The 93,862-nt window shown below is 64.0% G+C and carries 82 protein-coding genes and 2 pseudogenes (1 of these 84 running past the window's edge); 36 read left to right on the top strand and 48 right to left on the bottom strand.

From position 1 onward, the window contains the following. Positions 1-496 precede the first annotated feature (496 nt). Positions 497-1,384, top strand: coding sequence for a leucine-rich repeat protein (locus tag THIMADRAFT_RS28410; RefSeq protein WP_007194124.1), 888 nt, complete (start codon positions 497-499; stop codon positions 1,382-1,384). 336 nt (positions 1,385-1,720) lie between these two features. Continuing rightward, on the top strand, positions 1,721-2,281 hold the full coding sequence (locus THIMADRAFT_RS16030; RefSeq protein ID WP_007194123.1) for an ATP-binding protein: 561 nt from the start codon (positions 1,721-1,723) through the stop codon (positions 2,279-2,281). Here the strand turns inward: THIMADRAFT_RS16030 and THIMADRAFT_RS16025 are convergent. From THIMADRAFT_RS16025 to THIMADRAFT_RS15985, 9 genes are all read right to left on the bottom strand, one after another. Further along, complete coding sequence (locus THIMADRAFT_RS16025; RefSeq protein ID WP_007194122.1) at positions 2,278-3,762, bottom strand: nucleotidyltransferase family protein; 1,485 nt, start codon at positions 3,760-3,762, stop codon at positions 2,278-2,280. The two genes, THIMADRAFT_RS16030 and THIMADRAFT_RS16025, sit on opposite strands and share 4 nt — an antisense overlap. 308 nt (positions 3,763-4,070) lie before the next feature. After that, positions 4,071-4,814: a sugar transferase gene (locus THIMADRAFT_RS16020; protein ID WP_007194121.1), complete on the bottom strand. Its 744-nt coding sequence runs from the start codon at positions 4,812-4,814 to the stop codon at positions 4,071-4,073. Then, positions 4,811-6,139, bottom strand: coding sequence for a WecB/TagA/CpsF family glycosyltransferase (locus THIMADRAFT_RS16015; protein WP_007194120.1), 1,329 nt, complete (start codon positions 6,137-6,139; stop codon positions 4,811-4,813). The genes THIMADRAFT_RS16020 and THIMADRAFT_RS16015 overlap by 4 nt, the downstream gene beginning before the upstream one ends. Then, positions 6,136-6,720 (bottom strand): serine O-acetyltransferase, encoded by a 585-nt coding sequence (locus THIMADRAFT_RS16010; RefSeq protein ID WP_007194119.1) that lies wholly within the window; start codon positions 6,718-6,720, stop codon positions 6,136-6,138. The genes THIMADRAFT_RS16015 and THIMADRAFT_RS16010 overlap by 4 nt, the downstream gene beginning before the upstream one ends. Before the next feature lie 21 nt (positions 6,721-6,741). Next, entirely contained in the window at positions 6,742-7,740 is a 999-nt protein-coding gene (locus THIMADRAFT_RS16005; RefSeq protein ID WP_007194118.1) for a glycosyltransferase family 2 protein, read from the bottom strand. 15 nt (positions 7,741-7,755) lie between these two features. Further along, positions 7,756-8,958: a glycosyltransferase family 2 protein gene (locus tag THIMADRAFT_RS16000; protein WP_007194117.1), complete on the bottom strand. Its 1,203-nt coding sequence runs from the start codon at positions 8,956-8,958 to the stop codon at positions 7,756-7,758. Next, the gene (locus THIMADRAFT_RS15995; protein ID WP_007194116.1) at positions 8,955-11,228 is read right to left on the bottom strand and encodes a hypothetical protein; all 2,274 of its coding nucleotides are present in this window, start codon (positions 11,226-11,228) and stop codon (positions 8,955-8,957) included. Before THIMADRAFT_RS15995 ends, THIMADRAFT_RS16000 begins: the two co-directional genes overlap by 4 nt. Continuing rightward, positions 11,225-12,469 (bottom strand): glycosyltransferase family 4 protein, encoded by a 1,245-nt coding sequence (locus tag THIMADRAFT_RS15990; RefSeq protein WP_007194115.1) that lies wholly within the window; start codon positions 12,467-12,469, stop codon positions 11,225-11,227. Before THIMADRAFT_RS15990 ends, THIMADRAFT_RS15995 begins: the two co-directional genes overlap by 4 nt. 47 nt (positions 12,470-12,516) lie before the next feature. Further along, the gene (locus THIMADRAFT_RS15985; RefSeq protein WP_007194114.1) at positions 12,517-13,827 is read right to left on the bottom strand and encodes a glycosyltransferase family 4 protein; all 1,311 of its coding nucleotides are present in this window, start codon (positions 13,825-13,827) and stop codon (positions 12,517-12,519) included. Positions 13,828-14,338: 511 nt separating this feature from the next. Here THIMADRAFT_RS15985 and THIMADRAFT_RS25815 point away from each other — a divergent pair. Continuing rightward, positions 14,339-15,232, top strand: coding sequence for a pilin (locus tag THIMADRAFT_RS25815; protein WP_139052859.1), 894 nt, complete (start codon positions 14,339-14,341; stop codon positions 15,230-15,232). A 50-nt stretch (positions 15,233-15,282) separates the two neighbouring features. Here THIMADRAFT_RS25815 and THIMADRAFT_RS15970 read toward each other — a convergent pair whose 3' ends face one another. The 8 genes from THIMADRAFT_RS15970 to THIMADRAFT_RS15935 all read right to left on the bottom strand — a co-directional run bounded on the left by THIMADRAFT_RS15970 (position 15,283) and on the right by THIMADRAFT_RS15935 (position 23,996). Continuing rightward, complete coding sequence (locus THIMADRAFT_RS15970) at positions 15,283-16,812, bottom strand: phosphotransferase family protein (RefSeq protein ID WP_007194112.1); 1,530 nt, start codon at positions 16,810-16,812, stop codon at positions 15,283-15,285. Next, the gene (locus THIMADRAFT_RS15965) at positions 16,802-18,457 is read right to left on the bottom strand and encodes a lipopolysaccharide biosynthesis protein (protein WP_007194111.1); all 1,656 of its coding nucleotides are present in this window, start codon (positions 18,455-18,457) and stop codon (positions 16,802-16,804) included. Before THIMADRAFT_RS15965 ends, THIMADRAFT_RS15970 begins: the two co-directional genes overlap by 11 nt. Before the next feature lie 163 nt (positions 18,458-18,620). Continuing rightward, the gene (locus tag THIMADRAFT_RS15960) at positions 18,621-19,997 is read right to left on the bottom strand and encodes an O-antigen ligase family protein (protein ID WP_007194110.1); all 1,377 of its coding nucleotides are present in this window, start codon (positions 19,995-19,997) and stop codon (positions 18,621-18,623) included. 38 nt (positions 19,998-20,035) lie between these two features. Continuing rightward, entirely contained in the window at positions 20,036-20,641 is a 606-nt protein-coding gene (locus THIMADRAFT_RS28405) for an acyltransferase (protein WP_007194109.1), read from the bottom strand. A 40-nt stretch (positions 20,642-20,681) separates the two neighbouring features. Next, a complete protein-coding gene (locus THIMADRAFT_RS15950; RefSeq protein WP_007194108.1) occupies positions 20,682-21,692 on the bottom strand; it encodes a glycosyltransferase in 1,011 nt (336 codons plus the stop codon). Then, the gene (locus THIMADRAFT_RS15945) at positions 21,689-22,747 is read right to left on the bottom strand and encodes a glycosyltransferase family 4 protein (RefSeq protein WP_007194107.1); all 1,059 of its coding nucleotides are present in this window, start codon (positions 22,745-22,747) and stop codon (positions 21,689-21,691) included. The genes THIMADRAFT_RS15950 and THIMADRAFT_RS15945 overlap by 4 nt, the downstream gene beginning before the upstream one ends. A gap of 371 nt (positions 22,748-23,118) precedes the next feature. Further along, positions 23,119-23,571: a hypothetical protein gene (locus tag THIMADRAFT_RS15940; RefSeq protein WP_007194106.1), complete on the bottom strand. Its 453-nt coding sequence runs from the start codon at positions 23,569-23,571 to the stop codon at positions 23,119-23,121. Between the two features lie 32 nt (positions 23,572-23,603). Next, positions 23,604-23,996 (bottom strand): hypothetical protein, encoded by a 393-nt coding sequence (locus THIMADRAFT_RS15935; RefSeq protein WP_007194105.1) that lies wholly within the window; start codon positions 23,994-23,996, stop codon positions 23,604-23,606. A 494-nt stretch (positions 23,997-24,490) separates the two neighbouring features. Here THIMADRAFT_RS15935 and THIMADRAFT_RS15930 point away from each other — a divergent pair, with 494 nt between their 5' ends. Beyond that, positions 24,491-25,849, top strand: coding sequence for a sigma-54-dependent transcriptional regulator (locus tag THIMADRAFT_RS15930; protein WP_007194104.1), 1,359 nt, complete (start codon positions 24,491-24,493; stop codon positions 25,847-25,849). Between the two features lie 133 nt (positions 25,850-25,982). Here THIMADRAFT_RS15930 and THIMADRAFT_RS15925 read toward each other — a convergent pair whose 3' ends face one another. The 10 genes from THIMADRAFT_RS15925 to ubiK form a co-directional block, all read right to left on the bottom strand. After that, entirely contained in the window at positions 25,983-27,611 is a 1,629-nt protein-coding gene (locus THIMADRAFT_RS15925; RefSeq protein ID WP_007194103.1) for an LruC domain-containing protein, read from the bottom strand. Between the two features lie 464 nt (positions 27,612-28,075). Further along, positions 28,076-30,169: a GumC family protein gene (locus THIMADRAFT_RS15920; RefSeq protein ID WP_007194102.1), complete on the bottom strand. Its 2,094-nt coding sequence runs from the start codon at positions 30,167-30,169 to the stop codon at positions 28,076-28,078. A 61-nt stretch (positions 30,170-30,230) separates the two neighbouring features. Continuing rightward, positions 30,231-31,115 carry an SLBB domain-containing protein gene (locus THIMADRAFT_RS15915; RefSeq protein WP_199484246.1) on the bottom strand — a complete coding sequence of 295 codons (885 nt, stop codon included), beginning with the start codon at positions 31,113-31,115 and terminating at the stop codon, positions 30,231-30,233. Between the two features lie 210 nt (positions 31,116-31,325). Next, positions 31,326-31,667: an STAS domain-containing protein gene (locus THIMADRAFT_RS15910; protein ID WP_007194100.1), complete on the bottom strand. Its 342-nt coding sequence runs from the start codon at positions 31,665-31,667 to the stop codon at positions 31,326-31,328. A 119-nt stretch (positions 31,668-31,786) separates the two neighbouring features. Then, complete coding sequence (locus THIMADRAFT_RS24885; protein ID WP_007194098.1) at positions 31,787-32,146, bottom strand: Hpt domain-containing protein; 360 nt, start codon at positions 32,144-32,146, stop codon at positions 31,787-31,789. A 234-nt stretch (positions 32,147-32,380) separates the two neighbouring features. Beyond that, the gene (locus THIMADRAFT_RS15900; RefSeq protein ID WP_007194097.1) at positions 32,381-33,577 is read right to left on the bottom strand and encodes a PP2C family protein-serine/threonine phosphatase; all 1,197 of its coding nucleotides are present in this window, start codon (positions 33,575-33,577) and stop codon (positions 32,381-32,383) included. A 150-nt stretch (positions 33,578-33,727) separates the two neighbouring features. Continuing rightward, the gene (locus THIMADRAFT_RS15895) at positions 33,728-36,241 is read right to left on the bottom strand and encodes a glycogen/starch/alpha-glucan phosphorylase (protein ID WP_007194096.1); all 2,514 of its coding nucleotides are present in this window, start codon (positions 36,239-36,241) and stop codon (positions 33,728-33,730) included. A 149-nt stretch (positions 36,242-36,390) separates the two neighbouring features. Next, positions 36,391-38,298: an ATP-binding cassette domain-containing protein gene (locus THIMADRAFT_RS15890; RefSeq protein ID WP_007194095.1), complete on the bottom strand. Its 1,908-nt coding sequence runs from the start codon at positions 38,296-38,298 to the stop codon at positions 36,391-36,393. Between the two features lie 207 nt (positions 38,299-38,505). Further along, complete coding sequence (locus THIMADRAFT_RS15885) at positions 38,506-40,029, bottom strand: YifB family Mg chelatase-like AAA ATPase (protein WP_007194094.1); 1,524 nt, start codon at positions 40,027-40,029, stop codon at positions 38,506-38,508. A gap of 22 nt (positions 40,030-40,051) precedes the next feature. Continuing rightward, positions 40,052-40,318: a ubiquinone biosynthesis accessory factor UbiK gene (gene ubiK / locus THIMADRAFT_RS15880; protein ID WP_007194093.1), complete on the bottom strand. Its 267-nt coding sequence runs from the start codon at positions 40,316-40,318 to the stop codon at positions 40,052-40,054. Between the two features lie 492 nt (positions 40,319-40,810). Between ubiK and THIMADRAFT_RS15875 the strand changes: the two genes are divergently transcribed. The 4 genes from THIMADRAFT_RS15875 (at position 40,811) to THIMADRAFT_RS15860 (ending at position 44,699) form a co-directional block, all read left to right on the top strand. Continuing rightward, positions 40,811-41,593, top strand: coding sequence for a TorF family putative porin (locus THIMADRAFT_RS15875; protein WP_007194092.1), 783 nt, complete (start codon positions 40,811-40,813; stop codon positions 41,591-41,593). 77 nt (positions 41,594-41,670) lie between these two features. Then, positions 41,671-42,009: a P-II family nitrogen regulator gene (locus tag THIMADRAFT_RS15870; protein WP_007194091.1), complete on the top strand. Its 339-nt coding sequence runs from the start codon at positions 41,671-41,673 to the stop codon at positions 42,007-42,009. Positions 42,010-42,032: 23 nt separating this feature from the next. Next, complete coding sequence (locus THIMADRAFT_RS15865; protein WP_007194090.1) at positions 42,033-43,370, top strand: ammonium transporter; 1,338 nt, start codon at positions 42,033-42,035, stop codon at positions 43,368-43,370. Positions 43,371-43,439: 69 nt separating this feature from the next. Then, positions 43,440-44,699 (top strand): ammonium transporter, encoded by a 1,260-nt coding sequence (locus tag THIMADRAFT_RS15860; RefSeq protein WP_007194089.1) that lies wholly within the window; start codon positions 43,440-43,442, stop codon positions 44,697-44,699. A gap of 91 nt (positions 44,700-44,790) precedes the next feature. On the opposite strand, the gene speE is transcribed toward THIMADRAFT_RS15860, so the two are convergent. The 7 genes from speE to THIMADRAFT_RS15825 form a co-directional block, all read right to left on the bottom strand. Next, the gene (gene speE, locus THIMADRAFT_RS15855) at positions 44,791-45,654 is read right to left on the bottom strand and encodes a polyamine aminopropyltransferase (protein ID WP_007194088.1); all 864 of its coding nucleotides are present in this window, start codon (positions 45,652-45,654) and stop codon (positions 44,791-44,793) included. A gap of 333 nt (positions 45,655-45,987) precedes the next feature. Continuing rightward, positions 45,988-46,326, bottom strand: coding sequence for an ArsR/SmtB family transcription factor (locus THIMADRAFT_RS15850; RefSeq protein ID WP_007194087.1), 339 nt, complete (start codon positions 46,324-46,326; stop codon positions 45,988-45,990). Positions 46,327-46,353: 27 nt separating this feature from the next. Further along, positions 46,354-47,241 carry an ATP-binding response regulator gene (locus tag THIMADRAFT_RS15845; RefSeq protein ID WP_007194086.1) on the bottom strand — a complete coding sequence of 296 codons (888 nt, stop codon included), beginning with the start codon at positions 47,239-47,241 and terminating at the stop codon, positions 46,354-46,356. Positions 47,242-47,291: 50 nt separating this feature from the next. Next, a complete protein-coding gene (locus THIMADRAFT_RS15840) occupies positions 47,292-49,682 on the bottom strand; it encodes an ATP-binding response regulator (protein WP_050799598.1) in 2,391 nt (796 codons plus the stop codon). 142 nt (positions 49,683-49,824) lie between these two features. Next, positions 49,825-50,289 (bottom strand): peroxiredoxin, encoded by a 465-nt coding sequence (locus THIMADRAFT_RS15835; protein WP_007194084.1) that lies wholly within the window; start codon positions 50,287-50,289, stop codon positions 49,825-49,827. Positions 50,290-50,339: 50 nt separating this feature from the next. Continuing rightward, positions 50,340-51,710, bottom strand: coding sequence for an ATP-binding protein (locus tag THIMADRAFT_RS15830; protein WP_007194083.1), 1,371 nt, complete (start codon positions 51,708-51,710; stop codon positions 50,340-50,342). Then, positions 51,707-52,423 carry a response regulator gene (locus THIMADRAFT_RS15825; protein ID WP_007194082.1) on the bottom strand — a complete coding sequence of 239 codons (717 nt, stop codon included), beginning with the start codon at positions 52,421-52,423 and terminating at the stop codon, positions 51,707-51,709. Before THIMADRAFT_RS15825 ends, THIMADRAFT_RS15830 begins: the two co-directional genes overlap by 4 nt. 194 nt (positions 52,424-52,617) lie before the next feature. On the opposite strand from THIMADRAFT_RS15825, the gene THIMADRAFT_RS27485 reads away from it, so the two are divergent. Continuing rightward, positions 52,618-52,773 carry a hypothetical protein gene (locus THIMADRAFT_RS27485; RefSeq protein WP_007194081.1) on the top strand — a complete coding sequence of 52 codons (156 nt, stop codon included), beginning with the start codon at positions 52,618-52,620 and terminating at the stop codon, positions 52,771-52,773. 494 nt (positions 52,774-53,267) lie between these two features. Then, positions 53,268-53,498, top strand: coding sequence for a hypothetical protein (locus tag THIMADRAFT_RS27985; RefSeq protein ID WP_233490269.1), 231 nt, complete (start codon positions 53,268-53,270; stop codon positions 53,496-53,498). Between the two features lie 35 nt (positions 53,499-53,533). Here the strand turns inward: THIMADRAFT_RS27985 and THIMADRAFT_RS26720 are convergent. Further along, a pseudogene (locus THIMADRAFT_RS26720) lies at positions 53,534-54,013 on the bottom strand (transposase); the annotation flags it as partial. A gap of 224 nt (positions 54,014-54,237) precedes the next feature. After that, positions 54,238-54,696 (bottom strand): annotated as a pseudogene (locus THIMADRAFT_RS28605) (hypothetical protein); the annotation flags it as partial. On the opposite strand from THIMADRAFT_RS28605, the gene THIMADRAFT_RS15810 reads away from it, so the two are divergent. From THIMADRAFT_RS15810 to THIMADRAFT_RS15795, 4 genes are all read left to right on the top strand, one after another. Continuing rightward, entirely contained in the window at positions 54,695-55,657 is a 963-nt protein-coding gene (locus THIMADRAFT_RS15810) for an NAD(P)-dependent oxidoreductase (protein ID WP_040731763.1), read from the top strand. The pseudogene THIMADRAFT_RS28605 and the gene THIMADRAFT_RS15810 overlap by 2 nt on opposite strands. A 22-nt stretch (positions 55,658-55,679) precedes the next feature. Next, a complete protein-coding gene (locus THIMADRAFT_RS25805; RefSeq protein ID WP_007194077.1) occupies positions 55,680-56,408 on the top strand; it encodes an RraA family protein in 729 nt (242 codons plus the stop codon). 304 nt (positions 56,409-56,712) lie between these two features. Then, positions 56,713-57,987 carry an ATP-grasp domain-containing protein gene (locus THIMADRAFT_RS15800; RefSeq protein ID WP_007194076.1) on the top strand — a complete coding sequence of 425 codons (1,275 nt, stop codon included), beginning with the start codon at positions 56,713-56,715 and terminating at the stop codon, positions 57,985-57,987. A gap of 359 nt (positions 57,988-58,346) precedes the next feature. Beyond that, complete coding sequence (locus tag THIMADRAFT_RS15795) at positions 58,347-58,907, top strand: tetratricopeptide repeat protein (protein WP_007194075.1); 561 nt, start codon at positions 58,347-58,349, stop codon at positions 58,905-58,907. A 305-nt stretch (positions 58,908-59,212) separates the two neighbouring features. On the opposite strand, the gene THIMADRAFT_RS15790 is transcribed toward THIMADRAFT_RS15795, so the two are convergent. After that, positions 59,213-59,833 (bottom strand): class I SAM-dependent methyltransferase, encoded by a 621-nt coding sequence (locus tag THIMADRAFT_RS15790; RefSeq protein WP_007194074.1) that lies wholly within the window; start codon positions 59,831-59,833, stop codon positions 59,213-59,215. A 156-nt stretch (positions 59,834-59,989) separates the two neighbouring features. On the opposite strand from THIMADRAFT_RS15790, the gene THIMADRAFT_RS15785 reads away from it, so the two are divergent. The 5 genes from THIMADRAFT_RS15785 (at position 59,990) to THIMADRAFT_RS15765 (ending at position 64,542) form a co-directional block, all read left to right on the top strand. Beyond that, positions 59,990-61,159, top strand: a complete 1,170-nt coding sequence (locus THIMADRAFT_RS15785) for a nickel-dependent hydrogenase large subunit (protein WP_007194073.1) — start codon at positions 59,990-59,992, stop codon at positions 61,157-61,159. A 206-nt stretch (positions 61,160-61,365) separates the two neighbouring features. After that, positions 61,366-61,650 carry a HypC/HybG/HupF family hydrogenase formation chaperone gene (locus THIMADRAFT_RS15780; protein ID WP_007194072.1) on the top strand — a complete coding sequence of 95 codons (285 nt, stop codon included), beginning with the start codon at positions 61,366-61,368 and terminating at the stop codon, positions 61,648-61,650. Beyond that, on the top strand, positions 61,647-62,792 hold the full coding sequence (hypD, locus tag THIMADRAFT_RS15775; RefSeq protein WP_007194071.1) for a hydrogenase formation protein HypD: 1,146 nt from the start codon (positions 61,647-61,649) through the stop codon (positions 62,790-62,792). Before THIMADRAFT_RS15780 ends, hypD begins: the two co-directional genes overlap by 4 nt. A 207-nt stretch (positions 62,793-62,999) precedes the next feature. Continuing rightward, positions 63,000-64,046 (top strand): hydrogenase expression/formation protein HypE, encoded by a 1,047-nt coding sequence (gene hypE, locus THIMADRAFT_RS15770; protein ID WP_007194070.1) that lies wholly within the window; start codon positions 63,000-63,002, stop codon positions 64,044-64,046. Positions 64,047-64,119: 73 nt separating this feature from the next. After that, positions 64,120-64,542 carry a PGPGW domain-containing protein gene (locus tag THIMADRAFT_RS15765; RefSeq protein WP_007194069.1) on the top strand — a complete coding sequence of 141 codons (423 nt, stop codon included), beginning with the start codon at positions 64,120-64,122 and terminating at the stop codon, positions 64,540-64,542. A gap of 90 nt (positions 64,543-64,632) precedes the next feature. On the opposite strand, the gene THIMADRAFT_RS15760 is transcribed toward THIMADRAFT_RS15765, so the two are convergent. Beyond that, the gene (locus tag THIMADRAFT_RS15760) at positions 64,633-65,352 is read right to left on the bottom strand and encodes an ISAs1 family transposase (RefSeq protein ID WP_407635152.1); all 720 of its coding nucleotides are present in this window, start codon (positions 65,350-65,352) and stop codon (positions 64,633-64,635) included. A gap of 341 nt (positions 65,353-65,693) precedes the next feature. After that, positions 65,694-66,092: a transposase gene (locus THIMADRAFT_RS27975; protein WP_007194067.1), complete on the bottom strand. Its 399-nt coding sequence runs from the start codon at positions 66,090-66,092 to the stop codon at positions 65,694-65,696. 837 nt (positions 66,093-66,929) lie between these two features. Between THIMADRAFT_RS27975 and THIMADRAFT_RS15750 the strand changes: the two genes are divergently transcribed. The 3 genes from THIMADRAFT_RS15750 to THIMADRAFT_RS15735 all read left to right on the top strand — a co-directional run bounded on the left by THIMADRAFT_RS15750 (position 66,930) and on the right by THIMADRAFT_RS15735 (position 71,623). Further along, positions 66,930-67,868 carry a sulfotransferase family protein gene (locus THIMADRAFT_RS15750; protein ID WP_007194066.1) on the top strand — a complete coding sequence of 313 codons (939 nt, stop codon included), beginning with the start codon at positions 66,930-66,932 and terminating at the stop codon, positions 67,866-67,868. Between the two features lie 1,219 nt (positions 67,869-69,087). After that, positions 69,088-69,726 (top strand): PGPGW domain-containing protein, encoded by a 639-nt coding sequence (locus THIMADRAFT_RS25795; RefSeq protein ID WP_233490267.1) that lies wholly within the window; start codon positions 69,088-69,090, stop codon positions 69,724-69,726. 187 nt (positions 69,727-69,913) lie between these two features. Continuing rightward, positions 69,914-71,623: a winged helix-turn-helix domain-containing protein gene (locus THIMADRAFT_RS15735; RefSeq protein ID WP_007194063.1), complete on the top strand. Its 1,710-nt coding sequence runs from the start codon at positions 69,914-69,916 to the stop codon at positions 71,621-71,623. Positions 71,624-71,741: 118 nt separating this feature from the next. Here THIMADRAFT_RS15735 and THIMADRAFT_RS15730 read toward each other — a convergent pair whose 3' ends face one another. Beyond that, positions 71,742-72,599: a DUF6920 family protein gene (locus tag THIMADRAFT_RS15730; protein ID WP_007194062.1), complete on the bottom strand. Its 858-nt coding sequence runs from the start codon at positions 72,597-72,599 to the stop codon at positions 71,742-71,744. Between the two features lie 348 nt (positions 72,600-72,947). On the opposite strand from THIMADRAFT_RS15730, the gene THIMADRAFT_RS15725 reads away from it, so the two are divergent. The 6 genes from THIMADRAFT_RS15725 to THIMADRAFT_RS15695 all read left to right on the top strand — a co-directional run bounded on the left by THIMADRAFT_RS15725 (position 72,948) and on the right by THIMADRAFT_RS15695 (position 79,652). Then, the gene (locus THIMADRAFT_RS15725) at positions 72,948-73,883 is read left to right on the top strand and encodes an ABC transporter ATP-binding protein (protein WP_007194061.1); all 936 of its coding nucleotides are present in this window, start codon (positions 72,948-72,950) and stop codon (positions 73,881-73,883) included. Continuing rightward, positions 73,880-74,617 carry an ABC transporter permease gene (locus tag THIMADRAFT_RS15720; protein WP_007194060.1) on the top strand — a complete coding sequence of 246 codons (738 nt, stop codon included), beginning with the start codon at positions 73,880-73,882 and terminating at the stop codon, positions 74,615-74,617. Before THIMADRAFT_RS15725 ends, THIMADRAFT_RS15720 begins: the two co-directional genes overlap by 4 nt. After that, positions 74,614-75,987: a GldG family protein gene (locus THIMADRAFT_RS15715; RefSeq protein WP_007194059.1), complete on the top strand. Its 1,374-nt coding sequence runs from the start codon at positions 74,614-74,616 to the stop codon at positions 75,985-75,987. The genes THIMADRAFT_RS15720 and THIMADRAFT_RS15715 overlap by 4 nt, the downstream gene beginning before the upstream one ends. Then, positions 75,984-77,192: a hypothetical protein gene (locus THIMADRAFT_RS24870; protein WP_007194058.1), complete on the top strand. Its 1,209-nt coding sequence runs from the start codon at positions 75,984-75,986 to the stop codon at positions 77,190-77,192. Before THIMADRAFT_RS15715 ends, THIMADRAFT_RS24870 begins: the two co-directional genes overlap by 4 nt. After that, a complete protein-coding gene (gene mutM / locus THIMADRAFT_RS15700; protein WP_007194057.1) occupies positions 77,192-78,019 on the top strand; it encodes a bifunctional DNA-formamidopyrimidine glycosylase/DNA-(apurinic or apyrimidinic site) lyase in 828 nt (275 codons plus the stop codon). The genes THIMADRAFT_RS24870 and mutM overlap by 1 nt, the downstream gene beginning before the upstream one ends. An 88-nt stretch (positions 78,020-78,107) precedes the next feature. Next, positions 78,108-79,652 (top strand): mechanosensitive ion channel family protein, encoded by a 1,545-nt coding sequence (locus THIMADRAFT_RS15695; RefSeq protein ID WP_007194056.1) that lies wholly within the window; start codon positions 78,108-78,110, stop codon positions 79,650-79,652. Between the two features lie 117 nt (positions 79,653-79,769). On the opposite strand, the gene THIMADRAFT_RS15690 is transcribed toward THIMADRAFT_RS15695, so the two are convergent. Continuing rightward, positions 79,770-80,423 carry a response regulator gene (locus tag THIMADRAFT_RS15690; RefSeq protein WP_139052858.1) on the bottom strand — a complete coding sequence of 218 codons (654 nt, stop codon included), beginning with the start codon at positions 80,421-80,423 and terminating at the stop codon, positions 79,770-79,772. Positions 80,424-80,428: 5 nt separating this feature from the next. Then, positions 80,429-80,677: a hypothetical protein gene (locus THIMADRAFT_RS15685; RefSeq protein WP_007194054.1), complete on the bottom strand. Its 249-nt coding sequence runs from the start codon at positions 80,675-80,677 to the stop codon at positions 80,429-80,431. An 89-nt stretch (positions 80,678-80,766) separates the two neighbouring features. On the opposite strand from THIMADRAFT_RS15685, the gene THIMADRAFT_RS15680 reads away from it, so the two are divergent. Beyond that, positions 80,767-81,036 (top strand): GlsB/YeaQ/YmgE family stress response membrane protein, encoded by a 270-nt coding sequence (locus tag THIMADRAFT_RS15680; RefSeq protein ID WP_007194053.1) that lies wholly within the window; start codon positions 80,767-80,769, stop codon positions 81,034-81,036. A 31-nt stretch (positions 81,037-81,067) separates the two neighbouring features. On the opposite strand, the gene THIMADRAFT_RS15675 is transcribed toward THIMADRAFT_RS15680, so the two are convergent. From THIMADRAFT_RS15675 to THIMADRAFT_RS15660, 4 genes are all read right to left on the bottom strand, one after another. After that, positions 81,068-81,739 (bottom strand): hypothetical protein, encoded by a 672-nt coding sequence (locus tag THIMADRAFT_RS15675; protein WP_007194052.1) that lies wholly within the window; start codon positions 81,737-81,739, stop codon positions 81,068-81,070. Between the two features lie 139 nt (positions 81,740-81,878). Continuing rightward, positions 81,879-82,253 carry a hypothetical protein gene (locus THIMADRAFT_RS15670; protein WP_007194051.1) on the bottom strand — a complete coding sequence of 125 codons (375 nt, stop codon included), beginning with the start codon at positions 82,251-82,253 and terminating at the stop codon, positions 81,879-81,881. Positions 82,254-82,360: 107 nt separating this feature from the next. Next, a complete protein-coding gene (locus THIMADRAFT_RS15665) occupies positions 82,361-82,843 on the bottom strand; it encodes a hypothetical protein (protein ID WP_007194050.1) in 483 nt (160 codons plus the stop codon). Positions 82,844-83,298: 455 nt separating this feature from the next. Further along, entirely contained in the window at positions 83,299-84,111 is an 813-nt protein-coding gene (locus THIMADRAFT_RS15660; protein WP_007194049.1) for a response regulator transcription factor, read from the bottom strand. 289 nt (positions 84,112-84,400) lie between these two features. Here THIMADRAFT_RS15660 and THIMADRAFT_RS24865 point away from each other — a divergent pair, with 289 nt between their 5' ends. The 6 genes from THIMADRAFT_RS24865 to THIMADRAFT_RS15630 all read left to right on the top strand — a co-directional run bounded on the left by THIMADRAFT_RS24865 (position 84,401) and on the right by THIMADRAFT_RS15630 (position 91,675). After that, positions 84,401-89,311: a transporter substrate-binding domain-containing protein gene (locus THIMADRAFT_RS24865; RefSeq protein WP_050799591.1), complete on the top strand. Its 4,911-nt coding sequence runs from the start codon at positions 84,401-84,403 to the stop codon at positions 89,309-89,311. 241 nt (positions 89,312-89,552) lie between these two features. Next, entirely contained in the window at positions 89,553-89,852 is a 300-nt protein-coding gene (locus THIMADRAFT_RS15650; protein WP_007194047.1) for a sll1863 family stress response protein, read from the top strand. A gap of 37 nt (positions 89,853-89,889) precedes the next feature. Next, entirely contained in the window at positions 89,890-90,123 is a 234-nt protein-coding gene (locus THIMADRAFT_RS15645; RefSeq protein WP_007194046.1) for a hypothetical protein, read from the top strand. A 3-nt stretch (positions 90,124-90,126) separates the two neighbouring features. Next, on the top strand, positions 90,127-90,525 hold the full coding sequence (locus THIMADRAFT_RS15640; protein WP_007194045.1) for a hypothetical protein: 399 nt from the start codon (positions 90,127-90,129) through the stop codon (positions 90,523-90,525). Between the two features lie 139 nt (positions 90,526-90,664). Beyond that, positions 90,665-91,066 (top strand): hypothetical protein, encoded by a 402-nt coding sequence (locus THIMADRAFT_RS15635; RefSeq protein WP_007194044.1) that lies wholly within the window; start codon positions 90,665-90,667, stop codon positions 91,064-91,066. Positions 91,067-91,258: 192 nt separating this feature from the next. After that, positions 91,259-91,675 (top strand): hypothetical protein, encoded by a 417-nt coding sequence (locus THIMADRAFT_RS15630; protein ID WP_007194043.1) that lies wholly within the window; start codon positions 91,259-91,261, stop codon positions 91,673-91,675. Between the two features lie 312 nt (positions 91,676-91,987). On the opposite strand, the gene THIMADRAFT_RS15625 is transcribed toward THIMADRAFT_RS15630, so the two are convergent. Together THIMADRAFT_RS15625 and THIMADRAFT_RS15620 are read right to left on the bottom strand one after the other, a co-directional pair. Continuing rightward, positions 91,988-92,446, bottom strand: a complete 459-nt coding sequence (locus tag THIMADRAFT_RS15625) for a hypothetical protein (RefSeq protein ID WP_007194042.1) — start codon at positions 92,444-92,446, stop codon at positions 91,988-91,990. Further along, positions 92,443-93,126 (bottom strand): hypothetical protein, encoded by a 684-nt coding sequence (locus THIMADRAFT_RS15620; protein ID WP_050799590.1) that lies wholly within the window; start codon positions 93,124-93,126, stop codon positions 92,443-92,445. The genes THIMADRAFT_RS15625 and THIMADRAFT_RS15620 overlap by 4 nt, the downstream gene beginning before the upstream one ends. Before the next feature lie 544 nt (positions 93,127-93,670). Between THIMADRAFT_RS15620 and lysM the strand changes: the two genes are divergently transcribed. Then, positions 93,671-93,862: the beginning of a peptidoglycan-binding protein LysM gene (lysM, locus tag THIMADRAFT_RS15615; RefSeq protein WP_007194040.1), read on the top strand. Its footprint extends 246 nt past the window's final position; 192 of the gene's 438 nt are visible here — the first part of the coding sequence; its start codon is at positions 93,671-93,673; its stop codon lies off the right edge, out of view.

Raw genomic sequence — 93,862 nt, 5'->3', positions numbered from 1 at the left:
TGATGCGAGTCATTCGCATTAATCCGGTTTAATTCCACGAATCCGCATCGAATGCGGCTCGATTGAATACGCTGGCCCCGGCCCGCCATTCAGGGCGAGGTGCCGGGGCGGGAAAAAACGGGGTTTTCGGTCGAGCACTAAATATTAAATTCTAAACCGCGTCACTCCAAAGGTCGTAAAGATCCTCGAGCCCGATACTACATAGAAATGACGCACATCGCTCTGGACGCGGTTTAGATGCCTTCGAGTGCAGCGGCCGGCACCGTGAAAACAAAGGTGCTTGCATCGGCGAATGGGTCAACGCCCCGGGATCTCAACGCGGCCCAAATTTTGCCTTTCTTTGTGTCTGTAAAGATGGAGCATAACCGGGGATCAGGCGTCCCTAGATCTCGGTTTGAGTGGATGTCCAAGATCGGCCGCCGTTCTGAGCCTGTCTCAGTCTACGGCCACAAGGTCGCCGGAATCCGCCTGCTATTAGAACAGGAGCAGTTCACAGATGCACCACGATACTTTTCATCCGCAGCAAGGATTTAGCCTAATCGAGTTGATGGTCACCGTTGCTGCGATCGGTATCCTCGCGACGATCGCCGTTCCAGCCTATCAAGACTATACGATTCGCTCGAAAGTCGGCGAAGCACTGGGTATGGGGTCGGCTGCGAAGGTGGCTGTCGCCACCAACGCCGCAGTCGGCCAGATTGAAGACATCAGCCAGGCTACAAGTGGGTATGACGCTCTGTCCGACCCCGGTCAGTACGTGGCTGCGATCGAGATCGAGGACGGAGGTGTCATCGTGATGAGGACGCGCAATACAGGGGCGGCGGTCGATCCGGTGCTGGCATTAGTGCCGACCATGGCGGGCAGCGCAATCGCTTGGGACTGTGAAATCCGCCAAGGGCTTCCACGGCACGTGCCCAGTAATTGCCGTAATGGCACTTATATAATTTCATCTAACGATGGCCTTGGCTTTCGCGCCGGTTATGAGAATAGTGTATTAAGCGGATCTTATTCTGGAGCCAGCAAGAATGTGATGATTCCGGTCTCATTGGACGGAAAAAAGATCACTGAAATTTATCAAGATGTCTTTAATGGAAAAGGCTTAACGTCGTTTTCGTTCCAAAACGGAAGCGCAGTCGAGCGGATCCATGCTCGGGCTTTTCAAAACAATCAATTAACGGAAATAGTGTTGCCTGAGACGCTGAAAAGGATCGACTGGGGTGCCTTCAGTGGAAATAAGATCACGTCCGTGACTATTCCGGGCGATGTGACGATGGAAGGAAGCGCGATTAATGGAAGTAATGCATTTAGAGACGCTTACACAGCAGAAAACGGAGGCGCAGGTACGTATCTGTTGATTGATGGACGCTGGGTCAAACAAGGGGGATAGTTGTTGAGTTTTGTTAAGCGCATGCCGAGCCCGGACGGACTCGCTCGTAGGATCGGCCACCCAAAACATTCGTTGCTCGTGACATCCGCTCCGCGGTGTCACGGGCGAGACACGACGAAGGAGGTGACGCCCGGAGAGCCGGCACTGGTCGACACGAGCCTGACGAGATTCTGAAACTTCGAGCAGGGCATATCTGGATGTCGCGTCATCGACAGTGACCGCCACCTGATTTGTTGCCGACACGAAGGGCGATCCCGAGTGCGCAATGACCGAGACGCATCATGCTGAAACCGTTACACTCGCCGTCTATGTTGGCTCGTTGAACAGGACATTTGCATGAAGAGCGGGCATCGCGACGAGAAGGGTAAGGTGGGTGCATCGACGGCTGCGAGCCTGCCCGAGTCGATCGAGTTGCCGTCGATCGAGGCGCGGCGCGATGATCCCGGGTCGAAAGGTGCCGAGACCTGGCTCTTCGACAGCGATCTCGAAGCGGTTCATGAGGCGGCGGCACGGGTTCGGGAATATTGCACCGACGTGGGTTTCGGCGATATCGAGATCGCGCGTATCGAGCTCTGTGTCTACGAGGCGTTCGTCAATGCCGTCGAGCATGCCTACGGCAATCGCACCGGGCATGAGGTTCGCCTGCTGGTGGACGTGGATGCGGCACGCCTGCGTGTGCGGGTCTGTCAACGCGGCGTGCCGCTCGATGCCGCGCTGATCGCGCGGACGCCGACCGGGTTCGACGATCTGCCGAACGGACTGGACGCGCTCGATTGCGAGTCGCGCGGCCGCGGCATCCGGATCATCAAGGCCATCATGTCGAGCTGCAGCGTCGAGGCGGACGGCGACTACGCCTGTCTGTCGATGACCACACCGCGGCCCGAGATACCGTCTTAGTCGAAAGGCGTGGTCCGCGGCGCCGGGAGCCAGCTGCTCGGTCGCAGGATGGCGAGCAGTCCTTGGAGCAGGTAGACGACATCACGCCCGGCGCGTCTCTGACGGGCATAGAAGACGTCGCTCATGAGTTTTTCCTCCAACGGGGCATCGGCCGGCACCTCGAGCTGGGTCGGGCCGATCAACCCCGCCGGGGCCTGCTCGCGGGTTTGCTCCCAATCCTCCTGGAGTCGGTCCGAGACCTCGGGGGAGAGCGGCGTCACCCCTACAAGTCTGAGGTCGCCCGAGATCACGGAGAGCAGGCGCGGGAGCCCGCGCAGAATCGGTACGCGCGTGTTCCACTCCCGAGCAACGAAGTCGCGACGCCTGATCTGACCCAGTGCATCGACCTCGCGTTTGTTCCCGCGCAGCAAGACCGTCTCGAGCCATCCGCGCTCGCGATTCGGCAGTGCGGCCAACGCAGCGATCGGCCACAGCGGGAGCGACAGGATCAAGCCCAGGGTTCCGAGCACGCGGTGGACGGGGTCGGCGATCCCGCCGCTCAGCGTGGCCTGCTCGAGATCGGCTAAGAGACAGGCATCCGTCACCTGAAGGACGGCACCCGAGTCCACCCGAATCATGGTGTTGGCACTGACGATCGCATTGGTGATCTCCACCAGCTCGCCGACATAGGTGTGCGGCAGGATGACGCTGGAGTTGATGGTCGCGCGCCGGTCAACGATGACATCGTCGCTGATCACGACCTCGCCCGTCAGCTCGGCATCGGGTGCGATCCGACAGCGGGCACCGACCAGGCAGACGCCTTGTTTCAGCGAGCGCGGCGAGACGCGCGATCCGCGCCCCAGGGTCAAGCCCAACGCGGCTTGTCGTCCGGGCAGGATGAGACCGGGCAAGCGTTTCGCGACCGCATCCAGGTTGACCCGGTGATACTCGGCGAGACTCTGCACGGTGCGCACCTGCTCCGCCGCGACGGGGATCCAGGCGGTTTGCGGGGCGGCCCCCTCCCGACCGGTCGGTGGCCAGGCCAAGGGGGTCAGGTCGAGCGAACCGGCGCGATGGATCCCGCAGGCCGCGGATACGCCGTCGGCATCGGCCCAGACGCAATCGCCGGGAGTCGTTTCGGCTGCGGAGATCCAGGCGGCGACATCGAAGCCGTGGATCAGGTCCCCGCGCAGCGCGACGAGAGGTCCATCGATGCGCGTGCCGAGTCGCTCGACCACTGCGGTCGGATCCTCTTCGCCGCGAGTCAGGGTGTAGGTCAGGCGCAGGCCCCAGCGTGTTCCGTCGCCGATGCCCCGCTGAATCTCGTCGGCAAAGGGCGAGACCACGACCAGAATCCGGCGGATACCCGCCTTGGCAAGCGACTCCAAGGCGTGCTCGATCATCGGCTTGCCGGCGACCGGCAAGAGCGCGATGCTGGTGCGGTCGGTCAACGGTGCGAGCTCGGCGCCGAGACGGTCGGCAAAGAGGATGGCCTGGTCCATATCGATCACCCAAGAGAAAGAATTCGAGAGGCTCTGAAAGGCGTCCGCTGCGACGATCGTCGACCTTGTCGACGTCGTGCCGGCGCGAGACGGGTACGTGTCATGTCCGAGACTGTATTAAACCGCGCCCGACGCGATATGCGTCGTATGTTGGATTGGATTGGTCGCGCCGGCTCCGACAATTTTCGGAGCCGGCGCGATTTAAAATATTAAAAAATCTATCATTTTAAAGCGCGTCTCCGCTAAGGGCCGTGCATGCACCAAACGTCGAACTCACTCGAAAGTCAGCATCTCGCTCTGGACGCGGTTTAGTAGGCACCCCGCCCGAACAACACGGCAGGCACCGTCTGCCAGAGAAGTTTCAGGTCGGTCAGCAGCGACTGGGACTCGATATAGCGGACATCCAGCTCGACCTGCTCGGGGAAGGGGATATCGGATCGCCCCGAGACCTGCCAAATGCAGGTGATGCCGGGCGTGACCTCCAGGCGCCGCCGATCGGAGAGCGAATATTCGTCGACCTCCGCCGGGACCGGCGGTCGCGGGCCGACCAGCGACATGTCCCCCTTGATCACGTTCCACAACTGCGGCAGCTCGTCGATCGATGCCTTGCGGATGAACCGGCCGATGCGGGTAATGCGCGGGTCGCGCTGCATCTTGAAGGTGACCCCGCCGGACATCTCGTTCTCGGCCAGCAGCTCGACCTTGCGCGCCTCCGCGTCCATGTACATGGAGCGGAACTTGTACATGGTGAAGATCTGACCCCAGCGCCCGACGCGTGTCTGCTTAAAAAGCGCAGGCCCTGGTGATTCGAGCCGGATTGCCAGCACCAGCAGTCCGAAGATCGGCAACAGCAGGATGAACAAGGGGCCTGCGAGCATGATATCCAGTGCGCGCTTGAGCAGATAGGCCGAGCGTACGACCGCCACCCACGCGAACCGCTTCGCGCCGATGCGCAGTCGAATCAGCCAGGCCGACTGACCCGCGCGGCTGTAGCGGCGCAGCAGCAGCTCTTCCATCGAGGTTTGGCTCGGTCGTTCGTCGCTGCTCGTCATGATGTCTCCCCGCCTCGCGCCTGTCGCCAGACGCGGTAAAGGAACAAGGGGTTGCCGATTACATAGCGTCGCCACATTCGGCCCGGCTCCTGAATCAGCCGCCAGGTCCATTCGAGCCCGATCTCGCGCATCCACACCGGCGCCCGGGAGATGCGGCCCGAGTAGAAGTCGAAGAGACCGCCGACACCCATGCGCACCGGCGGCCTCAAGCGCGCATGGTTGCGCGCGAGCCACGTCTCCTGACGCGGCACCCCGAAGGCGACCAGCAGGATCGCGGCGCCCGAGGCGTTGATCCTGTCGATGACGGCGTCCTCCTCGGCCGGGTCGAAATAGCCGTCTTGAACACCGTCGATGCGCAGACCCGGAAACTGTGCCTGCATGTTGGCCGCGACCGCTTCGGCGATCCCCGGGCGCGCGCCGAGCAGGAACAGCCCGAGCCCGGTTCGAGCGGCCCGCTCGCACAGCTGCGGGAAGAGGTCGGTGCCGTTGACGTTGGCTTGCAGGGCGACCCCGAGCATCCGACAGCCGATATGGATTCCGATCCCGTCGGGCAGCACGCGCGCGGCACCCAGAAGGATCCGGCGGTACTCGGCATCGATATAGGCGATGTTGAGGCAATCCGGGTTGACGAAGGCCAGCAACGCGGGATCCCCGCCGACGGCATGAGCCGCGATCCAGTCCACCGCCTCGGGCATGGTGGTGTTGACGATCGGGACACCGAAGAACTCGAGGATGGGCGGCGTAGGTGCCTCGCCTCCGCCGAGAACCTCTCCGATCAAGGAGCGCACCACTAGGCCGGCATCGCCTCGCGCGCTCTGCCCGTAGGCATAATCACGGTCGATCTGTGCCTCCGGCGCATAGGCCACGCCGGTGCGACTTTTGAGTCGATAGGGCGAGAAGACACCGGGTCTGACCGTGAAGCGCACGGCCGCATCGACATCGACCTGCGCCGTCTCGCGCGCGCTTAAGGGACGTGGTCCGGCGACGGCCAAGTCCCCGCGCAAGATATTGAGCAGCACCGCGAGACCGCGCCCCGGCGCCGGGCCGGCGAAGTAAAGCCGCTCGAAGGGTGCGCGGAAGCGACCGACCAAAGGCTCGCGATCGAAGATCCGCCCCGTGCTTGCCTGGGCCACCGCGCCGCGCAACAACAGCAACGGAGCGAGAATCGCCATGAGCACCAGCGCGAGCATCAGGTCGAGTACCCGCGAGAGGACAACCCCGAGGACGGTGAGCGGCGGCAAGAGACTCCGCAGCCAGAGTGCGCGCCACGGTCGCTGCCGGCGGCCGAGCGGACCGGGGATTTCCAGGTCGGACTTGCGTTTCATGATGCAGACGCCCCGACATCGGCGTGTGAGTCGTTTCCGGACGAGATCGCCGCACCGGCCGCGGCGTGGGTCGATGTCGCCTTGCCTCTGGAAATGATCCGGGCCGGAACCCCGACCGCGAGACAGCCGTCGGGGACGTCATGAATCACCACGGCGTTGGCCCCGATGGCGACATCGTTGCCGATGCGGATCGGGCCGAGCACCTTGGCGCCGGCCCCGATGTCGACCCGGTCGCCGATCACCGGTGCCCCGCGCACCCCGCGATGACGCAGGCCGACCGTCACCCCGTTGCGCACCACGCAATCGTCACCGAAGACGGCATCCCCGCTGATGATGAGGCCGCCGAAATGCTCGATCAGGAAGCGCCGGCCGAGCCGCACCTCGCAGGGCAGGTCGATCCCGGTCATGATCTGCGAGAGCACCTTGAGGAGCTTGTAGAGGAACGAGAACGGCCAGCGCAGAACGCGGTTCTCGATCCCGTAGCGCCAACGCCCGAAGCGATAGACGAGCATCACCCAGAGCCCTTGGCGCGCCCAGTCGCGTTCGTACGTGTGCCAGTCTTCACGGATGTTGTCGAACATGGCGTGCTCCAGACTCGATGCTTACCAGGGTCTCGGCGGCGAGTGACGACCACCCGCAGTCTCGCGCCAGGCCCGATCGAGCAGGGCGACGATCGCCAGCGACTCGGCGCGCTTGGCTTCGCGCTGCGGGTCGCCGCCGCGGTTGCGCCAGGCGCGCACCCGGTGCCAGCCGGCCTCCAGTTGACGCACCGCCCAAGCCCCGAGCCAGCCATGGTGCTTGCGATAGTAGAGCAGGCCGCTGCGCATCCGCCAGAGCGTGAGCTGCGCGCCCTTGCCGGCCGCGCTCATGTCCAGGTCGCCATGGGTGCGCGAGGACTCGCCGCCGATATGGACCACCACCACATCCGGCCAAAAGCGAATCCGCAGGCCCGCCGCACGGATCCGGCGGCACAGATCGACCTCCTCGTAGTAGAGAAAGAACGCCTCGTCGAAATCGCCGATGCGGGCCAGCAGGTCGCGGCGGACGATCGAGAAGGCACCGGGGACCCAGTCGACGTCTGCCGGTTCCATCGGGTCTGCCCAGGTGCGGTCGAATCGCCCGAAGAAGCGGCTGCGCGGGAAGCGTGCCGCCAGCCCGGAGAGGGTCAGGAGCTCGATGAGCAAGGACGGAAACATCCGGGCCGAGGGCTGCCATTCGCCGTCTCGCCCGATCAGTCGCGCCCCGCCCAGACCGATCCCGGGGTCCGCATCCATGTAGCGCACCGCGCGCTCCAGCGCGCCCGGTTCGAGGAAGGCGTCCGAGTTGAGCAGGACCAGATAACGCCCGCGGGCCGATTTGAACCCGAGGTTGTTGGCCGCCGCGAAGCCGAGATTGGTCGCGCTGCGGATCAGGGTCGCCTGCGGGAAACGCTCGGCGATCCGGTCGGCCGAGCCGTCGCGCGAGGCGTTGTCGACCACGATGATCTCATAGCTGACTGCGCCGGCCTCGGCGATCAGGGTCTCGATGCATTCCACGAGCAGGTCGCGCGTATTGAAAGAGACGATGACGACCGAGACATCGGGTACGCTTGAATCGGACATCGGCATGGCTCCCCCTTAATCCTTCTGCTCGGTTTCGTTGCGCTCGGTTCGTACCCAAGCGGCATCGGTTCGGGAGGCCCGTCCGATGGCGCGCAGGATGGTGAGCTTCCAAAGGATGTAGAAGGGTGCGCTCGCCAAGGCGAGCAGATCGCGCCAACCGCCGCCCCCGATGCGAATCGCCGCCAAGACATGCACGGCGACCAAGGCGAGGCCCAAAAGCGCATAGGTCCTGGTGGGGCCAAAGGGCGGCAGCAAGGCCGCAAGCAGCAACAACACATGAAAGGCCAACGGCAGCAACAGCAGCTCGAGCAACGGCTCGATCAGACGACGCTCGCCGGAGAGGACGCGGCGCAGCAGGATCGGGGTCCAGTCGAGAATCATCCTGAAGCGACCGCCCTCCCAGCGCGCGCGCTGGCCGGCACCGGCCTCTCGAGTGTAGGGCGCATCCGACCAAACCCCCGTGTTCGCGGCAAAGACCACGCGCCGACCGGCGGCGACCAAGCGCAAATGGTACTCCATGTCCTCAACGACGCTGGTCGCCTCGTAAGGCTCTTTCAGCAGGGTCTCGCGGGTCAGCCCGAAGCCGTTCCCGAGTAAGCCGACAGAGAGTCTCCAGCGCTCGCGCCCGCGCAGGCGAAGCACGTTGAACGCCATCCATGCAATGCCGCGGAGGCGCGCGCGCAGGCTATGCTCCGGATTGTCGAGCCGATAGCAGCATTGGATCGCTGCGGCACCGCGGCGCATCAGTCGTCGCAGCTCGGTGACCAGATTCAGCTCGACCCGCGTATCGGCATCGACCACGATAAAGCCATCGAAGGGTTCCTTCAGCAAGCTGCGGAAGGCGAAGTCGAGCGCATAGCCTTTGCCTCTGCGCTGCGGGTCCCGGCGCTCCAACACACGCGCCCCGGCCGAGCGCGCGAGCTCGGCGGTCGCGTCGGTGCAGTTGTCGGCGATGACGACGACCTCGAAACCCGCATCGCCCGGGTCGCAGGCACGCAACGAGGCGACGGTCTGCGCTATCCCCTCGGCCTCGTCATGGGCCGGGACCAGGACGGCGATCCGTTCGATCGGCACTGTGCGGTCCGCTTCGTCTTCGCGCCGCGGCGGGAGGATTCCGCCGAGCGTCAGCAGCAGCAGCTCGATGGTGCCGGGCAGGCTCGGCAGGGCAAGCAGGATGCCGAGCAGCATCCAGGGCCAGACAAGCGCGTCGTGCGTCATGGCAGCACCTCCGCCGGTCCCAGGACGACCAGGCTGTAAGCCGGAACGGTGACCCGAATCCGCGTTTTGCCGAGCGACCGAACGGCGAGGGGTTGCGGTCGAACCTCGTCCACGGTCTCGTTGCCTTTGAACGGCTCGGAGGCATCGAGGACGTACCCGCCCGTCGGTCTCGGGCTTTGCGTGTCCGGGAAGCGCAGCGTCAGGCGTCGGGGCTCGGGGGCATCCGAGACGATGGCGACCGACCAGCCCTGCGCGCCTCGGAAGGTGGCGACGTGCAATCCGGTATCCTCCTCGGTCATGGATGCACGGTGGAGATCGCCGCCGATGACCTGATTGAGCAAGGCGATCGCCCATCCGGTCGGGCGCAGTCGATCGCTGCGGGTCAGGTCGCGCGTGACGCCGAACAGCGGGACCAGACCCGCGTTGCCCTCGAGCCGCGTGTCGAAGCCGGCGAGCGTATAGACGCACTGGCGCCGCGCGCCAAGGGCCATCGCCTCGAGCAACCGCTTGGCCAAGGCGGGTCCGGAGGCGGCGCCCGTGACGATCGCGGCGCGGTCGTCTGCGGCGATGTCGCCCCGGGTCGTATGCAGATTGACCTCGTAGACGGCCAACTCCTGCTCGGCGGGTTGCCGTCCGGTGATCTCCTCCAGGCGTCCGCCGTCGTCCTCGAACAGCAGCTCGAGCGCCCGATCCCCATCGACCGCATCCAGGCGCGAGAGCATATAGGGGGCGACGGCGAGGATGTCGGCCTTCGTGCTGGCCGCGGCGACCTTGCCCGCCGCGTAGGGGTTGGCGTGTTGGGCGTTGACGACGCGGCGCAGTGCAGGATGGTTGCCGGCGCCGTCTTCGAGTGCCGTGAAGAGTCGGTCGGCTGCGGCGCCATGGTGAGCCGGGTCTTGGATGCCGGCCGGGCGGAAGATGGAATTCCAGTTCTCGTTGCCGAATTCGACCAGGACCTCCGAGAACCCGTCGGTCTCGATGCGTTCGGCAAGCCACGCGCCGAGACGCCGTGCCTCGTCGGTCGTGAAGGTCGTGGGCATGACCAGCCAGGGGTTGGCCCCGACGCTGCGGCTGAGATCGAAGAACTCGGGCAGACTATAGCTGAACTCTGCACCGTTGCCGGGTCGATACCGGCTTGCACGCCGGGCATGTGGCACGGCCAGGCGGTTGTCGAGCGTGTCGCCGAGCTGGTTCTGCCAGTCGCGCAGATAGCCGGGGCGCAGCTGCTGCAGGGCGGCGATGACCTCGGGCCGGAAGGCGTTCACGCCCGGGATTGCGGGGCCGCCGGATTCCGTGGCCGTTTCGTCTTCTGTCGCGATCGGGCCAAGCCAGACGTCGTCGAGATGCACCTGTCCCGGGCCGGTGACCTCGATGGCGAGCTCAAGCGCGCCGATCGGTCCTGCGTCGACGGCGTCGAAGGTGTGCTCGATGCGCTGCCAGCCCGGCTCCGGGCGCAGTGTTACGTCGAGAAAAGCTCCCGAGCCGTGACGCCGAAAGAAGATGCGCACGCGCGGCGGATCGCCGGTCTCGGCGTGGATCCAGAGCGAGAACAACCAGGGCCCCTCGACCGGCAAGAGCTTACCGGCACGCGTGCCGATGGTGTCGAGATGGCTGGCGAGGCGCAAGGTCGCGCCGGACAAGGGCGTGAGCGCCAAAGAGCGCCGGCCGGGGCTATCCGGGGCGATCCGTGCGGGATCAACTTGCACCTGTCCGTTGGTGCTGTCGGGCAGCCACCAGTGGGACGGCGGAAGATCGTCGCGAATGCGGGTCAAGGCAACGATATCTCCGGGGGCGAGGCGATCGTCGAGCCCGTCGGTAATCAGCTCGGGCAGCGCGCGGCTGCCCACGGCGCGTGAGTCGACGAGGGTTCCGCTTGCACCCGCCGCGGCACCGGTCAGGATCTCGTAAGTGGCGCCGGACCAGAAGCCGTCTTCGCGTGCGAGCCAGGTCTGATCGTCGCTGAACCTGTCTTGATCGGCATACGCGACCCGGACCAAAGCGCGGTCGATGATGCCCTCGAAGCCTGGATTCCGGAGGATGTTGCGCGGGAGCTGCTCCGCGCCCCAGTAGGTCGAATGACCGAGATTCATCCCGATGCGCTCGACATCCGGGACCAGCGGTACGGCCTCGACGATGGCCTCGACCGAGACAGGTGCGGCGAGGATCCGCAGATCGGTCGGTCTCTCGAGCACGGAGTCGCTCCGTGCGGCACCGGTTCCTGCGATCAGTGCGGCAAGTGCGGCGGCGCCGAGCAATCGGAGATCTGTCATGGCCTCGCTCCCAGGCGGCGCTGCAAGATGTCCGCCAAGCGTCGGGTGTTGGTCTCGAGGTCATATTTTTCGATGACCCGCCGCCGTCCGGCCTCGCCGAGCTGGCGGCGACGCTGCGGATCCGCGATCAGATCCGCGATCGCCTCGCCTAGCGCGGCCTCGTCCGAGGGTGCGACCAGCACGCCGTCGACCCCGTCGCGGATCAGCTCGGGATGCCCCGTAATGAAGGTGGTCACGCAGGGGATCTCCATCGCCATTGCCTCCATCAGGACGACCGGGATGCCTTCGGCGAAGCTCGCGAGCGCAAAACAGTCCGCCTCGGCATAAATGGCACGGATGCGGTCCTGGTTGACGACGCCTTCGAAGACGACGCGCTCTGCGAGCCCGAGCCGGCGCACCTGCTCCTCGAGGGACGCACGGTCGGGACCGCCGCCGACCAGGCGCAGGCACACGTCATGACCCTTGCGCACCAACGCCGCGACCGCATCGACGAGGATGTGCTGCCCTTTGGCCGGCACAAGACGCCCGACGCACAGGATCTGAAAGGGCGACGGGTGCTCGCGAAAGGGCCGCGGGCTGAAGGCGCTTGGATCGACCCCGAGCGGGGCGATCTCGAGCTTGGACCAGTGCGCGGGCGTCGAGAGCTTCATGAGCTGGCTCCGACAGTAATAGCCGATGCAGCAGATGAAGGCGGCACCCTCGATCTTTTCGGTCAAGCGATAGCCGGGGGCGTCATAGAACTCGTCCGGACCGTGGACCGACATCGAGAATCCGATCGGGAAGATGCGTGCGGCGATCAGCCCCACGGTGGCGGCCGGGGTCGCGAAATGGACATGGAGATGGCCCAGGGCGCGTCCGGTCAGCCAGTGGCCGATCATGACGGCCTCCACGAAGTAGAAGAGGCTGTAGACCCATCGCTTGATGTCCGTGCCCCCGAGCCGGAGGGCAAAGAGCAGGCCCTTGGCATAGTCGCCGGGACGCGCGCGCAGGGTGGCCCAATGCGCGCGCAGCGCCCCGCGCAGGCCGTCCGCCTTGACGAAATAGGTCGTCGCCGCCTCCTCGCGCTCTTCCTCGGCCAAGGACTCGGCGGGTCGATCCGGACTGTTGATCGAGGCGACGTCGATGCGGATGCCGAGCTCGCGCAGACGGCGCACCTCGCGCAGGATAAAGGTGTGCGAGGCCGCCGGGTATTGGCTGACCAGATAGGCAAGCGCCAAAGGTGTGCGAGCATTGTCGTTCATGCGTGTTGCGTCCTTGGCGATTGGAGATTGCAGAGGTCAGCCGCGGCTCACGAGCCGATGTTTGTTCGGCGCCGGTTGCGGGCCGTGACCGGGTCGGCGAGCAGATCCCGATACAGCTCGATGGTCGAGTCCACCTTCGCGTCCCAGGCGTAGCGTTCTTCGGCCCGGCGGCGTCCTGCCTCCCCACGCTCTCGCCAGATCTCGGGGTTGCGGACCAGGTCGCGCAGCGCGGCAACGAGCCCCTCGACGACGGCCTCGGGTCCTGTCGGCGGCAGGGCCAAACCGACCGTCGGGTCGATGATCTCCGCCGGTCCACCGAAGTCCACGGCGATCACCGGACGGGCGCAGGCCATGGCCTCCAAGAGCACGGCACCGCCTGATTCGCGTACCGAGGGCAGACAGAAGACGTGTGCCGCGCGGATCTCCGCCGCCACCTCGGGAGGCGGGAGGTTGCCGGTGAAACGGACCTGCTCGTCAAGCCCGAGCCGGGCGGCTTGCTCGTGCAACTCACCCGACAAGGGCCCGTCCCCGACGATGCAGAGTCGGATCGGCATTTCCGGGACGAGTCGGGCAACCGCGTCGAGCAACATCCCGACTCCTTTGAAGGGCACGAGGCGTCCAACAAAGACCAACCGCAGCGGCTCGCCCGCCACACCCGGCGCGGTCGGCCAGGGTGCGGCCGGAAAGGTGTCGAGCTCTACCCCGTTCTCCAGCACGGGTAAGCAGAGGCGATGATAGCGCCGCGGGATGCCGGCGACTGTGGCGCGTGTCGCAGTCAAGATGGCCGTCGCATGGCGCGTCCCGCCCGCCAACGCATCCACGACACGCCCGAGATGGCGCACCGGGTAGAGCCAGGCCGAGTCCGCACGGAGGATGTCGCGAAACCCCGGCGGCAGACCCAGGTTGCCGTTCCAGGGTCCAAGCACGACCGGAAGGCCCAAGCGGTGCAGGCGGGTGGCCGCGAGCGGCGAGACCGGGGTCGGGGCATGCGCGATGTCCCACGGCATTCCGCCCCGAGACTCTGCCCGGGCGATGCGCAATGCCTCGCGGTCGTAGACATAGAAATCCAGCGAGGAGACCAGGAAAACGGCATGCTCGCTTTTGGGGAAGATCCGCGAGGCGACCCGATACAGCGGGCCGGCAAACCACTCGGTATCGACATAGAGGATGCGGCTTTCGCCGACCGGCCCGCCGGCCTCGTCGATTGCGGGACGGTTGCGGACATGGGTGAGCAAGGTCGTCGGCAGCCTGCGGGCGAGACGGCTGTACCAGTGCCAGCCGATCTGGGAGACCGAGCCCATTCCCGGGCCACATTGATAGGCGGACAGGAGCAAACGAGGCCCTCGTGCTTTGGTCATGCCTGTCCGCCCTCCAGCCGTTGTCGTCGTTTCCGAGCTTCCGTCGAATGAGTGTAGATCCATGCGATGCGGGGCTCCAGTCCTATCGACGGGATCGGACCCGGGGTCGACTTCGGCGATCTCGGCGAGATCGTCCGGATTCGTGTGCTCGACGGAGGGACCGGAGCGGCCGATCTTGCGGGTGCGCTCGTCGGCCGTTCCCCGAGAGCATGGACGATAGTCCCCTGCGAGCCTGCGACATGGGTCACCTTTTGACAGGCAGCGACCCGGCGTGTCTCCGGCTGGCGGTGACCTCGGTCCCGACACGAACGGTCGGTTCGGCGCCCGGTTCCGACAAGGAGTCAGGCGGTTTGTAGCTCCGGCGGACGCTCGACCGGGTCGATTGGCCGGATCATCACAGGTTGCATGGTCCGGTCTTTGCCTGCAAGGTCCGGTGACATGGATGCATAGGGGCTCGCCGTCTCGATGCCTCGGCTGACCTGTGTCGTTTCCGAAGTGGGCCGCGGCTCGGGTGCTCGAGGCGGGATCAAAACAGATTTTCAAGGGAGCAGGTGTTCAGATGAATCGCCGAATGAATTACGCCCAGAAGGGCTTCAACCTCATCGAGGTTATGATCGTCGTGGCCGTGATCGGGCTCCTTGCAGCCGTTGCCGTTCCTGCGTTTCAGGACTACAGCATTCGCTCCAAGGTGAGCGAGGCGCTGGGGATGGCGTCATCACTCAAGAGCACCGTGGTCGAACAGGCGGCAAACGGCGGTCTCGCGAACGTGAAGACAGGTATCGTCGGCGATTCGGCTTCGTTCAGTCGCTATGTCAGGGCGCTCGCGATCGAGGATGCCGGGGTGATCTCGGTGACGACTCAGAACACCGGTGCGAGGGTTGATCCGGAGCTGCGATTGGTTCCGAGCGAGAACGGCGGCGGGATCGTCTGGAGCTGTCTGAAGACGTCGGCAACGCTCGCGAGTCAGGTTCCGCCGATTTGTCGCGACGACGTCGCCGGGGGCTACAGGACGTCCACCGATCCGAAGGACATCGAAGACACTGTCGCCGAGCTGATGAGGGCGTTTAAGGAATTTACGAAAAAATGGTTGGCGGATGGGGGGGTGTTCAAGCCGGATAATGTGGGTAACGCCTCTTTCTCCTGGAGCAATAATACCCCGTTCATGGACGCGTTTTTTGAGTTCGCAGGCATCACGGACTTCAATCGCAGCGGATACGCTCCGATCTCGGACTTCAAGGTCTTCTACAAACGCGACGCAAACGGAAAAATCACATCCGAGGTGTCCGGCGTTTATCTGCAGATCGGCGGTACACGACATGTTCTCTTCTCGAATGGTGATACGGCCTCCGGTAAGCATTACGGCGATTTCCTCGCCGGCGACCCGAAACAGCTCACGCCGCCTTGACGCTTAGAGCGAATGCGCTTGCCGGGACTTCGAAGCATACGGACACGCGGTCAGGTCAGCCCGTCGAGGTAAGGCGCGACACGGGCGTGAATCGGCAGCAGGAGCCCGCCGCCGGAGGTCGGGTCATCGTGTACCGGCGGTCGAATGCCGTCGAGCTCTTCCCAGCGTCGAGCGAGATAGCTGAACCACAACGCAGGGGCCTCGCCGGTCGGAATATGCATGCGTACCAGATAGTTGCCGAGACAGCGGCGTGCCAGCGCCTTCGGGGCGCGAGCCGAGCAGAGCAGGTAGGCGAGGTCGCCGAGCGGGATGCCCTCGAAGGTCGAGGAACCCCAATCGAGCACTCGGAAATCCGAGCCGTCCGCGTTCGTCAGACGGGTGTTGTAGATGCCGAGATCCCCGTGCTCCAGGATCATCGGTAGAGAGGGTGCGAGGCGTTCGAGGTCTTCCAGGGCGGCCGCGGCCTGATGCTGGGTCTTACGGGGCAAGATCCGGCGTGCGACGAGCCGCTGCAACGGTGCGACGTGACGGGCCGCGATGTCCGTCCGGTCGGGTTGTCGACGGGTCGCGAGCCCCAGCGCCGCCAGCCAGTCGGCCATCGCCAGACAGAATCGCTTGCGGCTCTGCAGGCGCCAGCGGATCCCGAAGAAGGGATGAGTGGGCTCGAAGTCATAGGCCAGCGCCCATCGTCCCGCCACCACGGCGGAGTCGGTCGGTCGGATGATCCGGGCCGCCGCGGTCGGGCCCAATGCCTGCTCGATCCGATCCAATTGCTCGGCCTCGGCGCGCAGGTGTTGCCCGCCGGGAAAGCGCGCTGCCTTGATCAGGCGCTGCGGCTGTCCGTGCGCGTCGAGACTGAAGGCCAGAACGGGATTGCCCGGTCCAAGTCGACCGGATGCCAGCAGCCAATGATCTGCAGGTGTCTCGCGGATGGCGTCGGTGCCCATCGAGGCGAGTGCGCCGCGCAGTGTGCCCAGCAGCGTGGGATGAGGCTCGGCACCTTCGCGTCGATAGAGCGCGATCCCTTGCTCGGGCAGACGCCGCGCGGCCGCGCCGGCTGAGAATCGTGCGAGCAGACCCGTGAGCGACCGCGACGGATAGAGCCGAAGATCGCGTGCGGCGGCCCGAAAGCCGGCTGGGTGGTCGGGGATCAGTACCCGGAAGGCGGGCCAATCCGGATAGGCCCGCCAGCGGCCGATCGGGGTGAGTCCGGAAGACGTCGAATCGACCTCCCGGCCAAGGAACCGACATAGAACGCCGCCCGCTCTGAGATGGCGCCCGGCCGAGACGTCTTCGGAGAAGACCAGGTCGTATTCGCCCTCGGGGGCGCCGATTCGGCGAACCCGCTCGGGCGCCGCGAGAGCGGCCATCGCCGCCAATGTCGTCTCGTGCAATCGGTCCTGCGGCGGCTCGACGACCAGATCGATCGTGCCGAGCTCGCCCGCGAGATGCGGGAGAAAGGCGGGCTGATGCGTGCCGATCACCAGCGTGCGGACATCGGGTCCGATCGGAAGCAGGAGTTTGAAGTCCGCGAGACGATAGTCATCGGCGTGCGCCGACGCCCCGAAATCAGTGCCCATTCGGATGCTCTCTCTTGCGTAGGAACCGTGCGCCGCCTAGGCGTCCGGTCAAGCCTCGAACCTTGACGGCAACAAAGTCTTTTTCGCCTGCATCGAACTGGAAGAACCACAGGATCGCGGCCTGCAAAGCGCAGTAGACGATTCCCGCGACCAGCACCAGGACGATGCTGCCCCAACGATCGTCGCCGACCGACTCGACCCAGGGGCGAGCCAGCAGATAGAGCCCGAATCCGGTCAGGTAGGGCCAGAGACCGGGCAGCAGGGCGCCGCGAACAAAGCGCCCCTGCCCCAGTTCGAGGAAGCGATTGGTGTAGACCATATAGATCAGCGCGCTCAGGATCATGGCCAGGGCGACCGCCAGCGTGATCACCACCACATCGATACCAAAGATCAGGAATCCTGCGCCGACCAGGATGACCACCAGGGCAAGTTGGGACAGCGGGTAGATGAGCTCGCGTGCGGGGATCCCCATGCCGCGGTAGATGTTCGAAGCCGGTCCGGTCAGGATGTTGAGCTGGAAGGGCAATGTGAAACAGGCCAGGATCAGCGGCGCCAAGGCAAATTCCGGATTCGGCCCCAGCCAGGCGACCATCAGGGGCGCTGCGAAGGCGGCCATGAAGCCCATCATGAAGCCGGTCACCAGATTGATGTACCGCGCGCCTTTGAAATAGAGCTCGAGGAGCTCGCCGCGGCGCTCCTGCGAGTGCATATAGGAGGTTGCCGGCAGGAAGACGGCGTTCATGGAGCCCGGGATCGAGGTCGCCATCACCGGGAATTTCTGTGCGACGTCGAAGAGGCCGGTCGCCTGTACATTGATGAAGAGTCCGGCGATCAGCTTCTCGATCGAGCGCAGGAACATCCCGAGAAAGCCGGAGAGTTGGACAATGCCGCCATAGCGGTAGAAGAGCGCGAGATCGGCCCGATTGAAACGCCGCAGCGAGATCGTCAGCCCCGGGATATTGCGGAAGCAGAGCCAGACATTGACGCTGATCGACACCAGATAGCGGATCGCGAAGGCATAGAGCAGGCTATAGACCCCGAGTCCGGCGACCAGGAAGACCACGACCAGCAGGGTCTCGAGCAGGAAGGTCCCGACCCAGACCTGGTTTTGCTGCACGATGCGTTGCAGGCCCGTCAGGACATACGCGAAGGCGCCCCAGCTCAGCTCGAGTGCGAAGATTGCCGCGCTGCCGAAGATGAGCACGAATGCCGTGGTTCGTAGATCGGGCGAGACCGAGAGCGCGTCGATCAGGGTCGGCAGCCCGATCCAAAGAAGCGCGAGCGCAACCAGGCTGATCAAGCTCACCACCGTCAAGCCGGTCGACAAGAGATCGCCGATCCGATGCTCTTCGCCTTTGGCGTGATACTGGGCGACGTAGCGGATGTAGACGTTGGAGACCCCGAAGGCGCTCATCCCCAAGTAGCCGATGAGGATGAAGGAAATCGCCCAAATGCCGTATTCCTCCAGACTGATATAGGCCAGGACGATCGGCGGGATGAAGAAGCGGGTGACCAGATAGAGGAGCTTGGCGCCGACCGAGCTGAAGATGTTGCGGCTGACCAGGCGGTTCATGCCGCCGGCGTCGAGTCGAGCGCCTTGCCCCTGGACAGAGGACTTGGCCTCGGGTGTAACCTTGTCCGTCATGGCTGTCGGTCCTCTGTCCTGCTGCTTCGTTGATCCGGCTCGGTCGCGCCGAGTCCATGTCCCGGTGTCCGTCGCCCGAGATCCGTCATCTGCGTGAGTCGATTCGGACGCGACTCTGCCTGCGAACCTAAGAATACATGATGCCGTCGGGGTTGATCGGTGTTCACGTCATGACGCGACGGAACCGGTGGGTCGGTGCCGGCTCCGAGGGTGCGACGGCCTCCGTGCCGATCCCCTCGACACCGGAGTCCATATAGGCAATACCCCAGCCGGTGATCATGAAGAGCAGCGGAACGGCTTGCAGGCCGAGATAGACGGTGGCGATCGAGAAGCCGACCGCGAGATAGAGACTCGCCAGCGTAAAGGCCAGCGAGCTGCCGCGCGGCTCGGCGAGGGGTTGGCGCATCCCGTGCGCGGTCAGGCGGACCAACATGACGAGGATGATCGCGAGCAAGCAGACCAGGGCGATGAGCCCGTGCATCAAGAGCAGCAGCAGATAATAGTTGTCGATCGAGGGCATGCCCGGGACCTTGGGCCACGCCGTCAGCCCCCAGCCCAACCAGATCCGTTCGGCGGCGATCTCGGAATATTCGGTCAAGAGCTCCCACCGGTAGGCGGCCGATTCCTGGGCCACGGTTTCCGCTCCCTCGCGCCCGACCGAGACGTAGTCGAGGAACCAGATCACGCCGGGGATGCCGACGAAGAGGATGAGCGCAACGACGGCACCGATCGCGGCGACCCGTTGGCGCGAGCGCCCGATCATCACCAACATCGCCGCCAAGATGGCCCCCATCCAGGGGCCGCGTACCATCGTCATGATGACCCCCGCAAGCAGTCCGAGGGTGATGAGGCGCCCCTGACTGATCGGCAGCCAGGGGGCGAAGCGCGGTTTGGGCTCCCATGCGCCGCTCCATTCGAGCCAGCGCTGGATGCGGTAGCCGATCACCATGACGATACCGGCCAGAATGGCATGCCCGTAAGGTCCTGCGACACGCGCGAAACCCCAGCGGAAGGTCGTGACCCAGCGCGCCTGACCGGGAAAGAACGGGTCCAGGATCATGCGCCAGGGCGTGGTGCCGAAACGGAACTCGTAGACGGAGACCGCCGAGATGATGAAGAGACAGATCACGATGGTCTTGGCGAAGCGGACCCGATGTCCGGCGGGCTCGATCAGGCTCTTGGCAAAGATGTAGGGCAGCACCACCCAGGTCAGCATGTTGAACATGAGGTTCTGGGCATCGCTGTAACCCGAGGCACGGTATTCCGAGATGCTCGCGGCGAGCGCGAAACCATAGACCAGCAGATCCATTGAATGAAAGCGGAACCCCGGCGTCCCGCGTGCGAAGAAAGCAACGGCGGTGCCGACGGCAGCGGCTTGACCGAAGGTCGGATCCGGCAGGCCGGGTGCGTTCCAGCGATAGTATTCGGGGAGCAGCATCATCGACGGCAGATAGACCGTCAGGAATGCCGCATGCGGTCCTCGGGTCAGTCCGATCCAGCCCGCCAGAAGGCCCGGGATGAGGGCGATGATCGCAAGCACGGGGCGGCGCGCTCAGAAAGAGGCGGCGGTCGTCTGGATCACGCCATCGCAGGCGCATCCGCTGCCGACCGAACGACACGGGCGGGAACGCCGACTGCGACCGCTCCGGCCGGGATGTCTCGGGTCACGACGGCGTTGGCCCCGATCACGGCTCCGTCGCCGATGGTCACGCCGGGCAGCAGGGTAACACCGCGCCCGATCCAGACCTGACGCCCGATCTCGATCGGACGGCTCTCGTGGCCGGACCAACGTAGCGCCGTATCCGTGCCGGTGCGATGGTTCGCGTCGCGAATGCTGGTGTATTCGCCGACCATGCTGCCGTCGCCGATGCGGATGCGTTCGAAGGCGACCAGATGGACCCCGCGCGAGAGGACCACCTCGTCGCCGATCTCGATCTCGCCCGCCCCTTGGGTTTCGAGATAGAGACCGGGGTAGAGATAGAGTTGGCGGCCCAAACGGATCTTGCCGGTTCCGTGGATCTCGGGGACTCCGAGTACGACGACCGAGGGATCGAGCGGCGCGGCGATCCGCTCCGCCAAGCGGGCATGGCTCCACAGGCGCACGAACGGATTAAACAGTCGTCGCCGCAGGCGTGCGATCGGGATCAGTGCGGCTACCGCGAAGCCTTTGATATCTTTGCTCATCGCTCGTCCTCAATCGCGCCGGGGTCGGTCGATTCTCGGCCTATTTGTACTCGATCAGGCGCCGTCGACGCCCGGCGCGTCGATCACGATAAAAACCCAGCTGCCCGAAGAGGATCGGAATCTGTTGCAGGTGCGAATGCACCCCGTACAGCAGGCGCGTCACCGGGCTCGGATCCTTCCACTCCACCCGGCGCGCGGTGCGCACGATCAGGGCTAGATAAAAAGCGATCGGCAGCAACAGCGGCCAGAGGCTTTCCAAGACGACGGCGGCGGCGATACCGCCCGGAATCGCCAAGATCAGAATGGCCGCGTGGATCCAGTTGCGCCGAGCCTCCGCGGACCACAGTGGATAGTCACTGTTGCGGAATCGCGCCGCGACCTCCGCGTAGGCATGGCCGGCCCGCTCGGCACGTCGCCAATACTGCTCCCAGCGGGTGATCGCCAGATCGTGCAGGGTCATGGGCTGGTCGATGTGCTCGATGCGGTAATTCAGCGTGCGCAGCCGTTGACAGAGCTCCGGCTCTTCGCCGGCGATCAGGCTTTCGTCGAAGCCGTTGACCTCCTCCAATGCGGCCCGGCGCATCAGTGCATCCCCGCCGCAAAACGCGCTCGGACCCGGCGGATAGATCCAGTCCAGATCCAGCACCCGGTTGTAGATCGACGCCTCCGGGTGCAGCTCGCGGCGGTGTCCCCAGACGACGGCGACGTTCGGATCCTTCAACAGGGGCAGTGCGCTCGCGACGAAATCGGGATCCAGGATGGTGTCGCCGTCCAGAAAGAGCACCACGGGTGCTTTTGCCGCGCGCCATCCGGCATTGCGACCGAGCGCGGCGGAGGGGCGTTGCGGATGCACCACGATGACCTGTGCCCCGAGCCCACGAGCCCGCTCGGCGCTGCCGTCCTTGGAGTCCGAGTCGACATAGATGATCTCGATCGTGCCGCGGACCCCGCGAATGGCCTGCACGGAACGCAGGCAGCGCACGAGCCGTGATCCCTCGTTGCGGCCGATGATGACGACCGATAGCGCAACGCTCGATCCATTCGGGTTCATGGCTCGACTCCATTGAAAAGCCGCCGATAGTCGGCGATGCGTGCTGCAGCGGAAAAGCGCGTCGCCAGTTGATGGTCGGCGCCTGCGACCAGGCGATTGAGCGTGTCGGCATCGGCCGTTTGAAACGTTGCGAGTCGACGAGCAAGGTCATCGGCGTCATCGGCGCGAAAGCGGTGGCCGCTCACCCCGTCCTCCACCAAGGATCCGGCCCCGCCGCTGTCCGGCACCAGCACAGGTATCCCTGCGGCCATCGCCTCCAGGATCGCAAGGCCGAAGGGTTCGACGGGGCAGAGGTGCAGCAAGAGATCGCTCCGGGCCAATTCGTCCGGCACCGCGTCGGAGAAGCCCGCGAAGGTCACCTGCGGATGGTTGGTCCGTGCTCGCTCGCGCAAGACATCCAGATCCCAACCCGTTCCGAGGATACGATAGTCGAGAGTCCTTGGCCCGGCATGGCGGTCGAGAGCGTCCAGCAAGAGATCGACCCGTTTGATGGGATCGACGCGGGAGACGATCAGTACATGCCGAATACCGGGGCTCTCGAACGGCAGGCGCCGGGGGCGCGAGGCGACATCGTCGGAGCCGAGAAAATTCTCGATGACGGTGATCCTGTCGGCGCGCACACCGTTGGCGACGAGCCGCTCGCGCACATAAGCGGAGACCGCAACGAAGCGAACCCCCGCGTGGTTGAGCATCTTCTTGCGCCCGTAGCTGTCGCGCTCGTCGGTGCCGCCGTGAACCATATGGATGTGCACGCCGCGACGCCGATAGATGGCGTTCAGGGCGGCAAAGAGGACCGAGTGGGTGACCGCTGTCGCGGCAAAGGAGACCTCGCGGTGAGTCGAGAGCTCCCGGCGCAACAGAAGGGCGAGGTCCCGCGGGTTCGCGAAGGCGATGCTTTGCACGCCGCGTCGCTGCGCTTCGGCAAGGACCGGACCCGGCGGTGCGCACAGCAGCGGATCGACACTTGCTCCAAGACCCTCCAGGGTTGCGAGGGCCATGCGCTCCGTGCCGTAGAGGTTGCCACTGTGCAAGACGTACAAGAGCCGCGGCGTCATCGCGTTCCCCTGGTCGGGATTTCGTTCGGGGTTGTTTGCGGCATTGCGTGCGATTCGAGCCCTGCATCGCTCGACTCCCGGTCATCCGTGACTCGGGCCGTTTCTCGATGCCGGTCGATCCGGATTCGACGTACACGGCAGTTCGGCGGCGCGATGCAATGGAATGGCGGCAATCCGCGCTCTGAATAGTAACAGAACGCGAACCCCGCGCCCTCGTCCGACGTTGCGTCGATACGAGCCGACAGCATCGGCAGGTGCCCCGCTTGAGTCCCGGTGACGATGGGGACCGCAGCGGTTAGGGCGGCTGTTTCCGAGTTGGATTTCAGTCCGACCCCGGCATCGGGTTCGATGCGTTCAGGCGGACCAGCACCCTACTCCCCCCACCCGAACAGCACAGTGACCTCGTCGCTTCCCGGGGCAATGCCCACGTTCGGATTGTCCGTGCGCAGGCGAATCGTCACGCCGCGATCACTCTGAATCCAAAGATCGTCGCTGCTGACATCCGTTTCCGAGGGGTCGGCAAGCGACGTGACGAAGATGTCTTCGAGATCCATCAGTTTCTTGAGCCCGCTGACCTCTCCGGTCACGCTCACGGTGACTCCGGCCGCTCCGCCGATGCCCAAGCCGTTGACCCTGACCTCGTAGGCATCGTCCATGTAGGTCAAGATGGCCCGCTCCAGTTTCGCGCCCGCCGCATCGGCGAGGCGGATCGGCTCGAATTCAAGCTGACCGACGGAGACCGGCGGTGCACCCAAGGCGCTTCCGGTGATCAGCAGGGCGAGTGCCGCCCCGGTCCATTGTTTTTTCGATGTGAACGTCATCATGGGTCGAATCTCCCGAGCGTCGGTGAGCAGCGTTATTCGGCGTAGGCGATCAAGTTCTCGCCGACGATGAGGTCAAGGGTATCCTGCCGGTCAGCGGTGCGCACGACGACCACCACGCTGTCGAGGTGAGCGGGCAGCTGCAATTCGCCGAAGAAGCGGCCTTGCGTGTCGGTGAAGGCATTCTGCAGCAGCCGCAGACCGTTGGCCCCCTTGCTGTAGATGCTGAGCAGCGCCGGGTTGCCGTCGTTGGTTGCCAGGGCGATGTCCACCTCGGTCCAGCGGCTGGTCTCGTACCGGAATTCGGTGCTGGGTTGAACCTCGTCGATGTCCGCGCGGACCGAGGTGCTGTAGGCGGCTCCGGCCAAGACCAGAATCGTGAGGCCGATGTGCACCAGCGAGATCGACAGGGGGCGGCGGATGGTCATGGTGGCAGTCCTGAGGGCAAGATGAAGAATCTGTGACTAGATATACATCTTCCGTGCCAAACGCCTAAAAAATTGTAACGACTTGTTTTGTTTGCTTCTTTTTCCTGCCGCGGTCATCTGTTGGCAGCGGTTGCAGGGGGGGAGCTGCCAGATTCGCAGCTCGGTGGGTTTTGACCCTGCCGGTATGGCAGTCCCTGCCGATGCGGTCCCGTTCGATCGGTGGAAAGGTGATGATCAGCTCGATGTGCGAAAGGCGGCTCTGCCAGTCCGGCAGGGATGCCGCAGTCTCCACCGTCGCGCATCCCTGGCTTGCCGATTCTGATGTGCCGCCCGGGAAGCCTTATGATGTTTCGGATCGGCGAAGCTCCGTCGTCCGCCGAAGAAAATCGCGCGGAAACCGCGGTTCGAGCCTTCGCGCCGGAGTCATCGCCGATGGCGGTGATCGGGTTTGCGCACGCCGCTCCACTCTTGCGATTCGGATGAAAAGATCAGCCATGACCGACCATATCCTGCTGGTGAGCGTGGACAAAGAGGCCCGTCGCGATCTGTCGGAGACACTGAGTCGTTTCGGTTATCAGGTCAGCGCCGTCGCGGACGGGGACGGTGCTCAAGGGCTCTTGTCCTCCGATGCGCCTGATTTGATCCTGTTGGACGATCCATGGCCCGGCGACCTGGACGCGGATAGGATGGAGGCTTGGGCACAGGATCTCCCGATCCTCGTGCTCTGCGGCGAGGACGGGATGGAGGTTGCCCTGCAGGCCCTGCGTCTGGGGGCAAGCGAGTTCTTGGCCAAGCCCGTGGACCCGCAGGAGCTGGCCGGTGCGGTCCGACGGATCATCGACAACGTTCTCCTCTACAGGCGCGGCGAGTTCTACACCAGCGTGCTGCGGCACGAAGCCCCCAGCCTCTTGGTGGGCGAGAGCGCGCCTCTGCTGCGGCTTCTGGCCGATCTGAAGGCCGTCGCGGCGACGGAGGCGACGGTCTTGATCCTCGGCGAAAGCGGCGTCGGCAAGGAAAAGGTGGCCCAGGAAATCCACCGCTTGAGCCCGCGGGCCGAGGGGCCGCTGGTCGCTGTGGACTGTTGTTCGCTACCCGAGACACTGTTCGAGTCCGAGCTGTTCGGGCATGAGCGCGGGGCCTTTACGGGCGCGGCCCAACGCAAGCCGGGATTGATCGAGCAGGCGAAAGACGGGACCCTGTTTCTGGACGAGATCGGCGAGATTCCGGCCCCGATTCAGGCCAAGCTGTTGCGGGTGCTCGAGACCAAACGGTTCCGCCGTCTCGGTTCTGCGACGGACCTGAAGGCCGAGGTGCGGATCGTGGCCGCGACCAATCGGGATCTCGACGGGATGGCCCAGCGCGGTGAGTTTCGCCAGGACCTGTTGTATCGCCTCAATTCCTTCGTGGTCGATGTGCCGCCGTTGCGCGAACGCCGCGAGGATATTCCACCGCTCGTGCGGTATTTTCTGGCGCATCACGGGCAGTCCAAACGCATCGTCAAGCGCGCGAGTGCGTCGGCCATGCAGCAGTTGGTGGCGTATGACTGGCCGGGCAATGTCCGGGAGCTGCGCAATATCGTCGAGCGGGCGATCATCCTGTCCGGCAACAAGCTGAAGGTCGATCCGGAGCACCTCACGCTCTCTCGAACGCCCGCGAGTGCGCCGGACGACGGGGTGACGCTGAGGTTCGATCACGAGCCGACCCTTGCCGAGATCGAGCGGAGCTATCTGAAGCTGCTGCTCGAGCGCCACGAAGGGCACCGCTCTGCGGTGGCGCGGGCGTTGGGGATCGGAGAGCGCACGCTCTATCGGCTGCTGGCCGATCTGAAGGCGTCTTCCGAGGCTACCGAGTGAATGGGCCGGGACCCGCAGCCGAGTGCTGTGTGCTTCGGGGTGTCTGAAGGCGCCGCCGGTGGTGCGGCGCATCGCCGGCGGCGGGCCCCGGGCACGACCGAATGCCCATCCGCCGACACTGTCGATCGATCGTCTAAGGCTGAAACAGCAGCCCTTTGTTGATGTTGCCGATGTACCAGTTCGCCGTCGACCGACCGCCGCTTGCGCTCCAGGTGGCGAAGTCCGGGTAGGCGTCAGCGACGTCGTTCCATTCTGCCGGATGCGTCCAGTTCTCGGGCACGTCCAGCGCCCAGGGGAGGTTGTCGGCGGTCCGGTAGAAGCGGCCTTCGGCCGGGTTGGAGGCGTCGTCGCCCGTGCCGAAGAGGGTCGGGTCGGCCTTGTCCGTCGGCGGCCGATCCACCAGATGGATCTCGCGGCCCCGCTGATTCCTGTAGATGAATGGGTTGTACGGAGGGACGCCCAGGCGAGAGGCGCTCACGGGTTCTTTGAACTGGATCTGCGCCGTCAGCTGTACGGGCGAATGTGCGGCGCAGCTACTGATCGTGTTGAAGAAGCTGCAGGGCCAGCGTTCGCCGGTCTTGGCCAGGTCGGGCAGTTTCGGCGCCAGAATGAAGACCGCCTCGCGCTGGCCTGACTCGGCGGGTAACCCGACAGGTGTCTTATCGCCGATCGAGAGCGTGGTCGCGGCGGTGTCGATCAGACCACGCTCGATCCCGGGCAAATGGATGCCGAACGCGGTCTGCGCCGTGCCGCCGCGCGCGGTGATTTCGTAGATTAGCTTCAGATCGGTGACCTCGTTGTGGGCATTCAGGGTTTCCACGACCCGATAGGCCATCACCAGGTCGTTCATGTCGAAATCGCCCTTGCTCGGCCAGTTGTCTTCGAAGGCCAGATAACCAAAGCCGCTGGCGCTGGGATAGAAGCGTCGCGCGGCCCGCTTCGGATCCAGCGGAAAGGCGTCCATATCGTCGCTGATGCCGTCTCCGTCGGTGTCCTTCACCTGCAGGGTCAGCGACTGCACCTGGCTGCGATCGACGGCGGAAAAGGGCGACACGATGATCGCGATCAGCGCGTCGTTGAAATCGTGGTCGCTGCTTGACCAGGTCCGATTCATGTCCTCGAATCCCAGCACCAGCAGCTCATCCTCGGGCTTCGACAGCAGGACCGTGTGGGCGTTGAGATTATTGGTTCCGGCCGGTTCGGGGTTCAGCGTCTTCAGGGTGTGGAAGATTCTGTCGGAAGGCTGGTTCGAATTGACGCCCTTGCCTTTCCATCCGTCGGAGACCACGGTGAAGCCGACTGCAGTGCCGGCCTTGAATGTTCCAAGTTCGACCGCGTCGCCGAACTTCAACAACGGCAAGGAGAAATTCGGAAACATGATCTTCGGGTCGAGCGCGTTCGGCGATGCCGGTGTATTGGCCGGATCGAAGGTGAAATACCCGAGTGAATTGCGATACCCGGCGCCTTCATAGACGAAAGCGACCGTGATCTCCGCGTCTTCGAGCAGGGTGATGTTGGCTCCGAGATCATCGGTGATGAGTCTGGGGTCGTTCTTGCGGATATCCCGGCTTTCCGGCAACCGCGTGTGGATCTCGTTCAACAGGTCGGGAGGTATCCTGCTGCTGGAGTCCACGAGCGTATTGGGGACCCCGTCGGCATTGTACCCACCGACGTAGGACCAGGTCACCGCCAGGCCGGGTTGAGCCGCGGCGCCGAGCGCGACGGTGGCCAGTGAGGTCAAGAGAGGGTGGCGAATAGACATCGATGGGTTCCTATCTGTCGAGGCGTTTAGAGACTCGTCCGATAAATACATAATGCGTGCCATCGAAGTGCGCGTGCCGGAAAAATCGGAGGATCTGCATAAAAATACTTTTTAAATTAGTGAGTTAATTTTTTAAAAAACGCATGTGAGCGAGCCGCCGGACCTTTCGCTCAGTGCGCGCTTCGTGCGCCGATGTCGTTCGTTGAAAAGATATAAACCAATGTTTTTAATATAAAAAACGATTTTTTGGTCGGCCGTCGGGCACGCAAGGGGGTCTCCTCAAACCGGCCTCGTCTGCCGTTTCGGCAGGTTTCGCTCTGAACGACGTGCCGAAACGGCAGGCGACCCGATTGCAACACTGTCGAACCGGCAGACGGCTCGCTCCGAGACTCGGCCGCGGTGTGCTCGGGCCGAGCGCGAGGGAGGGCGGGATCGTTTCGGCGGCGGTTGTCTTTTGTGGTGCCTCATCGGCTTTTTGCGGCGATGGTCTTGCGGTATTCCTTCAGGACCTTGCCGTAGTAGCCGCCACCCAAAAAGACGGTCAGCCCGGTCATGATCAGGCCGACTGCCGGCGGTGCGGCTTTCTCGAGGCGTGCCGCGGAACCTTTGACCTCGCCGATTTGTGCGAGTCGTGCTCTCACCACCAGCCAGGTCGCGTCGCAGATGCCAGCCAGATACTCGGTGTCTGCGGAGAGGCGAATCGGGGCGGCGTCGATGAACACCATGTCGTACTGCGCATCCAGTCGATCGAGCACGCGTGGAAGATGACTGCAGTTGCTCATCTGTTCGTTGACCGAATCCCCGGTGCGGATGCGGTCCGGTAGGTTCTCGTCTCCCGGTACGATCGCGAGGGTGGGATCCAGGTCGTCCGACAGGATGTCGAGCAGGCTCGGGCGATCGGGCGTCGCCCTGTAGCGCGGGTCCGTAAAGAAGAGATTCGCTTCGATCACCAGGGTTCGCAGGCCTTGGCGAGTCAGCTCGCGTGCTAAATCGAGCACGATGGTGGTTGAACCGCAACCATCGCGAGCTGCGGTGACCAGGAGACGGCGCACACCGTTCGCGTCGTGCTCTCGCTTCAGCGCAAGGGCGAGCCGTCGCATCTGATCGGCGAGCAGCGCCCGGTGAGCCGGATCCCGGGAGGGTTCCAGGAAGGAACCCAAGGGTGGAAAGCCCACGAGCGACTGTACCTGCCGACTTGTCTGAACGCGCCGGTCGAACAGATCAACCGCAATCGCCGCCACCAGTCCCAAAATGCCCCCGAGCGCAGCGAAGACCACGGCAAGCTTGGTCCGCCCGCCGCTCACCGGCAGGATCGCCGGCATGGCCCAGGTCGAGACCCGGATGAAGCCCGGCGCACTTGCTTCGATCTCCAGAAACTCGATGCGGTCGTCGATCGCATCCAACGCCTTACGCTCGCGTGCGATCTCGTTGGTGGCGTCCAGTGCATCGTTGTAACGGGTCGAGAACCAGGCGGCCTGATTCTGTTGCTCGCGAAGCTGCGCACGCAGGACATCCTCGACCGCGGAGCGCTCGCGCACGAGCCCCCTGCGCTCCTCGAGCAGCATGACGGATTTCTCGGCGATCAATTGGGCCGAGGCGCTTTGGACCTCGTTCTCCAGATCATCGAGCTCGCGCTGCGCGATGCGCCTGACGGGATGATTCTCCGTGAGCCCCGTGGTTTGTTCGAGAACCTCGCTGCGTCGCTTGTACAGATTGGCCTTGAGACTGTTGAGTCCGGGATCCTTGGCGGCGATCTCGCTTGCCGCCGCGTTCAACGCCAGACGGGCCGATTCGCCACCGGTCGCGGCATCGTAGGTCGCCAACTCGGCGTCTGCCTCGATGCGAGCGCGCTCGGCCTTGAGGACGGCACTGGTGCTTTCGATCAAGAGGGTGTCATAAGGGTTGAGCGAGCCCTCGACAAAGGTGGTCACCCCGAGGACCTGAGCGAGCGCGTTGCGTTGCTCCGTGAGCGCCTGGATCCGCAGGACATGCGCCTTGCGGCGCTCGGAGAGGATCTCGATGCGATCCTCTCCGGCATAGATCTCCTCCTTTTTCGACTTTTCCAGGTAGACCGTCACGACGCTGTTGACGATCTCGTCGAGCCCGTCGGCGTTCTCCGAATCGAGACTGACGGTGATCAGATAGGTATCTCGGACATCGCGTACCTGGAGTTGCTGCTGCAGGCGTTCGGTCGCTTCCCGCTCGGACTCGTCGGGCCTGCGCCAAACGGCGGCACCGCGCTCACCGAGCCGCGCGAGCGCCTCCGAGACGATATCGTATCGATTGATGGTGCGCGCCTGCTGTTTCATGAACTGCTGAAACTGGGAGAAGGACTGGAATTCCAGCTCTTTGGAGTCCTCCAGAATATTGGCGAACCGGGGTGCGACGTAAATGACCGCCGTGGCGCGATAGACGGCGGTGCCCTTGATGTAGGCGACATAGGTTCCGCCGGTCGCGACGACCAAGGCAACCAAGACGATCAGGAGTTTGTGATTCCAGATGCTGTTGAGCGGCTGGAAAGCACCCGAGGAGACAGGTTGAGTAGGCGGTGCGCTCAAGGACGCCCCCCGACCGTCTTCCAAGGTTGCGCCGGCACATGGCGATGGATGACTCGGTTGGTCACTCGGTGCCCAAGAGCTGATTGATGACCAGGATGGAGCTGAACGGATTGATCTGCTGCAGGATGTACCCGACCTGCGAGACACCGCTGCGCGGGACATAGACGATGTCGCCTTCCTTCATCGCGACGTTCAGCCCCGGATCCGGTTTCAGAATTTCCATAAACGAGAAGGTTAAATTGACCCGATCCGCCGGACGGATGACGTGGATCCGGTTGAGGTTCGCATCCCGGGTGGGGCCACCGGCCTGGCTCATGGCATCCAGGAACGACATCTGGGGTGTCAGTCGATAGACCCCGGGGGTCTGGACCTCGCCGAGGACGTAAACCGGTGTGTCGGTGGAATCCGGGATATAGACGATGTCGTTGCGCTGCAATCGGATATTCAACGACAGGTCGCCGGTGAGCAGACGTGCGACATCGACCCAGAGGATTTTGTCGCCGCGAATCACGGCGCACCGCGTCAGGAGCTGCTCGGGACGCAGGAGCGGCAGGCCGCCGGCCTGGGCCAGCGTCTCGAGTAGATTCGGCGGCGTGTCGAACTGCAGCACGCCGGGATTCTCGACCCGCCCGAGAACGACGATCCGATTCGACCCGTATCGCGTAACGCCGACGGTGACCGACAAATCGAGATAGTAGGGGGCAAGCGCCTCGACAACACGGGCAGCGGCCTCCTCCCGCGTCAGGTCGCCGATGAGGATCGGTCCGGCGAAAGGGACCGTGATGATGCCGTCCGGACCGACGAGATGGGGGCCGGAGATCTCGGGTCGGGCGGCTACCGAGACGACGAGCTCGTCGCCGGGACCAAACCGATAAACCGGCTCGCCGGCTTGCTCGAATTGCTTGAGGAGCTCGAAGCTTGATGCCTCGATCCGCCGTTCAGGCACTTCGAAATCGGAGGCCGCCGACGGGGTGGGTCCGGGGACGACCTCCCAAGCGCCGCATCCGCTCAGGATCGACGTCCATAAGAGGGCGAGCCCGAAACCGATCACGCGATGTGAAGGGGAGCGCGAACGCCCGAGTCGGGCTGATTCCCCCGACGCGCTCGAGTGCTCGATCCCGTTCATCCGGACGGGTGTCTGCCCGGCATTGTCGATTTAACCCATTCGCGCGGCGGCGACCTCTGCGTCATCGAAGATCTCGAAGACTTGCTGGAGGCGGGTCAGCTCGATGAGCGCCCGAACCGCGGGCGTGAGTCCGGCCAGGGAGACGTTGCCGCCGCTGCCGCGCGCAGCCTTGAGTGCGGAGATCAGCACCGAAAGGCCGCTTGAATCGCAGAAGGTCATCTCGGGCAGGTCCAGAACGAGGCGCGCGTCGCCCCGCTCCAGAACCTGGAGGATCTCCTGCCGAACGGCCGGCGCCTCGGCGGCGGTTAAGCGTCCGGCGATGGCGACGGTGTCGACCTGGCCGATCTTCCGATGGGTAACGGTTGCTTTCATCCTCATGTGCTCCGGCGGTCGGGCGGTTGTTTTTGCATCGGGATCCGTAACTTGACGAGAGGCTTGCCGAGCAGGGCGGCGCGGGCCCGAAGGTTCGGCATCATGGTCGGGATCCCGCCTCAGATGTCCCTCTCCAGGATCTCCTTGACGCGCGCGAGCTGGACGTGGGCCGCAGCCGCTTCCGATGCTGCGCCGACGAGGATCCCCGAGCGACCGAGGGCCTCCAGATGCTTGGCGCGATCGGAGAGTGCCAGCGCGCCGAGTGCCGCGGAGCTCGACTTGAGCGTATGGGCCGCGCGGTGGACCGAATCGGTATCGCTCAGGGCGATGCCTTGATCCAGTTGAGCGAGCAGGTCGGCGGAATCCTTAAGAAAACGCCGCACCAAATCGGGAAAATCATCTTCCATCAGATCACGGATGTCTTCGAGGACGCTTGTGTCGATGACCGTCTCGATCCGATCTTCTCCTGAACCTGACATGCTGTTCATCCGATATCGGTTGTGGTCGTGGCGCGAGACACCGGAGCCGGTGTGCGCGATCCGAGGCCCGGCGGTAAGCGGATCAGCCGGGCCGCGCGCGGACCCGGGCCGACTGGTGTCGGCGTTCGGTCGCGGGGCGAGGCCCTCGCGCCTAAGGATAGCGCTCTGAGCAGGTGTTGGGCAGTGTCCTTGTTCACTTTTCGGGGCGGCGGTTTCGCGCTCGCGCCCGATCGCTCATCGCCGTTGGAGCACCAACAGCGAGATGTCGTCCTCGATCTCTCCCGCTCCGCGCCAGCTCCTCAAGGTCTCGTCCACGCGCGTCGTCAAGGTTGCCGGAGGTGTATCGATGCAGTCTCCGGTCAGGCCGATCAAGCGCTCGATCTCGAAGCTCTCGCCTTCGGCGTTGCGACAATCCGTGATGCCGTCCGAGTAGAGGATCAGCCGGTCGCCGGGCTCCAGCGTGAAGGCGACTGAATCGTAGGGCACTCCTTCGAGCATCCCGACGGCAAATCCGCCGTGTCCGACCTGTTCGACATGTCCGTCTCGGCGAGCCAGCAGCGGATAGGGATGGCCGGCCTGACAGAGCTCGCCGCGTCCCGAGTCGGTGTCGATGTAGCCGTATACCATGGTGAAATAGGGTGCGTTCTCGCCGGATTGGAAGCGCCGGTTAAGCTCGGCCACGACGGCATCCGGGGCTTTGACGCGAATCTCGCCTCCGGGGGGAGCGATCAAATGCCCCTCGCTGAGCTCCGCCGACAGGGTTCGACTCAGGGTGACGGACATCATCGCCGAGGGCACGCCATGCCCCGCGACATCAAGGTGATAAAACCCGAGGTCGCGGTCGTTTAAACGAAAAAAATCGAAGATATCCCCGCCGATCTCGGTCGCGGGCAGGAACAACCAAGCCAAGGCCATGGCAGGCGACGCGTTCGGATCCTTCGGCAACAGGCTGGCTTGCAGGGCCGCCGCTGCACGCAGATCCTGCTCGATCCGGTCGAGTGCGGCGTGGAGCTTGCTGTTGGTCTCTTCGAGCTTTCTGTTGCGCGAGGCGAGCTGGCTTTCAAGGCTCAAAATACGCTCGGCGGCACGCAGCCGCACGCGCAGCTCCTCGAAATTGAAGGATTTCGTCAAAAAATCATCGGCACCCGCCGTCATGCCTTCGATCAGATCCTCCTTGTCGTCGCGGGCAGTCAAGAGGATGAAGTAGACGTAATGGTCCCACTGCACGGCGCGGATCCGTCTGCACAGCTCCAGTCCGTCGATCTCGGGCATCATCCAGTCGCTGATGATCAGACGGATCGTCTCGCGCTCGAGGATCTCCCACGCCTCGCGGCCGTTGCTTGCCGTCACGACCTCATGCCCCCAGCGTTTGAGCAGGCGCCCGAGGATCTCCCTCGCATCGCTTGCATCATCGGCAATCAGGATACGCATGTTGGCTCGTCGGTTCTGCCGAGGATTGGAACAAACCGCCTTATACCATAGGCGCGGAGGTCAGGGTTGCGGGCGGTCTCCCGCAGATGGGATCGGACCGCGGGTCCGACCTCGGACGTGCTCGTGCGAGCGCGTCCGAGGTCGGTTCGCTCAGCCGCCCAACGACTCGGGCGTGACCGACGCGAGCTTCCAGATGTCGCGGTTGTACTCCGCGATGGTGCGGTCGGAGGAGAAGTGGCCGCTGTGGGCGGTGTTGAGGATGCTCATACGCAACCAGCGCTCGCGGTCGCGGTAGGCTGCCGCGACCTGCTCCTGGGCGTCGATATAGCTGCGGAAGTCCGCCGCGGTCATCCAGGGGTCATGGGCATTGCGGATCGAGAGAATGATCTGATCGAAGATGCCGGGCTCGAACTGGTTGAAGTGTCCGGACTCGAGCAGACTCATGACCTCGAGAAGGGCTGCGTCGCCGGCGATGATGCCGTTGGGGTCATAGTGCGAGCGGCGCGCCTCGACCCCGGCGGCGGTCAGGCCGAAGAGGAAGAAGTGCTCGTCACCGACCTGCTCGCGGATCTCGATATTGGCCCCGTCGAGCGTGCCGATGGTGATGGCGCCGTTCATCATGAACTTCATGTTGCCCGTGCCGGAGGCCTCCTTGCCGGCGGTCGAGATCTGCTCGGAGAGGTCCGTGCCGGGTGCGATGACCTCCATCAGCGAGACGCAGTAGTCCGGGATGAAGGCGACCCGCAACAGGCCCTCGGTCTCCGGGTCGTTGTTGATCGCGCGGGCGACGTTGTTGATCAGCTTGATGATCTGCTTGGCCATCTGGTAGCCGGGCGCCGCCTTGCCGCCGATCAGAACACAACGTGACGTCCAGTCCCGCGTATCGCCCCGCTTGATGCGGTTGTAGAGATGGATCACGTGCAGGATGTTGAGCAGCTGTCGCTTGTACTCGTGGATGCGCTTGACCTGGACATCGAAGAGCGCATCGACCGGAAAGGAGACCCGGCAGACCTGCTCGACCGTGTTGGCGAGACAGCGCTTGTTGTCCTGCTTGATCCGATGCCATCGCTCGCGGAAATCGGCGTCCTCGGCATAAGGCGCGAGACGCTCGAGCTGGCTCAGATCACGCACCCATTCGGTGCCGATGGTCTCGTCGAGCAGCTCGCGCAGCCCGGGATTGCACATGGCCAGCCAGCGCCGAGGGGTGACGCCGTTGGTCTTGTTGTTGAATTTGTCCGGCCAGAGCTCGTAGAAGTCGCGGAACAGGCCTTCGACAAGCAGCTGGGAGTGCAGGCCGGCCACCCCGTTGACCGAGAAGCTCCCGACGATCGCCAGGTAGGCCATCCGGACCTGTGACTCGTAGCCTTCTTCGATCAGCGACATGCGTCTTTGGCGGTCGTTGTCGCCCGGCCAGCGGGTCGCGACCTCGGCGAGAAAGCGGGCATTGATCTCGTAGATGATCTGCAGAATACGCGGCAGCAGACGCTCGAAGAGGCGTACGGGCCAGCGCTCGAGCGCCTCGGGCAGCAGGGTGTGGTTGGTGTAGGCCATCGTCTTGCGGGTGATGGCCCAGGCTTGTGTCCATTCCAGGCCGTGGTCGTCCATGAGCTGGCGCATCAGCTCGGCAACCGAAACGGCCGGGTGCGTGTCGTTGAGCTGGAAGCAGTTCTTCTCGGCAAAACCGCTGAAATCCTTTCCGTGCAGACGGATCCAGTCGCGCAGCACATCCTTGATACTGGCGCTGGCGAGGAAGAACTGTTGGCGCAGGCGCAGCTCCTTGCCGTTCTCGCTCGCATCGTTGGGGTAGAGCACCATGGTAATGTGCTCGGCGGCGTTCTTCTGTGCGACCGATTCGGGATAACTGCCCGAGTTGAACTCGCCGAGATCGAACTCGTCGGTCGCGGCGGCCTTCCAGAGGCGCAGGGTATTGATGGTGCCGTTGCGATAACCGGGAATCGGGATATCGTAGGGGACGGCGAGAACGTCGTTGGTGTTGACCCAGCGCACGACATCGCGCCCGTCGTTGTCCTTGTGGGTCTCGGTGTGTCCGCCGAATTGGATGCGCTGGGTGAACTCCGGGCGCTCCAACTCCCAGGGGTTCCCGTCACGAACCCAGTGATCGGGCTCCTCGATCTGGTTGCCGTTCTCGATCAGTTGGCGAAACATCCCGTACTCGTAGTGCAGTCCGTAGCCCCTGACCGGAAGCTGCAGTGTGGCGCAGGAATCGAGAAAGCAGGCCGCAAGCCGGCCGAGGCCGCCGTTGCCCAAACCCGCGTCGGGTTCGTTGCCGGCGATCTCCTCGAGCGAGATCCCCAGGTCGTAGAGCCCTTTCGCGGCGGCGTCGCTGATCCCCAGATTCAACATGGCGTTGGAGAGCGCGCGCCCCATCAGGAACTCGAGCGATAGGTAATAGGTGCGCTTGGCGCCGACCTCTTCATAGGCGTGCCTGGTGCCTTTCCAGCGCTCCATGAGACGGTCGCGCAGTGCGATCGCGAGCGCTTTGTACGGATAGTAGGCAGACTGGCAGTCGCGATCCCGCCCGAAGGTATAGGCGTAGTAGTGCTGGAAATCGCGAGCGATGCCCTCCGGGGTCATCGGCAGCGGGGGAAGGTCGAAGAAATGCTCGTTCGGTCGGGCACTGATGATGTTTTTGAACGGTGACATGGCGCCGCTGGATCCTTGATCGGTTGGGGTGAAGCTCGAGCCGAGGTGCCGAATCGCGTCGGGTGCGAAAGGCGTGATCAGCTCGGTCGAGCGGAATCGGTCGTTGCGTGAAGGTCTCCTTGACGGTCTCGTCGGGTCAAAATAAGCAACTATCGAGCCTGGTCTATGGCCTCGTTGACCTCGAGCCATGCCTCCTCCGTGGCTTCCAGGTCGGCGCAGACCTGGCGTTGCTCTTCGAGCAGCGCGAGCAATTTACCTTTGGCCTCCGGGGCGTAAAGGTCCGGATCGGCGAGTGTCTGCTCGAGTGCTGCGCGGCGGGTTGCAAGCGCTTCCATGCGCTTCTCCAGTGTTCTCTCGCGCTGTCGCAACGGCTGGAGTGTCTGACGCGACTGCGCCGCCTGACGACGCTGTTGCTTACGGTCGCTGCCGTCGCTTGCGGCGATCGACGGCGACCCGGTCGGTCGCGTCGCAGCGGAGCCGCGACTCGGGTCGTTGTTGGCCAGCCAGGCCGGGTAGTCGTCGAGATCTCCGTCGAACGGACGCACCGCTCCGGCGTCGACCAGGAGCAGCGCGTCGGCCGTGACCCGCAGCAGGTGACGGTCATGGGAGACCAGCACCAGGGCCCCGTCGAAACCCTGGAGCGCTTCCGTCAAGGCATGCCGCATCTCGAGGTCGAGGTGGTTCGTCGGCTCGTCGAGCAAGAGCAGATTGGGCCGCTGGCGGATGATCAGCGCGAGCACCAACCGGGCCTTCTCGCCGCCCGAGAGCGGGCCGACCGGGCCGAGTGCGCGATCGCCTTCGAACCCGAAGCCGCCCAGATAGCTGCGCAGGGCCTGCTCGGTTGCGCTCGGATCCTGACGCCGCAGATGTCCGAGCGGGCTGTCGTCCAGATGGAGCTGGTGGATCTGATGCTGGGCAAAGTAGCCGATCTTCAGGGCCTGAGCGCGCTCCAGACGCCCGCTCGACGGGGTCAGCTCCCCGGCCAGGACCTTGATGAAGGTGGATTTGCCGGCACCGTTGCGCCCGAGCAGTCCGATGCGATCCCCGGGGTTGAGGCTGAGTCCAACCCCCTCGATCACGGACCTGTCGCCGTAGCCTGCGGCGATCGCGTCCAGGCGCAGGAGCGGGCGCGGCAGGTTCTCGGCCGGGGCGAACTCGAAGCGAAACGGCGAGTCGACATGGGCCGGCGCGATCAGCTCCATGCGCTCGAGCGCCTTGAGCCGGCTTTGCGCCTGGCGTGCCTTGGTGGCCTTGGCGCGAAAGCGCTCGACGAAGCTGCGCATGTGCGCGATCTCGCGCTGCTGACGCTCGCTCGCGGCCTGTTGCTGGGCGAGCCGCTCGGCGCGTTGACGCTCGAAGGCGGAGTAGTTTCCCGCGTAGAGGGTCAGCTGGCGGTGGTCGAGATGCAGGATGTGCCCGGTGACGGCGTCGAGGAAGTCGCGGTCGTGCGAGATCAGCAGGAGCGTTCCCGGATACGCCTTCAGCCAGCCTTCGAGCCAGATGACGGCGTCGAGGTCCAGGTGGTTGGTCGGCTCGTCGAGCAGCAGCAGATCCGAGCGGCACATCAGGGTGCATGCCAAGGCGAGACGCATCCGCCAACCGCCCGAATAACTGTTGACCGGGCGGCGCTCGTCGCCGGGTGCGAAGCCGAGCCCGTGCAGGAGTCGCGCCGCACGGCTTTCGGCCCCGTAGGCGTCGATCGCCTCCAGCCGTCCCAGCAGCTCGCCCTGATGCAGTCCGTCGCCGGCGGCCTCGGCGCGTGCCAGCTCGGCCTGGATGCGGCGCAGCTCCGCGTCGCCGTCGAGCACGAAGTCGATTGCCGCGACCTCGCTGTCCGGGGTGTGCTGGGCGACATGGGCGACCTCCCAGCCGGCCGGGATCGTCGCTTGGCCGGCATCGGCATGGAGATCCCCGAGCAACAGCGCGAAGAGGCTCGATTTGCCGCAGCCGTTGTAGCCGACCAATCCGACCTTTTGGCCCGGATAGACGGTGACGTCGGCACCCTCGATCAAGAGGTGCGGGCCGCGGCGCAGGCTGAGTGATTGGAGCTGGAGCATGGTGTCGAGTCTAAACCGCGACCGGCGCGGTATGTGATGTTTTTGGGTGGGGCCGGCCCCGATAGACTTGCGGTTAGTCGGAGCTGGCGCGGCTTAAGGCTTTGAAAACTTGAGAATATTAAACCGCGCCTCCGCCAAGGGTGGTGAAGTCCTCAAGGCCGAATACATGATGACGATGACGATGACGCATGTCGCTCTGGACGCGGTTTAGGTGGGTGCCGGATTGCCTCGGTCGAGCCGACGGTAGCCGATCGCTTCGCCGAGATGTTGCTGCTCGATTCGCGCGAGGCCGTCGAGATCGGCAATCGTTCGGGCCACCTTCAGGATCCGGTGGTAGGCCCGCGCCGATAGGGCCAGGCGGGTGATTGCCTGTTGGATCATGCGTTGGCCGTCGGGCTCCAGGGCGCAGTCGCGCTCGATCTCGGCGGGTCCTAAGACATGGTTGGCCTTGCCCGCGCGCGCAAGCTGGCGGGCGCGTGCGGTGTCTACACGCTGTCGCACGAGCGCCGTCGTCTCCCGCGTCTCCGAGGCGGCTTCGCTCAGTCGAGAGAGATCCAGCCGAGGGACCTCGACGTGCATGTCGATCCGGTCGAGCAGGGGTCCCGAGATGCGTCCGCGATAGCGTCCCACCTGGTCGAGGGTACACCGACAGCGACCGCTGTTGTCGCCGAGATAGCCGCATGGACAGGGGTTCATCGCGGCGATCAACTGAAAGCGTGCCGGAAAACGCGCCTGTCGTGCCGCCCGCGAGATGTCGATATGACCGGACTCCAAGGGCTCGCGCAAGACCTCCAGGACCTTGCGGTCGAACTCCGGCAGTTCGTCGAGAAACAAGACCCCTTGGTGCGCGAGCGAGATCTCGCCCGGTCGCGGGTTGCTGCCCCCGCCCACCAGCGCGACACCCGATGCCGTGTGATGCGGCGAGCGAAACGGGCGCTCGCGCCAGCGCGCCGGGTCGAACAGGTCGCGGTCGCTCACCGAGCGAATCGCCGCCGCCTCCAGTGCTTCGTCCTCGCTCAGCGCCGGCAAGAGTCCGGGGAGCCGGTTGGCCAACATCGATTTTCCGGTCCCGGGCGGGCCGATCAAAAGCAGGCTGTGGCCGCCCGCGGCCGCGATCTCGAGGGCCCGTTTCGCATGCTCCTGACCTCTGACCTCCGCGAGGTCGGGATAGACAGGCTCGACGAAAACCCGTTCGCCCGCCACGAAGGTCGGCAGTACCCGGGTCCCGTTGAGATGCTCGCACACCTCCATGAGGTGCCGCGCCGGTCGGATGTCGAGCCCGGAAACCAGCGACGCCTCGGCGGCATTCTCCGCAGGCAGGATCAACTCCCGGCCCGCCTCGCGTGCCGCGACGGCGACCGGCAGGACACCGTTGACGGGTCGCAAGGTCCCCGAGAGTGCAAGCTCCCCGATCCACTCGTAGCGCTCGAGCCGATCCGTGGCGATCTGTCCGGAAGCGCCCAGGATGCCGAGCGCGATCGGAAGATCGAAGCGCCCGCCTTCCTTCGGGAGATCCGCGGGTGCCAGGTTGATCGTGACGCGACCGACCGGAAACTGGAACCGGCCGTTCAGCAAGGCGCCGCGCACCCGGTCCTTGCTCTCTTTGACCGCCATCTCGGGCAAACCGACCATCGACAGATAGGGCAGCCCTCCGGAAAGATGGACCTCGACCGTCACGGCGGGGGCATAGATTCCGACCCGCGCACGGCTATGCAGGATGCAGAGGGCCACGGTCTTGCTCGCTGCGTGGAGGTCAGTCCGCCTCTGTAGGGGTCGGTGCGCGCACGCGTTCCAAGTCTGCGATGCGCGCTTCGAGCAACGCCAGCTTCTCGCGGGTGCGTGCCAGGACGGCCGACTGGACGTCGAACTCCTCGCGGGTCACCAAGTCGAGCTTGTCGAGTCCGGATTCGAGCGAAGCTCGGAGATTACGGCCGATGTCTTCCTGCAACATCTGGATGCCTTTCGGCATCGCCGATGCGAGGCGCTGAGCGAGATCGTCGAGCTGTTTGGGATCCAGCATGGGGAAATTCCTCTTAACTGCGGTCTTGGTTTGACGCGTGACTCCGACCTGAAAGCGGGGAAGCTCGGTCCGATGCCGCGTCGACTTCGGCGTCGCGAAAGACGCCGCGAGTCAACTCGAGCGCCATTATATACCGAGCGCCCGTGGGTTCTTCGCCGCCTTGCACGTCCCGCGTACGCCGGATCGGCGATGCGCCTGCACGCCGGAGAGGCGCGACGCCTCGTCGACGGGCGTCGCCCCCGCGCGCGCATGACGCACTTTCTTGGTGCGCTCGGTTCTTCGGGGTTCCGCTCATGCGTCAAATCGGTGCGCTGTAGTGTTGTGTCTTTGTCACATGATGCTGAAATACGTCTTTCTCAGGGGATGATGGACTGTGGCACGCGATCTGCTAGACCGACATCACATGGTCACAACCGGCAAGGTCATTCGGGCGCCCGCCGGTCTATTTTCAACCTCGCCTAGCAAGCCCGCACTATCGAGAGGCACACAGCAATGACAACACGACGCATCGGAACCGTTCTGGCGCTTGGAGCGCTGACCATGAGCGCCGGCACCTTCCAGATCGCCGCGGCCGACGAGACGCATAACTTCAGCGCCAATATCGGCGTGGTCAGCAACTACCTCTTCCGCGGGTTGACCCAAACCGACGACGGGCCGGCCGTCCAGGGTGGGGTCGACTACGAGCACAGCAGTGGCTTCTATGCGGGTGCCTGGATCTCCAATGTCGATTTCGGCGACGGCGTCGAGTACGAGGTTGATTTCGACGAGCAAACGTTCGATGTCGTCGATACCTTCAATTCGCCCGGTTACGAGCTCGACGGCTACTTAGGTTACGGCATCGCGGTCAACGACGACCTCAGCTTCGACATCAACGCCATCTACTACGCATACCCTGATGGCAAGGATCTCGATTTCGCGGAAATCGGCGGCAGTGCGACCTGGAAATGGTTGACGGCGGGATTGGCCTATACGGTCTATGGCCAAGCCGACGATGCCCCCGGCGTGACCTCCGGCGAAGCACTCTTCGTCGAAGGAGACTGGTATTACTACGCCAGTCTCGATTTCGCACTGCCCTACGACTTCGGTCTCGGCATTCGTGGCGGCTATTACGATTTCGATTACAACGACGGCGGCAACGACTATGGCCACTGGGGTCTGACGATCAGTCGCGAGGCCGGCGATTTCGGCACCTTCAGCTTGAATTACGACCAGGTCGGACGCGATACCTACAACGACGACCCGCAGTTCTGGGTCGGCTGGTTGAAGGAGTTCTGAATCACCCCGCCTCGCACTCGCGATTCCAATCCCTCGGCCAAGGGTTCGCTCTTGGCCCCTACAGGAGCTTAATTGCAATGAAACTGGTTGCAGCCATCATCAAGCCGTTCAAGTTGGACGACGTCCGCGAGGCACTCGGAGACATCGGCGTATCCGGTATCACCGTCATCGAGGTCAAGGGTTTCGGTCGTCAAAAAGGTCATACGGAGCTCTATCGCGGCGCCGAATATGTCGTGGATTTCCTCCCCAAGATCAAGGTCGAGATCGCCGTCGACGATGCGATGGTCGAGAAGGTGATCGAGGCCATCAGCAGCGCGGCTCGGACCGGCAAGATCGGCGACGGCAAGATCTTCGTCTTCGACCTCCAGCAAGTCATCCGCATTCGTACCGGCGAGACCGGATCGGACGCACTCTAGTCGTCTCCGAGAGGATCGCAACGATGTACACATTGGAACCGCGACGATTGGCCGTACCGGCCTTGGCGGCTCTTTCGCTGCTGATGCCTGCGTTGGCGTTCGCCGAGGAAGTGCCTGTTCTGAACAGCGGCGATACCGCATGGATGCTGACGGCTACCGCGCTCGTACTGTTCATGACCATCCCGGGTCTAGCGCTCTTCTACGGCGGTTTGGTCCGCGCCAAGAACGTTCTTTCGATCTTGATGCAGTGTTTCGCCATTGCTGCACTGATGACGATTCTCTGGGTGCTCTACGGCTACAGTCTGGCGTTTTCGACGCAGGGCATGGAGTCCGGCGCCCTCAACATCAACACCTTTATCGGCGGACTGGATAAGGTCCTGCTTGGCGGGGTGACACGCGAGAGTCTCACGGCAGCGATTCCCGAGACCGTCTTTGCGACCTTTCAGATGACCTTCGCCATCATCACCCCGGCTCTGATCGTCGGTGCCTTCGCGGAGCGCATGAAGTTCTCCGCATTGCTCTGGTTTATGGGGATCTGGTTCACCATCGTCTACCTGCCGATCGCCCATATGGTCTGGGGCGGCGACGGGGCGCTGATGTGGGATTGGGGCGTTCTGGACTTCGCCGGCGGTACCGTGGTGCACATCAATGCCGGGGTCGCGGGTCTCGTCACTGCATTGGTTTTGGGTAAGCGCAAGGGCTATCCGCACACGGCCATGCCTCCGCACAATCTGGGGTATACGCTGCTCGGCGCATCGATGCTCTGGGTGGGGTGGTTCGGATTCAATGCCGGTAGTGCAGTCGCCGCAAACGAAAGCGCCGGAATGGCCATGCTCGTGACCCAGGTCGCAACGGCGGCAGCCGCGCTTGCCTGGATGTTCTCCGAGTGGGTGTTGCACGGCAAGCCGAGCGTCCTCGGTATCGCCACCGGTGCAGTTGCCGGGCTCGTCGCGATCACGCCGGCGTCCGGAACGGCCGGACCGCTCGGTGCGCTCGCGATCGGTGTCGCCTCCGGGATCATCTGTTTCCTCGCTTCGACCAAGCTCAAACGGGCCTTGGGCTACGACGACTCGCTCGACGTGTTCGGCGTGCATGCGGTCGGCGGGATCGTCGGCGCGATCCTGACCGGCGTGTTCGTCTCGGCCGCGCTCGGCGGTGCCGGTCTCGCCGAGGGCATGAGTATGCCCGGACAGGTGTGGATCCAAACCAAAGGGGTGCTATTTACCTTGGTTTACACCGTGATCCTGACCTACATCATCCTCAAGCTGGTCGATCTCGTGATCGGTCTGCGTGTCACCGAGGAGCAGGAAACCGAAGGTCTCGACCTTTCTCAGCATGGCGAGCGCGGCTATATCCTTTAGGCCGCTTGCCGAGGCGGATTCCTCCGCCTCGGTCCCTGCCTCGCCTCGAACCTCTTTGGAGATTCTCAAGTGGAAGCAATTACCGAGTTGAGCTACGCGCTCGATACTTTTTACTTTCTCATCTCCGGCGCACTGGTCATGTGGATGGCTGCCGGCTTCGCGATGCTCGAGGCCGGGATGGTCCGCGCCAAGAACACCGCTGAAATCCTGACCAAGAACATCGCACTCTTCGCGATCGCCTCGATCATGTACATGCTGGTCGGGTACGGGATCATGTATCCCGCCGACGGCAACGGTTTCATCCCAGCCATCGATTGGGGCTTCATGTTCGGCGGCGACAACAGCGTCGAAGAGGTCATGGGAAGCGACGGGGAGACCTACTATTCCTCGATGGCCGACTTCTTCTTCCAGGTCGTCTTCGTGGCCACCGCCATGTCGATCGTTTCGGGTGCCGTGGCCGAGCGGATGAAGCTCTGGGCCTTCCTGCTCTTTGCGGTCGTGATGACCGGCTTCATCTATCCGATGCAAGGCTACTGGAAGTGGGGCGGCGGGTTCCTCGACGAGCTCGGATTCCTCGACTTCGCGGGCTCCGGACTCGTGCATCTGGCCGGCGCCTCGGCCGCGCTTGCAGGGGTTCTCCTGCTGGGTGCGCGCAAGGGCAAGTACGGAAAAGACGGATCGATCAACGCGATCCCGGGCGCGAACATGCCGATCGCCACGCTCGGGACCTTTATCCTCTGGCTCGGCTGGTTCGGCTTCAACGGCGGCTCGCAGCTGGTGATCTCGAACATCGAGGATGCCAACGCGGTGGCGGCGGTGTTCGTGAACACCAACATGTCCGCGGCCGGCGGCACCATCTTCGGTCTCATCACGGCACGCCTGTTGTTCGGCAAGGCCGATCTCACGATGGCCCTCAACGGCGCACTCGCCGGGCTGGTCGCGATCACGGCCGAGCCGCTCACGCCTTCTCCGTTGCTCGCGACCATGATCGGGGCGATCGGCGGGGTGATCGTGGTTTTCGCGATCGTGACCATGGACAAGCTGCGGGTGGATGATCCGGTCGGTGCCATCTCCGTACATGGTGTGGTCGGGATGTGGGGCCTCATGGCGGTGCCCATCACCAACAGCGATGCGAGCTTCGCTGCTCAGGGGATCGGTCTCGGTACCATTCTGGGGTGGGTGTTCGTGACCTCCTTCATCGTCTGGCTGATCCTCAAGCTTGTCATGGGCATTCGAGTCAGCGAAGAGGAGGAATACGAGGGTGTGGACATCGGCGAGTGCGGCCTGGAGGCCTATCCCGAGTTTGTCGGGGCTCGCGGAGCCGTCTGATCGTCTGTTTTGCGCTGTTGTGAATTCTTCGGGGCCCTTTGGGCCCCTTTTTTGTGCCGCGAATCGCCTCGGAAGGCCCGCGCAACTCGGCTCAGTCGGCGATCTCGGCGAGCGCGCGGCGAAAGAACTCAGGTTGAGCCAGGGCTGCGCGATGGATCTCGGAGTTGTAGTAGTGGGTATCGAACGCTTTGCGAGCGGCGTCTTCGGCACGAAAATCCCCGAGCGTCAGGTCGGTGCCCGCCATCGTTGCGCTCCACCAGCCGGAGGGATAGATCGGTTGAGGAAACAAGAGCGTGCGGGTGTCACGGAAGCCCGCGCTGCGCATCGCGGTGTGCATCTCGGTCAGGATGCGCATGTGATACAGCGGGGATTCGCTCTGTTGAACCAGAATGCCGCCCGCGCCCAAGGCGCGTCGGCAGTCGGCGTAGAAGTCGCTGGTGAAGAGACCGACCGCGGGTCCGACCGGGTCGGTACTGTCGACGATGATGATATCGAGACTGCCGGCATCCGCCTCCTGGATCCAGCGCACCCCGTCCTCGAACAACAAGTGTGCCCGCGGATCCCCGTTGGAGGCCGTGAGCTCCGGAAAAAACATCTCGGAGAGACGTGTTACCCGCTCGTCGATATCGATCTGAACCGCCTGCTCGACGCCGGGGTGCTTCAACACCTCGCGCAAGGTTCCGCAATCGCCGCCCCCGATGATGCAGACGCGCTTGGGGTCCGGATGTGTGAAGAGCGCCGGATGCGACATCATCTCGTGATAGAGAAAGTTGTCGCGGGTCGAGAGCATGGTGCAGCCGTCGATCACCATGAGATGGCCGAAGCCTTCGGTCTCGTAGATCTCGATGTGCTGGTAGGGGCTTTGCTCCTCGTGGAGTTTCGAGGAGATACGCAGCGAAAAGGCGGCGCCGTCGGCGTCGGCGACCTCGGAGAACCAGGTGTTGGGATCGAGCATGTGGGATCGTCCTGAGTGGAGTGGGCGGGCATTATCTCAGGAACGCTTCAGCAATGAGTAAAACGACGCCACGAGAGGATGCCGTTACCGCGGTTGTCGTTCTCGACAACGACAACGACTGGATTGGGTGCTTAAACCATTTCCGACCCGCTGTTTGATCACGACCGCAGGCCGCGAATCTCGATTCGGCCTTGCGTCCGGGCAGAGCCGACGACCCGCGGGTCTAAACCGCGTCCCGCGGGCGATGCTCACTTTCGGGTGAGTTCGACCTTTGATGCACCCATGGCCCTTAGGGGGCGCGGTTTAGGCATGCGGTTACGCAGAAACCGCGGTCTATTTCGGGAATCGGTCGTCCAGATTCGCAGGGCAAAGTACATCGCGCATGATGCCGATCAGATCCAGCAACTGATCGTTGCGGATGCGGTAGTAGATCCGATTGGCCTCTTTGCGCGCGACGACGATGTTCTTGTTGCGCAGCTGCTCGAGGTGCTGAGAAATGTTGCTCTGCGAGGTCCCGGTTCGGTCGACGATCTCGCCGACGGAGAGCTCCTTGTCGCCGAGCGAGCAGAGGATCTTCCACCGCAGCGGGTGCGCCATCGCCTTGAGGGCGTTGGCGGTCAGGGTCGTGTTTTCATCCTCTTCCGGGGTCTCCGGGACCATTGGTTCACTCATGCTTGCTCCTCCCTAGGGGCTCCAATCTTATCGTGTCGTTGTTGATCCCCCTGTCGGCAGGGCACGCGCGTTCTCGTTCTCTGCGACCCGTACATAGCCGGTCATGTCCTTTGCGATGCAGATGATATCGCTGATACGCCCTTCGGGATCCTTCACCGCGGTCCGCGAGAAGAGAATCGGGACCCGCCGCCCGTCGCGGGCAATGAATCGCGCCTCGATCCGACTCAAGGCGCCGGTGCGGATCAGCGCCTCCAGCCAGGTCCCCATGAAGGCGCCGGCCTCGGCATCGCCTTCCTCCTCGAACACGTCTCCGATGGACATGCCGCGTAGATTGTCGGCACAGTAGCCGAGCATCTTCCACGCCGCCGGATTGGTGTGTTTGATGGTGCCGCCGGGGTCCAACACCAAGAGCGCCTCGCCCATGTGGGTGATGATGTTCTCCAGGTACTGCCTTGCCTCGGCAAGCTCTGCCGTACGTTGCGCGACCGTCTGCTCGAGGGTCCGGTTGAGCTCGCGCTCTTTCTCGATCAGCCTGAAGTAAGTGCTGATCTTGTTGATCAAAAGGTTGTCGTCGATCGGTTTGAGCAGATAGTCGACGGCGCCGACGGCGAATCCGCGTTGCTGAAACTCCTCCGATTTGAAGGCGGCCGTCAGGAAGATGATCGGGATATCGCGCGTGCGTTTGCGCAATTTGAGCATGGATGCGGTCTCGAACCCGTCCATCTCGGGCATCTGTACATCGAGGATGATGAGGTCGATGTCCGGGTGCCGATGGGTCAGGTCGATGGCGTCTTGCCCGGAGGTGGCCTCGAGAACCTCGACATCCATCTCGCTCTCGATCAAGGTTCTGAGCGTAAAGAGATTGTGAGCGTGGTCGTCGACGATCAGCAGCTTGAATCCGGCGTAGCGGGTCATGTCGTCTGCCCTTGTGCGCCCGGAACCGTCGAGAGCTGGTCTCGGGCGGTTCAAACGATCGATTCGCGGACCGCTGCGGATGCCTCCGGGAGGGGTCTGTCCGGCAGCACATCGGCAAGCAGCGCAGTGAGTTGATCGGGATCGATGGGTTTGGATAGAAATTCAACGGCACCCGCACCCAAGCAATCGGCAACCCGGGTCTTGGCCGATCGATCGCCGAGCACGGCAACGGCCGGGTGAGGCCCCGTATTACGGCTCATTAGAGTGCGAATCGTAGCACAGGTCATTTCGTCGGACATCCCGGCGGCCAGAAGCACCAGCTCGCAACCTTCGCCCTCTTCCTGCAGGGTCTCGAGCGCCTCGTCGAGATCGGCTGCGGTTTGAATGCGCAGGTCTCGCCGCGATAGCTCGGAGGCGAGCTGCACGAGTGTCTTGACGTCACGCTCGACGATCAGCACCCAGCCGCCGCGCGAGGTTGTGCCGGAACCCCTGACCGAGGTCGGAGGGAGCGTGCCGGGCGAGTCCAACGGCGGTAGCGGTGTGGCGTGTGCGCTCGTGGGTGCCGCGGGGGAGACGACCCCGATCGGCTCGACGGCGACGGCTGCAACGGGCATGTCAAGCCTGAAGCAGGCACCGGCCCCGGGGGCGCTTTCCACTGTGATCCGTCCGCCGAGCAACAGCGCGAGCTCGCGGCTGATGGAGAGTCCCAAACCGGTACCGCCGTAGCGACGCCGCGTCGATCCGTCGGCCTGCTGAAAGGCCTCGAAGATGATCTCTTGTTTGTCGAGCGGGATCCCGATTCCGGTGTCGGCGACACTGAGCACGACCTGCCGTCGGGGATCCTCGCCCGCGTCGACCGCCAGCGTGATGCGACCCTGCTCGGTGAACTTTACGGCATTCGAGAGAAAATTCTTGAGGATCTGCCGCAGCTTGTCGCGGTCCGTATAGACCCTTGTCGCAGCGCGCGGGTCGACAGCGAGGTCGAGCACGACCGGCTTCTCCGACACCATGGGTTCGACCAGCTCGATCAGCTCTTCCAGCATCGGACGCAGCTCGACCCAGTCGGAGGTCACGGCGACATGCCCGGCCTCGATCCGCGAGATGTCCAGGATGTTGTCGATCATGGTCCGCAGATCGCGCCCGGCCTCGTGGATCACCTGCGCCTGGCGTCGCTGCCCCGGATTGAGTCCGCTGGTCTCGGCGGCCAACATCTTCGAGAGCAGGAGGATCGAGTTCAGCGGCGTGCGCAGCTCATGGCTGACGTTGGCCAGGAACTCGGACTTGTACCGATTGGATCGTTCCAGCTCGCGCGTATGCGCTTGCGCCGTCTGCAGGTGCTCGGCGTGGGTCTGCGCCAGCGCGGTGAGCTGCTCGCCGAGCTCGCGGATCTCCCGCGGCCCGCGCCAACTGAAGCGCAGCGGTCGACCGTCGCGCAGCACCTGTCCGATTCCGCCCCGGAGCTCCTCGCCGAAATGCTCGGCACGGGCGGCGATCCAACGGGCCAGCACCATCACGACCAAGATCAGCAGGAAGATGATGGACAGGACACGCACGATCAGCGCGTCGCGAAACTCCTCGATGGGCGAGGGATCCACCGCCCGGCCGACCCAGAGCGGCACGCCGTCCTCGGTCAAGAACATGGGTACCCAGAGCAGCTGGCGGCCTTGGCGGCCCTTCCAGACGGCAAGGGTGCCGCCGGCAAAGATCTCGGCCAAGCCGGGGAAGGCATCGAAGGCCTCGGGCTGGCCGCTTGCCGGCTGACCGGGACGCAGATAGCTGCCGTCGTGATTCACCCAGAGCGTGTCCCGATAGAACTGGGCGAGCCCGCCGACATCGATGGTCATCACCACCACCCCTCGCGGGTCTTCCGGTTTCTCCCCGCCGATTCGGCTGACCAGACTCAAGGTCATGAGCTGGCGCGGGTCTTCGACACCCGCCAAGGGGTCGATGCGGATTCGGCTGACCATCACCGCGCCGGACTGCAGATCGAGCCCGGCGGTCAGGAATTCGCGATTCGGGACCTGCGGGGGCGAGGCGGTGGGTCGCCATTCCTGCGTGCGGGCATCGCGCGCCAGCCAGAAGCGCTCCTGACCGTCATCGCCGACGAAGAGGATCTGAATAATGTCGCGCTGATCGGCGACGATCTGGTTGATCCAGGCGGTGTAGCGCGCGCGTGCGACATCGATCTGATCCGCATCGCCCTGCTCGCCGAGGATCAGGCCGGGCTCGGGCAGCTTCGAGAGCAGTCGGATCATCTCGTGGCGACTGGCCAGATGCTGGTCGAGATCACGAAAGTCCGCGCGCAGATTCTGCAGATAGGCACGCTGGTAGAACATCGCGGTGCGATCGAGCACCAGCGGGAGGTTGATCAGCACGGCCAAGACAAGCGGGGTCAGGCCGAAGATCAGGAGGAAGATCAGGATGTAGGCGCGCAGCTTCACGCTGCGCGAGGTCTCCGAACGCGGCTCGGGGTCGATCGTAGGCGACGGCGCGTCGGCCCCTGATCCCGGCTCGACCGAGGAGAGCGATCGTCTCTCCTCGGTCGGCGGCGAGAGCATCTCGATGGTCGCCCCCGGTTGCGGGTCAGAGCGCCTGGACCAGTTCCAGGATCTGAGCGGCATGGCCCTTGGGCTTGACGTCGTAGAGCGCGTGTCGGATCACGCCGCTTTTGTCGACGATGAAGGTCGAGCGGACGATCCCCATGCGTTTCTCGCCGTGCGCCTCCTTTTCGCGCCAGACGCCGTAAGCCTCGCAGGCCTCGCCCTCGGTATCGGCGAGTAATTGAACGGTCAAGCCGTATTTGTCGCGGAAGGCGCCGTGACTGGTGCAGGTGTCGCGGCTGATGCCGACGACATCGGTCTCGGCGGCGTCGAAGTCGGCTTGTAGGTCGGTGAAGTCGAGCGCCTCCATCGTGCAGCCCGGCGTGTCGTCCTTCGGGTAAAAGTAGATCACCAGGTTACGTTGCCCGAGGAGCCGGTCGAGACTGACCCGTCCCATATCCGCGTTGGGGAGGGTGAAGGCGGGCGCGTGATCGCCAGGTTGCAGCATCGCAAAGGGCTCCGGGTGGTCGAGCGGATTGATGAACGTCAGGGCGGAATTTAGGCACCCGCGGACGGCGCGTCAACCGCCGTGCCGTTGCTCGGTCCACGCGCGATCTCGAGCTCGAGCGGCGGCAAGCGAACGCTCGCTGCGGTGCCGCCGCCGCGACGCGTGTCCAGATGAAGCTCCATCTGGTTGGACAGGGCGAGCTGGTAAGCCACGGCGAGACCCAAGCCCGTGCCGCCGGTCAGGCGGCTGCGCGAGGTTTCAAGACGGTAGTAGGGACGAAAGACGGCCTCCCGCTCGGCTTCCGGGATTCCCGGTCCGCGATCGAGGACGTAGATCACGGGCGTCGCCATCTTGCAGTCGAGATGGATCTCGACCAGGTCCTGACTATAGCGCAGGGCGTTTTCGAGAAGATTCGTCAGGATGCGGCGCAAGGCGAGCGCGTCGACGCGATAGCGACACGGTCGAGTGCGTTGCCAGATCACCCGCGGCCGACCGGCTACCAGGTCGTCGATCAAGGCGGCGAGCTCGATCTCCTCGCGATTTCCTGTTTCGAGGCTTTTCCCGAAATCGATTGCCTGCGTGATGAGCGCGTTCATCTCCTCGATGTCGCGCTCCATCCGGGCGACGAGCGCCGGCGCGGTGCCGCGCGGCAGCATCTCCAGGGCGAGACGCAGGCGCGTCAGCGGCGTGCGCAGGTCGTGCGAGATCCCGGCGAGCAGCAGAGTGCGGTTGGCGATCAGCTCGCGGATACGTCGACTGGTGGCATTGAACTGGCGCGCGAGGTTCGCGAGCTCTTTGGGGCCGCTTTCGGACAAGACGGCGGGCGAGTAGCCGAGCGCGACCTGCTCGGCGGCCTTGGAGAGGCGATTCAGCGGCTGGGTGACGCGTCCGGCGAGAATCACCGCGCTTCCCACGATTAAAAGCACGGCGACACCGATAATGACCGACAGTCCTTCGATCGGGCGTGTCTCGACCCGGCTTCGAGGGAACCCTGCCCAGACCGTGTCGCCGCCTGCGTCGAGTGCGACCCAGAACCACCGCTCGCTGTTGGCGACACTCGTGACGATCTCCACCTCGCCGCCGAGTCGGTCTCCCAAGGCGCGTTTGAGCTGGCCGATGTAAGGGAAGAAAAAGTGGTTCACGTCCGTGAGCGGACGCTCCTCGGCGAGTCGGATCTGGTACTCCCGGGCCAGCCTGGTGCGATAGTCGTCGCGCATCTCCGCCGGGAGCTGGCGAAGGGTCCGCGCCGAGAGCACCATGATGCTCGCCAGATCCGAAGCGGAGCGCTGCGCGACCGGCGCCAGGGCATAGGAGACGATCACCCAAAAGGTGATGAGGCCGAACAGGCCGAAGGTGAAGACCAAGGTCAGCAAGGCGCGCCCGAACAGGCTTGCAGGGATCAGTCGCGCAAAGAGCTTCATGCGTCCCCGGCGGGCGTGAACATGTAACCCTTGCCCCAGATGGTGCGGATGTAGCGCGGGCGCTTCGTATCCGGCTCGATCTTCGCGCGCAATCGCGCGATCTGCACGTCGATGCTGCGATCGAAGGGCGAGCGCTCGTAGCCCTTGAGCAGGTCGAGCAGCAGATCGCGATCCAAGACGCGGTCGGGATGCTCGGCAAGGATGCGCAGCAGCTCGAGCTCGCCCGAGGTGAGCACGACGGACTCGTCGCCGCGTCGCAGCTCCCGTTGGCCGAGGTCGAGCCGATAGGGCCCGAAGCGGATGACGGCCTCGTCCTCGCGGGGCTCAGGCGGCGCGCTCGGGGCGCGACGGCGCAACACGGCACGGATTCGCGCCAGCAGCTCCCGCGGATTGAAGGGCTTGGGCATGTAGTCGTCGGCACCGACCTCCAGGCCGACGATCCGATCGATATCGTCGCCGCGGGCCGACAGCATGATGATCGGGGTGTCCGCGCGCGCACGCAGTCGACGCGCCAAGGTCAGACCGTCCTCGCCGGGGAGCATCAGGTCGAGGATGACCAGGTCAGTCTCATGCTCCGCCAACCAGGCATCCATCGCTACGCCGTCCTCGGCCCCTGCAACGCTGAAGCCCTCTCCGGCGAGATAATCTCCCAGCAGAGCGCGCAAGGCCGAATCGTCGTCGACAACCAGGATCTGGATCGGTGTATCGGGCATTTCCGCGTGGTCCCGTTCGCCCGACGTCAGGCGACTGTAACAACTTGTAACAACATTAGAGCTGACTGAAATACTCTATTGATGCCCTTGGCGCAAGATAAACCCGTACGCGCAGGCCAGTGGTCGTGTTGTCTTCAGACCCCCGGCCCTGCGGATTCTTGGAGCAGTCATCCGACGGATAGAGGGGAGCACGCATGAGCTTCGATGCACTGACGATCACGGGCTTGGTCGCGGCGGTTCTCTGCGCCGGTTTTTTGGTCGCGCTCATCAACCGCGACGACGCCGGTGGCGCTCGTCCTTCACGCATACGTGGTACCGACAAGACCGATGGATCCGACTGCCGGTCCTAAATCGGAGCCACACCCGGGCAGCAAGCCAGTTGGTCGCCACGGCAGCTACACACCCTGTCGTCGCGACCTTTTTTTGGTCTCCGATTCTCCGAGCCGGATCCCTGTGCAATCCTGATCCTCTCGAAAGCTCAATCGTCTGCAAGCAGACCAGGTTGTTTCGCGTGACGTTTGCCTCCCGAGGGCTCGGCCCTGGAAAGCGAAGTTGGACGGTTGTCAGGGTGCGTCCCTAATAGTGGACGGCACGGCGTGAGCCGGACAATACCTCAGTAATGAGCCTTTTGCGCTGTCAGAAAGCCTCTGATAGCCCAAGTTCAACACCTCATCTTCGATTCCCTTTCCTTTACTTTTCTTTCGACTTACGCCGAACGAAGGTAATTTCTCAAAAGGTAGCGGAAAGGATACCACTAAGCTACGAGAATAAGCTGCACTTAAAGACAAGCTTACACCCCTGAGTGCTTCATCCGTCGAGTATGACTGACCCGAATCCATTACCAGTGATTGATGAAGCGGACCGTACGCCGCTGGTCGAGGTGCCGGTGGTGCGGATCGACCGGTTGCTGGAAGAACAGCGCCGGCAAGCCGAGCTGATCCAACAGTTGCGCGACCAGATCGCGGTGCTTGAGGGCGAGAAGGCGAGACCGAAGTTCAAGCCGAGCGGGATGGAGCAGCAGACCGAGCCCGGGAGCGCCAACAGTGACGCCGGGGCCGGTGACGCAACGGGGTAACCGTCCAAACGACCGGGATCGGCGAAGCGGTTCTCGAGCGTGCCGAGAAAACGATTGAAACACGTGAGCTTGCGGTTGGTGATGCGGCGCATCCAGCCGCGCAGTTTGCGCTTCCTTTGACCTTTGGACAGGCGACTGTCGTAGATGGCGGTGAAGGCCTCGCAGGCTTCATGCGCATCTTTGAGTTTCGGGGAGTGGGCGAAGAGGCGATTGAGCAGGCGACGCTAGTCGGCATTCAGGTCGGCGCGACGATGCCGCAGGACCCAATGCGCGTTCTCGAGCTCATCGAGGGACGCTTTGGAGAGCGTGCGACGCAGCCGCTTAAGTTCGCGCTTGCGCAGGGTCTCCACGCTCTCGCGATACAAGCGAGCGACATGACAGCGGTCCGCGCAGATGAGGGCGCGTTTGCCGAACACGGCCTTCGCGGCACCGATGAAGCCTTGGTGGAGGTCCGAGCAGACGACCGCGATGCTGCACCATAAGTGCTTGTAAATAATTCGAAAAAACGCCTCCATGGCGGCCTGTTCCGCTCGGGTAGCAGGACGATGACGGGTAGCCGATCCTTCACATAGGCACTGATCACGACGACAAAATCGCGATGACCCTTCTTCAACGCGACCTCGTCGATACCGCTGACCTCCAGCGTCTCGATCCCGTTCCAATCGACCTCGGGCTCTATGCGGCGATCCAGAATGCCATGCAGAGCATCGACTCCGATGGCGTGCTTGAGACTCACATCCTCGAGCGTACTGTTGATCAACTCGAGCAGCACCTGCTGCTCGAAGGCCTTCGTGACCGAGGCGCGTGCCGTATACCAGGACAGCGTCTGGCCCGTTGTCGGCCGCCCCTCGCAGTAGTGGCATTGACAGCGTTTGGGTCGCAAAACAAGGACGCTGTTGTAATCGAACACGGGTAAATCACGTAGCTTGATCTCTTGACCAAGTCCGTAGCCATGGTCGATCGGCTTGCCGCAACAGTGGCAGTGCGTTCCCTCAAGGGCGCTGTGGACCTGGATCTCAAGCGTTTTGTGCTCGCCGAGCACAACGCGATTAGATTCCGGAGAAAAGCGAGGGCAGCATTTTTTTTGCGCTCGACCTATCCCGGTTCGAGAATGAGCGTTAACATGTATCAACACAACGTAGTTCCATGATCGACCCGGAAAGGCGCCTGGCCCCTCCCTCTGTGATCTCAGTGACATGAAACACAGCGACGCCCACACTACGCGTAAAGACATGGGCTCGGAGCAGGTTGTTCCGTTGACTTTGGGGGTTCTCTATCCAGGCGAAATGGGTTCCGTCCTGGGCGGACTCCTCAGAAAGCAAGGGTTTCGGACGATCACCACTCTTGCTGGTCGTAGTAAACGTACCCGGAAGCTTTGTCGGCACGCCCAGCTCGAAGTTGTTCATTCACTTCAGCAACTTGTCGATTCTGCCGATATTGTCTTGTCGACCGTTCATCCTGACTCCGCACCGAAGGTCGCAGAGGAGTATTGTGCTTGCCGCTCAGGCAAGGCTCGGCAGCAGTGCTTCGTCGATCTCAACTCCATCGCACCTGCGACCGTCGCTCACATAGAGTCAATGCTTGCCGATGCGGATGTCGACTTCGTGGACGGCGCCGTCCACGGAATGGCCGCTCAACTCACGACCTTCGGGACCATCTATCTGAGCGGCGCTTCGGCCCCCGCGGTTGCGGTGGTTCTAGAACGCGCAGCGCGGACACGCGTCTTAGGCGATCGCGCTGGTGCGGCATCGGCATTCAAGATGCTCATATCCGGTGTCAATAAAGGCGTTACGGCATTACTCGTCGAGGTATGCCTTGCCGCTCGAGAGGTCGACTTGCTAGAGCCGTTTTTTGCCTCTTGCGGCGAGGCCTATCCAGGCCTCATGTCAATCCTCGAACGCACCTTGCCGTCCTACCCGCAACATGCGCCTCGCCGTGTCCAGGAACTGCGCGAGGCCGCACAAATGGTGGCCGATGTCGGCTTGCGGCCACGCATGATCGAGTCAGCTCGGCAGGTAATCGGCGAAATCTCCGCTGCCGGACTCCCGAGCGACAACGTACGGTCGGCCATTCAGATCCTTGCTGAGCTGCATGCACGCGAAGTGCTTAAGCAGTCGCAGCTTCCGGATTCAATAACGTGTCAGAGAAGCGTTGAATAATCCCACTAGAGGCTAGGCAACGATGTCGCACGAACCTCGATCCTCGGAAATGCATGCCGGCCCTGGGTTTCGGGTCAATACGGATATCTCGCGTCCGGAGCGGAAGCTGATGGACGCTTATCGCGATTTCCCGACACCGGACATCTCGGACTTGCTCAACCGCCTATACTGTGTCGATCCTGAAATTCGCTGTCTGACTGGGCCTACTCATTTCGTATGCGGCCCGGCACTCACCGTAAAGTGTTTTCCGGGCGACAATCTAATGGTCCACAAGTCGCTCGACATCGCCCGCCCCGGAGACGTCGTTGTCATCGATACGGGCCGATCCGCGACGAACGCGGTCTTGGGCGACCTGATCTGCACGAAGGCGAAGCATCGCGGCGTCGCCGGCTTCGTTGTAGATGGATTGATTCGGGACTTACCCGGAATCGCGCGTAGTGATATGCCTGTGTTCGCACGTGGAACAACGCCTTTTGGTCCGCTCCATCGAGGGCCGGGTGAGATCAACTATCCAATTTGTTGCGGTGGAATCGTCGTCAATCCGGGTGATTTGTTGGTCGGCGACCCGGCCGGTCTGGTGATTGTGCCGAACGCGATTGTCCGCGAGCTTCTGGAAAGGCTTGTGCAGCATAAGAATGCCAATTCCGAGTATTTCGAGTCGGTGCGGCGCGGCAACTTCTCGAACGAATGGGTGGATAGAATACTTGAAAAAGGTTCGTGTCCAATATCTTCAAAAAAATCACAAAAGTAGTCGATTCGAAGCTGCCGCTGACGTGTCCAACATTCTGTTGGCTGCACTAAATGGCCGCTAGCCAGTCAGATTCCTGAGCATCCTGGTGATTTTTTGATCGAAAATGCCAGTCGAAGCTTTCTATGGCGACGGTGATCACTGGTGGAGTCGTTCGGTTCAAGTTGCTGATTTGATGACTGAGTTTTCTGGTGAGGAGCGCAAATGGCGTGATCTCCTGTAAAAGCCGCATGAAGCCTGCGGGGACTTGCTTATGGCGCAAAGCAAATGGTCGTAACCGAATGCCCACAGACCGGCGGTTTTGTGCGTGACCGCCGTTGAATCGGTTGTGCAGAGGGCTGGGCGTGTTCGCGTTTGGTCGTCTTCGCTGAGCAGTCCGCCCGCGATTATACTTGGAGGCGGCGCCAATGCGCTTTCCGTTGCGCGACTCCTCGGCAAGCGCGGGGTAAAGGTCTACGCTATTAATGGTGCCAAGGAGCATGTCTGCTACTCGCGCTTCGCCGAAAGCCTTTCCGTTCCCTCGGAAAGCTCCCTCGAGCGTGCATGGACCCGGTATCTTCTTAGCGATGACTCGAACCATCTACGTGGCGCCGTGCTTCTCGCATGCAGCGATCGAGCGATCCAAATTCTCGCAGAGCATCACGCAGAGTTGGGTCGGAAGTTTCGACTCGACGCGATGAACCCGACCGCACAGCTGTGCATGCTGAATAAATTGTGTACATACCGAGCAGCCACGGCGGCGGGTGTGGCGACGCCGAGGTATTGGACACCGCAAAACGATCGGCAGTTGGAAGAGGTCCGAAACGAGCTCGTCTATCCCCTGGTGGTGAAACCGGAGCTGTCGCATGAATCTCAAAAACGTTTTGGTGAGAAACTCTTTATCGCCCGCGACTTTTCCGAGCTAATGCAGTTGTTCCGCAAGGTCCTGCAAGGGGGCGTCGATGTGATGCTCGTCGAAATGATTCCCGGCGGCGACGACTTGCTATGCAGTTACTACACTTATCTCGACGAAAACGGGAGACCTCTTTTTCACTTCACTAAGCGAATTATCCGTCGCTACCCGGCGGTACACGGGATCGGTTGCTGTCATGTGACGGACTGGATTCCAGAATTGATACCGGTCTCACTACGTTTATTCGAGCATGTTGGACTGCGGGGACTTGCCAACGTCGAGTTCAAGCGCGACCCACGTGACGGCGTGCTCAAGCTAATCGAATGCAACGCCCGCTTCACCGCAGCGAACTGCCTGGTTGCCGATAGCGGTTTCGATCTCGCCATGCTGGTCTACAGTCGTCTGACTGAACGGCCACAGGATCCGCTTATCCACTACCGTGTCGGTAAGAGACTTTGGTATCCGTTTGAAGACTTCTTGGCTTGGCGGGACATGCCAAATGCATCCCGATCGCCATTCTATCGCTGGCTTTTGAGCCACCGACATCCCGCCACACTCCCTTTCTTCTGGTGGTCCGACCCGGTTCCGACCATAATTGCGGAAGGCCGGCGCCTCGGGGAGATTATTGAACGGCGGGCGCGCAAAGTTCGGGGGTGGTTATCGAGGATCTGGTCCAGGAGTGCGCTTTGAGGAAACGGGATCTCATGGCGATCTGGATAGGGTTCAGCGGGACGTTGGGACTGTCAAACCCGTCGGCGGCCCAGCCGATCGTGCGCTAGGAACCGCCGATCGCCGATTATTGCATCCAAGGCCACATCAGCGTTGGTCGCTCCACCCGCTGACGGCGCCGGTCTGAGTCAGAGATGTTTATACGGTTAATTCCCTTGCACCCCATCGGCTACGAAACGTAACGGCGGCAGGGTTGGACTGCTCCATTTGGGTTTATCGCACCGCCCGAGGGATCTCTGCTGCACGAATGCACGGTTTGACAGCCCCGGCCGGGGTTCCTAGGATCGTTCGACCTCTCCTCCGACAGCCGTTTCGACACCATGCCCAGACTCTCCCCGCTGCAGTGGCTGCTCTTCGCCGTGTTCTTGTTCTTCTACGGTTTCACGGTTTTTGCGGTCACGCGCGACTACTACATTCGCGACGCTGCGCGCCCTGCCGTCGCCGCGGCCGCTCCCCATGGGCTGCCTACTCAGACCACTCCGCGCCCGGCGCCGACCGCGATCCCGCAGACCATCACCGAGACCAACCCCGATCTCCTGGCGCAGCAAGCCGACGCGCTCTTTGTGGAGCGTCGCTACACCGAGGCCGTGCCCATCTATCGCCGTTTGCTCGAGCTTCGGCCGGGCGACGTCGAGGCCCACAACGATCTCGGGTTGGCGCTGCATTACATGGGCGACCCCGATGGGGCGCTGACGCAACTACGTGCCGGCGCGGCCAAGGACGCGAACCACCAGCGCATCTGGCTGACCCTCGGATTCGTGAGCCTGCAGGCCGGCGATACGGTCGAGGCGCGCACGGCTCTCGAGCGCGCACGCGATCTCGGTGCCGATACGGGTGTCGGTCAGGAGGCGACCCGCTTATTGGATCTGATCGAGGAGTAGTGATCGGGATTGACGAGTCTCTCCTCTGCGGCGCGGCAGATGTATCGAGACCTTTCGTTGTCGTCATCGTAATAGTGGTCGTCTTGATGGTCGATGACGACAACGAAAATGATCGCGGACGGTCTCGAAATCTCTACACTCCACCACTAGGCTCCCGGTCGGAACCGGATTCGCGATCCTCGGCGCGACGCAAGCACGAAAAGTGTCCGAAAGCGTCGCGGCGGACGCGGCGCAACACTCGGCTTTCGATGCCTTAATCCGCGTGGACCCAAAGACTCCAAGGGTCTTCGATGCGGCGGCCATGCTCAAACGTCTGCCGCGCTCCCGCCACCCCGTTGAGCCCGCTCGGCAAACGCAACCGTGTAATGCGCTCCCTGCTTGAGCTTGTCGTAGTTGCCGAAGACCTCGGTCAGGTTGCGTTTCATGTACTGGCGCAGTCCGTTGATGGTCACGACATAGAGATGACCGCCCGGGCGCAGGCGGGCATGCGCGTCGTGCAGCAGGAGCGCAAGCAGCTCTTTGCCCACCTTCGCCGGGATGTTGCTCGCGATCAGGTCGAACCGCAGCTCGGGGTCGACCTGATCGAAACCGTTGCTGAGCTGCGCGCGTGCGTTCTCAAGTCGATTGAAATTCACGTTGCGGTTGGCGTACTCCACCGCCACGAAGTCCTTATCGACCATCAGGGTTCGACCCTGCGGGGCAAGCGTCGCCATCGCCAAGCCGATTGCACCGTAGCCGCAGCCCAGATCGAAGCAGTCGTCGGTGGGTCGAACCTCCAGATGCGCCAGCAGCAGGCGGGTGCCCTCGTCGATCTCGCGCGGCGAGAAGAGACCCCAGGTGCTGTGCAGCGTCAGGTTGCGCCCGCCGAGCTCGGCATTGACGAGGATGTCACGACGAAGGGCGGCAAGTTGTTCGGGTGTGAGCACGTGGGTTTGGCCTGCGTCAATGCGATGAGGATGGGGCAAGAGACGAGACCGCGTTTGCAACGACCTGGTCTGCGGTGGGACGAAGCGCCGCTATCCTGAAGCGCGATCGGCTACACTGCAAGTTCTGTATCGCCGATCCGGAGGTTCGTGAGCCGCATGTCCGATCCGGGTGGAAGTCTCGAAATCCAATTGACACCATCTTCGGATGGTCTCGTCTGCACGATCGTCTCGACGCGTCCGGTCGCTGCCGCGTCGGCCTTCGTCGGACGCTCGCCCGAGGAGACGACCGCGCGCCTGCCGCTGCTCTTCTCGATCTGTGCCCGCGCGCAAGCGGGCGCCTGTGCGGCGGCATTCGAGCAGGCCTCCGGGCGGGTCGCAAGCCCGATTATCCGAGGACGGCGCGAGGCCGCGATCGCCGCCGAGACGATCCGCGAGCACCTGTGGCGAATCCTGCTCGATTGGCCCACGCTCCTGGGCGAGCCGCCTTGTCGTGACGACATGGCTTCGGCACTTGCTCTGTCGAACCGCATCCTCTCGCGGCTCGATCCTGCCGGCGATCTGTTCGGAGTCGGTGCGAGGACGGCGGCGGGTCACACCCCTGGTCAGGCCCCGGGTCTCGACGTCCTGCTCGCCGATCTGCACGATCTGCTGACGCACAAGGTGCTCGGCGTCCCGCCCGAGCACTGGTTGAGTCTGATCGGTGACCCGTCGGGCTTCGAGCGCTGGTGTCGGAATACGGAGACGGTGGCGGCTCGTCTGTTGCGCTCCCTGCTGGAATCGGGAGAGGCATCGCTCGGGAAGACCACGATTCCCGCGCTTCCGAGACTGTCGGAGAAGGATCTGATTGCTCGGCTGAGTGCGCCTGATTGGGCCGAGTTCGTCGCCGCTCCGACCTGGCAGGGTCAACCGCGCGAGACCAGCCCCTTCACGCGTGTCCACCCCCTTCCGCTGATCGAGGTCTACGGAGCGGGCCTCTTGGTCCGCCTTGCCGCCCAGCTCACGGAGGTCGCCACCGGCTTGCGGTTGTTGAGCCGCGGTCCCGTCGGGAACGCCGGGGCGCAGCCGACGTCCGCGGGCGGCAACGGGATCGGGCTCGGGCGCGTCTTCGCGGCGCGTGGCCTGTTGGCACATGTCGTCCGAGTCGAGGACGGCCGCGTCCGCGAGTATCGAATCCTTGCGCCCACCGAGTGGAACTTTCACCCGCGCGGCGTCGTTGTCCGAGCGCTGGAGAGTCTGCCGCCCGGGCCCGAGGAGCAGTTGCGTCGGCAGGCCGAGCTCTTGATCACGGCGATCGATCCCTGCGTGGCCTTCAAGCTCACCTGTTAAAACGCGGCCCGAGCGATATGCGAGGTCGTCACTCGGGCGTAGGGTGGGGGTGAGTCTGATACCCTCGTAGATGGCGCGTTTTAAGATTTTTAATTTGTTGATATAGAACGCGTCTCGCCAAGGTTTCGGTTGGCGACGAGGTTTGCCCCGATCCACCCGCCTATTTGATCGCCCCGGACGCGTTTTACCTGCGAGGTCCTTTGTCCATGTGTCTAGCCATCCCTGCACGCATCACCTCCATCGATGTCGCCGCCGATACCGCGAAGGTTGCGCTCGGGTCTGTCGGCAAGGAGATCTCGTTGGCCCTGATCGAGGACGCCGCCGTCGGCGATTATGTCCTGATCCATGTCGGCTACGCCCTGAACAAGATCAGCGAAGAGGAGGCGCAGCGGACGCTCGAGATGATCGCGGAGATGGGGCTTCTCGAGGAGGAACAGGAGCTCGATCCCGAGCCGACCTCGACCGTCGCGGGTTCCGGAGGCCAACGGTGAAATACATCGACGAGTTCCGCGACAAGGCGCTCGCCCGCCGGCTCGCCGAGACCATCGCCGCCGAGGCGCATCCCGGACGCGATTATCGCTTGATGGAGTTCTGCGGCGGTCATACCCACGCCATCTTCCGTTACGGCGTGCAGCACCTGATGCCGCCGAATCTGCGCTTTATCCACGGCCCGGGCTGTCCGGTGTGCGTGCTGCCGATGGCCCGGATCGACCACGCGATTGCGCTCGCCACGCAGCACGATGTCACGCTCTGCACCTACGGAGATCTCATGCGCGTGCCGGCGAGCGAGCGCAAGAGCCTGCTCAAGGCGAAGGCCGAGGGCGCCGACATCCGCATGATTTACTCCACCCAAGACGTGCTGCGGATCGCGCGCGAGAACCCCGATCGGCAGGTCGTCTTCTTCGCCATCGGCTTCGAGACGACCACGCCGCCGACCGCCGTCGCCCTGAAGAGCGCTCGCGCCGAGGGGCTGACCAACTTCTCGGTCTTCTGCAACCATGTGCTGACCCCGTCGGCGCTGCAGACGATCCTGAGCACCGCCGGACCTGACGGGGTTCAGCTCGACGGTATCCTGGGCCCCTCCCATGTGAGTACGCTCATCGGCAGCCGTCCCTACCGTTTCGTGGCCGAGCAGTTCGGCGTGCCGGTCGTGATCGCCGGTTTCGAGCCCCTGGACGTGATGCAGTCCGCCTTGATGCTGGTGCGGCAGCTCAACGAGGGCCGCTGCGAGGTCGAGAATCAGTACACCCGTGCGGTGAGCGAGGAGGGCAACCGCAAGGCTCAGGCCCTGATCGACGAGGTCTTTCGCATCCGCCCCGAGTTCGAATGGCGCGGGCTCGGCTTCCTTCCGAACAGCGCCTTGGCGCTGGCCGACGCCTACGCGGACCTGGATGCAGAGCAGCGCTTTCCGGTCGAGATCGCCCCGGCCAAAGAGATCAAGGGCTGCGAGTGCCCGGCCATCCTGCGTGGCGTCAAGACACCGACCGATTGCAAGCTCTTCGGCAAACCCTGCACGCCCGACAACCCCATGGGCTCCTGCATGGTGTCCTCCGAGGGTGCCTGTGCGGCCTATTGGAGCTACGGGCGGTTCCGGGCTTCCAGTGCTCAACCGCAAGCCGCCAGCCGGCTTTGATGCTCGAACCCGTGTCGGCCGGCGAGGATGGGCGTTGTCGATAAGACCAGCGGGTAGGGTGGACGAGCGAGAGCGAAGTCCACCGAACCCCGCGCCGGCGCTGGTGGACTGCGCTGCGCTGGTCTACCCTGCGGCGCGTGTCCACCCGGCACTGATAGCTGGCTGCCTTCCATCACCGTCCCAGTCGTCCCAAAACGAGGTCTCAGAATGACATCCGATCGGCGCTTTCCCGTGCGGCTCGATCTTGAGAAGGGCGCCGTGGACATGAGTCACGGCTCCGGCGGGCGCGCGATGGCGCAGCTCATCGGCGAGCTCTTTCAGCGCTACCTCGACCATGAGCTCTTGATCCTCGGCAATGACCAGGCGCTCTTCACGCCTCCCCCTGGCCGCATGGTGATGAGCACCGACGGTCACGTGATCTCCCCGCTCTTCTTTCCCGGCGGGGACATCGGCTCGCTCGCCGTGCACGGCACCATCAACGATGTCGCCATGTCCGGTGCTCGCCCGCTCTACCTCGCCGCCGGCTTCATCCTGGAGGAGGGGTTCCCGCTCGGGGATCTGGCGCGCATCGTCGCGAGCATGGCCCGAGCCGCCAATGCCGCGGGCGTGCCCGTGGTGACGGGCGACACCAAGGTGGTGGAGCGCGGCAAGGGTGACGGGGTCTTCATCACAACCACCGGGATCGGCGTGGTGCCGGAGGGCATTCTGATCTCGGGCGATCGTGCCGAGCCGGGCGATGTGATCCTGGTCAGCGGGAGCATGGGCGACCACGGCGTGGCCATTCTCTCCAAGCGGGAGAATCTCGGCTTCGAGACCGAGATCCGATCCGACAGTGCCGCGCTGCACGAGCTGGTCGCCACCATGATCGCCGCCGTCCCGGACATCCATTGTCTGCGCGACCCGACCCGCGGCGGCTTGGCGACGACACTCAACGAGCTGGCCCATCAGTCCGGTGTCGGCATGCAGATCCGCGAGGACGCCATTCCGGTCCGCGCCGAGGTGGCCGCTGCCTGCGAGCTGCTCGGGCTCGACCCGCTCTACGTCGCCAACGAGGGCAAGCTGGTCGCCGTCTGTCCGCGGGATCAGGCCGAGCGTCTAGTCGAAACCATGCATGGCCATGCGCTGGGAGCCGAATCGGCCATCATCGGCGAGGTCGTCGAGGACCCGCATCGCTTCGTGCAGATGGAGACCGGCTTCGGCGGAAGCCGGATCGTCGACTGGCTTGCAGGCGAGCAATTGCCGCGGATCTGCTGATCCGCGGCGTGTGCACGTCCAGAGTATGGGGCTGTAGAACAAGAGACCGCCGAGGGTCCGGGAGGCGAGGGTAATGATCGACATGATTTGGGTCGAGGCCCATCAGGGCCTGCTTCTGTCGTTGGCCGGCGCGTCGGTCTTAATGTTCATCGGATCCCTGATTGCCTTGCCGTTCCTCTTGGCGCGCATCCCGGAGGACTATTTCGTGGACCCGCACCGGCATTCCGCACGGCTGAAGAGCCTCCATCCGGTCGTCTATGTGAGCCTGCGGTTGTTCAAGAACCTGGTCGGCTGGGTCTTGGTCCTGGCGGGAATCCTCATGCTGGTGCTCCCCGGCCAGGGAATCCTCACCATCATCATGGGCCTGGTGTTGAGCGACTTTCCCGGGAAATACGCGCTCGAGCGCCGCCTCGCGAGTAAACAGCGCGTTCTCGACGGAATCAATTGGATTCGCCGGCGCAGCGGTCATCCTCCACTCGTGCCGCCGCAGATCTGAAACCGCGTCTCCCTGATCCTTTTGTTTTCATTCCTCTAAACCGCATCGACGCCCCGGCTTTAGCTGGGGTCATGAGTCAGGGCAATCGCATCAAGTTTTCCCAATATTCGAGCCCTTGGCGGCTGTCTTTTGCAGAGAGATCTTCGGCGCCTCGAAGAGCAGCGACGCGAGGTAGCGCTCATCCCAACCGGCCTTCAGGCGCTTTCTCTGGATGCCGAGCTTGCGGTCGTCGTGCTGCAAGCGCGTGAGGGCGACGCGCCGAATCAGCGCCGGATTCTTCCGCGCCTCGGGATCACGCACCCGCGAGGCATCCTCGCGGAAGGCGACATCGGTGTACTCCCGCGCACCGGCTTCGATGAAGGCCTCCTCGACCTCGGTGGCCAAGGTGCTCTGGTTGCCCTTGAGCGCCAGGACATAGCGTCCGCCCTGCGCCACGATCTGCTCGGCGATCGCGATGAGCTCGCCCGGGATGACCTCACGGATCGCCTCGACCCAGTCGCGAAAACAGGCCTCGAACGCCTCGGGCTGCAGCAGGCTGAAGACACGCCCGAACGTAACGTACGACGGGATGCCATTGGGCAGCTTCAAAACTTGCTTCAGCCATGCCTGCTTGGCACGTCCAAACTCCTCGATCTGGATCCATCCATCGGCCCGGCAGAGGGTCGCGACAATCGCAATCACGATCATGTCGAGCAGGTTGTGACGCCGCTCGAGCGCGCAGCGCGGGTCTTCAAGCGTCGAAAATGCCTCACCGGGGAGCGGTCCAGGGTCATTTCGAGCATCGGAAGCAGCACACCAATCAGCAAACACGGGTGCCGCATGTTAACCACCCTATCGATATAGGCCAGTAGTCGTTGCTAAAATTTTGATGCGATTGTCCTGCCGGAAAAGGCAGGGTCAATCCGGTAGTTCGCCGGACGCTTACACCGAATCGGCCGTGTGGCGACGAGCGTATAATGACGGGTCGGAAGGCAGGTTGAGGCGCTTCGGCGACCGGTCGGCTCGGAGCCAAAGAGCGGTTGATCTTCCCGAGCCTCCTCTGCCCTTGAGCAGCTTTCGGGAGCAACGGTCGTTGCCGATCGTCTTGGTGGTCTGTCCATGCGCGCGGCCGTTGTGTGGCCTCATTTCCAGCCTGAAGTTTCTCGTTTTCCTCAGGCGACCAGCCGCATGACTGCAACGATGAGGGGATTTCGGATGCCCTTGCCCGGATCGCCGCAGTCGACCCCGAAACCCACGTCGGCGAGATCGTGGGCAAGCGCTCGGCGCACATCGGCGAAGGCATATTTGGTGCGCCGCGCGGGGGCCTGCTCCAAGCCAGCCGCGTCGATCCAGGTGATGGTGCTGGCCACTATACAGAAATGCAGATGGTTGGTGACCGCATCGGGGTTGCGGGTCCGCGTCCGGGCACTGCCGATCTCCTGCTTGATGTTTCTGAATCCGGCTTCGATCTTCCAGCACGCGGCATCGATTTCGATGATTTGCGCAACGGATAGGGTCAGGTCGGTGGTCACCAGCGTGATCCCTTGTGTGCCCGGGAAGACACAGACCATGCGCACTTGCCAGCGCAGGGCGGCGCAAGGGTTTGAGCAAGCCGTTGTTGCCGAACCAGCTGTCGGTGACCACCAGGATTGGCGCCCGCGGAAAGATCCCGGCGAGGCTCCGGATCAGGCGCACGGCTGGGGTGAATTTGGTCTCGAAGGTGAGCGCCCGACCGCGGATGCGCACGCAGCGCAACGCCAGGGTTGCCCTGCGCAGGTAAAAGGCAAAGGCCAGCGGCAGGCAGCACCAGCGCCCGTGAATGACCTTCAGCAGACCGAGCGTGACGATGGTCTGCGCCTACGGCAGCTTCGCCGAGGCCATGTAAGGTGTAATACCTCGCCTCGCCGATCACCACGCCGAAGAGCGTCGCGATGGTGCGCAGCAGGTTTGACGTGCGCGAGGCGGTGATCGGCAGCAGGATGGCCCGCAGCGTGAGAATGAACCAGCGGGCGCGTTCTCGGCCGTGCTCGGAGCTCGGAAAAAGGCTCTGGAATTGAACGGCGAGCGCGGGTAGGATCGACGTCGAATGCGGCTCGTATTTGGCGTCTAATCATTGGCTTAGGCGCCTTTTGTTATGCGCTGAAGCGGGCCTGCATTCATCGTCAACCGCTTGTTTCTTCGCTGATTCATCCGCGTTTTTCACGCCCGTTTGGTCATTGAGCCAGTATGGGTTTCATCAATAAGATTTCACCAATATACGCAGATATTCGTGGTTGCTTATATTATGATATTGCCGTATAGGAGTGAGAAACTTCAGTCCTTCAGATGTCTATTGAAAAACGCGTCGTCTTGATCGACTAAGCAAGTGGCTTTGTTCCCGGCTCGATACCCTATTAGGAGGCATTGAAATGAAAGCGGATCCAGAATTCATCACGCCTGTTTTCCTCGTTGGAGCAAGGCGGTCGGGAACAACGCTGTTTCGGATGTGCTTAAATGGACACCCGGATGTCTCCTGGGACAGGGGCTGGGAATTCGCAGTGAATTTCATCGACGACCATGGTCGGGTTCTCAAGCATTTTGATGCTGAAAGACCCCAAACATCCAGAACATCCTCCATAGAGGATATTCGTTCATATTTAAACAATAAAGCACATACGGCACGAGGGAAAAAAAAGATTCTGGGGGTTACGGTACATGTGGGTTTTGAGAAAATACCCTATCTTTACAGCGATGCGAAATATATCCATCTCATCCGTGATCCCCGGGATATCGCCATTTCCAGCGTTAAGCTGGGGTGGTCCGGATCCTATTATTATGCGCCGGATATTTGGGTCGCCGCGGAACAGGAATGGGAAGAGTTGAGCGCAGTTATTGATAAGCGCGCATGGATCGAGTTGAGATATGAAGATTTCGTCACCCATCCGGAAGCGGAGCTCAGGAGAGTCTGCGAGTTCATCGGCATTGACTATACTGAAAAGCTATTCGACTACACCAAAACGACTAAATACAACTATCCGAAGGAATCCCTGGCGTATCGATGGGAAAGTCAACTCCGGAAAGACGAGGTGCAACTTATCGAATCAAGGGTTGGCGGTTATCTGCAAAAACGCGGATATCAAGCCTCACAGTATCCGGTTTTGGAAATCAAAGGGCTGAAGGCATTGGAACTCAAAATCAGGAACTTTGCCGGCATCAAAGCCAGAGGCATTGCGGATGAGGGGCTTTCGCTCTATATGATCGGCTTGCTGGGCCGTAAGCTTGGATTGAAATCACTGATTGATCTGCATGACGTAAAGTTGCGGGGTATTAAACAGAAGCACGTGGAAAAGCTGGAAAAGGATTACTGATCGAAATGCGGTGCGACTCCTGTCACTCGATGAGGCTAAACGCAGCTGTTTAATGTTTAAGGGGTCACCATTTGTTGCGGCCTGGCAAGGCCGCGTTATCGTGCGGGTGGGAAGCCTGCCCAGGTAGCCGCTAGCCACGGGCCTGGAATCGAGACTTGCAGTCGGACCGGCAACGGGCCGATTGATGCGTAGTCACGAAAGGGGGCGAGGTGCAAGGGTAACAGGTGATGCTGACCTTGAAGGTGTAGAGCTCCGAAAAGACCGACGTTGGGATCGGCCGATGGTTTAAATGGGCCAGCAGGCAACAGCGCTGCACGCGTCACGGCGAGTGTGCAGCGACCCCCCGGAGCCTCAGGCCGTGTCGAGCCTCACATCGAGATAGCGCGGTAACCAGGGAGATCCGACAGTCGGTGCCGAAGGATCGGCGCACCCTTGAACAAGCGTAGAAAGCGAGGACGAGGGCGGAGGGTGTCGGAAGTCGGAGCCACCCATAGGGTGTGCCGGGCAGCGCCCGGATCAGGTGGGTTGAAGTCCCACTGGCGCCCGGGTAAGGGGCGCCATATCCAAAGGCGGGGGTAACGCCTCGCTGGCCGGGGCCACCCGATAAGGAGACGTCTAAACGGGCACGCAGCCGGAAACGGCGGATACGGCCAAGGCGGAGCCTAAGTCGAGTGAGCTGTCGAGAGACAACCGGAGGGCGGGGTGTCCATCGCGAGGTGGAATCCGAAGGGCTTGCGGAGAAGTACCGGGCCGTCATCGAGGAGGCGACTCCATGATGAACCGGTCGGCCAAAGACGGGGCAAGGTCGAGCCGGCACTATGGCGGCGAAGGCGTTTCTTACCCACCCGTCGTACCAAGGTGTGTGCGGGCGGCACGGTACGGAAGATCCAGGCGTGACCCCGGGATGGCTCGTCGCGTTCTCGGGCGGCACCGGGATCAGCGACCCTATAAGTCGAGAGACGAAGTGGGACGTGACGCGCGGCGAGTCGTCGGACAGCTGCATAGTACCTCAAGCCGGGCGAAAGTCAGGTGACTGCGCGAGCAGCGGCCGAGTGGGCCGGGGAAGGCGGCTGGCAGAGGTGGTTGGGACGAGACAGCGAGTGAGTGAGTAAAGGCGTTGATGCGGACAAGTTCCTTAAGTGAAAGACCCGAGCAGCAGCGTCCGAGGAGACTCGCGGACTGGCTTAACCCGACGGCAGAGAGGAAGGTTCACTCATTGGTGGACAAGATCTATCAGCGGAAGAATCTTGCGGTGGCCAGAGAGAAGGTGAAGCGCAACCGTGGTGCGGGTGGGATCGATGGAGTCGATGTGGCGGCGTTTGAGGCCGACCTGGAGGGCAACCTCGAGCGGCTGCATGTGGAGCTCAAGGAGGGGACTTATGCGCCGCAACCCGTGCTGCAACACCTCATCCCCAAGGCGGGCAAGCCGGGCGAGTGTCGAGCGCTGGGTATCCCGACGATCTACGATCGGGTGTGCCAGCAAGCGATCCTCAACCGGCTGGAACCGATCTTCGAGCCGATCTTCGATGACGCCAACTTCGGTTATCGGTCCGGGCGATCCACCAAGGATGCACTCAAGAAGATCTGGCGCGAGCTGAAGAGCCTCCATCCGGTCGTCTATGTGAGCCTGCGGTTGTTCAAGAACCTGGTCGGCTGGGTCTTGGTCCTGGCGGGAATCCTCATGCTGGTGCTCCCCGGCCAGGGAATCCTCACCATCATCATGGGCCTGGTGCTGAGCGACTTTCCCGGGAAATACGCGCTCGAGCGCCGCCTCGCGAGTAAACAGCGCGTTCTCGACGGAATCAATTGGATTCGCCGGCGCAGCGGTCATCCTCCACTCGTGCCGCCGCAAATCTGAAACCGCGTCGCCCTGATCCTTTGGTTTTCATTTCACTAAACCGCATCGACGACAATACCCGGCGTGCGCCCTTACATGCTCGGCCGGTAGGGTGGACGAGCGAGAGCGAAGTGGGGAGAAAGACTGCGATCAGGGTCTAAAATCAACATGAGCGCGACTCGAATCAACGCCGATAGAGGCTCGACCCTTGGCGACGATCCCCGATCCGGAGACCTTTTCGCGGCTTGATGCACCCTTCGCCGTCGGCGCCTGGGAGGTTCATCCACGCTCCAACGAGATTCGCGGCGAGATCCGGAGGGTCAAGCTCGAGCCCAAGGTGATGCAGGTCCTCTGTTTTCTCGCTTCGCGGCCGGGGGTCGTGGTCTCGCGCGAGGAGCTGGAGGCCGAGGCATGGCGCGGGATGGTCGTGACCTACGATGCGGTGACCAGCGCCATCATCAAGCTGCGCAAGGCGCTGGGCGACGACGCCCGTCATCCGCGCTACATCGAGACACTCTCCAAAAGTGGCTACCGCCTGATCGCGGAGGTCCGTGGCGGGGTGTCCGATGAGCCGAACTACCCGGCCGGAGACGGCGCGCAAACCCGATCGTCGATCGCCTTTCGCATCCTGATTCCGGTCCTGGCGCTCGTTTCGATCGCGCTCTGGCTTCTCCTCCCGAAAGGTGGCGATCCAACGGTGTCGGACGGCGTCGGCACGGTTCCGGCGCCGGTGCACATCCCCGGAATCGCGGTTCTGCCCTTCGTCAACCTGGGGGCCGTTCCGGAGCAGGATTACTTCGCCGACGGGATCACCGAAGACCTGATTACCGATCTGTCGAAGCTCTCGGGTCTCTGGGTGGTCGCCCGCAACTCTGCGTTCGCGTATCGGGGCAGCACCGAAAACGAGCCTACCGTTGCTCGGGAGCTCGGCGTCGATTATGTCCTCAAGGGCAGTGTTCAGCGTTCCGCGGATCGCATTCGGTTCAATGTGCAACTCGTCGATGGTCTGCGCGGCAGCAATCTTTGGGCGGAACGCTATGACCGGCGGATCGATGACCTTTTTGCGCTCCAGGACGAGATCGCGGCCAGCATCCTCTCGGCGATCGAGGTCGAGATCGCCCCGAGCGATCGCGCGAGGCCGGGCCGCAGTCACCTCGCGAGCATCGAGGCGTACGATGCCTTTCTACGCGGGCTCGATCACTATGGACGACGGTCGCTCGAGGATACCCAAATGGCGATCGACCATTACCGTAGGGCGATCGCCATCGATCCTGAATTCGCCCGTGCCTATGCCGGGCTCTCGCTGGTCTATGTGCGCGATGCGGTCGACGGATGGGATCTCGGTGCGGAGGACGGGCTCGCGAAGGCGCAAGAGCTGATCGCGCAAGCGAGGGCGCTGGACCCGATGGTCCCGCAAATCCATTTCGTCCAAGGCCAGATCGATCTCTATCGACGCGACTACGTCGCCGCCATCCGCAGCGCGGAAGAAGCGATCGCGATCAAGCCCAATTACGCCGATGCCTATGCGCTGCTGGCGTGGATCCTTCACTTCGCCGGCCGAGCCGACGACGGACTGGTCAGCATGGAGCGGGCGGTCCGCCTAAACCCCCGCATGCCGGCAATCTACCGACTCGTGCGCGGGGCGCTCTACTACGAGAACGGCGACATCGAACGGGCCGTGGCGGATTTCCAGGCCGCCGTCGACATGAGTCCGAGTTTTCAGTTGAGTCGCGTCTGGCTCGCGGCGGCTTATGCCGCGGCCGATCGGCCGGGCGATGCCGAGTGGGAGACCCGCGAGATCTTGGCGCTGGATCCGGGTTTCTCCGTGTCGCATGTCCGACGCGCCTTTCCGATCAAAGATCCGATCTATCGCGAGCGTTTCCTGGAGGATCTGCGACGCGCCGGACTTCCGGAGTGACCGCCGTGGTCGGGTCGGCCCCGTCTCCGGAATTCTCGGGCTACGATCGCCGATCATAGCGATGCCATCGGCCGGGGTGTGTCCGCGGCAAAGCCACGGTTCCGGCGGTTCCGGCGGTTCAGGCGGAGAACTTGTACATGATGTCGATGACACGACCGCGCCAGTAGGGCGTGCGCCCCTCCGGCAGGATCCAGGCGACCTCGGCCCGCAGCGGGATCCGCATCTCGCTGCGTTCCTTGTAGTCCGAGAAGCTGCCCTCCCAGGGTGTTTGGACCATCTTCCCGTCCAGCGCACGGTAACGCCCGCTCGCGCGCACGCCGCCGATCAGGCCGGCCTCGTCGAAGTCGAAGACAAGCGATACGCTCAGATCGCCGTCGGCGAGCGTGGCCTGTGCGGAGCGATCGTCGATCGGCTCCCAAACCACGCCTTGGCTGGGCAGGAGCTTCGTCGGGTACAGAGGTGCCTCGGCGAGGAAACGCATCAGCTCGGCATGTGTCAGCTCCGGGCTGCTCGGGACCTTCACGACCGGGAAGAGACCGAAGAGCGCGGCCTTCAGCATGCCCGTGCCGGCGATATAGGCATCGAGCACGAAGATCTTCGTTGCCGGGGCGATGCGCACCCGGGCGTCCCAATGGAATCCGGGACTCTGCATGACCACCGATTGGGTCGCCGTTGCAGGGGACCATTTGCCCCGCGCGCGTCCGAGGTCGATCTCTCCCTCGAGCCCCAGCTCGGCTGCGGAGATGATGGGTTGGCCATCCTTCAAGCTCACGAGGAAGTAGCGTTGAACGGGCTCGGGCAGTCCCTCCAACTCGCTCGAATCATAGGTGTTCGGGATGATCCTGCCCCGTCCGTTCTCCAAGCGCGTTTGCAGCCGGCTCGTGCCGGCTTGCCAGCGCGTGACCCCGAAGAGCAGAACGGCGATGGGCATGATGATGAGTGCGAGCAACAACAGGAAAACCAGGTTCAGCCACATGTTCGATTCTCTGCTCCGGGGGGCTGCTAAACCGCGCCCAACGCGGCATGCGATGTTTTTGGATGGGATGGGCCCCGGCAGGCTTGACGACCGCTGGAGCCGGTCCTGTTTAAGGTATTAAAAAATAGATTATTTCAAACCGCATCCTCGCTTAGGGCCGTGGATGCACCAAACGTCGAGCGCACTCGAAAATTCAGCATCTCGCTCCGGATGCGGTTTAAGGTGGGGCCCGCTCGGGTCGAGGACAGAACGATTCCCGGACATTATTCAAGGTGACTGTCGATCCGTCCACCGCCCGATAGGGAGCGGTTTGGCAATGCCGCACGCACAGGGTATCGTTCCCGCGTCATGGACACACTCGCCCGCGTCACCGATCTCAGCCGTCGCTTCGGAGCCCGCCGGGCCTTGTGCTGCCTCGATTTCGAGCTGAGACGGGGCGAGGTGTTGGGGCTTCTCGGGCCGAACGGGGCCGGCAAGACGACCTGTCTGCGCCTGCTCAGCGGGACACTTGCGCCCAGCGGGGGCCGGGTCGAGATCCTGGACATCGACCTTGCGCGGCACCCGGTCGCGGCCAAGCGGCATCTGGGTTATCTGCCCGAGCGCCCGCCGCTCTATCCGGAGCTGCGGGTCGACGAGTATCTGGGCCACTGCGCCCGGTTGCATCGCGTGCCGCGCGTGGACTTTGCCGATGCTGTGGATCGGGCGAAACAGCGCTGCGGGCTCGACGCGGTCGGTCGCACACTCATCGCCAAACTCTCCAAGGGTTTTCGCCAGCGGCTCGGGATCGCCCAAGCGATCCTGCACCGTCCGAAGCTTCTGATCCTCGACGAGCCGACGGAGGGACTCGATCCGGTGCAGATCCGCGAGGTCCGTGGCCTGATCCGCGACCTGTCGCGCGACTGCGGGATCATCCTCTCGAGCCATATCCTGTCGGAGGTCCAAGCGGTCTGCGATCGTGTCCTGGTACTGCATCAGGGCCGGATGCTGCGCAGCGACCGGTTCGGGGTGCTCGGTCCGACCGCGCTCTGGCGGGTGCGTCTGCGCCCGCGGGGCGATTCCGGTGCCTGTTCGGGGGCCGAGCGACTCGAGCGTCTGGCCTGCGTCGAGGCTGCCGTTGTTTTGGGCGAAGACCGATTTCGGGTGATCCTGACCGAGGGCGCCGAGTCCGCCGATCTGTCCCGCCAGATCCTCGGCGCCGGGTTGGACCTCTGCGAGCTGGGTCCGGAGCGCCCGGACCTCGAGCGCGTCTTCTTCGATCTGATCGGCGCGGGAGGCACGGCATGATCGGCGTGATCGCGGGCCGCGAGCTGCGCAGCGCGCTGGTGTCGCCCTTGCCCTGGATCCTGCTCGGCGGGGGGCAGGTCGTGCTTGCCTGGATCTTTCTGAAGGTGGTCGACGACTTCACGGGGCTTGGGGCCGACGAGCGGGTCGCAAGTCTGACGCTGGAGCTTGCCCTGAACCTCTTCGGATTCGCCGCCGTGATCCTCATGCTCGCGGTGCCCCTGATGGCGATGCGGATGCTGAGCGGGGAGTTTCGCGACGGCAGCTTCGAGCTGGTGGCCGCCGCGCCGGTGCGTATCGGCGAGCTCGTGACGGGGAAGTTTCTCGCGCTGACGATCCTGATGACGCCGCTGTGTCTGCTGCCGGTCCTCAACATCGCGCTGCTCGCCGGCAGCGCCGAGCTTGATCCGGGCCAGATCGCCGCCGCGACACTCGGCCTCTGGCTGGTCGGCATGATGTTCTGTGCCGTCGCGCTCTATGCCTCTAGCCTGAGCGCTCAAACGGGTGCATCCGTGATTGCCGCCTTCTCGATCCTGCTGGTCTTCTCCGTCGTCGGTCGGGTCGAGACGCTGGGTGCGCATGCTCTCTCGCTGTTCGGCTGGCTCTCTTGGAACGAGCACCTCTTGTGGTTTTTACTCGGGGCGGTACGTTTGAGCGATCTGGTCTATCTGCTCGGGTTCACGGCTTTCTTTTTAGCCCTGACCCACCGCCGACTCGCGAACCGGGTCCTGCAGTGAAGCGCATCCTGACCCTTGTGACGACACGGCTTCGCCGCCTCGAGCGCCCGCTTGCAGATGCGCTGTTTCTCATGCTTCTGCTGTCCATGCTGATCGCGGGCGGCTGGTTGGTCGCCCGTCATGACCGTTATTGGGATTGGACCGCCGACGGCGGCAACAGTCTCACGCCCGAGAGCTTGGCCATCCTCGCTCGGCTCGACGGCCCGCTGCGTGCGACCGTCTTTGCCGATCCGGCGAGCCCGCTGGGCAAGGGGATCGAGCGGCTGCTCGCACGCTACCGACAGGCGCAGCCCGGCATGCGGATCGAGGTCGTGGACCCGCAGCTCTTTCCGGAACGCGCCCGCGATGCCGAAGTGACGCTGATCGGACAGATCCTGCTCGATTATCGCGGGCGACGCGAGACCGTTGCCGAGGCGGGCGAGCGGGCGATCAGCGCCGCCATCGCCCGGCTCGGTGCGAGCCGCGTCCCCTGGGTGGCCGTGATCGAGGGTCACGGCGAGCGCGCCATCCAGGGCGAGGCGGGCGCGGATCTCGGCCGTCTGGGCGGGGAGTTGTCCGAGCGCGGATTCCTGGCACGCCCGCTCGATCTCGGCCGGGTCGAAGAGGTGCCGATCAACACCCGGATCCTGGTGCTTTCCACGCCGCGCATTTCGCTCTTTCCGGGCGTGGTCGAGCGCCTGATCGCGTATCTGGATCGGGGCGGCAATCTGCTCTGGCTGCTCGACCCCGGACCGCTCAACGGGCTCGAGCCCTTGGCCGCGTATCTGGGTCTGACGATCCTGCCCGGAACGGTCGTCGACGCGGACGCCGCCGCCTTGGGTGTCGCGACACCGGCCGTCGCGGTTATCGCCGAGTATCCGGATCACCCGCTCTCGGCCGATCTCGAGGTCCCGGCCCTGCTGCCCGGCAGCATCGCCTTCGCAACCGAGCTCGCACCCGGATGGATTCTCGATTCCTATCTGGCGACCGGCGCGCGCAGCTGGAACGAAACCGGTCGGCTCGACGGCCTGATCGACCGCGACGAGGTCGTCGGCGAGCAGTCCGGTCCGCTCCCTGTCGTCTTGGCCCTGAGTCGTCCGGTGCCGGAAAATGGCCGCGAGCAGCGTGTCCTGGTGGTCGGAGACGGCGACTTCGCGAGCAACGCCCAGATCGGAGCCTACGGGAATCGGGCGCTCGCGCTTGCCCTGCTGACTTGGCTGAGCGATCCCGGCGACCTCACGGTGCTTCCGCCCGACCCGCGCGAGCCGGTTGCGCTCGTCCTGGACGAGCAGCAACGGGTCCGGGTCGGCCTTGGATCCCTGGCCCTCTTGCCTGCGCTCTTCCTGGTGATCGGGCTCGGCATCCGTTGGCTGCGCTGGAGGGAGTCATGAGATCGCGCTGGATCCTCAACCTGATTCTGATCCTCGTCCTCTCGGCACTCGTCTGGGGGATCCGTCACGAGCTCGCCGTTACGCGTACCCCGCCGACATTGGCCGGCTCGGGTACGCCCGAGCCCCACCTGATCGAGATCGTCCGGGAGGGCGAGCCGACCATCGCGCTCGAGCGCCTCGTCTCCGGTTGGCGGATGCGCTCTCCGTGGGACGTGGATGCAGACCCGGACCGCGTCGCCGCCTTGCTGGCGATCCGCGACGCGCCGCTCCTGCGCAGCGTTCCGGCGCAGGCCGCCGCGCTCGACGAGCTGGGTCTGGACCCGGTCAAGCTGCGTCTGCGTCTGGACGCGACCGAGATCGCGATGGGCGGTCTGGACCCGATCGCGCAATGGCGCTATGTCGCGAGCGACGACCTGGTCCACCTCATCCCGGACCGCTTCCAGCATATGCTGATCGCGCCGCCGCTCGACGCTGTCGCACGCGCGCCGATCCCGCGCGATCTCGTGCCGGTGTTTGCCACACGCAACAGCGTCCCGCTGAGCGGCGGGACCTTGACTCGGCTCGCGGGCCTGGTCGCCGAACGGGTCGAGCCCTTGATCGGCGAGCCGACCGGTGCGCTGCTCGAGGTGAGCGCATCGGACGGGGCGCGGGTGCGCTATCGGGTGTCGGAGGACGGTCGACGTTGGACGCGACCGGATCTGATGCTGACCTACGTGCTCGGCGATGCCCCCGAGCTGATCGAGGATCCCCGCGCGATCGACCCGACGCCGCCGGGCGCGGTTGCGCCGCCCTTTGCTGGCTTGGACGTTGGCTCGGACGTCGCCCCGGATGCCGCGCCGAGCGACGCCGCTTGGCCGGAATCCGCCGCGTATCCCGGCTCGGACGTCTTCGCCCCGGATCCAGCCCCGCCACCCCCGGGGGATTCCGAGTGGCGCGAATCCCCCGGCACACTGGATTCACTGATGGACCCGGACGCCCCCCTCTCCGGCGAGCTCCCGCTCGGCTCGCCGCCGGAGGTCCGGCTGCGCCCGCATGACATGATTCGCGAGGAGGTGCTGACGCGGGACGGTGTCGGGCAGGGCGGTTTCGGGGTCGAGACGGGGCGAGAGCTCCCCGAGGGCTTCGGTCTGGATCCCTTCGCCCCGGATTCTGCCGATACGGGTCCCGTGCCCGAGGATCCCGCGCCGCAAAGGGGTCAACCCTGATGCCCGAGTTGCCGGAGGTCGAGACCACGCTCCGGGGTATCCGTCCCTATCTGGACGGCGCGCGCGTGGAGCGTCTGATCGTGCGGGACCCGAGGCTGCGCCGCCCGATCCCCCCCGAGACTGCGGAGCGCGTGGCGGGCCAAGCCGTGCGGTCCCTGTCGCGTCGCAGCAAATATCTTTTGATCGGCTTGGATCAGGGTAGTCTCCTCATCCATCTGGGCATGTCCGGAAGCCTGCGGGTGGTTCCGGCGGACAGTGCGCCGAAGAAGCACGACCATCTCGACTTGGTGCTGACCGACGGGCGTTGTCTGCGGTTTCACGACCCGCGTCGTTTCGGACTTTTTCTGTGGCTCCCGGAGACGCCCGAGCTTGCCGAGCGATGCCACCCGTTGCTGCGCGACCTGGGGCCCGAGCCTCTGGGGACGGCGTTCGACGGGGACCACCTCCACCGTTTGGGTCGACAACGTCGGGTCGCCGTGAAAATCTTTCTGATGGATGCATCCGTCGTCGTCGGGGTCGGGAACATCTATGCCAACGAGTCGCTCTTTCTGGCCGGCATCCATCCGGCACGCGCCTGCCATCGGATCGGCCTCGAGCGCTACCGCCGTCTTGCCGAGGTGATCCGCGGCGTGCTCGAGGCATCCATCACGCAGGGCGGCACCACCCTGCGCGACTTCGTCCAGGAGGACGGCAACCCCGGCTATTTCGCCCAGTCGCTGCGGGTCTACGGCCGCACCGGCGAGCCCTGCATCGCCTGCGGCGCGCCTCTACGCCTGCGGCGCATCGGACAACGCTCGAGCTTCTATTGCGTGCACTGTCAACACTGACCCGAGCCAGGCGACGAGGCGGGGCACGCATTCGAACCTCTCGGCCCGGCGCCGAGCGTCGGTTGCGCGCAGACCGCCCGGAGAAACGATGATCCTATTCGAACGACTGGCTCAACTGCATTGGCCCGTTTTACTGGGTGTGACGTTTGTGCTCATGCTCTGGCGCCTCGGCTCGGGGCCGCTCCAGGGGCGCCGACTGGGCAAACGCTTTCCGATCACACTCGCCGTCGGTGATCTGCTCTTGTGGCCTGCCTTGGTGCTCGTGGCGGGGAGTCTGATCCTGCAGCTCACGCCCTGGATCGGGCTCGAAGAGGGTAATGCCGGGGTCCGGACCGGGACCTTGATCGTCTGCTATCTGGTCGCCAGTTGGCTGCTGGCTCGCCTGATCGAGGTGATGATCCTGCGCAAGGCCGACGACGCCCTGCCCGAGCGCGTGCCCAAGCTCGTCGTCGGCTTGATCTATGGCGCGCTCATGTTCGTGGGGATTGCGATCTTGATGTGGGAGCGCGGCTATTCCTTTACCGGGATATGGCTCTCCACCGGCGTTGCCGCAGCGGTGCTCGGTCTTGCGCTCCAGCGCACACTCGGGGATCTCTTCTCCGGGATCGCACTCGGCATCGAGCGGCCCTTCAAGATGGGTGATTGGGTGGAGCTGCGCGACGGCACCGTCGGGCAGGTGATTGACCTGAACTGGCGCGCCACTCGCCTGCGGGGTTGGGACAACGCCACCCATGTCATTCCGAATTCAAAGATGGCCGGCGAGCCGCTGAAGAATCTACACGATGACCAGCATCTCTTTGCGCCCTGGTATTTCGTTCGGATCCCGGCCGAGGTCGATCCGCGCTTTGCCACGGCACTGATTCTCGACGCGGCCTTGCGATGCGAAAGCATTCTGAAGTTCCCGCATCCGATCGTTCGTCTCGCGGATGCGACGACCATCCCGTATCAGTACATGGTGTGGGTCCATTTGAAGAACTATCCCGCGGTGTTTCGCGGTCGCGAGGAGCTGTTCCGCGAGATTCATTGGGCCATGCAACGCGCCGGGATCAGCATCGCGCCGGAGGTCCATGAGCTGCATACGCGTCGAGCCGCCGTGGTCCAGGCCGAGCCGCCGACGATCTTGCTCGCGCTCAAGGGCTTGGATGTGGCGGGCTTGCTCACGCAGGAGGAGCTCGAGCAGGTCGCTGCGCGCAGTGTCTACTCTCACTTCGACAGCGGGCATGTCATCCTCGTCGAAGGCGCGCCGAGCGATGCCTTTTACGTGATCGTCGGTGGACTCGTGGAGGCCGCCATCACGCTGCCGGATCGCACCCGCAAGGTGACCGAGGTGCTCGGCCCGGGCCACCATCTGGGGATCACATCCATGTTGACCGACGAGCCCTCCTTCCTGGAGCTGCGGGCCAAGAGCGATGTGACCCTGATCCGGATCGACCTGGATTGCCTGCGGTCTTTGCTGGCCAAACGCCCGGAACTGGCCGAGCGTCTCGCCCGCATCGTCAAGGAACGCGTCGACGCCGCGGATGCGGCCAGGGCTGCGAGCCGCCAGCCGGTCGGGCGCCTGAGCCTGCGCGATATCCGCCAGCGCATCGAAGGGCTCATGGCCCGCCAATCACGCTTTACGCGGCGACCCTGAGCCGCGCCCGGTGCGGTACGCGATGTCCTTGGATGGGATCGGCGCCGGCAGACTTGACGACCGTTGGAGCCGGCACGGAAAAGATGGGTTTCGCTGCGCTCTACCCATCCTGCGCGCTCAACCTCGGACGATCCCCGCCCGAATCGCGTACTTCACCAAACCGGCCAGGGTCTCGATACGGAGCTTGTGGCCGATGCGGCTGCGGTAGGTCTCGACCGTTTTGGGGCTGATCCCCATGTCCGTGGCGATATCTCTGGTGCGCCGACCCTCGGCGAGAAGACGCAGCACATCGCGCTCCCGGCCGGTGAGCTCGATCTTCTCGGGGTCTGTAGCGCCCGTGTCGGACCGAGCGGTCGGCTCGGCGAGGGCCGGGCTGAGGTAGGTCTCGCCTCGCAACGCCCCGTCGATGGCTGCGAAGAGGTCCGTGGCCGCATTGCTCTTTAGCACATAGGCCAGGGCTCCGGCTTCGAACATGCCACGCCGAGACATGGCGTCGCCGAACATGGACAGGGCAACGATCCGTATGGCCGGCGCCGCCTCGTGGATGGCTGCAGCTGCTTCGGTGCCCGACATCCGGGGCATGGCCACGTCCAGGAGCACCACGTCCGGCTGCAGCCGGGCAGCCAGCTCCACGGCCTCTCGGCCATCGGCCGCCTCCGCCACCACGGTCCAGTCGGTGCGGTGTCGCAGCAACGCCGCAAGTCCCTCGCGGACCAGGGTGTGGTCGTCGCACAGTAGTATGGTCGCGGGCATGGCTGGGATGATTGCCACGTGAGTCAGCGTTCCCCGATCCTAACCGCTTTCGGGCTCCATCGGAATCCACAACCGGACCCGCGCCCCTGGGTGCATTGATAGACCCGGAATTGGCGCGCCAACTCCACCAGCTCGGGCACCTGCGGCCTCGACGCGAGCGCGGTCAGTGCGCCCATGACCAGATTCGGGGCCACGGTCCCGGCGAGGCCAAGTGCGACGCTCTGCGTCGACCCGAGGCGGTGCAGGTCGGGGTTTGCTCCGGTTTTAACCATGGCGTCGCAACCTGAATCGTATGCCCCGCGCGGATTCGGTAACATGCTCGAACGGCTCGCGCACCGCTCGATGAGTCAAGGAGCTTATCTTGAACGTCACCAGTCTCGTCGTCGGCCTGTTGATCGCATTCCTGCTCATCGGCGCCTTCGCCGGCGTGGTCGCCGGACGGCTTATGCCCGGGAGCGGCCCGGGCCTGGCGGGCCGAGTGGCAGTCGGCATCTTGGGCGCCTTCGGCGGCGGGTTTCTCTTCGGCCTTGTCCCCGTGGACCTCGAAGTCGGTTTGGTCGGAGCCCCGATCACGGCCGCCATCGGCGCCGCACTCTTCCTATTCGCCGTCGCCAGGATCAAGAAACACTGATCCGAGCTCGAAGTCCGTAGATAGGGCGCCCTCACCCGCCCTCGATGGCCGACAGCGGTACCTCGTAGACCTCGCCGTTGTCGCGGGTGACGGTCCAGAGGTCACCGTTCAACTTGGCCGTCACGTCGCCTACGGTGGCGTTGACGGCATCGGTCTTGAAGTTGACCGTAAACTCCGCTCGGTGCGGGCTCTGGATCACGATCGACGCCTGCCCACCGTCCATCCGCAGGATCCCCGCCGGGCAATTTCCGAACTCCGTGTCGCCCGCAGTCTTGCACCGCAGCAGCGTGGTGGCGTCGTACTCGCCACCTTCATATTTGGTGGCGAAGGGCGCGGTGGCGTTGTCCGCCGCGGCGCCCGCACTCGCGGCGTTGTCCCAGTAGACGAAGACGCTCTGTGTCGGAAAGCGGAAGATCAGCCCCGCCTCGCCGAGCCCACTCTGGCGATAGACCGCGCGCCCGTCCTGGTCGCGGAAGTTGCCCGGCCTGTCGCCGACCGGCGAGAGTTCATAGGTTACGCCGTCCTCGCGGGTAATGGTGATGTAGCCCTGCCGCTGGCCGAAGGTGCAGGGCACCATCGTCTGCATCTTGTCCGAGCCCTTCGGGTAGATCTCGCAGCGGGCCTGCGTCGAGTCCGCGGCGGACGGCAGCGCCCAGCCCATCGAGAGGGCGGCCATCAGGACCGCCGACGCTTTCTGCTTCATCGTCTTCAAGACCTCCGATCAATGCTGCGATGTCGGTACTCCCAACGTTCCGGCGACCCGGGCAAGCGGGCGCCGCCCTGATCGTCCGATGCGGGTGCCGGGCGCGGCGTCATTCGCGGCGCTGAATGCACGCGAGGGTTCACCCGAACACCGCAAAACCCTGATCGATGCGCTCCAGGATCCCATAGGTCATGGCGCCGAGCACCGCGCCGAGAAAGGCGCCTCCAGCGATAAGGTATGCCAGAAGCCGGCTGAGATGGGCTGCCAGCTCCTGCGCTGTCTCGGCATCGTCCACGTCCGCCGCCCTTGCCGCAATACCGGCGACGTGCCGCCGTATGCCGAAGAGCAGGACGCCCGCGCCCAGGAAGACGGTGCCCACAGCGAGGTGGATGCCGAGGAATTCGGTGTTCCCCGGGGCGCGATCCGGAATGAAGAAGCTGGCAACGACGAGCACGCCCGCGGCGCTCGAGAGGAGCGCCGCGCAGAGATAGACGAGCCTGAAGGCGACGACCATTGTTCACGCCGGCGCGCCGCGAGATTCGCGGCGTATCCCTGTCCGTGGAGACCTGCGCCGGCAGCGCGAGCCGGAATCGGCGCGGCGGCCGCCATGCCGGCGGGCGCTCAACGGCAGTTCGGATGCGTGCCGATGTCGTTCGCGCTCTCAACGCGGCCGTTGGCGTTGGTCAGCTGCACACATTGCTGGGTCTTGGCGTTGTAGTAGATGCCGTAGAGCGCATTGCCTTGCGAAATGGTGTCGACGTTCGTGAAACCTCTCGAGGTCATCACGTCGAAGGCCTTGATCGAGTCCATGCCCTTCAGATCCGAGATTTTGGCCTTGGATGCCCCGCTCGTCGTGGCGGGGGCATGCTTTGCCGAAGGCGCCCCCGATTTCTGACCATCCTCGGCGGCGCGACAGCCCTTCTTGTAGGACTCGCCGTGCTGGTTCTGGTCGTAGCGGCCCTGGAGGCAGTCGTTGTAGCCGCGCTGGTATTCCCGCTCCGAGGCCGTGGAGGCAAAAGCGGCGGGGGTGGCGGCGATGAGGACGGCGACGAGGCCGAGCAACACGAGAAGAGAGCCCCTTTTGAGCGCGGTATTCGGATTCATCTGCGTCTCCAAAGCTGATCGTTTCGGATTGGTCGCCCCGGCCTCTCCCTGACTATCGGCGACCTCAAGCGAAGCGTTGCCTAGAAGCAAAGCAACGCGTCGCATTGCATGAACGTTCCGGCAGTCGCGGGCCATATAAGCCCTTGGGACGGCGTCGATCACGGCGGCAAATTCTGCATCAGGTTTCCGTGAAAGACAGCCGCTTGCGGCCAAGCAGTTCGGCAAACCAAACAATCTGTTTGGCCAGCCAACTTTTGGTGGCCCGTGGCTCGGGACGGGAGCCCCTGTGGGATCGGGTGAATGCCAGGCGGCCGCGAGCCCGCGGAGGCGGCAGGTAACGGCGGGGCGGACTTCGCCCGCGCGGGTGCGGAAGGGGACGAAGATGGTCCGGTTGGCGACACGTGAAACGCCATCGGGCGCGCTCGCGCTGAAAGGCCGCGGGCGCCAGACTGCTGCTAACCGTGCCCCTTGCGGTACTCCCGCGGCGTCATGCCGAAGCGGTGCCGGAAGGCAGTGGCGAAGTCGCCGGGCCGCTTGAAGCCGATCGCGTCGGCGATCTGCTGGATCGGCCGGTCCGTGGTGGTCAGGAGCTCCTGGGCACGGACCAGCCGCTGCTCGCGCAGGTACTCGAAGGTGCTCATGCCGAGGTGGGTCTGGAACTCGCGGCCGAGGCGCACCTGGTTGGTGCCGACGCAGTGCGCCAACTCGGTGAGCGAGGGCGGGTCGGCCATCTCGTCGAGCAGGATGTCGATGGCGCGATAGACGAGACGCAAGCCGGGCTGATCCGCATCCCGAGGATGCGCGTGCTCGCGGCCGGCGGGGGTCGCCTGCAACTCGCCGGGCGGCTCGACCTGCTCGGCCATGCGCGCGAACAGGTGGCGCTGTTGCAGGTGCGCGCTGACTCGCGCCAGCACCTCGCGATGGTCGAAGGGCTTGGTGATGTAGTCCACGCAGCCGGCCTCGAAGCCTTGGAGCTTCTCCGCCGTGTCGCACAGCGCGGTGAGAAAGATCACCGGGATGGCGCGGGTCGTCGCGTCCGCCTTCAGACGCCGGCAGGTCTCGTAGCCGTCCCAGCCGGGCATCCGGATGTCCAGCAGGATCAGGTCGGGGAGGCCCCGCTCGGCCTTGCGCAGACCATCGGCCCCGTCGCGGGCGATCAGGGTCTCGAAGCCGAGGGCATTCAGCTCGGCGACGATGGCGCGGATCTGGACGGGCTCGTCGTCGATGATGAGGATCGTTGCCGAGCGCTGCTGGGTTTCGGGTGACATTCGGTGCTCGTTCTGATTGGGCGTACAATCGTCCTCGCCGCACCGGAGCGTCGTCAATTCGCGGCGGCCACGCCTCTCGGGAAATATTAAGCCGATGCGCACCACCTTGAATATCCACGACGTGGCCCTGACGGCAGTGAGAGATCGCGCGCTGCCGGCCAACACGGCCGGCGCGATGAGCTGAGCCTGCCGCGAATAGCGTCAACCGACGACCGTTACCACCGGGAACCGCGACGAACAAAGCGACGACGTGTACCCCGCAAAAGTCCTTTCGATACTGCTGATACTGTTGTGTTGGCTGCCCACATTCCAGGCCGTCGCGGGCCAGGGTGTCGAGCTGACCCCGGCGGAGCGCGACTGGCTGGACGCCAACCCCCGTATCCTGCTCGGCAGCGACGCCGGCTGGCGCCCCTTCGTCTGGCGCGAGAATGATGGGAGCGCCGCCGGCATCGAGGCCGATTTGATCGCGCGCATCAACGGCTTGACCGGGGCCAATATCCAGCTGGTCTTGGGCGAGTGGGCCGACATGGTGGTACGCGCCGAGGCTGGCGAGCTGCAAGGCCTGGCGGCCTCCGCCCGCCATGCCGAGCGAGCGAAGCGCTTCCTGTTCAGCGCGAGTCCCTACAGCACGCACAAGTTCATCTTCACGCGCCCGGGCCGCCCCATCGCGTCGATGGATGACCTCTCGGGGCAGCGCGTCGGCGTGCTGCGCGGCAACCTGTCCGACCTGAAGCTACTCGACGCCTGGCCGGCCATCGTGCAGGTGGGGTTCGACAGCCCCTTAGCGCTGGCGGTCGCGGTGCAGAATGGCGAGGTGGATGCGGCCATCTCCAGCGCCAACCTGCAGTGGATCGCGACCGAGAACATGCTGCCGGACCTGCACCTCGGGTTTGCGGTGCCCGGCAGCAAGCTCGACCTGCGCTATTCCATCCTCAAACAGCACGCCCCGCTGCTCGGCATCATCGACAAGGCGCTGAAGGCCATCGACCCGGTCGAGATGATGGAGATCCTGCGCAAGTGGGGCAACAAGGAACAGCCCAACATCACCCTCAGCGCGGATGAGCGCGCCTGGCTCGCGGAGAAGCACAGCGTCCGCGTGCGTATCGGCGAGCACCCACCATGGGAGATCAACAAGCCCGGCGCCGATGGCATGGCGGTCGACTACCTGCGGCTCATCGCCGAGCTGTTCGACATCGATTTCCGATTCATTCCCGCCGATGACTCCTGGGCCGAGGGGTTCGAGGACATGGCCGGGGCGCACCGTCACTACGATCTGCTACCGGCCGCGAAACGGACCGACGAACGTTTGGCGACACTGGCCATGAGCGAGGACTACCTGTCCTCGCCCTGGACGATCTTCACCCGCAGGGACACACGGGACATTCACACGCTGAACGACCTGCGTGGAAGGACAGTCGCCGTCGAGCGTGGCTATGTCATGCACGGCCTGTTGGAAAGCGCCGAACCCGCCATCGACTTGTCCGTCCAGGACAGTACCAAAGACGCGCTGCTGGTGGTGTCGACCGGCGCTGCCGATGCCTATGTCGGCAACCTTCTGGTCACCGATTACCTGATGCAAGCTCAAGGCATCACGAATCTTAGGATCGCCGGCCCCACCCCCTTCGGCGAGCACAAGCAGGCGATGGTCACGCGCAAGGAATGGGCCCCGCTGATTTCGCTCATCGACAAGGGACTGAACGCCATCACGGCTGACCAGCACATCGCCATTCGTCAGCACTGGCTGACCTCGGCGGCCTACGGCGGGATACAGGCACCGCTGGATCTCAACGACGAAGAACGTGCCTGGATCGCGGCCAATCCGACCATCCGGGTCGGTGCCTACCCGCTGCCGCCCTACATCCAGGAGCAGAACGGCCGGGTGGACGGTTATCTGGTCGAGCTGATGCGGGACATCGCGGCACGCGCCGGCCTGCGCCCCGAGTTTCGCGTCCTGACGCTGGCGCAAGTGACGGAAGGCACCGAACGGGGCGCGCTCGATGTCACCCTGGCGGTGAATCCCACCCCGGAGCGTGCGCGTGTCCTGTTTTTCTCCCAAGGCAGCGCCGAGTTCACCCTCAGCATCTTCGCCCGTAAAGAGGTTCGGGATATCAAAGACGTGGAATCCCTGGCCGGCAAGGTCCTGGCGACCTATCCCGGATATTCCTGGAATGCGCGGTTTCCCGAGTATCTGCCGGAGACGCGGATGATCACCGCGACCGACGCCGAAGGGATGTTCCGCCTGGTCGCGACCGGCCAGGCGGACGCCGCTATCAGCGAGACAGAGTCCGGCAAGGCCGTGCTGCGCCGCGCGCTCCTCACCGATGTCGAACCCAAGGCGATTGCCGTGTTCGATGGCCAACGCAGCCGTCGCGGGCACTATTTCGGGGTCAGCAGGCAAGCGCCGCTGCTGGCGTCCGTTCTCGACAAGTCCTTCGCGGCGATGCCGGAAGCCGAAAAGCAGCGCATCTGGGAGCGCTGGTTTGCGCGGAAGACGGGCATTGGCGACGTCGATCTCGACGCCGCGGAGCGCGCCTACCTGGATGCGACGGTCTTCCGCCGCGCCCTCGCCTCGGCGTGGATCCCGTTCGACTTTGCCGCTGCCGACGGCGCGCCGACGGGTGTGGCCGAGGACTACTGGCGGCTGATCCGGGACAAGCTCGGCCTGCGCGAGGCCGGCGCCGAGCGGCAACCCTTCAGCGACATCCTGGCGGCCATGGAGCGGGGCGACATCGACCTCTATGCCGCCACGACGCGCACCGCGGACCGCGAGCGCTTCGCACTGTTCTCCGACCCCTACGAGCGCTATCCCATCGCCGTCGCCGGCGCGGCGGATGCAGGCATCTACGCCGGCACCGCGTCCTTGGACGGGCGGCGCGTCGCCGTGGGCCGGGACTACAGCGCCCACCTCCTGCTGAAGGCCCAGTCCCCGGGGATCGACTTCGTGCTGGTGGATGACACGCGCGCGGCCCTGGAGGCGGTCGCGGCAGGCCGAGCCGAGGCCGCGGTCGACATCTTGCCGGTGCTGCATCAGCAGATCGAGGGCTTCCCGCCGGGGCGGGTGAAGCTCATCGGGGTCACGGACGTGCAATTCCAGCTCGAGGTCATGGTGAGCAGGCGCAACGCCGCCTTGCTGCCGCTGATCAATCGCGCCATCGCCGCGATTACCCCGGAGGAGCGCGCCGCGATTCACAACACGTGGCTGCTGCGCGACCTGGTCACCGCCCCTGACTACAGGCTACTGTGGCAGGTGTTCGCAGCGGCGCTGCTGATCTTCGCGACCATGCTGTATTGGAACCACCGCCTGCATCGCGAGGTGGGGCGGCGCAAACAGGCGGAGACCGAGTTGCTGCACGCCAAGGACAGTGCCGACCGAGCCAACCGGGCCAAGGGGGTCTTCCTGGCCAATATGAGCCATGAGATCCGCACCCCCCTGAACGCCGTCATCGGTTTCACCCGCCTGTCCATGGAGACCCACCCCGCGCCGGTTCTGCGCGAGTACCTGCGCAAGATCGATCTCTCGGCCCACACCCTGCTGGCGCTGATCAACGACATCCTCGACCTGTCCCGCATCGAGGCCGACAAGCTGCACCCGCGGTGCGAGCCGTTGGAGCTCGACGCGATCTTCGCGCGGATACGGGCGATCGTGGAACAGCAGGCCACCGACGAGGGGCTTGAGCTACGCATCGAGGGGCCGGCGGAGCCAGTCGGCACGCTGCTCGGCGATGAGCTGCGCCTCACCCAGGTGCTGTTGAACCTGCTCGGCAACGCGGTCAAGTTCACCGTCCGGGGCACGGTGACGCTGGCGGCGTGGGTGGAGGACGAGAACGAGGCCGAGCTGCGACTGACGTTCAGGGTCGCCGACACCGGTATCGGCATCCCCGAGGCGCGCCGTGCCGAGCTGTTCGAGGCCTTCACCCAGCTCGACAACGGGACCATCCGCAGCCACGGCGGCAGCGGCCTGGGACTCGCCATCAGCGCGCGCCTGGTCGCCCTGATGGGCGGCCGGTTGGAGGTGGAGTCCGTCGAGGGCAAGGGCAGCCGCTTCTGGTTCAGCCTGGCATTCCCCAGGGCCGTGGAGGCGGCCGCGGAGGCGGCGCCGGTGCCGGCGCCGTTGACACTGGGGGGTATCCGGGTGCTGGTGGCCGAGGACGACCCGGTCAACCAGGTGCTGGTCCATGATCTGCTGAGCAGGCGCGGCATGGAGGTCACCTTGGCCGCCACCGGTGCCGCAGCGGTCGATGCGGCGGCTCGCGGTGACTTCGACATCGTGCTCATGGACGTCCGCATGCCGGAGATGGACGGACTGGAGGCATGTCGTCGCATCCGCGCGCTGCCGAACGGGAGGTTACCCATCATCGCGCTGACGGCCAATGCGTTCGTCGGGGAGCGCGAGCGTTGTCTGGCCGCGGGCATGGACGGCTACCTCACCAAGCCGCTGGAACCGCAAACCCTCTATGCCGAGCTGTGCCACCGGCTGCGGCCCGCGACCGAAGCGATCGAGGTCCCGCGACGGGCGTCTGCCGCGCTCGCCGAAGCGCCGACGCTGCCCGGTTTCGATGCGGCCAACGTGCAGCGCTGGCTGGACTTGGCCCCGGACGCCTGGCGCAGCATGGTACGGGCCTTCCTCGCAGAGTACCCCGAGGCGGCAACCGCCATCGGAACCGCCTTGGACGCCGGGGATCGGGCGCGGGCCGGCGAGCTTCTTCATCGCCTCCGCGGGGCCGCGGGAGCGATTGGCGCGGAGGACCTGACCGCGGCGGCCGAGCGCCTGGAGCGGGCGGTCGCAAGCGACGGCCCCGTCGATGCCGACTCGAGGGCCTGCTTCTTTGCCAGTGCGGAGGCCGCCCTCGCGGTGCTCTCTCAGCTGCAGACGCCGTCGGAAATGCAGACATCCGCCGGGGCCGCTGAACCGGGGTGTGCGGAACGGCGCCGGCGCGTCGGCGAGCTGGAGGCACTGCTGGAGGCGGGCAATACCCGCGCGCTCGACCACTTGCCCTGGCTGGAGCGCTGGGCCGAGACGCAAGGGCCCGGGGAGGCTCGGGAGCTGCTGCGGCAGATCGAGGGGCTGGACTTCCCGGCGGCCCTGGAGATCCTGCGCGGGCTGGGAGAGCGTGTTTTCACCAATCCTCGACAACAGCGGTGGCGCCAAGTGGAAGATCCAGCGAGGATTCATCTGAGAAAAGGTCGCGGAGCAACGTGAGCGACAACAGGTGTCGACGGCGTGGACAAGCTTTGCAGGCCGTTTCGCAGGTGTTACAAGCGAGGCGATGACAAGTCTGGTGAGAGTCGCGGACGGGAACAGGCCGAGGTTTTTCCGTCAGGAGTTTCCCGACAGACAGGCCGTTCGTCATGGTCTACCCTCACTCGGTTCGTGTCCGAGCGACATGATCATTGCGTCACACTGTTTGCGAATCCGAACCTCGATCACGGGAGTACCGACGATGCAGACGAAAGACGAGTACGTGGCGAAACTCAAGGCGCAGCTCGATGAGTGGGAGTCGGATCTGGCTCAATTGCGCGATAAGGCGTCGGATGCCTCGGATGACGTCAAGGAGAAGGTCGATCATCAGATCGCCGAGTTGAAGCTGAAGTGGGACGAGCTCGCCGTGCGTCGCGACCGGATCGCGGACGCCGCCGACGACAAATGGGAGGCGCTCAAGGACGAGGCGGAAGAGACGTGGGCGCAGGTAAAAGTCGGCGTCAAGGACTCGATCGACCGCATCAAATCGATGTTCAGTTGAGCTGTCCATTGCGGCGCGCCCCGCTGCGAGGAGGGTCGTGCCGGGGCTCGCCGCTCTTGATCCAACGCGGCAACAACAGGGATTCGTGCGCATCGCGCTCGACGACGGGACTGAGTACGGGCTGGAGCCCGCCGGCAGTCAGCCCGGGAACTTCCGCGATACCGTTCGCAACGTGCCCGTGTATCGCACGTCCGGCCTCGGCGACAAGGGCGTGATCTTCGACTTCCCGGCCCAGGCCATAAGCGTCTACCACTCAGCTATAGGAGTCTGATTCTTGAACCACAGCATCCGCAGCGGCGCGCTCGGAGCCGCCGCGTCCTGCCTCGTCGTCTCGCTCGCCGGCTGCGTGGAGGAGCCAAGCGTGAAGCCGGACATGGGCCCATCGACGTACGATGCCTCCGGAACCATGCCCTGTTCCGCCGGCGCCCCGACCTTCGATCAGGCCTGCGGCTGGCGCGTCGTCCGCAAGCCCGGCGGCGGCGCCGAGATCTGGATCTCCAACATCGCCGTGCGCGACCGTCCCGCCTACCGCGTGCTGACCTTCTCGCAGGGCGAATTCAGCGCCCGCGACGGTGCCCCGCTGCGGGTCACGAAGGACGCAGACCAGTGGACGGTCACCGCCAACGACCAAGAGCATTATCGCTTCGCCGACGCGCTGATCACCGGCGGATGATTCCCTGCGGCTGATCCCGGGCAGCGAAGCGCGCTCGGTCTATCCGCCTCCCGGCGAGGCAACCGCGGCTCGGGATCGGTTCTGCCGAGAGGCGACGACGCGATCCGCGGGCCATTCATCCAATCGGAGGGTTCAAGACATGAAAAACCTGCTCATGGCGCTCGGCGTCGCCCTGCTGGTCAGCGCCGCGGCAGCGGCCGACGACACCCGGACCGAGCGCGTCCAGTTCAAGAAGGGCGCAACCAGCGCAACGGTGGAGGACACCATCAAGGGCTACCAGAGCGTGGACTATGTCCTGGGTGCACGGGCAGGCCAGTCCATGAACGTCAGCATGGCCACCGACAATTCGGCCAATTACTTCAACATCCTGGCACCCGGAAAAAACGACGAGGCGATGTTCATCGGCTCCACATCGGGCAACCAATTCGAGGGTATCCTGCCCGCGAACGGAGATTACAAGATCCGTGTCTACCTCATGCGCAGCGCCGCACGCCGGGGAGAGGCGGCCAACTATCGGCTGGAGATGATCATCAACGACTGATCCGAACCGGATCCTGGGGCATTCCCGCTGCCGGTCTGCACACCGAGCGCTCGAACGGGATCGGCTCAGGGTCCGGCGATCGCGGACACACATGGCAGTCCGGCTAAGGAGGCTGTGGTCGCGCTTGCACGATGAAGCAGGGCGGCCGCGCAGCGTCATGACTTTACGGATGTTGCCGCGCTTCTTGCCGCCATGACCATCAAAATCCGGGCTCGGACTGCCATCGCCTTCTTCGGGATCTGGATCGGCATCTTGTACGCCGGCTCCGATCATCCGCCCCCAATCGGGTTTTGGTGGCTCGTCGCTCTGGTTTTCGTCTGCGCCGTCGCGGTCTACGTGCGACTGCCGGACTATGCATCCTGGTCCAGCCGGCGGCGCCCGGGACGAGCCCGTCGCGTTCTTCGCGATGGGTTGCTTGCCGGGCTCGTGGTGGGGCTCGTCCCTCTCATGCTTCCTTTCACCGGAGAACCGACGACAGCACCCGCAAGCGTCACCCTGATCTTGATCTGGCTGGCGACTCTGTCGGCACTGGGGATCCTCAACGCGGTCCTTGTCTACGTCATCGCTGTCGTTGTCCCATCCGAATCCCGCGCGATGACCAAACCCTGAACCATCCGAGTGAAGATTCAACACCAAGGTGAACACCTTGAGTCGGGGGTAGGATGGGTAGAGCGCAGCGAAACCCATCTTTTCAGCGGCGCCACCCGGATTGGGCGTCTGAGCGTTGGGGATGGGTGGAGCGCAGCGAAGCCCATCTTTCCGGGGCGCAAATCGGATTGGGGGGATGAGGCGTCTGAGCGGGGTGGATGGGTTTCGCTGCGCTCTACCCATCCTACGTGTTTCGGTTGTTTTTGAATCGTTCGCTGTTGACAGAGCCTATGATGAGTCACTGACCGACGACGCGACTCCGGAACAGCGGATTCAGTCCATCAGGAAGATCAGAAATCCGGTCTCGCCGCTGGCCCCGCGCCGAGCCGCAATCAATAACCCCGACATCGCCGCGCCGTCCCCCAGGTTGAAGACGCGAAGCTCGGTCACCGCCGAGTCGTCGAAGGCGGCGGACAAGGCGGCGCGGGCTGCGTCGGGGCGGTCGTTGGTGTCCAGGATCATGGGCACGGACAGCCGGGCGTCGGGGTCGATGATGGCCCGCAGCTCGGCGGTAATGTCCGGCGTTGTGCCGGCGTTTCTGACGTAGACCTCTCTCCAGGGCCCCATCCACGCCGGCTCGCCGAAGCGGTCCCAGAGCGGCCCCACGAAGGTCTTGTAGGTCGACAGCGCCGCTTGCGTCAGGTCGTCGGTGCTGTGCAAGGTCTCTTGGAACACGGCACTGCCGAAGCCGCTTTGGCTCGGTCCGCCGTAGGCCGCTTCCAACTGGATCATGGGGTGTCCTCCCAAGGCGGGACCTTGAAGGCCCGTGCCGCGTCGGCGCCGCCCGGGGTCATGAAGTCGTGGATCGATTCATCGGTGAAGTACCGCCAAAACCCCTCCGCCAGGGCCGGATCTTGGATCCTGAACGCCCCTTCGGCCCGGCGCTGCTGGAGGAATTCCCGATAGGCGTCCAACGGCTCGGGTCCGAGCTGCTGGTAGATGATGCGGCCCCCGTACTGCGCATGCAGCGCCTTGTTGATCTTCCACTGCCGGATGATTGCGCGCGCCACGTCCCTTCGCATGCCGTCGATCTCGGCGGTTTCCTCCGGCGTCAGCCCCTCTTCCGCGGTCAGTCCCTCGGCTGCCAGACCTTGCCGCAGGTGCTCGACAAAGGTATCGATCTCGGCGGGCTCGGCCTCGATCCCGTGCTCGGCCGCATAACGATCGAACAGCGGTGTGAGGATGGCCTCCTGCAGTGCCTCGGGGTCGGTCGTGTGGACGGCCTCGCCCAAGACGGTGACGGTGGGTGATGCGCCATCGGCCGGCTCTATCTCGGGGATCGAGCTGTCGGTCATTGCGACCGGGAACAAGGGTCCGTTCTCCAACACGGCGCTGCGCACCTCGCTCTCGTGCGCACCCTTCACGACAATGTCGGCGGCTGAGCGGGCGGGTGGCGCCGAGGTCCCTTGCATGACTGCGACTGCTCCACACGGGAGTGTCGCGACCGCGCAGAAGGAAACGACCAAGCGAATGCGCATGAGTTTTGTACTCCGGGCTCGTCGAGGCATGAGGGTCCTTCCGCCGAATAGGGTCGTTTCGAGAAAACCACGCAAGAGATCCTGCCCGGGATGACGGGAGCGATCGGCCTCCTCAGCCTCGGCGCCCTATCGGCCCAAGGAATGGTACTGCCGTTCATAAATGCGGAATTTACGTCGCAAACCCGGACCGCCACAAGTCAGGGCTTCTTCGTCAGATCGCCAAGGCCGCCTGAGCTGCCGTTTCATCGGATGGCAAGACACGGGCGGACTGCTCCCGGAGGGTCGCGTCTGGTCGCGCCCGTCGCCCTTGTCAGGGATTTCCTGACGGACTTTACCCGACAGACAGGGCGGTGTGCTTGTGTCTATCCTTCTCGCCACTTTGAATTGGCCGAGTTTTTCATTCAGGTTCCGGGCGCCGGCTCGGGTTTTCACCAATCCCGGTCGATCAATCACGGCCTGCCACACACCGGAGAACACCATGGGGCTCTTCAACTTTGCGAAAGAGGTCGGCAAGCATCTGTTCGGCAAAGAGGCCGAGGCCAGCGAGAAGATCAAGGAGGAGATCGAACGGGACAACCCGGGGATCAATGACCTGAAGGTCGACTACAAGGACGGCATCGTGTCGCTCAGCGGACACGCGGACAGTCCGGAGGCGATGGAGAAGGCGGTG

The organism is Thiocapsa marina 5811, from assembly GCF_000223985.1.
GTDB classification, from domain to species: Bacteria; Pseudomonadota; Gammaproteobacteria; order Chromatiales; family Chromatiaceae; genus Thiocapsa; species Thiocapsa marina.
The sequence above is the reverse complement of the archived record's forward strand: the minus strand, read 5'-3'. Positions and strand labels throughout refer to the sequence as shown.

Coding starts and splice junctions, on each gene's coding strand:
- THIMADRAFT_RS28410 (WP_007194124.1), top strand. CDS start 497: ATGCACCACGATACTTTTCATCCGCAGCAAGGATTTAGCCTAATCGAG.
- THIMADRAFT_RS16030 (WP_007194123.1), top strand. CDS start 1,721: ATGAAGAGCGGGCATCGCGACGAGAAGGGTAAGGTGGGTGCATCGACG.
- THIMADRAFT_RS16025 (WP_007194122.1), bottom strand. CDS start 3,762: ATGGACCAGGCCATCCTCTTTGCCGACCGTCTCGGCGCCGAGCTCGCA.
- THIMADRAFT_RS16020 (WP_007194121.1), bottom strand. CDS start 4,814: ATGACGAGCAGCGACGAACGACCGAGCCAAACCTCGATGGAAGAGCTG.
- THIMADRAFT_RS16015 (WP_007194120.1), bottom strand. CDS start 6,139: ATGAAACGCAAGTCCGACCTGGAAATCCCCGGTCCGCTCGGCCGCCGG.
- THIMADRAFT_RS16010 (WP_007194119.1), bottom strand. CDS start 6,720: ATGTTCGACAACATCCGTGAAGACTGGCACACGTACGAACGCGACTGG.
- THIMADRAFT_RS16005 (WP_007194118.1), bottom strand. CDS start 7,740: ATGTCCGATTCAAGCGTACCCGATGTCTCGGTCGTCATCGTCTCTTTC.
- THIMADRAFT_RS16000 (WP_007194117.1), bottom strand. CDS start 8,958: ATGACGCACGACGCGCTTGTCTGGCCCTGGATGCTGCTCGGCATCCTG.
- THIMADRAFT_RS15995 (WP_007194116.1), bottom strand. CDS start 11,228: ATGACAGATCTCCGATTGCTCGGCGCCGCCGCACTTGCCGCACTGATC.
- THIMADRAFT_RS15990 (WP_007194115.1), bottom strand. CDS start 12,469: ATGAACGACAATGCTCGCACACCTTTGGCGCTTGCCTATCTGGTCAGC.
- THIMADRAFT_RS15985 (WP_007194114.1), bottom strand. CDS start 13,827: ATGACCAAAGCACGAGGGCCTCGTTTGCTCCTGTCCGCCTATCAATGT.
- THIMADRAFT_RS15970 (WP_007194112.1), bottom strand. CDS start 16,812: ATGGGCACTGATTTCGGGGCGTCGGCGCACGCCGATGACTATCGTCTC.
- THIMADRAFT_RS15965 (WP_007194111.1), bottom strand. CDS start 18,457: ATGACGGACAAGGTTACACCCGAGGCCAAGTCCTCTGTCCAGGGGCAA.
- THIMADRAFT_RS28405 (WP_007194109.1), bottom strand. CDS start 20,641: ATGAGCAAAGATATCAAAGGCTTCGCGGTAGCCGCACTGATCCCGATC.
- THIMADRAFT_RS15950 (WP_007194108.1), bottom strand. CDS start 21,692: ATGAACCCGAATGGATCGAGCGTTGCGCTATCGGTCGTCATCATCGGC.
- THIMADRAFT_RS15945 (WP_007194107.1), bottom strand. CDS start 22,747: ATGACGCCGCGGCTCTTGTACGTCTTGCACAGTGGCAACCTCTACGGC.
- THIMADRAFT_RS15940 (WP_007194106.1), bottom strand. CDS start 23,571: ATGATGACGTTCACATCGAAAAAACAATGGACCGGGGCGGCACTCGCC.
- THIMADRAFT_RS15935 (WP_007194105.1), bottom strand. CDS start 23,996: ATGACCATCCGCCGCCCCCTGTCGATCTCGCTGGTGCACATCGGCCTC.
- THIMADRAFT_RS15930 (WP_007194104.1), top strand. CDS start 24,491: ATGACCGACCATATCCTGCTGGTGAGCGTGGACAAAGAGGCCCGTCGC.
- THIMADRAFT_RS15925 (WP_007194103.1), bottom strand. CDS start 27,611: ATGTCTATTCGCCACCCTCTCTTGACCTCACTGGCCACCGTCGCGCTC.
- THIMADRAFT_RS15910 (WP_007194100.1), bottom strand. CDS start 31,667: ATGAAAGCAACCGTTACCCATCGGAAGATCGGCCAGGTCGACACCGTC.
- THIMADRAFT_RS24885 (WP_007194098.1), bottom strand. CDS start 32,146: ATGTCAGGTTCAGGAGAAGATCGGATCGAGACGGTCATCGACACAAGC.
- THIMADRAFT_RS15900 (WP_007194097.1), bottom strand. CDS start 33,577: ATGCGTATCCTGATTGCCGATGATGCAAGCGATGCGAGGGAGATCCTC.
- THIMADRAFT_RS15895 (WP_007194096.1), bottom strand. CDS start 36,241: ATGTCACCGTTCAAAAACATCATCAGTGCCCGACCGAACGAGCATTTC.
- THIMADRAFT_RS15890 (WP_007194095.1), bottom strand. CDS start 38,298: ATGCTCCAGCTCCAATCACTCAGCCTGCGCCGCGGCCCGCACCTCTTG.
- ubiK (WP_007194093.1), bottom strand. CDS start 40,318: ATGCTGGATCCCAAACAGCTCGACGATCTCGCTCAGCGCCTCGCATCG.
- THIMADRAFT_RS15875 (WP_007194092.1), top strand. CDS start 40,811: ATGACAACACGACGCATCGGAACCGTTCTGGCGCTTGGAGCGCTGACC.
- THIMADRAFT_RS15870 (WP_007194091.1), top strand. CDS start 41,671: ATGAAACTGGTTGCAGCCATCATCAAGCCGTTCAAGTTGGACGACGTC.
- THIMADRAFT_RS15865 (WP_007194090.1), top strand. CDS start 42,033: ATGTACACATTGGAACCGCGACGATTGGCCGTACCGGCCTTGGCGGCT.
- speE (WP_007194088.1), bottom strand. CDS start 45,654: ATGCTCGATCCCAACACCTGGTTCTCCGAGGTCGCCGACGCCGACGGC.
- THIMADRAFT_RS15850 (WP_007194087.1), bottom strand. CDS start 46,326: ATGAGTGAACCAATGGTCCCGGAGACCCCGGAAGAGGATGAAAACACG.
- THIMADRAFT_RS15845 (WP_007194086.1), bottom strand. CDS start 47,241: ATGACCCGCTACGCCGGATTCAAGCTGCTGATCGTCGACGACCACGCT.
- THIMADRAFT_RS15835 (WP_007194084.1), bottom strand. CDS start 50,289: ATGCTGCAACCTGGCGATCACGCGCCCGCCTTCACCCTCCCCAACGCG.
- THIMADRAFT_RS15830 (WP_007194083.1), bottom strand. CDS start 51,710: ATGAAGCTCTTTGCGCGACTGATCCCTGCAAGCCTGTTCGGGCGCGCC.
- THIMADRAFT_RS15825 (WP_007194082.1), bottom strand. CDS start 52,423: ATGCCCGATACACCGATCCAGATCCTGGTTGTCGACGACGATTCGGCC.
- THIMADRAFT_RS27485 (WP_007194081.1), top strand. CDS start 52,618: ATGAGCTTCGATGCACTGACGATCACGGGCTTGGTCGCGGCGGTTCTC.
- THIMADRAFT_RS15810 (WP_040731763.1), top strand. CDS start 54,695: ATGAAACACAGCGACGCCCACACTACGCGTAAAGACATGGGCTCGGAG.
- THIMADRAFT_RS25805 (WP_007194077.1), top strand. CDS start 55,680: ATGTCGCACGAACCTCGATCCTCGGAAATGCATGCCGGCCCTGGGTTT.
- THIMADRAFT_RS15795 (WP_007194075.1), top strand. CDS start 58,347: ATGCCCAGACTCTCCCCGCTGCAGTGGCTGCTCTTCGCCGTGTTCTTG.
- THIMADRAFT_RS15785 (WP_007194073.1), top strand. CDS start 59,990: ATGTCCGATCCGGGTGGAAGTCTCGAAATCCAATTGACACCATCTTCG.
- THIMADRAFT_RS15780 (WP_007194072.1), top strand. CDS start 61,366: ATGTGTCTAGCCATCCCTGCACGCATCACCTCCATCGATGTCGCCGCC.
- hypE (WP_007194070.1), top strand. CDS start 63,000: ATGACATCCGATCGGCGCTTTCCCGTGCGGCTCGATCTTGAGAAGGGC.
- THIMADRAFT_RS15765 (WP_007194069.1), top strand. CDS start 64,120: ATGATCGACATGATTTGGGTCGAGGCCCATCAGGGCCTGCTTCTGTCG.
- THIMADRAFT_RS27975 (WP_007194067.1), bottom strand. CDS start 66,092: ATGGTCTGTGTCTTCCCGGGCACACAAGGGATCACGCTGGTGACCACC.
- THIMADRAFT_RS15750 (WP_007194066.1), top strand. CDS start 66,930: ATGAAAGCGGATCCAGAATTCATCACGCCTGTTTTCCTCGTTGGAGCA.
- THIMADRAFT_RS15730 (WP_007194062.1), bottom strand. CDS start 72,599: ATGTGGCTGAACCTGGTTTTCCTGTTGTTGCTCGCACTCATCATCATG.
- THIMADRAFT_RS15725 (WP_007194061.1), top strand. CDS start 72,948: ATGGACACACTCGCCCGCGTCACCGATCTCAGCCGTCGCTTCGGAGCC.
- THIMADRAFT_RS15720 (WP_007194060.1), top strand. CDS start 73,880: ATGATCGGCGTGATCGCGGGCCGCGAGCTGCGCAGCGCGCTGGTGTCG.
- THIMADRAFT_RS24870 (WP_007194058.1), top strand. CDS start 75,984: ATGAGATCGCGCTGGATCCTCAACCTGATTCTGATCCTCGTCCTCTCG.
- mutM (WP_007194057.1), top strand. CDS start 77,192: ATGCCCGAGTTGCCGGAGGTCGAGACCACGCTCCGGGGTATCCGTCCC.
- THIMADRAFT_RS15695 (WP_007194056.1), top strand. CDS start 78,108: ATGATCCTATTCGAACGACTGGCTCAACTGCATTGGCCCGTTTTACTG.
- THIMADRAFT_RS15685 (WP_007194054.1), bottom strand. CDS start 80,677: ATGGTTAAAACCGGAGCAAACCCCGACCTGCACCGCCTCGGGTCGACG.
- THIMADRAFT_RS15675 (WP_007194052.1), bottom strand. CDS start 81,739: ATGAAGCAGAAAGCGTCGGCGGTCCTGATGGCCGCCCTCTCGATGGGC.
- THIMADRAFT_RS15670 (WP_007194051.1), bottom strand. CDS start 82,253: ATGGTCGTCGCCTTCAGGCTCGTCTATCTCTGCGCGGCGCTCCTCTCG.
- THIMADRAFT_RS15665 (WP_007194050.1), bottom strand. CDS start 82,843: ATGAATCCGAATACCGCGCTCAAAAGGGGCTCTCTTCTCGTGTTGCTC.
- THIMADRAFT_RS15660 (WP_007194049.1), bottom strand. CDS start 84,111: ATGTCACCCGAAACCCAGCAGCGCTCGGCAACGATCCTCATCATCGAC.
- THIMADRAFT_RS15650 (WP_007194047.1), top strand. CDS start 89,553: ATGCAGACGAAAGACGAGTACGTGGCGAAACTCAAGGCGCAGCTCGAT.
- THIMADRAFT_RS15635 (WP_007194044.1), top strand. CDS start 90,665: ATGAAAAACCTGCTCATGGCGCTCGGCGTCGCCCTGCTGGTCAGCGCC.
- THIMADRAFT_RS15630 (WP_007194043.1), top strand. CDS start 91,259: ATGACCATCAAAATCCGGGCTCGGACTGCCATCGCCTTCTTCGGGATC.
- THIMADRAFT_RS15625 (WP_007194042.1), bottom strand. CDS start 92,446: ATGATCCAGTTGGAAGCGGCCTACGGCGGACCGAGCCAAAGCGGCTTC.
- THIMADRAFT_RS15620 (WP_050799590.1), bottom strand. CDS start 93,126: ATGCAAGGGACCTCGGCGCCACCCGCCCGCTCAGCCGCCGACATTGTC.